Origin of the sequence: Actinoallomurus oryzae (genome assembly GCF_039541955.1) — a bacterium.
Taxonomy (GTDB): domain Bacteria; phylum Actinomycetota; class Actinomycetes; order Streptosporangiales; family Streptosporangiaceae; genus Actinoallomurus; species Actinoallomurus oryzae.
Window position 1 is genome coordinate 1 of sequence record NZ_BAABHF010000041.1, and the last position, 105482, is coordinate 105482.

The 105482-nt window shown below is 69.2% G+C and carries 91 protein-coding genes and 2 pseudogenes; 42 read left to right on the forward strand and 51 right to left on the reverse strand.

The window, feature by feature from the left end:
* Positions 1 to 272 precede the first annotated feature (272 nt).
* The 12 genes from ABEA10_RS32520 to ABEA10_RS32575 all read right to left on the reverse strand — a co-directional run bounded on the left by ABEA10_RS32520 (position 273) and on the right by ABEA10_RS32575 (position 14704).
* A complete protein-coding gene (locus ABEA10_RS32520) occupies positions 273 to 2702 on the reverse strand; it encodes a glycoside hydrolase family 65 protein (protein ID WP_345470462.1) in 2430 nt (809 codons plus the stop codon).
* Positions 2686 to 3441: an HAD family hydrolase gene (locus tag ABEA10_RS32525; protein WP_345470463.1), complete on the reverse strand. Its 756-nt coding sequence runs from the start codon at positions 3439 to 3441 to the stop codon at positions 2686 to 2688. Before ABEA10_RS32525 ends, ABEA10_RS32520 begins: the two co-directional genes overlap by 17 nt.
* Before the next feature lie 33 nt (positions 3442 to 3474).
* A complete protein-coding gene (locus ABEA10_RS32530) occupies positions 3475 to 4113 on the reverse strand; it encodes a V-type ATP synthase subunit D (RefSeq protein WP_345470465.1) in 639 nt (212 codons plus the stop codon).
* Positions 4113 to 5477: a V-type ATP synthase subunit B gene (locus ABEA10_RS32535; protein WP_345470466.1), complete on the reverse strand. Its 1365-nt coding sequence runs from the start codon at positions 5475 to 5477 to the stop codon at positions 4113 to 4115. The genes ABEA10_RS32530 and ABEA10_RS32535 overlap by 1 nt, the downstream gene beginning before the upstream one ends.
* 14 nt (positions 5478 to 5491) lie before the next feature.
* A complete protein-coding gene (locus ABEA10_RS32540) occupies positions 5492 to 7135 on the reverse strand; it encodes a V-type ATP synthase subunit A (RefSeq protein ID WP_345470468.1) in 1644 nt (547 codons plus the stop codon).
* Complete coding sequence (locus ABEA10_RS32545; RefSeq protein WP_345470470.1) at positions 7123 to 7653, reverse strand: hypothetical protein; 531 nt, start codon at positions 7651 to 7653, stop codon at positions 7123 to 7125. Before ABEA10_RS32545 ends, ABEA10_RS32540 begins: the two co-directional genes overlap by 13 nt.
* 1 nt (position 7654) lies before the next feature.
* On the reverse strand, positions 7655 to 8083 hold the full coding sequence (locus ABEA10_RS32550; RefSeq protein ID WP_345470472.1) for an ATP synthase subunit C: 429 nt from the start codon (positions 8081 to 8083) through the stop codon (positions 7655 to 7657).
* Positions 8053 to 9399, reverse strand: a complete 1347-nt coding sequence (locus ABEA10_RS32555; protein WP_345470474.1) for a V-type ATPase 116kDa subunit family protein — start codon at positions 9397 to 9399, stop codon at positions 8053 to 8055. Before ABEA10_RS32555 ends, ABEA10_RS32550 begins: the two co-directional genes overlap by 31 nt.
* A complete protein-coding gene (locus tag ABEA10_RS32560) occupies positions 9383 to 10273 on the reverse strand; it encodes a hypothetical protein (RefSeq protein WP_345470476.1) in 891 nt (296 codons plus the stop codon). Before ABEA10_RS32560 ends, ABEA10_RS32555 begins: the two co-directional genes overlap by 17 nt.
* 16 nt (positions 10274 to 10289) lie before the next feature.
* A complete protein-coding gene (locus tag ABEA10_RS32565) occupies positions 10290 to 10760 on the reverse strand; it encodes a V-type ATP synthase subunit E family protein (RefSeq protein WP_345470478.1) in 471 nt (156 codons plus the stop codon).
* A 209-nt stretch (positions 10761 to 10969) separates the two neighbouring features.
* Positions 10970 to 11833, reverse strand: coding sequence for a universal stress protein (locus ABEA10_RS32570; RefSeq protein ID WP_345470480.1), 864 nt, complete (start codon positions 11831 to 11833; stop codon positions 10970 to 10972).
* 126 nt (positions 11834 to 11959) lie between these two features.
* Complete coding sequence (locus ABEA10_RS32575) at positions 11960 to 14704, reverse strand: cation-translocating P-type ATPase (protein WP_345470482.1); 2745 nt, start codon at positions 14702 to 14704, stop codon at positions 11960 to 11962.
* Between the two features lie 126 nt (positions 14705 to 14830).
* Here ABEA10_RS32575 and ABEA10_RS32580 point away from each other — a divergent pair, with 126 nt between their 5' ends.
* The 3 genes from ABEA10_RS32580 to ABEA10_RS32590 all read left to right on the forward strand — a co-directional run bounded on the left by ABEA10_RS32580 (position 14831) and on the right by ABEA10_RS32590 (position 18760).
* Positions 14831 to 15691, forward strand: a complete 861-nt coding sequence (locus ABEA10_RS32580; protein WP_345470484.1) for a universal stress protein — start codon at positions 14831 to 14833, stop codon at positions 15689 to 15691.
* Between the two features lie 11 nt (positions 15692 to 15702).
* Entirely contained in the window at positions 15703 to 16824 is a 1122-nt protein-coding gene (locus tag ABEA10_RS32585) for a 4Fe-4S dicluster domain-containing protein (protein WP_345470486.1), read from the forward strand.
* Between the two features lie 460 nt (positions 16825 to 17284).
* Positions 17285 to 18760 carry a bifunctional aminoglycoside phosphotransferase/ATP-binding protein gene (locus ABEA10_RS32590; protein WP_345470487.1) on the forward strand — a complete coding sequence of 492 codons (1476 nt, stop codon included), beginning with the start codon at positions 17285 to 17287 and terminating at the stop codon, positions 18758 to 18760.
* A gap of 13 nt (positions 18761 to 18773) precedes the next feature.
* Here ABEA10_RS32590 and ABEA10_RS32595 read toward each other — a convergent pair whose 3' ends face one another.
* From ABEA10_RS32595 to ABEA10_RS32615, 6 genes and pseudogenes are all read right to left on the reverse strand, one after another.
* The gene (locus ABEA10_RS32595; RefSeq protein WP_345470489.1) at positions 18774 to 19250 is read right to left on the reverse strand and encodes a hypothetical protein; all 477 of its coding nucleotides are present in this window, start codon (positions 19248 to 19250) and stop codon (positions 18774 to 18776) included.
* A complete protein-coding gene (locus ABEA10_RS51330; RefSeq protein WP_425550988.1) occupies positions 19201 to 19839 on the reverse strand; it encodes a hypothetical protein in 639 nt (212 codons plus the stop codon). Before ABEA10_RS51330 ends, ABEA10_RS32595 begins: the two co-directional genes overlap by 50 nt.
* A pseudogene (locus tag ABEA10_RS51335) lies at positions 19736 to 20718 on the reverse strand (ribonucleotide reductase N-terminal alpha domain-containing protein). Before ABEA10_RS51335 ends, ABEA10_RS51330 begins: the two are co-directional and overlap by 104 nt.
* Positions 20715 to 22337: an ATP-dependent zinc metalloprotease FtsH gene (gene ftsH / locus ABEA10_RS32605; RefSeq protein ID WP_345470492.1), complete on the reverse strand. Its 1623-nt coding sequence runs from the start codon at positions 22335 to 22337 to the stop codon at positions 20715 to 20717. The pseudogene ABEA10_RS51335 and the gene ftsH overlap by 4 nt, the downstream one beginning before the upstream one ends.
* 197 nt (positions 22338 to 22534) lie before the next feature.
* A complete protein-coding gene (locus ABEA10_RS32610) occupies positions 22535 to 23236 on the reverse strand; it encodes a CBS domain-containing protein (RefSeq protein ID WP_345470494.1) in 702 nt (233 codons plus the stop codon).
* Positions 23237 to 23349: 113 nt separating this feature from the next.
* On the reverse strand, positions 23350 to 23775 hold the full coding sequence (locus tag ABEA10_RS32615) for a CBS domain-containing protein (RefSeq protein WP_345470496.1): 426 nt from the start codon (positions 23773 to 23775) through the stop codon (positions 23350 to 23352).
* A 117-nt stretch (positions 23776 to 23892) separates the two neighbouring features.
* Between ABEA10_RS32615 and ABEA10_RS32620 the strand changes: the two genes are divergently transcribed.
* Positions 23893 to 24831, forward strand: coding sequence for a universal stress protein (locus tag ABEA10_RS32620; RefSeq protein WP_345470498.1), 939 nt, complete (start codon positions 23893 to 23895; stop codon positions 24829 to 24831).
* Here the strand turns inward: ABEA10_RS32620 and ABEA10_RS32625 are convergent.
* Genes ABEA10_RS32625 through ABEA10_RS32635 form a run of 3 tightly spaced genes read right to left on the reverse strand, consistent with a single transcriptional unit; the run spans position 24800 to position 27652 of the window.
* The gene (locus ABEA10_RS32625) at positions 24800 to 26209 is read right to left on the reverse strand and encodes a phosphoribosyltransferase family protein (protein WP_345470499.1); all 1410 of its coding nucleotides are present in this window, start codon (positions 26207 to 26209) and stop codon (positions 24800 to 24802) included. The genes ABEA10_RS32620 and ABEA10_RS32625 overlap by 32 nt on opposite strands.
* Positions 26210 to 26228: 19 nt before the next feature.
* On the reverse strand, positions 26229 to 26654 hold the full coding sequence (locus ABEA10_RS32630; protein WP_345470501.1) for an archease: 426 nt from the start codon (positions 26652 to 26654) through the stop codon (positions 26229 to 26231).
* Between the two features lie 59 nt (positions 26655 to 26713).
* Positions 26714 to 27652 (reverse strand): ribose-phosphate diphosphokinase, encoded by a 939-nt coding sequence (locus ABEA10_RS32635; protein WP_345470503.1) that lies wholly within the window; start codon positions 27650 to 27652, stop codon positions 26714 to 26716.
* Between the two features lie 512 nt (positions 27653 to 28164).
* Here ABEA10_RS32635 and ABEA10_RS32640 point away from each other — a divergent pair.
* The 3 genes from ABEA10_RS32640 to ABEA10_RS32650 are packed head-to-tail and all read left to right on the forward strand — an operon-like array spanning position 28165 to position 32193.
* Positions 28165 to 29493 carry a phosphoribosyltransferase family protein gene (locus ABEA10_RS32640; protein ID WP_345470505.1) on the forward strand — a complete coding sequence of 443 codons (1329 nt, stop codon included), beginning with the start codon at positions 28165 to 28167 and terminating at the stop codon, positions 29491 to 29493.
* 43 nt (positions 29494 to 29536) lie between these two features.
* A complete protein-coding gene (ppsA, locus tag ABEA10_RS32645) occupies positions 29537 to 31945 on the forward strand; it encodes a phosphoenolpyruvate synthase (RefSeq protein ID WP_345470507.1) in 2409 nt (802 codons plus the stop codon).
* Entirely contained in the window at positions 31942 to 32193 is a 252-nt protein-coding gene (locus ABEA10_RS32650) for a DUF1876 domain-containing protein (RefSeq protein WP_345470508.1), read from the forward strand. Before ppsA ends, ABEA10_RS32650 begins: the two co-directional genes overlap by 4 nt.
* 49 nt (positions 32194 to 32242) lie before the next feature.
* Here ABEA10_RS32650 and ABEA10_RS32655 read toward each other — a convergent pair whose 3' ends face one another.
* On the reverse strand, positions 32243 to 35044 hold the full coding sequence (locus ABEA10_RS32655; protein ID WP_345470510.1) for an AMP-binding protein: 2802 nt from the start codon (positions 35042 to 35044) through the stop codon (positions 32243 to 32245).
* A gap of 66 nt (positions 35045 to 35110) precedes the next feature.
* Positions 35111 to 35530: a CBS domain-containing protein gene (locus tag ABEA10_RS32660; protein WP_345470511.1), complete on the reverse strand. Its 420-nt coding sequence runs from the start codon at positions 35528 to 35530 to the stop codon at positions 35111 to 35113.
* A 311-nt stretch (positions 35531 to 35841) separates the two neighbouring features.
* On the opposite strand from ABEA10_RS32660, the gene ABEA10_RS32665 reads away from it, so the two are divergent.
* The 5 genes from ABEA10_RS32665 to ABEA10_RS32685 all read left to right on the forward strand — a co-directional run bounded on the left by ABEA10_RS32665 (position 35842) and on the right by ABEA10_RS32685 (position 40084).
* Positions 35842 to 36798: a sigma-70 family RNA polymerase sigma factor gene (locus ABEA10_RS32665; protein ID WP_345470513.1), complete on the forward strand. Its 957-nt coding sequence runs from the start codon at positions 35842 to 35844 to the stop codon at positions 36796 to 36798.
* 121 nt (positions 36799 to 36919) lie between these two features.
* Positions 36920 to 38080, forward strand: a complete 1161-nt coding sequence (gene fbp, locus ABEA10_RS32670) for a fructose-1,6-bisphosphate aldolase/phosphatase (RefSeq protein ID WP_345470515.1) — start codon at positions 36920 to 36922, stop codon at positions 38078 to 38080.
* Positions 38081 to 38127: 47 nt separating this feature from the next.
* Complete coding sequence (locus ABEA10_RS32675; protein ID WP_345470517.1) at positions 38128 to 38922, forward strand: slipin family protein; 795 nt, start codon at positions 38128 to 38130, stop codon at positions 38920 to 38922.
* A 26-nt stretch (positions 38923 to 38948) separates the two neighbouring features.
* Positions 38949 to 39827, forward strand: coding sequence for a universal stress protein (locus ABEA10_RS32680; protein ID WP_345470519.1), 879 nt, complete (start codon positions 38949 to 38951; stop codon positions 39825 to 39827).
* A gap of 47 nt (positions 39828 to 39874) precedes the next feature.
* A complete protein-coding gene (locus tag ABEA10_RS32685; RefSeq protein ID WP_329260964.1) occupies positions 39875 to 40084 on the forward strand; it encodes a DUF1918 domain-containing protein in 210 nt (69 codons plus the stop codon).
* A gap of 10 nt (positions 40085 to 40094) precedes the next feature.
* Here ABEA10_RS32685 and ABEA10_RS32690 read toward each other — a convergent pair whose 3' ends face one another.
* The gene (locus ABEA10_RS32690) at positions 40095 to 40574 is read right to left on the reverse strand and encodes a CBS domain-containing protein (RefSeq protein WP_345470523.1); all 480 of its coding nucleotides are present in this window, start codon (positions 40572 to 40574) and stop codon (positions 40095 to 40097) included.
* A 272-nt stretch (positions 40575 to 40846) separates the two neighbouring features.
* Between ABEA10_RS32690 and ABEA10_RS32695 the strand changes: the two genes are divergently transcribed.
* On the forward strand, positions 40847 to 41443 hold the full coding sequence (locus ABEA10_RS32695; protein WP_345470525.1) for a CBS domain-containing protein: 597 nt from the start codon (positions 40847 to 40849) through the stop codon (positions 41441 to 41443).
* Positions 41444 to 41462: 19 nt separating this feature from the next.
* On the opposite strand, the gene ABEA10_RS32700 is transcribed toward ABEA10_RS32695, so the two are convergent.
* Entirely contained in the window at positions 41463 to 42110 is a 648-nt protein-coding gene (locus tag ABEA10_RS32700) for a CBS domain-containing protein (RefSeq protein ID WP_345470527.1), read from the reverse strand.
* A 146-nt stretch (positions 42111 to 42256) separates the two neighbouring features.
* On the opposite strand from ABEA10_RS32700, the gene ABEA10_RS32705 reads away from it, so the two are divergent.
* From ABEA10_RS32705 to ABEA10_RS32765, 13 genes are all read left to right on the forward strand, one after another.
* Complete coding sequence (locus tag ABEA10_RS32705; protein ID WP_345470529.1) at positions 42257 to 42991, forward strand: MBL fold metallo-hydrolase; 735 nt, start codon at positions 42257 to 42259, stop codon at positions 42989 to 42991.
* Positions 42969 to 43274: a hypothetical protein gene (locus ABEA10_RS32710; protein WP_345470531.1), complete on the forward strand. Its 306-nt coding sequence runs from the start codon at positions 42969 to 42971 to the stop codon at positions 43272 to 43274. Before ABEA10_RS32705 ends, ABEA10_RS32710 begins: the two co-directional genes overlap by 23 nt.
* 17 nt (positions 43275 to 43291) lie before the next feature.
* The gene (locus tag ABEA10_RS32715; protein WP_345470533.1) at positions 43292 to 43819 is read left to right on the forward strand and encodes an AMP-binding enzyme; all 528 of its coding nucleotides are present in this window, start codon (positions 43292 to 43294) and stop codon (positions 43817 to 43819) included.
* The gene (pdhA, locus tag ABEA10_RS32720; protein ID WP_345470534.1) at positions 43816 to 44802 is read left to right on the forward strand and encodes a pyruvate dehydrogenase (acetyl-transferring) E1 component subunit alpha; all 987 of its coding nucleotides are present in this window, start codon (positions 43816 to 43818) and stop codon (positions 44800 to 44802) included. The genes ABEA10_RS32715 and pdhA overlap by 4 nt, the downstream gene beginning before the upstream one ends.
* Positions 44799 to 45791 (forward strand): alpha-ketoacid dehydrogenase subunit beta, encoded by a 993-nt coding sequence (locus tag ABEA10_RS32725; protein ID WP_345470536.1) that lies wholly within the window; start codon positions 44799 to 44801, stop codon positions 45789 to 45791. Before pdhA ends, ABEA10_RS32725 begins: the two co-directional genes overlap by 4 nt.
* Positions 45784 to 47145: a dihydrolipoamide acetyltransferase family protein gene (locus ABEA10_RS32730; RefSeq protein WP_345470538.1), complete on the forward strand. Its 1362-nt coding sequence runs from the start codon at positions 45784 to 45786 to the stop codon at positions 47143 to 47145. The genes ABEA10_RS32725 and ABEA10_RS32730 overlap by 8 nt, the downstream gene beginning before the upstream one ends.
* Entirely contained in the window at positions 47142 to 47384 is a 243-nt protein-coding gene (locus ABEA10_RS32735; RefSeq protein WP_345470540.1) for an acyl carrier protein, read from the forward strand. Before ABEA10_RS32730 ends, ABEA10_RS32735 begins: the two co-directional genes overlap by 4 nt.
* A gap of 218 nt (positions 47385 to 47602) precedes the next feature.
* Positions 47603 to 50251, forward strand: a complete 2649-nt coding sequence (locus tag ABEA10_RS32740) for a cation-translocating P-type ATPase (protein ID WP_345470542.1) — start codon at positions 47603 to 47605, stop codon at positions 50249 to 50251.
* 261 nt (positions 50252 to 50512) lie between these two features.
* Positions 50513 to 51490, forward strand: coding sequence for a ferritin family protein (locus ABEA10_RS32745; protein ID WP_345470544.1), 978 nt, complete (start codon positions 50513 to 50515; stop codon positions 51488 to 51490).
* 116 nt (positions 51491 to 51606) lie between these two features.
* Positions 51607 to 52098 (forward strand): DoxX family membrane protein, encoded by a 492-nt coding sequence (locus tag ABEA10_RS32750; RefSeq protein WP_345470546.1) that lies wholly within the window; start codon positions 51607 to 51609, stop codon positions 52096 to 52098.
* Positions 52099 to 52222: 124 nt separating this feature from the next.
* A complete protein-coding gene (locus ABEA10_RS32755) occupies positions 52223 to 53137 on the forward strand; it encodes a universal stress protein (RefSeq protein ID WP_345470548.1) in 915 nt (304 codons plus the stop codon).
* A complete protein-coding gene (locus tag ABEA10_RS32760) occupies positions 53134 to 54048 on the forward strand; it encodes a universal stress protein (protein WP_345470550.1) in 915 nt (304 codons plus the stop codon). The genes ABEA10_RS32755 and ABEA10_RS32760 overlap by 4 nt, the downstream gene beginning before the upstream one ends.
* A 35-nt stretch (positions 54049 to 54083) precedes the next feature.
* Positions 54084 to 55484 (forward strand): phosphoribosyltransferase family protein, encoded by a 1401-nt coding sequence (locus ABEA10_RS32765; RefSeq protein ID WP_345470552.1) that lies wholly within the window; start codon positions 54084 to 54086, stop codon positions 55482 to 55484.
* Between the two features lie 19 nt (positions 55485 to 55503).
* On the opposite strand, the gene ABEA10_RS32770 is transcribed toward ABEA10_RS32765, so the two are convergent.
* The 3 genes from ABEA10_RS32770 to ABEA10_RS32780 all read right to left on the reverse strand — a co-directional run bounded on the left by ABEA10_RS32770 (position 55504) and on the right by ABEA10_RS32780 (position 61762).
* On the reverse strand, positions 55504 to 59157 hold the full coding sequence (locus ABEA10_RS32770; RefSeq protein WP_345470554.1) for a hydantoinase B/oxoprolinase family protein: 3654 nt from the start codon (positions 59155 to 59157) through the stop codon (positions 55504 to 55506).
* A 260-nt stretch (positions 59158 to 59417) separates the two neighbouring features.
* Complete coding sequence (locus ABEA10_RS32775) at positions 59418 to 61070, reverse strand: molybdopterin-dependent oxidoreductase (protein WP_345470556.1); 1653 nt, start codon at positions 61068 to 61070, stop codon at positions 59418 to 59420.
* A gap of 308 nt (positions 61071 to 61378) precedes the next feature.
* Positions 61379 to 61762 (reverse strand): hydrogenase maturation protease, encoded by a 384-nt coding sequence (locus ABEA10_RS32780; protein ID WP_345470557.1) that lies wholly within the window; start codon positions 61760 to 61762, stop codon positions 61379 to 61381.
* 37 nt (positions 61763 to 61799) lie between these two features.
* Here ABEA10_RS32780 and ABEA10_RS32785 point away from each other — a divergent pair, with 37 nt between their 5' ends.
* The gene (locus ABEA10_RS32785) at positions 61800 to 62549 is read left to right on the forward strand and encodes a hypothetical protein (protein ID WP_345470558.1); all 750 of its coding nucleotides are present in this window, start codon (positions 61800 to 61802) and stop codon (positions 62547 to 62549) included.
* Here ABEA10_RS32785 and ABEA10_RS32790 read toward each other — a convergent pair.
* The 5 genes from ABEA10_RS32790 to ABEA10_RS32810 form a co-directional block, all read right to left on the reverse strand.
* A complete protein-coding gene (locus ABEA10_RS32790; RefSeq protein ID WP_345470559.1) occupies positions 62540 to 62806 on the reverse strand; it encodes a response regulator transcription factor in 267 nt (88 codons plus the stop codon). The two genes, ABEA10_RS32785 and ABEA10_RS32790, sit on opposite strands and share 10 nt — an antisense overlap.
* 172 nt (positions 62807 to 62978) lie before the next feature.
* Positions 62979 to 63803, reverse strand: coding sequence for a DUF2637 domain-containing protein (locus ABEA10_RS32795; RefSeq protein WP_345470561.1), 825 nt, complete (start codon positions 63801 to 63803; stop codon positions 62979 to 62981).
* 949 nt (positions 63804 to 64752) lie between these two features.
* Positions 64753 to 64995, reverse strand: coding sequence for a hypothetical protein (locus ABEA10_RS32800; RefSeq protein ID WP_345470563.1), 243 nt, complete (start codon positions 64993 to 64995; stop codon positions 64753 to 64755).
* 165 nt (positions 64996 to 65160) lie between these two features.
* On the reverse strand, positions 65161 to 66498 hold the full coding sequence (locus ABEA10_RS32805; protein WP_345470565.1) for an NAD(P)/FAD-dependent oxidoreductase: 1338 nt from the start codon (positions 66496 to 66498) through the stop codon (positions 65161 to 65163).
* A gap of 28 nt (positions 66499 to 66526) precedes the next feature.
* The gene (locus ABEA10_RS32810; RefSeq protein ID WP_345470567.1) at positions 66527 to 68536 is read right to left on the reverse strand and encodes an erythromycin esterase family protein; all 2010 of its coding nucleotides are present in this window, start codon (positions 68534 to 68536) and stop codon (positions 66527 to 66529) included.
* 272 nt (positions 68537 to 68808) lie between these two features.
* Between ABEA10_RS32810 and ABEA10_RS32815 the strand changes: the two genes are divergently transcribed.
* Together ABEA10_RS32815 and ABEA10_RS32820 are read left to right on the forward strand one after the other, a co-directional pair.
* The gene (locus tag ABEA10_RS32815) at positions 68809 to 68961 is read left to right on the forward strand and encodes a non-oxidative hydroxyarylic acid decarboxylases subunit D (RefSeq protein WP_345470569.1); all 153 of its coding nucleotides are present in this window, start codon (positions 68809 to 68811) and stop codon (positions 68959 to 68961) included.
* An 803-nt stretch (positions 68962 to 69764) separates the two neighbouring features.
* Positions 69765 to 70343: a DsbA family protein gene (locus ABEA10_RS32820; RefSeq protein WP_345470571.1), complete on the forward strand. Its 579-nt coding sequence runs from the start codon at positions 69765 to 69767 to the stop codon at positions 70341 to 70343.
* Positions 70344 to 70705: 362 nt separating this feature from the next.
* Here ABEA10_RS32820 and ABEA10_RS32825 read toward each other — a convergent pair whose 3' ends face one another.
* Entirely contained in the window at positions 70706 to 72841 is a 2136-nt protein-coding gene (locus ABEA10_RS32825) for an FUSC family protein (RefSeq protein WP_345470573.1), read from the reverse strand.
* Positions 72842 to 73247: 406 nt separating this feature from the next.
* On the opposite strand from ABEA10_RS32825, the gene ABEA10_RS32830 reads away from it, so the two are divergent.
* Positions 73248 to 74123, forward strand: a complete 876-nt coding sequence (locus ABEA10_RS32830; RefSeq protein WP_345470575.1) for a Gfo/Idh/MocA family protein — start codon at positions 73248 to 73250, stop codon at positions 74121 to 74123.
* Between the two features lie 598 nt (positions 74124 to 74721).
* Positions 74722 to 76293, forward strand: coding sequence for a Na+/H+ antiporter (locus ABEA10_RS32835; RefSeq protein WP_345470577.1), 1572 nt, complete (start codon positions 74722 to 74724; stop codon positions 76291 to 76293).
* Between the two features lie 77 nt (positions 76294 to 76370).
* Here ABEA10_RS32835 and ABEA10_RS32840 read toward each other — a convergent pair whose 3' ends face one another.
* Entirely contained in the window at positions 76371 to 76712 is a 342-nt protein-coding gene (locus ABEA10_RS32840; RefSeq protein ID WP_329260698.1) for a hypothetical protein, read from the reverse strand.
* Positions 76713 to 76730: 18 nt separating this feature from the next.
* Positions 76731 to 77660, reverse strand: coding sequence for a glucose-6-phosphate dehydrogenase assembly protein OpcA (locus tag ABEA10_RS32845; protein ID WP_345470581.1), 930 nt, complete (start codon positions 77658 to 77660; stop codon positions 76731 to 76733).
* Positions 77661 to 77673: 13 nt separating this feature from the next.
* Here ABEA10_RS32845 and ABEA10_RS32850 point away from each other — a divergent pair, with 13 nt between their 5' ends.
* From ABEA10_RS32850 to ABEA10_RS32870, 5 genes and pseudogenes are all read left to right on the forward strand, one after another.
* Positions 77674 to 78057: a DUF1931 family protein gene (locus tag ABEA10_RS32850; RefSeq protein WP_345470582.1), complete on the forward strand. Its 384-nt coding sequence runs from the start codon at positions 77674 to 77676 to the stop codon at positions 78055 to 78057.
* A 263-nt stretch (positions 78058 to 78320) separates the two neighbouring features.
* Positions 78321 to 78446: pseudogene (locus ABEA10_RS32855) on the forward strand (LuxR C-terminal-related transcriptional regulator); the annotation flags it as partial.
* 104 nt (positions 78447 to 78550) lie between these two features.
* Positions 78551 to 78727, forward strand: a complete 177-nt coding sequence (locus ABEA10_RS32860; protein ID WP_345470584.1) for a hypothetical protein — start codon at positions 78551 to 78553, stop codon at positions 78725 to 78727.
* Positions 78728 to 78824: 97 nt separating this feature from the next.
* Complete coding sequence (locus ABEA10_RS32865; protein WP_345470586.1) at positions 78825 to 79310, forward strand: general stress protein; 486 nt, start codon at positions 78825 to 78827, stop codon at positions 79308 to 79310.
* A gap of 20 nt (positions 79311 to 79330) precedes the next feature.
* Entirely contained in the window at positions 79331 to 79690 is a 360-nt protein-coding gene (locus ABEA10_RS32870; protein ID WP_329260688.1) for a DUF5335 family protein, read from the forward strand.
* Positions 79691 to 79854: 164 nt separating this feature from the next.
* Here the strand turns inward: ABEA10_RS32870 and ABEA10_RS32875 are convergent, their stop codons facing one another.
* From ABEA10_RS32875 to ABEA10_RS32910, 8 genes are all read right to left on the reverse strand, one after another.
* A complete protein-coding gene (locus tag ABEA10_RS32875) occupies positions 79855 to 81444 on the reverse strand; it encodes an FAD-dependent oxidoreductase (protein WP_345470588.1) in 1590 nt (529 codons plus the stop codon).
* Positions 81428 to 81853, reverse strand: a complete 426-nt coding sequence (trxA, locus tag ABEA10_RS32880; protein ID WP_345470590.1) for a thioredoxin — start codon at positions 81851 to 81853, stop codon at positions 81428 to 81430. Before trxA ends, ABEA10_RS32875 begins: the two co-directional genes overlap by 17 nt.
* Before the next feature lie 10 nt (positions 81854 to 81863).
* Complete coding sequence (gene clpB / locus ABEA10_RS32885; RefSeq protein WP_345470592.1) at positions 81864 to 84449, reverse strand: ATP-dependent chaperone ClpB; 2586 nt, start codon at positions 84447 to 84449, stop codon at positions 81864 to 81866.
* Complete coding sequence (locus ABEA10_RS32890; RefSeq protein WP_345470594.1) at positions 84440 to 84763, reverse strand: chaperone modulator CbpM; 324 nt, start codon at positions 84761 to 84763, stop codon at positions 84440 to 84442. The genes clpB and ABEA10_RS32890 overlap by 10 nt, the downstream gene beginning before the upstream one ends.
* On the reverse strand, positions 84763 to 85740 hold the full coding sequence (locus ABEA10_RS32895) for a DnaJ C-terminal domain-containing protein (RefSeq protein WP_345470596.1): 978 nt from the start codon (positions 85738 to 85740) through the stop codon (positions 84763 to 84765). Before ABEA10_RS32895 ends, ABEA10_RS32890 begins: the two co-directional genes overlap by 1 nt.
* Complete coding sequence (locus tag ABEA10_RS32900) at positions 85724 to 86212, reverse strand: nucleotide exchange factor GrpE (RefSeq protein WP_345470598.1); 489 nt, start codon at positions 86210 to 86212, stop codon at positions 85724 to 85726. The genes ABEA10_RS32895 and ABEA10_RS32900 overlap by 17 nt, the downstream gene beginning before the upstream one ends.
* Positions 86205 to 88139 (reverse strand): molecular chaperone DnaK, encoded by a 1935-nt coding sequence (gene dnaK, locus ABEA10_RS32905; RefSeq protein ID WP_329260664.1) that lies wholly within the window; start codon positions 88137 to 88139, stop codon positions 86205 to 86207. The genes ABEA10_RS32900 and dnaK overlap by 8 nt, the downstream gene beginning before the upstream one ends.
* 304 nt (positions 88140 to 88443) lie before the next feature.
* The gene (locus ABEA10_RS32910) at positions 88444 to 88893 is read right to left on the reverse strand and encodes a DUF1931 family protein (protein WP_345470601.1); all 450 of its coding nucleotides are present in this window, start codon (positions 88891 to 88893) and stop codon (positions 88444 to 88446) included.
* A gap of 209 nt (positions 88894 to 89102) precedes the next feature.
* Between ABEA10_RS32910 and ABEA10_RS32915 the strand changes: the two genes are divergently transcribed.
* Positions 89103 to 90431 carry a GAF domain-containing sensor histidine kinase gene (locus tag ABEA10_RS32915; RefSeq protein ID WP_345470603.1) on the forward strand — a complete coding sequence of 443 codons (1329 nt, stop codon included), beginning with the start codon at positions 89103 to 89105 and terminating at the stop codon, positions 90429 to 90431.
* Between the two features lie 177 nt (positions 90432 to 90608).
* On the opposite strand, the gene ABEA10_RS32920 is transcribed toward ABEA10_RS32915, so the two are convergent.
* From ABEA10_RS32920 to rpsD, 5 genes are all read right to left on the reverse strand, one after another.
* Positions 90609 to 90959 (reverse strand): hypothetical protein, encoded by a 351-nt coding sequence (locus ABEA10_RS32920; protein WP_329260655.1) that lies wholly within the window; start codon positions 90957 to 90959, stop codon positions 90609 to 90611.
* A 100-nt stretch (positions 90960 to 91059) separates the two neighbouring features.
* Positions 91060 to 91533: an Hsp20/alpha crystallin family protein gene (locus ABEA10_RS32925; RefSeq protein WP_329260652.1), complete on the reverse strand. Its 474-nt coding sequence runs from the start codon at positions 91531 to 91533 to the stop codon at positions 91060 to 91062.
* A 249-nt stretch (positions 91534 to 91782) separates the two neighbouring features.
* Positions 91783 to 94587 carry a helix-turn-helix transcriptional regulator gene (locus ABEA10_RS32930; RefSeq protein WP_345470606.1) on the reverse strand — a complete coding sequence of 935 codons (2805 nt, stop codon included), beginning with the start codon at positions 94585 to 94587 and terminating at the stop codon, positions 91783 to 91785.
* Positions 94587 to 95363: a DUF2267 domain-containing protein gene (locus tag ABEA10_RS32935; protein ID WP_329260647.1), complete on the reverse strand. Its 777-nt coding sequence runs from the start codon at positions 95361 to 95363 to the stop codon at positions 94587 to 94589. Before ABEA10_RS32935 ends, ABEA10_RS32930 begins: the two co-directional genes overlap by 1 nt.
* A gap of 599 nt (positions 95364 to 95962) precedes the next feature.
* Positions 95963 to 96598, reverse strand: a complete 636-nt coding sequence (gene rpsD, locus ABEA10_RS32940; protein WP_345470621.1) for a 30S ribosomal protein S4 — start codon at positions 96596 to 96598, stop codon at positions 95963 to 95965.
* 109 nt (positions 96599 to 96707) lie between these two features.
* Here rpsD and ABEA10_RS32945 point away from each other — a divergent pair, with 109 nt between their 5' ends.
* The 3 genes from ABEA10_RS32945 to ABEA10_RS32955 all read left to right on the forward strand — a co-directional run bounded on the left by ABEA10_RS32945 (position 96708) and on the right by ABEA10_RS32955 (position 100156).
* On the forward strand, positions 96708 to 97553 hold the full coding sequence (locus tag ABEA10_RS32945; RefSeq protein WP_345470608.1) for an LLM class F420-dependent oxidoreductase: 846 nt from the start codon (positions 96708 to 96710) through the stop codon (positions 97551 to 97553).
* Positions 97554 to 98073: 520 nt separating this feature from the next.
* The gene (locus tag ABEA10_RS32950) at positions 98074 to 98712 is read left to right on the forward strand and encodes an adenylate kinase family protein (protein ID WP_345470610.1); all 639 of its coding nucleotides are present in this window, start codon (positions 98074 to 98076) and stop codon (positions 98710 to 98712) included.
* A 61-nt stretch (positions 98713 to 98773) separates the two neighbouring features.
* Positions 98774 to 100156, forward strand: coding sequence for an NAD-dependent succinate-semialdehyde dehydrogenase (locus ABEA10_RS32955; RefSeq protein ID WP_345470612.1), 1383 nt, complete (start codon positions 98774 to 98776; stop codon positions 100154 to 100156).
* A 189-nt stretch (positions 100157 to 100345) separates the two neighbouring features.
* Here the strand turns inward: ABEA10_RS32955 and ABEA10_RS32960 are convergent, their stop codons facing one another.
* Positions 100346 to 101461, reverse strand: coding sequence for a glutathione-independent formaldehyde dehydrogenase (locus ABEA10_RS32960; RefSeq protein WP_345470615.1), 1116 nt, complete (start codon positions 101459 to 101461; stop codon positions 100346 to 100348).
* An 823-nt stretch (positions 101462 to 102284) separates the two neighbouring features.
* Between ABEA10_RS32960 and ABEA10_RS32965 the strand changes: the two genes are divergently transcribed.
* Complete coding sequence (locus ABEA10_RS32965; protein ID WP_345470617.1) at positions 102285 to 102443, forward strand: hypothetical protein; 159 nt, start codon at positions 102285 to 102287, stop codon at positions 102441 to 102443.
* Positions 102444 to 103025: 582 nt separating this feature from the next.
* The gene (locus ABEA10_RS32970; RefSeq protein ID WP_329260631.1) at positions 103026 to 103682 is read left to right on the forward strand and encodes a dienelactone hydrolase family protein; all 657 of its coding nucleotides are present in this window, start codon (positions 103026 to 103028) and stop codon (positions 103680 to 103682) included.
* Positions 103683 to 104011: 329 nt separating this feature from the next.
* Here ABEA10_RS32970 and ku read toward each other — a convergent pair whose 3' ends face one another.
* Positions 104012 to 104902: a non-homologous end joining protein Ku gene (gene ku / locus ABEA10_RS32975; protein ID WP_345470619.1), complete on the reverse strand. Its 891-nt coding sequence runs from the start codon at positions 104900 to 104902 to the stop codon at positions 104012 to 104014.
* Between the last annotated feature and the right edge of the window lie 580 nt (positions 104903 to 105482).

Sequence of the window (105482 nt, forward strand, 5' to 3'; positions counted from 1 at the left end):
TACCCCACCTTCGCCCACCGGGCCGAGACGGCCGGTGACACCGACGCCGCCCGCATGTTCTCCGGCACCGCCACGGACGAGGGAGAGCACGCCCGCGCCTTCGAACAGGCTCGGGACCGCCTCGACCAGGACACCGCCGCCTCGTCCTCCTGAGCCGACACCTCCGTACGAACGAGCGCCTGGCCACGGCGGGGTTCAGCCGGGTCTTGGAGCGTTCGGCAGGAGGGCGCTTGGAGCGGCGCAGCGGGGCGTTGGACCATCCGGTTTTGTGATCACTCTTTCGTACGGCCCGGCCGGAGCCAGAGCGTGTGCCCGGCCGGCAGGATGCTCACCGGGCCGTCGCCGAGGGCGACCCTGATCGGCGGCAGCGCCGAGGGAGGCAGGCTGATGCGGACACCGTCCGGACCGGCACGCAGCCGCACGCTCGCATGGTCGCGATACCGCAGTTCCATGGCCAGCCCGGGCAGACCGGGCGGCAGCGCGGGGGCGAGGCGCAGGACGTCGCCACGGAGTTCGAGGCCGGTGTAACAGCGCTGAGCGAGGTCGAGTGTTCCGGCCATGGCGCCCAGGTGGATGCCCTCACCGGTCGTACCACCCTGGACGTCATGCAGGTCGCTGTCGAGGGCCTCGAGGAAGAACCGCCAGGAGGCGAGGCGGTCAGATCGGGCGAGCACCCAGGCGTGCACGACCGCGCTCAGCGTCGAGCCGTGTGAGGTGCGGGTCAGGTAGTACGACACCGTCTTGGGGATCGTCTCGCGGTCGAAGCGGTAATCGAGCCGGGCGAACAGCGCCCGGAGCTCATCGGCCGACAGGAGGTAGAACAGCATCAGCACATCGGCCTGCTTGGACGCCTTGTAACGGTTCGTCGTGTCGCCCTCGGCCTCGAGGACCCGGTCGAGGCGGCGAATGTCGCCGTACCTGCTCTGATAGCCCTCCCAGTCGAACTCGGCGAGCTGGTCATAGCCATCGAACTGGCTGATCACGCCGTCCTGGTGGAAGATCACCCGCAGTCGCCGGCTGACGTGGTCGAACCGCGCCGGCTCCTCTTCCGCCAGGGCCACCCGCTCGCAGAGTCTCTTCCGCCGCCGGAGCGGCAGCAGGTCCAGCAGATCCAGTGCCCGCCAGAGCGTCCACGCCGCCATCACGTTGGTGTAGGCGTTGTTGTCCAGACCGGGCGTTGCCGCGCCCGGATAGGCGTCGTGGTACTCGTCGGGCCCCATCACGCCGCGGATGTCGTACCGGTCCGTCGGGGGATCGAACGTCGCGGCGCTCGCCCAGAAGCGCGCGATCTCCAGGAGCATCTCCCCGCCCTCGCCGGCCAGAAAGTCCAGGTCGCCGGTCGCCTGGTAGTACTGCCAGATGTTGTAGGCGATCGCCAGCCCCACGTGCCGCTGCAGGTGCGAGTTGTCCGGTAGCCAGCGGCCGGAGCTGGGGTTGAGGTGGAGGACCTGTGTCTCCTCACGACCGTCGCTGCCGCTCTGCCAGGGGTACATCGCGCCGGTGCGACCGACGCCCCGTGCCGCGCGCCGGGCCGCCGGCAGCCGCCGCCAGCGGTACAGCAGCAGGGCCCGGACCACCTCGGGGAACCGCAGGCTGAGAAAGGGAAGCACGAAGAGCTCGTCCCAGAAGACGTGGCCGCGGTACGCCTCCCCGTGCAGCCCGCGGGCGGGCACGCCGACGTCGAGGTCCACGGTGTGCGGCGAGACCGTCTGCAAGAGGTGGAACAGGTGTAGGTTGACCGTCCGCTGCGCCGGACCGCCGCCGACGTCGAGGCGGGCACGACGCCACAGGCTCGCCCACGCGAGACGGTGCCGTTCACGCAGTTCGGCGAAGTCCGGTGCCCGCGCCACGGCCCGACGGGCCGTCACCATGGGAGCGGGCCCGTCCGCGCGGTCGCGCGAGGTGTGCAGTGCCACGACCTTCTCGACGGTCACGACCTCATCCCGGTCGATCGCGACGGTCAGGTGTCGCGCGATCCAGCCCGGTTGGACGCGAGTCTCCCCATGGGCGGTTTCGGTGTCGTGGACGACAGTGCGGCATGCCAGCGCGATCCGCACCGCGGAGGTGGCCGTCATGGCGTCCGACCAGATGAGGTCGCGGTCCGCGCCGGTCGAGCGAGCGGTCAGGTGCTCGCTCGCGAGCCCGCGATAGCGGGGGACGCCGCGGTTGCCGACCCGCGTGTCGAGGCCCGAACGAATCTCCAGCCTCCCGGACCAGTTCTCCGCGCGGATCGTGGTCTGGAGCGCCGCGAGGTGCGGGTCGTCCATCGAGACCAGCCGGCACTGGGCGACCTCGGTCACGCGCCCGGCGGCGTCACGGTAACGCAGCCACCGGCTCAGCAGCCCCCGGCGCAGGTCCAGCTCCTGACGGTAGTCCAGCAGGTCGAACCGCTCGGGAGCGAACCAGTCACCGTTCTGAGCGCGGAAGGTCAGCGGCAGCCAGTTGGGAACGTTGACCAGATCCTCGTTGACCACCGTACGGCCGGCGATCCGTGAGGGCAGCCGGTCGTAGCAGCCTCCGACATAGGTACCTGGGTAGTGGGCGTTTCCGGCGTTCGCCTCGGGCGCCGCTCCGCGCGTGGCGAAGTAGCCGTTGCCCAGGGTGCACAGCGCCTCGCGCAGCCGCTCTTCGGCGGGTTTGAAGCCCTCGTAGCCGACACGCCAGGGGTCGGTGGTCAGCGGTCGTTCAGGCAGCGCGCGCACTGCGGAATCTCAGCTCCGCCAGGTCCGTCACCACCGGGCTGGCGCCGTGCTCGCGAAGGGGCGTGATCGCGCCTGTGGGATCGACGCCGACCACGGCGCCGACTCCGGCCTCGCGCGCGGCCGCCACGCCCGCGGCGGACGTCTCGATGACCGCCGCCTGGCCGGGTGAGACGCCCAGCCTCCGCGCCGCCTGCAGGTACAGCTGGGCGTTCGGGTGTTCGGGCAACGTCGTGCCGGGTGAGTCCAAGCCGTCCATGACCACGTCGAACAGGTCGGTGACTCCAGCTCTCCTGAGGATCTCGGCGCCTTCGGGACGCACCGAGACGGCCGCCGTGCGAACCCCGCCGCGGTGAAGCCGGCGCAGGACCGCGATGGCCGAGGCGAACGGCATGAGACCGTGCCGGCGTACCTCGCCGAGGAAGAACTCCTCCTGGCTCATCGCCAGCCCACGCAGATCGTCGTAGGACAGGACGATGTCTCGTGCGGCGAGGAGGTCACGCAGTCCTTCGAGCCGCGGCCTCCCCTGCAGAAACCGCAGGTAGTCCGCGCGCACGTCGAAAGGCGTGAACTCGGTCTCGTGCACCGCCGCGTGGGTTCGCAGGAACGGATCGAGCACCGTCTTCCACGCCGCCGCGGACGCCTGGGCGGCGTCGACGATCGCGTCCACGCCGAAGATCACCGATGTGACGCTGTGAGCCGGCTCGCCGAGGACACAGTGGCCGTCGGTCCTGGTTCGCATCATGACCTCCCTACGTTTCCTCAACATCTCCGCTCACGGGGGCGCCCGGGCAGGGGCTTCCGTCCCGGCGCGGTCGCCCGAACGGCCCGAGCCGGCCCGCAGGAGGCGGGCGGCGTCGGAGCGCTCGGCCTCGTCGAGCGCGAGATCGATGTGCTCGATCGCGGCGATCAGGCGGGGGATCCATCGGTCCCGCAGGGCACGGATGCGCTGGCGGGTCACGCTGATCTCCCGTGCCACGCGGTGTTCGGCCTCCTGCGCCACGGCGTGCCGGACCGCCGCCTGTATCGCGATCTCCGCGGCCTGCCGGGCCTCGTCCAGCGCCGCCGAGCACACAGGTGGCGGGTCCGGCGGCGGCGTACAGGTCGCGCCGGCGGGGTAACGCAGGCCCATCGTCTCCGCCCAGCGAACCGTCACTTCGGCCGGCGATGCCGGACGCAGTGCCCGGCGACCATCCGCAAGGCACGCCCGCAAGCCCCACTTGTCGGCATCCGCGCAGGTGGCCGTCCACTCCTGGCCGGTACGCTCCGCCTCGGACACCAGCCGGTGATGAACCCGCACCAGGAGCCGGAGCTTGCGCTGAAGGAGATCGACACCGCGCTGGGCGATCGCCAGGCGGCGGCGAAGCCACAGGCGGCCGGCCCGGCCCGGAGGGACGCGCGCGAGCGAGGTCATCACGTCCCACCCCGATCGTTTCCCGGCAGGTGCGCGTCCAGCTCAGCCGGCGTGACCATGGTCAGTTCCCGGCGCGGCAGCGTGCTCAGCGCCCGCCACGCACGGTCGAACGTCTCCTCGAGCGGGCGGTTCTCGTCCAGACGCTGGGCCAGCAGGCGGTCACGGAAACCCTGTTCGAACGCGATGAAACCCTGATCGGACTCGCTGAGCGCGGAGGCCCCGACCAGCTCGGCGAGCTCGCGTGCCTGGCGCGCCCGGGCGAGCGCGGCCAGTATCTGCGCCGCGAGGTCCATGTGGGCAGGCGTCACGGCGGCCCGCATCAGCCGGGAGAGCGACGACAGGACGTCGACCGGCGGGTGGACGCCGACGTCCGGGGCGAGCACGATCTGGCCCTCGGTGATGTACCCAGTGAGGTCCGGCACCGGATGCGTCATGTCCCCGGCGGGCATGGTGAGGACCGGCAGCACCGTGACCGAGCCGGCCGTGCCGTGGATCCGCCCGCACCGCTCGTACAGGGAGGCCAGATCGCTGTAGAGGTAGCCGGGGTAGGCGCGCCGTGCCGGGATCTCTCCGCGCGCCACCGACACCTCGCGTAGCGCCTCGCAGTAGCTGGTCATGTCCGCCAGGACCACGAGGACGTGCCGCCCGCCTGCGAACGCCAGGTTCTCGGCGATCGTGAGGGCCAGCCGCGGGGTGAGGACACGTTCGATCACCGGGTCGTCCGCCAGGTTGAGCAGGAGGGCCAGCTCGCCGGCGGCCGACCGTTCCTCCAGGCTGTCACGTACGGTCGCGGCGTCGGCGTGGGTGAGGCCCATGGCGGCGAAGACGACACAGAACGGCTCGCCGCCGGCACTGGCCTGAGCCCCGATCTGGGCGGCGAGTTCCAGGTGCGGAAGTCCCGGTGCGGAGAAGATCGCGATCTTCTGGCCCCGGACGAGAGTGGTCAGAGCGTCGATCGCCGAGATCCCGGTCAGCACCGGTTCGGCGGGAGGGCTCCGCCGTGTCGGGTTGAGCGGTGCGCCCCCGACCGGCGCGTCGGTGGCACCGAACACCGGCGGTCCTCCGTCTCTTGGCTCTCCCCGGCCGTCGCAGACCCGGCCGAGCCAGCCGTCCCCGACCGGGATCCTCAACGGGCCGCCGCTGAAGGCCACCCGCGCATCATGACGGGTCATGGCGTCCGTGCCCTCGAACACCTGCACGACCGCCAGGTCCCGGTCCACTTCGAGGACGAGCCCGCTGCGTTCCTCACCGGAGTCCAGCCTGATCCGGGCGAACTCGTCCCAGCCCACGCCGGAAGTGCCCCGGACGACGATCAGTGGGCCGCGCAGGTCGGTGATGTCGGTGTACTCCGGCTCGGGCCACATCCGTTCCCACCGCCTCAGCCCGGCTCCGCGGGCCGCTCCTTGGCCCGGAGGAAGGAGGAGAAGTCACGGCCTTCGATCTCCTCGGGCGCGGTCCCGCGCGCGGCCATGTCCTCGCACTCGGCGATGGCGGCCAGCGCCGCGTCGGTGAGCGCCGCGGTGCGCTCCGGGGCGCAGAAGGCGTCGACGGCGCTCAGCGCGCTCTGTTGCAACACGCCCTCCCGCAGCAGCCGCCCGGCCAGGAGCGCCACGCGCTCGCGGGCGGGCAGGGAGCCGGCCCCCACGAGCTCGGCCAGCAGGGTGAGCCGGTCGGCCTCGGCCAGCGTGGCCGCCACGCGGTCGCGACGCTCAGCCCACCCGGGGATCCCGTGACGGGCGTACCAGCCGGCGATGGCGTCCGCGTCCCGGGCGAATGAGAACGCCCACGACACCGCCGGATAGTGCCGGGCGTAGGCCAGATCCCGGTCCAGGCTCCACAGGCAGCGGACGAAGCGCTGCGTCAGGGTGGTGACCGGCTCGGTCATGTCACCGCCCGGCGGCGAGATCGCGCCGATCACGGTGACGGAACCGGCCAGGCCGCCGAGCGTGGTGACCCGGCCGGCACGTTCGTAGAAGGCCGCCAGAGCCGACGCGAGATCCGCCGGATATCCCTCCTCGGCCGGCAGTTCCCCGTGCCGCGACGCGAACTCCCGCCGTGCCTCCGCCCAACGGGAGGTGGAGTCGGCGATGACCACGACGTCGTAGCCCATGTCACGAAAGTGCTCGGCCACGGTCATGGCGGTGTGGACCCCGGCTTCACGCGCCATCATCGGCATGTTGGAGGTATTGGCGATCACGACCGTGCGCTCGGCGAGACGGCCGCCGGTCCGCGGGTCGGTCAGCTCGGCGAGTTCGGCGACCACGTCGGCCATCTCGTTACCGCGCTCGCCGCACCCGACGTACACGACGACGTCGGCGTCACACCACTTGGCGATCTGCTGAAGGAGCACGGTCTTGCCGGTGCCGAACCCTCCGGGTACGGCTGCCGCGCCGCCGCGCGGCACCGGCAGCAGGAGATCGACGACGCGTTGCCCGGTGACGAGCGGGACGAGATCCTCCCGGCGTTCCCGGTACGGCGCGGGGCGCCGCACGGGCCGTCTCTGTGCCATGCCGATGTCGTGACCACCGACCGAGGCCACCGGGAGGTCCGGACCGTAGGCGCCCGTTGGGCGTATAGCGGTGACCCTTCCGGCCGTGGGCGTGAGGACGACGTAGCGCACCGCGCCCGCGCCCTCGACCGTGCCGACCGGTTCTCCGACACCGAGTTCGGCTCCCTGCCGGACGAGAGGGACGAACCGCCATTCCCGCGATCGCGGTCCGGCCCGTTCGCCCGTCAGCCATGTACCCGCGTCCGTCAGCGGACGCAGGAGCCCGTCGAACACACCGCCCAGCAGGTGCGGTCCGAGGGACGCGGACAGCGGCTCGCCGTACGCCTCGGCCGGGTCGCCGGGCGCCAGTCCCCCGGTGTACTCGTACGCCTGAACGGTCGCGCGGTCGCCGCGGATCGCGACGACCTCCCCTGGGACGCGTGCCCGACCGAGACCCACGAGCGTGAACATCCCCGCCTCCGGCAGATCCGTCACCTCCACGAGGGGGCCGTCGACCCGGGTCAGGACGCCCAAAGCCGCTCCACCTCCACGCCGAGAAGGTCCACGGCGTGCTCGGCGAGGGCGGGGACCGAGCAGTCAATGCGGTGTCCGGGGGCGACGGCGATGACGCCGCCGTCGGGGGCGGTGAAAATTCGCGCGTCCGGGCCGGCCCGGTCGACCGCCACCCGGCGCAGCAGGTCCGCGGTCTCCGGGTTCTCCGCGCAACGCGCGGCCACCGCGAAACGGACCCGCCGGCGCAGTTCCTCGTAGGTCTCGCGGCGAGCGGCGAGTACGATCGACCGCGCCCTCCGCCGCGCCCGGACCCGTTCGGCGCGGGCCGCAACGGCCGCCTCCGAGTGTCCGGCGGTGCGAGCTCCGGCGAGGATCTGCTCCGCTTCGGCGCGGGCCCGGGCGAGCTGCGCGTCCGCGACGCCGCGCGCCTCCGAACGGATCCGTGCCGCCTCCCGCCTCGCCTCGGCCAGCAGCGCGTCCGCGACGGGAACAAGGGCGGCCGCACGCACGCGCTCAGCGCCTTCCCCGAACCCGGCCATGTCACGCCTTCCCGAGCAGCAGAATGCCGACGACCAGCCCGTAGATGGCGATGCCCTCGGAGAGACCCACGATCACCAGGACCCGGCCGAACAGCTCCGGGCGCTCGCTCATGGCGGCTATCGCCGCCGCTCCCGTGTAGGCCACCGCGATCCCGGCTCCCACCGTCGAACCCGCGACCGCGATTCCGGCGCCGAGCAGCGCCGCCCAGTTCCCCGTCGTCCTCGCACCGGCTTTCACCGCGGCGGTCACGTGCGACGCCGAGGACGGCTCCGCGGTCAGCACGATCAACAGGACGCCGACGGCGGCCAGCGCGATCACCCCGTCGGCGAGAAGGAGCAGGCGGACGGTACGCGGACCGCGACGGCACAGGAGCCGGGAGAGGACGATCCCGGCCGCGATCAGCGGGAGGGCGACGAGCCAGGCGGCCATGCGGAGACCTCCTCCGTCGTGACGGGCAGATGCCAGGGACGGAACGGCCGCCCCTGGGACTGGAAAACCCGGGAGAACAGCTCGTAGTACTCCAGACGCAGCGCCTGAATGGCCACGACCAGACCCTCCAGCGCGAAGGCCAGCAGGTTCCCGGCGACGAAGACCGCGACCGCCCCTACCGCGGCGACCGTTCCGCGCGGCCACAGGGCGCGCGTGCCCTCCCAGACGATCCATCCGAGTGCCGCATGGGTGAGCCCGAACGCCGCCAGCCGGGTGAAGGAGGCCAGATTCGAACCGAGCCCGAGCACCGTGTCGAACAGCTCCACGCAGGCGTCGAAGACGCCGCCCTCCCCGGTGAACCCCAGAAAGATCAGTAGCATCGCCAGCGCGGCCAGCACCGCTCCCGAGACGACCACCGCGACCACGCCCGCATACCAGCCGACCGCGACGAGCGCCAGCCCCAGGAGCAGCACGACCCCCGCGACTCCCGACGGGGCGTACAGCGCGGCGGCCCAGCCGGCCTCCCGGACACGGTTGACCGTGCCGAGCGCCAGCGCCCCGGCCAGCAGCACCCCGCCCAGGCAGACCGCCACCGCCATCAGCGCGACCGGACGCTCCATCGGGCGCAGCCACAGCGCCGGAATCGCACCGGTCGGCCCGAAGAACTCCCCGTACAGCACGCCGAAGACGATCCCGGCCACGCCCGCGCCCGCGGCGAGCGGCCAGACCCGCCGGAACCGCTCCAGACGAGGCCAGAACGCCAGGGCGACCGCGATCAGCAGCAGCAGCGCGCCGTGCCCGACGTCACCGAACATCATCCCGAACATCAGGAGGAACGCCCCGGCGGCCAGCGGCGTGGGATCCATGTCCCGGTACGGAACCGTGCCGTACGTCTCGACGAGAGACGTAAGCGAGCCGCGCACGCCCCCCGTACGCAGCACCGATGGAACCTCCACACCGCGGGGCCGGGGCAAAACCACGACCGCACCCTCCACGGGCGCGAGGCGCTCGGACAACACCGCCACCGTATCGGCGGGCACCCAGCCGAGCAGCGCGCTCACCCCGTCCCGCGTGGTCGACGCCTGCGAGCGCTCCCGCAGCGCCGCCTCACCGGCGAGCAGCTCGGGTCGTCCCGTGGCGGACGGAGGCGTGACCGACAGCACGGCCTCCGGCACGGGTCGCGGTGCCGCCTCGTCGAACTCGACCGCACCCGCGTCGGCCACCCGCACCAGAACGTCTCGCATCCGGTCCGCCGGGGCGACCACGGCGATCCGGTCCATGCGCACCGGTATCAGCGACTCACGCCACGACGGCATCGAACGCCTCCAGGGGCCGACCGCCGCGGGACGCCAGTTCGAGCGCGGCACGGACACGGCGCGCGTCGGCGGCGAGCACCGCGACCGCGCCGAGCACCGGCCCGAGATCGAGACGCGAATCCGCCAGCAGCGCGTGCCCGTCACGCTCCAGCCGGGCCCACCAGCGCGTCTCGGCGACCCACAGATCGCCCGGCATCTCGGTTCCGTTCAGGGCCCAGGCGGCGTCGGCGGGCAGCCGGCGGCCGAACTCGGTGATGTCATCGGCGCCTGCGGTCTCCCGTCCGAGCAGGTCCACCGGCGGTTCCGGCAGCGGCCGCCCGTCGGAGAAACGCTCGCGGGCGGCGAGCAGGGCCAGAGCCCCGGCGGCCCAGGGCCGTGCGTCCGGTGAGACCGCCGCGACGCGCCGGGCCCAGCGAATCCGCATACCGAGCCGGATGGCGTTTGTGTCATCTGTGCCTGGATCGCCCCACGGCGAGGCGGCAAGCGCCCGGCGCAGGTCCGGCGCGTTCCGCAAACGGGGCCACGCGGTCGCCATCGCGCCCAAGTCGAAGAACGGCCCACCGAACAGCAACGCGTCAACGTTGGCGATCTCGAACCAGCCCGCCAGCGCCCGCAGCGCCGCGGCACCAGTGCCCGGTAGCCACCCGGCGAGCACGCGCACGTGCCAGAGCAGCGTCGCCAGTACCGCGTGCTGAGCCTCGTCAAGACTCTGGCCTGCGCGTATGTCATGCCGGTACGGCATCGAACCGAGAGCGGCCAGCGCCTCTTCAAGCGTGCGGGAGGACGCGGCACGGCGCGCGACCCCGGACCCCCCGGCACGCCGCCACACGAGCGACCTCGCTCGTGTGGTTCCCGCGACCCAGGCCGCCGTCATGACGTGCCGCCGATCCTCACGGCCCCGGTCCGCCGGGCGGTCCGGGCCTCACGTACGTGGATCGGCACAGCTCCCGTTCGAGCAGTTCCACGGCTCTGCCGACCAGGGCGGGCATGCGATCTGCGGCACGGCGGCGGATATCGGTGGCACGCCGCTCGGCCTCCGCGGCGATGGCCGCCTGTTCGGCCTCACTGTCCGCCCGGGCCCGCTCCATGGCATCGGCCCTCACGACGGGCGCCGCCGTCCGTGCTTCGGCGAGGATCTCCTCGGCCTGCTCTCGCGCACGCGCCCTCACCTGGTCCGCCTCGTGCCGGGCGGCGTCAGCGATCACACGGCACTCGGTGTGGACCGGTTCGAGCGCGCCGAAGACCTCGGCGAGTTCCTCCTCCGCACCGGCCGGCCGGTCGTCGGGCACCCCCGACCGGGCGGCCGCGCCAGGAACCGCGGCCGGACGCCACCGCCGCAGGAAGTCGCGCAGCACCGCCATGTTCACATGATCGCCAGCCCGCCTTTCCTGGGACAGGGCCGCACGGACGCCCGTCACGGGACCTTCGGCCCGGTTGGCGCAGACCGCGGCCGCTGGCGCGAAGCGCCGGGACGGAAGGCCCTGGCCGGCTGTGGGCCCGGAAGAAACCTCAAGCGTCGGAATCGTCAGCCGCCGCGACCAGCCGCGTCGATACCGCTCATGCGCTGCGTCTATCCGTCATCGCTCTCCGCACCGGAGGGTACGACCGCGACGGGGCAGTGGGCGTGGTGGATCAGGCCGTGGCTGACCGAGCCGAGTCGTAGGCCGGTGTGGCCGCGCGCGGCTACGACGGCGAGATCCGCATCCGCCGATGCCTCCACGAGCGCCTTGACGGGATGGTCGCGGGGGGTGTCCTCCGCCACCGCGATATCGGGGTACCGCTCGCGCCAGGGCGCCACGATCCGATGTGCCTCCTGGCGGACGGCCAGGGCCAACTCCCCGACCTCCAGAACCGCGTACCGGCCCTCGGGCGGGCACCAGGCGAAGATCACCCGGACCAGCGCCTGGCGGAGGATTGCCGCGTCGAAGGCGTACCGCAGCGCGGCGGCTGCGTGCTTCGACAGGTCGATGCCGACGACGATCTCCCGCCGCTCAGGCCGGTCGCCGTCACGGACCACCACGACCGGGGCGTTCGCGTAGCCCGCCGTATGCAGGCTCACCGAACCGAGCAACAGGCTCGCGAAACCACCACGCCCCCGATGCCCGACGACCACCTCGTAGGCCTCCTCGGCCTGACGGCGCAACGCCACGGCCGGGGGTTCAACGCCGAGCACGGTCGTCACCCCCAGCCCGGGATGCCATCCGCGAACCTCCTCAGCCGACTCTTCCAGAATCGCCCGTCCGGCCTCGTGCAGGGACTCGGCCATCATCGGTTCGGGATAGAAGGGAATGTCGCAGGCCCAGGGCCCCACCGCATACACGATCCGCAGCGGCCGGCCACGCAGCACGGCCTCCTCGGCCGCCCACCGCAGCGCCACGCGCGACGGATCCGAACCATCGACGCCGACCACGACCAGTGGCAGTTCCTCGGCCACGAAACCCCCCGAAAACGCGGCTCACGTCAGAGCCGACACACACTGAAGGCCTCCCACTCACACTCTCATGACACTCTCCGAATCCGGACATCACTCCCCAAACCCACCGGTACATCGCGGTGACGGTCACCGCCGGGCGGCGTGGCGTCGGGTCAGGTAACGGCGCAGTTCGTCCGCTCCCCAGACGATGAACGGGTACGGGAGCAGTAGAAGCAGATCCGTGGGAGGGAGCGCGGTGGTCCCCAGGAGTTGCTGGAACATTGGGGTGTAGGCGAACACCATGGCAAGGAGGAGTTCGCCGGCTATTCCCGCCAGCAGGTAGCGGTTGGACAGCACGCCGACGGAACGCAGCGACGCTCGTTGGGTGCGTACGGCGAAGGCGGTCCCGACCTGCCCGGCGATCATCCCGAGGAACGCCATGGTCGTCGCCTGCCGATAGGCATGGTGCAGATGCGTACCGGCGCCTGTCGGCGCGCCGGGATGCCAGCCCGCGCGGGTCAGTACGTAGAAGAAGCCCGCCATCTGCAGGGAACAGACCAGAACGCCGAGGAAGAACCACGCACGCAGCAGCATGGGGCCACGGATGACTCCCTCAGAGCGTGGCCGTGGTGGCCGCTGCATGAGACCGGGCTCGGCCGGCTCACGGCTCAGGGCAAGGGCCGGCAGTGTTTCGCTGCCGACATCGAAGGCCAGCAGTTGAAGGATGGTGAGCGGTAGCGGCACCGCCCCGCCGGCGACGGCGAACACCAGGAACGGAATCACCTCGGGCGTGGCGTGAGCAAAGATATAGATGATGAACTTGCGAACATTGTCATAGATGCGCCGCCCGGACCGTACGGCCGCCACGATCGAAGCGAAATTGTCGTCGGTGAGGATCATCGTGGACGCTTCCCGGGCGACGTCGGTGCCCGAGCGGCCCATCGCGACTCCGATATCGGCGCGGCGCAGCGCCGGGGCGTCGTTGACGCCGTCACCCGTCATCGCCACCACATGCCCTTGCTCGCGTAGGGCATCGGCGATGTGCAGTTTGGCCTCCGGCGATGCGCGGGCGAAGAGGATGTCGGGTTCATCCCGTACCAGCTCAGCGATCTGACACTCGTGGAGCCGATCCAGTTCTTCGCCGCTCACCACCCGGGGATGACCGTCGGTGATGCCGACCCGCCGGGCGATGGCGACGGCGGTCAGCGGGTGGTCACCGGTGATGACGATGATGCGGATCCCGGCGGTACGGCAGTCCGCGACCGCCTGCGGGACCTCCGGACGCGGAGGGTCGAGCATCGCGATCAAACCGACGAAACACAGATCCCGCTCGGCGTCCACGCGCCGATGTGGCGGCCGTCGCTGGATCGGCAGAGCCCGCTCGGCGAGAGCGAGCACGCGAAGCCCATCAGAGGCGAAGGCGTCCACCTGCGCGGTGATGTGCTCCTCGTCTCGAACGCTCAGCGGCATCCGCCGGCCCTTCTGGTCCAGTAACGTCGAGCAGCGGGGCAAGACGGCCTCCGGAGCGCCCTTGGTGTGCACGACCAGGCCATCACCGTGTTGGTCGATGGTCGACATCAGCTTGAGCTCGGGGTCGAAATGGAACTGCCAGCGGCGTCCGGTCTCCCTACGGTCCGCGTCGGTGTCGGCGCCCAATGCTTGCGCGGCGAGCAGTACGGCCACCTCGGTCGGGTCACCGCTCGGCTCCCGGCCCGGACGAAGCCGCGCGTTGTTACACGTGGCGGCGGCTCGGGCCACGGCGTCCAGCGCCGCGTCGGGCGGGGCACCGGCAAGACTCGCTCCGGTGCCGTTCAGGTCCGTGCGGCCTGCGGCCGTCCACACCCCCATCGGCCGCATGCGGTTCTCGGTGAGCGTGCCGGTCTTGTCGGTGCAGATCACATCGGTGGAGCCGAGGGTCTCCACCGCACTCAGCCGTTTGACCAGCGCGCCGCGTGTGGCGAGCACTTTCACGGCCACCGCGAGCGCCAGCGTGATGACGGGCAGCAGGCCCTCGGGGACCATTCCGGCCAGCAGCCCGGCCGCGAACACGAGCGCATTGATCGGCGACAGGTGGGCGCCGAATCTCGCGACCGGGATGAACGCGAACGCCAGCGCCACCGACACCGCGGCGATCAGCCAAGCGGCCCGCCGGACCTGCCGTTCCAGCGGGCTGGGGTCCTGCTTGACGCGTTCGGACAGCGCGGCGATCCGGCCGAGTTCGGTCATCATGCCGGTGGCGAACACCACGCCGCGTGCCTGGCCCCCGGTGCAGCTCGTTCCGCTGAACACCAGGTCGTGCGCTCTGAGCACGGGAACATCGACATCCAGGATGGACGCTGATCGCAGCGTGGGGACGGCCTCCCCTGTCAACGCGGACATGTCGACCTCGATGGCCCCGGCCAGCAACCGGACGTCGGCGGCGATCCGATCGCCCTCCTCGATGATCGCAATGTCGCCCGGCACCAGCTCAGTCGCGTCGATCTCCACGGGCCGCCCATCGCGTACGGCCTTCGCCCGCAGCGGGAGGTACTCCGCCAGCGCCTCGACCGCCCGCTCGGCCTGCAGCTCTTGGGCGAAGGCGAAGGCGGCGTTCAACATGATGATCAATACAACGGCGACGGCCACGACGAGTGAGCCGACGGTGAACAGCAACGCGGCCGCGAGCCACAGCAGCAATGCCAAAGGGTGGGCGAGCTGACGGATCAGCTCTCCCGGCCAGCGTCGTCCGCCCCGCCGCCGCAGCTCGTTGGGGCCGTACTGCAACAGCCGCCGCCGCGCGTCCGCACTGGACAACCCCCGACGTGAACTGCGTAGATCACGAAGTAGCAGCTCGGCGGCTTCTTCGGGGTTCACGCCAGGCGGCTGGAGCCATGCCTCATGCCGACGCCTCATCAGTAACTGAGTCCGTACCCAAGGTGCACGTTGTCATCACCAGGTGCCGGTGAGTGTCGAACGGCCTCGGGCCGCAGGACCTTTGCCCGGTCCGGGGGAGGCGTCCATCGAGCCATGCTGAAACCGATGAACGGTTCCCAGGTCATGGTCGGCTTCGACGGCTCTGCGGGCAGCGAGCGCGCGTTGTGCTGGGCGGTCCGTGAGGCGGAGCTTCGCCGGATGCGGTTGCTCATCTGTCATGCCTGGGACTGGCCCTACCCGGTGCCGCCGTCGGGACCGGTCGCACTCGACACCGCTCGGAAGATGGCCCAGCATGTCCTGGACCGCGGCGTCCGAATCGCCCGGGAGGCCTCTCCCCGGACCGTCGCGCGGGACCGCCTGGTGGTCGGTTCGGCGGAAGAGGTGCTGGTGAACCAGTCACACGGCGCGGCGCTCGCCGTCGTCGGTGCGCGTGGAGCGAGTGGATGCCCCGAGCAGCTCGTCGGCTCATCGGCAGTCCAGCTCCCGTCCTACGCTCACTGCCCGGTCATCGTGGTGCGACGACCGACCGTCGCCCCTGGGAGTCCGATCGTGGTCGGCGTCGACGGATCCGTCGCCTCTGAGGCCGCGGTCGGCTTCGGGTTCGAGGAGGCGGCCCTGCGTGGTCGGCCGCTCCTGGCCGTGTACGGCTATTGGGAGCCTGAGGCGATCATGTCCGCGGGCGTGGACGGGTACATCGACCAGGAGGAACTTTCCCGAACGGCGGGTTGCACGCTGGAGCGGACCGTGGCGCCCTGGCGCGAGAAGTATCCGTACGTTGACGCCCGCACGTCACTGGTACCCCGGCCACCACGGGAGGCATTGCTGGACGCGGTCGGGGACGCGGGGCTGTTGGTGGTCGGCGGACGCGGCCTGGGCGGTGTCGATGGTCTGCGTCTCGGCTCGGTCAGCAGCGCCATGCTGCACAGCGCGCCGTGTTCGGTGGCGGTCGTACGGCCCCACGGATGAGGAGGGTGGCCATGTCGTGGATTCTGGACGGGCTCGCCGATCTGCACGGTGCGCTGCGGGCCGACGGTTACACCGTGATCGGTCCCACCCATCGTGACGGGGCGATCGTCCTGGCCGAGCTCGCGTCCGCTGACGATCTCCCCTACGGCTGGGGCGTCACACTCGAGCCGGGCGGTTACCGGACTCGCCGCCGCGACGACGACGCGGCGTTCGCCCACTCCGCGGGGCCCCAGTCGTGGAAACCGTTCCTGCACCCGCCGCGGGTGAAGCTGTGGGAGGGACGGCGCACCGAAGACGGCGGCTTCTCGATCCAGGAGGCCGAGGACACGCCGCCGCGGTATGCCTTTCTCGGCGTCCGCCCCTGCGACCTGCGGGCGATCGGTGTGCTGGACCACGTCATGACCGGCGGCGCGCACCCCGACGAGGCGTACGGCGCGCGCCGTACGGGCGCGTTCATCATCGCGGTCAACTGCACCGAGCCCGGTGAGACCTGCTTCTGCGCGTCCATGGGCACCGGTCCGCGCGCCGACGCGGGCTATGATCTCGCGCTTACCGAGGTGATCGGTGAAGGACGGTTCCTCGTCGAGGTCGGTACCAGCGCGGGCACGGCGATGCTGGAGCGGATCCCCCACGAAGAGGCGGACGAGACTACGACGGAGCGGGCACTGGCCGAGGTCGCCGCGGCCGCCGACCGCATGGGACGCCAGATGCCCGAGCCCGAGGGGCTGCGGGACCTGCTGGCCGGCAGCCTGGACGCGGCCCGCTGGGACGACGTCGCCTCCCGCTGCCTGACCTGCGGCAACTGCACGATGGTCTGCCCGACCTGCTTCTGCACGACCGTCGAGGACGTCACCGACCTGACCGGCGAGCACGCCGAACGCTGGCAGCGCTGGGACTCCTGCTTCGACCTGGACTTCTCCCACCTGCCCGGCGGCAGCGTGCGCACCTCGGGCAAGAGCCGCTACCGCCAGTGGCTGACGCACAAGCTGGGCACCTGGCACGACCAGTTCGGCTCATCCGGCTGTGTCGGATGTGGCCGCTGCATCGTGTGGTGCCCCGTCGGCATCGACCTGACCGAGGAGGTCGCCGCCCTACGCGAAGAGCGGGAGGAGCAGAGGGGAAAGAGCGAGTGAGCGCGCTCACCCGCCTTAGGAAGCGGCTTGCCGCGCTGGAACGCGCGTGTCCTTGAGGTGCAGTTCCGACAGATCGCTGATCACGAGATTCCATCCACGCCGAAGATCACCGACTCGATGCTCTGAGTCCGATCTCCGAGCACACACTGGCCGGTCCTGGTCCGCATCGGTCGATCCCCCTTCATGCATCTCGACCATCCCTCTTCACGGAGCCGACCGGACAGAGGCTTCGGTCCCGGTGCGACAAGCCGAACGCCCCGCCCCCCATCCACACAGGTCCGCGCCGTTCGGGCCGGAACACACAGGACGGAAGGCCCTGGCCGGTGCCCCGTCGCGGAGCCATTGTGGGAATTCACAGCGTGAACCGGGCCACGAGCCATGCCGATCGTCACCTGGGAGGAACATGCTTAGCGGTAGCACCACCGCCGGCGGACACCCGCCTCGAACCGGGGCGACGGCGATGACAGCCGCAGACGTCGCGGAGACGCATGCCGGCGTGGTCTTCTTCGTCGGTGACCGGGCCTTCAAACTGAAGAAACCGGTCAACCTCGGTTTCCTGGACTTCTCCACGCGTGACCGGCGGGAACGGGCATGCCATCGCGAGGTCGAGCTCAACCGGCGGTTCTCTCCCGACGTCTACCTCGGCGTCGCCGACGTCTCGCTCTCCTCTGGAGAGCCCATGGATCATCTCGTCGTGATGCGGCGGATGCCCGCCGACCGCCGGCTCTCTCACCTCGTCGAGACAGGTGTCCCGACGGCGGGCGCTCTCCGGGCGATCGCCCGCCTCCTCGCCGGCGCACACGCCGCCGCGCCGCGAGGAGACCACATCTCGGCCGAGGGCACCCGCGATGCCCTACGCGGGCGCTGGACGGACAGCTTCGACCAGGTCCGGCCCTTCCACGGGCGCGCGATCGATATCGGGGAGGCCACCGAGATCGAATGGCTCGCACTGAGGTTCCTCGACGGACGCGAGCCGCTGTTCAACGCCAGGATCCACGAAGGACGCGTCGTGGACGGACACGGCGATCTGATGGCCGACGACATCTTCTGCCTCGACGACGGGCCGCGGATCCTGGACTGCCTGGACTTCGACGACCACCTGCGCTGGCTGGACGGGCTCGACGACGCGTCGTTCCTCTGCATGGACCTCGAGCGGCTGGGTGCCCCCGGGCTCGCCGAGCACTTCGCCGCCTGGTACGCCGAATACGCCGCCGACCCGTCCCCGCCGTCCCTGCGTCACCACTACGTCGCCTACCGGGCGTTCGTCCGCGCCAAGGTCGCCTGTCTGCGCTGGGGCCAGGGCGAGACCGGCGCCGCCACCGCGGCCGGACGCTACGCCGAGATCGCGCTCCGCCATCTGAAGGCCGGCGCGGTCACTCTCGTCCTCGTCGGCGGGCTGCCCGGCACCGGCAAGTCCGCACTCAGCGAAGCCCTCGGCGACCAGCTCGGCTTCACCGTCATCAACAGCGACCGGATCCGCAAGGAACTCGCCGACATCTCCCCCGACATCTCCGCCGCGGCGGCGTTCGGCGCCGGCATCTACACCGCCTTCTGGAACCGGCGTACCTACGCCGAGATGCTCAAGCGCGCCACGAGGCTCCTTTCCTACGGCGAATCGGTCATCCTGGATGCCTCCTGGACCTCCGCCCAGCTCCGGGCGGACGCCGCCGCGCTCTCCGACAATGCCGACCTGATCGCTCTGGACTGCCAGACTCCTCTCGCGGAGGAGCGTCTGCGGACGCGGGCCCCGGGTGTCTCGGACGCCGACGCGGCGATCGCCGCGCGTATGGCCGAGATCGCAGACCCATGGCCGGACGCCACCCTGATCGACACATCCGGGCCCATCGAGTCCTCCGTCGAGAGTGCCCTGCGCGTCATCCGCCCGACCGGCGCCGACCACGTCTGGCAACGCCGCCCACAGATACCGCCCGGCTGACCGCCTCGAAGGCTCAGTATTCGCAGACGTGCCCGATGCAGCCCCCGGCATAGGGAGCGTTGACCTGGACGGGCGGTTGCTTGCACCGCTCGCCGAGAAAGGTGAGTACCTGGCCCGGCTCACTGCCGTAGCGGTAGACGGTGATGCCCTTCGCGCCCGTACGCCAGGCCTCAAGGTAGATGCGTTTCACGTCATCCACGGACGCCGATGCCGGAAGGTTCACCGTCTTGGACACGCCGGCGTCGATATGCCGCTGGACGGCGGATTGCATCGCCAGGTGCGCGGACGGGGAGATCTCGGTGGCGGTGACGAAGGCACGTCGTACGTCCGCGGGCACGCGTGCGTCCTGCGGGATGACTCCGGTACCCGCGATATCGGTCATGAGCTGCTCAGACCAGAACCCGAGCCGGCGGGCCGTGCGTTCGAAGAGCGGGTTGATCTCAAGAAGGTGCCGGCCGAGCACCGCACGTACGTAGGCGATGGCGAACATCGGCTCGATGCCCGAGGTGGTCCCCGCGATGATCGAGATCGTGCCGGTCGGCGCCGCGTTCGGCGGCGAGTTCGGCGGAGGCGTGCCGGGCCGCCTCGGTGATCTCGCGGGCGATATCGCCCGCGAGCCGGACGGCGTCCGCCGAGCCGTACGGGATCCGCAGCGCGGCCAGGAGTTCGGCGAGCCCCATGAAGCCCAGGCCGACCTTGCGCGTTCGGCGCGCCGCGTGGTCGAGTTCGGGGATCGGATAGCGATTGACCTCGATGACGTCATCGAGGAACCGGACCGCAAGCCGCACGCTCGCGGTGAGCCGCTCCCAGTCGAGACGGCCGTCGGTGACGAACCGCGGAAGGTTCACCGAACCGAGGTTGCAGGACTCATGCGGCAACAGCGGTACCTCACCACACGGGTTGGTGGCCTCGATCCGGCCCAGCGACGGCACCGGGTTCGCCTCGTTGACGCGATCGATGAACATCAGCCCCGGGTCACCGGAGCGCCACGCCTGCGCAGCGAGGAGGTCGAACAGTTCGCCGGCGTCGATCTCCGCCGCCGGCCGCCACGGACAGGTTGAAGTGCTCGAACCGGCCAGGCTCGGTCTTGGCCGTGACGAACTCGGCGATGTCCGGATGTGAGGCGTCCAGCACCGCCATGTTGGCGCCTCGCCGCCGGCCTCCCTGGCGAATGATCTCGGTGGCCGTGTGAAGACACGCATGAACGACACCGGGCTGCTCGCGCGGCCGTGGGTGCTGCCCACGATGTCGCCTGCGGGACGCAGGTGCGAGAAGGCGAATCCGGTTCCCCCGCCGGCCTGGTGGATGAGCGCGGTGTCCTTGACCGTCGTGAAGATCGACTCCAGCGAGTCCTCGACCGGCAGCACGAAGCAGCCGGACAGCAGCCCCAGCTCGGTGCCGGCGTTCATCAGCGTCGGTGAGTTCGGCAGGAACTCCAGAGCGCGGAGCATCTGGGCGAAGGCCTCGGCCCAGCGTGATGATGAGCTCGGCCGGAACGCGTCCTCAGCGGCCGCCACGTGACGGGCGACCCGATCCATCATCTCCCCGGTCGACTCAAGGAGCACTCCCATCTCGTCGCGAAGCAGATACTGCTCCTTGAGAACGGCGGCGGCTTCGAGACCGAGCTTGAGTTCATCCCGCACCCCCAGCATCCGCTTGGACTCGCGCAGCTCCGTACGCCGGGTCCGATAGAGCATGTAGGCGCGTGCGACGTCGCCGGCGCCGGCCGCCATGAGCACGCGCTCCACCGTGTCCTGCACGTCCTCGACACCGGGTACCCGGTCACTGACATCTTCGGCCAGCGCGGCCACCGCACGTCCGGTGACCTCGTCCGTCAAGCGCGGATCGCTACACCCGGCCTCGGCGGCCGCGTGCTCGACCGCCCTCCGTATGCGCTCAGGGTCGAAGGGAATGACCGTCCCATCCCGCCTGCTGATCTCGCGAGGAGGACCTCTCATGGTTCCCGTTCCTCGGCGCGGCGGAGCAGACGCGCGGTCTCCTCATCGATGATCCGTTGGGTCTGTTCGGAGTACGGGCGCAGTAGGGCGTCTTCGGTGGGAGCGCCGAGGTACTGCGGGCTGCCGGTGGCGTACCCCACCGGGCCGAGGGTGGAGGACAGACCGAACTCGCGGACCATGCGTGCGGCGACCTGGGTGGCTCCGGCGAGGTCGTCGGTGGCGCCGGTCGATCCCTCGCCGAACACGATCAGTTCCGCGGCCCGTCCCCCGAGCCGTACGGTGAGCAGGTCGGTGAGGTAACCCTCGCTGTACAGGTGGCGTTCGGCTTCGGGGAGCTGCTCGGTGACGCCGAGCGTGAGGCCGGCGGGCAGGATGGTGACCTCGGCGACGGGGTCGGCGTGTTCGCAGAGGGCCGCGAGCAGGGCGTGACCGGATTCGTGTACGGCTACCGCACGCCGCTCTTCGGGCAGCAGCGCGTTGGAGGTCTCGCGGCGGCCCAGCAGCACGCGGTCACGTGCGGCGTCCAGGTCGGCCGCGTTGATGACGGTGCGTCCGGCGCGTACGGCGTTGATGGCGGCTTCGTTGATGAGGTTGGCCAGGTCGGCGCCGGAGAAGCCCGGCGTGCCGCGGGCGATGCGGTCCAGGTCGACGTCCTCGGCGAGATGGGTGCTTTTGGCGTGTACCGCGAGGATCGCGGCGCGTTCGGCCTGGTTCGGCAACGGGATGATGACCTGCCGGTCGAAGCGGCCTGGCCGCAGGAGGGCGGGATCGAGTGTCTCGGGCCGGTTGGTGGCCGCCAGCAGGACGATGCCGCTGGACTGGTCGAACCCGTCCATCTCGGCGAGTAGCTGGTTCAGTGTCTGTTCCCGCTCGTCGTGGCCTCCGGTGATGAGGCGGGCGCCGCGTTTGCCGCCGATCGCGTCGATCTCGTCCATGAAGATGATCGACGGAGCGCGTTTGCGTGCGTTGTCGAACAGGTCCCGTACGCGCGAGGCGCCGACGCCGACGAACATCTCGACGAACGCCGAGCCGGTCACCGAGAGGAAGGGCACCTCCGCCTCCCCGGCCACCGCGCGCGCGATGAGGGTCTTTCCGGTCCCGGGTGGTCCGACCATGATCACACCGCGGGGTGGTTTGGCGCCTGCGGCGGCGTACCGGTCGGGGTGGCGCAGGAAGTCGACGATCTCGTTGATCTCACGCTTGACGCCCTCATAGCCGGCCACGTCGGCAAAGCGGGTCGTGGGCCGTTCCGCCTCGATGATCTTCGCCTTGGACCGGCCGAACCCGCCGGCTCCACCCGCCATGGAACGCTGTGCCGCTCGTCCGCTCCACATGAACAGGCCGATGATGACCAGCAGTGGAAGGAACATCCAGAAGAAGGCCGTGGCGGAATCGCCGCTGTGCGTCGCGGTGATCTTCACGCCTTTCGCGCGTAGCCGGCCCTCGAGTTGGGTGTTGTTCAACGCGGTCGGGATCCGGCTGACGAAGCCCTTGCCGTCCTTGAGAGTTCCGTGGACGTCGCCGGTCTCGTTGATCCGTATGGCGGCGACCTTGCCCGCGTTCACGTCGGTGACGAAGTCGCTGTAGGGCAGTGAGGCGGTCGGTGGCCCGGCGGACATCCCCCGGCCGATCAGCAGAAGCAGGGTGATGGCGATGCCGATCGGCAGTAGCCAGCGACGCCAGGACGGCGGCGAGGGCGAAGTCGGTGGGCGGCTCGTTCGGAGGTCCGGGCTTGGCCGACCGCGTCTCGTGCCTGCCCGAGAATGGCTGCCGTATACGAGTGATCACTGATGGCTCACCAGCACGACAGGCCCCCTCAGCCGCATAAGGATCGCCGCTGCTCTCGTCGGGCGAAGGCCATGTCGTCTCTCTCGTAGGAGAGCTCGTCGATGACGTCGACGACACCATCGATGCTCTGGGTCAGCGCGACGGTGACCGGAATGAGGCTCTTGGACGCGAGCCGCCCGCTGAGGGTGACCACCCCGTCGCGGACCTCCACCCGGATCCGCTCCGGATCCTCCCAGAGGCTGCGTTCAATGACCTCGGAGATGACCTCCCGGCGGAGTTCCTCATCCGGCGCGAGAAAAACCCCCATGACATCGGCGCGGCTGATGATTCCGACCAGGGCGCCGTCGTCCCCTACTACGGGGAGCCGCTTGATGCCCTGCACGGCCATGGTGCGTGCCGCCCTGGTAATGGGAGTGTCCATCGTCACGGTTATGGCGGGCGTGTGCATGAGGTCGGCTGCGGTGTCCGCGGCCGACCTCGCCTGCGCCGCACGTGTGCTGCTGCGGCTCGCGAAGTACCGCCGAGGCTCTTCCGCGACCGGCATGAACGCCTCCTTGTGCAGCAGGTCTGCTTCGGAGACGACACCCATGACACGACCGGTCTCACTGACGACCGGAGCGCCGCTGACGCCACGATCGGCCAGCGCCCGGACGATCTCCTTGAAACCGTCATCCGGCCGCAACACCACGACGTCCGTCGTCATGTAGTCCCGAACGAGAGAACGATCCATGACCCGATCATCGGCGGATCCGCCACACGGCCAGTAGGGCCCTACGACGGCGGGTCAGCATGCCAAAGGTCCCGGGCGCCTTCTCACTCGCGTCGTACCGCAGGTACTCAGGCTCAGTGCGACGAACCGGAGATGGTCTCGACGAGTTCCCCGATCTTGTCCTTAGGTAGCTTGGCCGCGAGGTCGGGCTGGCTGATGATCCCGACCAGCTCCTCGTTCTCCAGGACGGGCAGGCGGCGGATCCTGTGCTCGGCCATCTCGTGCAGGACCTCTTCGACGTCGGTGCCTGGGTCGACCCACCAAACGGTGCCTCCATCGAGGATGTCGCCGGCCTTTACCTGAGCGGGATCCTTGCCCTGCGCCACCGCCTTCACCACGATGTCGCGGTCGGTCACCATGCCCTTCAACCGGTTGTCGTCCCCACACACGGGCATCGCGCCGATGTCCAGCTCCGCCATGCGCCGGGCCACAGTGGCGAGATTCTCGTTGATGTTCATGCACTCACAACCGGAATGCATAACCTCACGTGCCGTAGTCATACCGATCCCCCAATTCCTCCGATCCTCTTTCTGCCTGGTTCCCTGCTCGGGTCGCGAGAGCCGAAACCGGGGCCAACGTCCCTGGTCGAGGACCGTCCGACGGCCCACGATGGGTTCATGGCGGGTCCATGGCGGGCCAGGCGGCGTGGTGTGCCGCTACGTCCGATCTTGGTCGGGGTCGACGGTTCGGCGCCCGGTGACGCAGCGCTGCGATGGGCGGCGCATGAGGCGTCTTTGAGAGGCGTCGGCCTGTGTGTGCTCCACGTGTTCGCGGGTGCCCCACTGGTCGACCTCGGTCACGGCCTCGACTGGGAGGAAGCACACCATGCGGTGGAGGATGCTCATCGCAGGGCCGAGAAGATCGCGCCCGAGCTACACGTCCGTAGCCAGGTGGTACTGGGCGGCCCGGCCGAGACACTCATCCGACGGTCGGCCGAAGCGGGCCTGGTCGTGCTGGGAAAGCGCGGCCGTGGCGGCTTCCGCGACCTGCTGGCCGGGTCGGTCGCGCTGCAGGTCGCCGGCCACGCCCTCTGCCCGGTGGTCCTGGCCCATGCCGGATGGCGGCCACCGATCGACGACCGCGAGATCGTCGTCGGTGCCGATCGTGAGGCGGCCCTGCGGGCCGCGTTCGCCGAAGCGGACCTGCGCGGCGTACGCCTGCGGGCGATCCACGCCTGGCGGCCGATCATGCCGGCCGGACCGAGCGGCCTGACTCCCATGACCTTCGCCGAACTCGAACAGAACGAGGAGAAGACCCTGGCCCGTACGCTCGCCCCATGGCGCGAGCGCCATCCCGGCGTACGCGTCGTGGAGTCGGCCATGTGCGACAGCTCCCGTCACGCGCTGACCGAGGCGTCACGAACGGCGGAGCTGCTCGTGATCGGGGCACGGGAACACTTCGGGGACTACACGCTGGCATTGGGCACCACCGCATATGCCGTCGTCCATCACGTCGCCTGCCCGGTGCTCATCGCCCGCGAGCACGGCCGCCATCACGTCGACGAGCCGGAGGAGAACAGAGCCGTCAGCGGCTCGGCGTCATCAGATGGGCTGTGAACCACTCGCGTGCCAGATCAGCGCTCGATCGCAGCGCGGCGGGATCGTCGAGCGGATGGACGGCACCGGGGATGACGACGAGCCGGTTCTCACACGTCAACTCCTGTTGCGCCTGACGGTTCAGGTCGAGCGTACGCTGATCCCCGCTGCCCACGATCAGCAGGATCGCGGCACGCACCGAGGACAGGAGCCGGCCGGCCAGATGCGGCAGGCCACCCGAGGACACCACCGCCGTGACCTGGGCGACCGGTCTCGCCGCAGCCGACAGGGCCGCAGCGGCCCCGAAGCCCGTGCCGAGATACCCGACGGGAAGCTCACGGATCACCGGATCACGCCGCAGCCAGTCGGTGGCCTCACCCAAACGCCGCGCCAGCAGCGGCACGTCGACGACGTCGGGACCGAAGAACTCCTCGGCGGGAGTGCGCAGGTCGACGCACAGTGTGCCCAGCCGTGCCCGATGCAGCGCATCGGCCATGAACTCGCCACGCGCCGAAAGCCGGGTGCCGGCGAAGTCTTCGGCGAACACGACGATCCCGGCGGCATCGGATGGGATCGCGAGACGCCCGGGCAGGCACGCATGGCCGGCCGTGACCAGGACTCTTTCAGTACCGCTGCCCCCGTAGTGGCATCCGTGCCGTTCCAGCAGGCCGATGACGTCGTCATCGGTCGTTTCGGCGAAATCCGCGTAGCAGTCGGCGACCGCGCTGAAGGCCTCGGGGGCATCCAGACAGATCACCTCGTCGATCCCCGTAGCTTCGCGGCGCAGCCATGCCACCGAGTCGGCCGCACCGACCGGTACCGCCAGCACGACCCGGCGCGCGCCCCGCGCCCGCGCGATGCGGCACGCCGTACGGGCACTCACGCCCGTCGCGATACCGTCATCGACCACGATGACCGCCCGGCCGGTCAGCGTCATGCCCGGCCGGGCGGCGCGCAACCGGCCCGCCCGCTCCCCCAGCTCCGCTCGGGCACGCGAGACCACCATCGCGAGTTCTTTCGAGTTCACGCCGCCCAGCCGTACGACATTGTCGTTGATGACGGTGACCTGGTCCTCGCCGATGGCGCCCATGACGAGATCCGGCTGACCGGGAACACTGAGCTTGCCCACGACGAGCACATCCAGCGGAGCACCCAACGCCCGCGATACCTCGGCGGCCACGACGACACCGCCACGCGGTACGCCCAGAACCAGCGGTTCATCGGCGCCCAGGTGCCGCATCACCGCAGCGAGGTGCCGACCCGCATCGACACGGTCAAGAAATACCGCCACCGGCCCCGTCTCCCCAGGCTCCGCTCGCCCAAGCTCGTCCTTCAACGCAACCTGATCGACGTGGCCGGCGGCAGAGCCAAAGGTCCCCGAGCCTGGCCGGCAACGCATCCGTGCCGCTGAACGGCGCTCAGACGTCGAGTGTCACGATGCAGCGCCATCCCGTGTCGATGGGGCCGAAGGACAACCGGCGACGAGTGACGGCCTTGGGCGCCGCACCGATGACGGTCACCCGCGCGGTGTCTGCCATCGCCAGGAGCACCTGCAGATCCGCGCCCTTACGGCGTACCTCGACGGCCCGGGGAACCTCGTCATCGGTGTCCATCCGGTAGATCAGCTCATTTAGAACGGTGACGAGCTGATCTTGTGCTGGTGCCGCCGGGACGACGAACTCCCTGCGCACGGCCGGTACGGTCGAAGTGAGGTCGGTGAAGGCACCCACCATCGCGTAAACGGCCTCGGCGATGCACTGTTCACGTGTCGGAGCCCAGGCTTCGATCCGCAGATCGGCCGTGTGCGGCACGATGCGGTGACCGGCGGACTCCTCCCTCGTCACAGCGTTCTCCTATTCCTTCCTGCGGCCCTGCGAGCACGAGGCCGGATGGCCGCGACGGGTCACGTGCGCATCATCAGATCATCCAGCGGCTTGTTCTGGTGCGCACGGCCGATCGCCTCGGCCAGCAGTGTCGCCACCGGTCGCACCTGGACCGACAGGTCCGGTGCCGGGATCGGCATCACGGTGTCGGTGACGATAAGGCGGCGAATCGGCAGGCAGCCCAGACGATCGGCCGCATCCGCCACCAGCAGGCCGTGCGTGGCGGCCACAACGATGTCGGGGGTGGCCCCGTGGGCAAGGAGGACACGGATGGCCGCCTCGATCGTTCCGCCTGTGCTGATCATGTCGTCGACGATCACGGCGGGACGTCCCTCGACCGTGCCGATGATCTCATCGGCCTGTACGGCCGTGCCGGTGAGGCGGGTCTTGCGTACCACGGCGACGGGCCGGTGCAGCAACGCGGCGTAGTGTTCGGCGAGCTTGACCGCGCCGAGATCGGGAGCCACGAGTATGGCCTCGTCCGGGATCGCCATCGCGGTGAGCGCCTCGGCCAAGACGGGAACGGCCGTCAGCATCTCTGCGGGAACACCACACATCGCCTCCAGCGCCGCCGTGTGCGGGTCCACGACGATCAGCCGTTGTGCCCCCGCCGTTGCCAGCACGTCGGCCATCACACGGCCACCGACCGCCTCGCCGGCTTGGCCACGCCGGTCCTGCCGGGCGTAGCCGAAGTACGGGACGACCGCGGTGACCCGACCGGCACCGCCTCGACGGCAGGCATCCAGCAACAGCAGCAGCTCGACCAGGTGCTCGTTGACGGCAGGTCCCGTCGGCTGCACGACATAGACATCCTCACCGCGCACATCGCCGACGATCGGCCGGAGCTCACCATCGGGAAACCGCGTCACCTCACACGGCACCACCTCAGTGCCGAGTGCCGCCCCCACGCCACCCGCGAGCGGACGATTCGCGGTCCCTGGCACGATCCGAGCAGTCATCCCCTGCCCCTCACCGCCGCGGCGAACTCAATTCCGTCATCGGGTCGCCCGCCGGGCTCGCCGTGTCCTCGGCTGCTACGTCTCCGTCGGCACGCGAAGACCTGCGAGGCGAACTCCCTCCGCCGGCATTATCCGGTTCAGGTAGTGGAGGTCGCCGTTCAGGCATAGTGCCCGTTCGGCCTCTCAGCCCTTCCCTAGACCTCTTTTGTCGGATTTCTCCTTCGCCAGAGGTTTACGGTCAAGCTCCCTCGCTCGTCTCGCAGGCCTAGTCCCACCCTCCCCCGCCTATGTGGGCCGCTCCAGGGACGAACGTCCTCAACCAGCGGGGACCATGGCGGCTTCGGCGATCGCCGAACGAACCACCCATCCTCACGCCGGTCGGCGAGTCATGCGCCGTCTCCGTCACGATCGGATGTGGCCGCCACCAGGCGGAGGGACACCCGCACGGAGGACCATCGGCCCTGGCCGCACCGGCTTCTCCGACGAAACGTGAGGGTGGGAGGGGCGAAGTCATGATGTTCGTTGATCGCGTTGATGCCGGACGACTGCTCGGCACCCGCCTGGAGCATCTGCGGGGCCAGGACATGGTCGTGCTCGGCCTTCCGCGCGGCGGTGTTCCGGTGGCGTTCGAGGTGGCACGGACGCTCGGTGTGCCGCTGGACGTCATCGTGGTGCGCAAGCTGGGCGTGCCGTTCCAGCCGGAGCTGGGAATGGGCGCGATCGGTGAGGACGGCGTGCGGGTCATCGACGAGGAAATCGTGCGCTTGGCGCATGTCTCCGCCGACGAGCTGGCGATGGTCGAGGCACGCGAACGCGCCGAGCTGCAGCGCCGCGCCGAGCGGTTCCGCGGGGGCCGGGTCCGGATACCGCTGGCGGGACGGACGTTGGTCGTGGTCGATGACGGGATCGCCACCGGGTCCACGGCGCGGGCGGCCTGCCAGGTCGCACGCGCCCACGGAGCGGCGCGTGTGGTGCTCGCGGTCCCGGTGGCCCCGCCGGAGTGGACCGAGCGGCTGGGACGCGACGCCGATGAGCTGGTCTGCCTGGAGACGCCGACACCGTTCTTCGCCATCGGGCAGTGGTACGCCGACTTCTCCCAGACCTCCGACCAAGAGGTCGTGGACTGCCTTCGCCAGGCCGCCGCGCTGTCCGGGCGGCCCATCGGCGTGGACAGCGTCCTGCCGCGGGATGAGGAGATCGAGGTGGGGGCCGGGCCGATACGGCTGGCCGGGCGCCTGACCGTCCCGGAGGATCCCCATGGGTTCGTCCTGTTCGCCCACGGCAGTGGCAGCAGTCGCTACAGCCCCCGCAACCGCTTCGTCGCCACGGCGTTGAACCGGGCCGGGCTCGGCACACTGTTGTTCGACCTGCTGACCGTCGAGGAGGAGGTCGACCGGGCCAACGTCTTCGATATCGAGCTGCTGGCCCGGCGCCTGGTCGACACCACCACGTGGCTCCGCACCCTGCCGGAGGCCCAGGGGCTGCGGGTCGGCCTTTTCGGAGCGAGCACCGGTGCCGCCGCGGCGCTGTGGGCCGCCGCCGAGCCGGACGCCGGTGTCGCCGCCGTCGTCTCCCGCGGCGGCCGTCCCGACCTGGCCGCACCCCGTCTGGCCGAGGTGGGCGTCCCGACCCTGCTCATCGTCGGTGGCCATGACGAAGTGGTGCTCGAGCTGAACCGCTGGGCGCAGGCCCGGCTGCGGTGCGAGAACCGGCTCGCCCTCGTGCCGGGCGCCACCCACCTGTTCGAGGAGCCCGGGGCCCTCGATGCGGTCGCCGACCTCGCGCGCGAATGGTTCGTCGACCATCTCGCTCGCGCTCCGCAGCCGGCGAGCCGCCCCTGAAATATCCGATGACCAGCCGGCCCGTCGCCGGAGGGAGACGATCGTGACACGTACGGACGACTTCGTGATCTGGTTCCCCGACCTCGGTCGAGGGGATGTCGGCGTGGTCGGCGGCAAGAACGCATCGCTGGGCGAGCTGATCAATAACCTGGGGAAGGCCGGTGTCCAAGTCCCCTGCGGATTCGCCACGACCGCGGACGCTTACCGGGAGTTCCTCTCGATGGGCGGCCTGCGCGAGGTCATCGCCGAGCAGGTCGCCCGGTTGCATCACGGCGTAGATCTGGCCGAAGTGGGCTGGACCATCCGGCAGGCGATGGTCGCGGCCGACCTTCCCGCCGGTGTCGCCCGAGCCGTCACCGGCGCATACCGCGCGCTCGGCGCGGCGCTGGGCCGTACCGATCCCGACGTCGCGGTGCGCAGCAGCGCGACCGCCGAGGACCTGCCCGAGGCCAGCTTCGCCGGACAGCAGGAAAGCTTCCTGGGCGTCCACGGAGAACAGGACCTGCTCGCCGCCTGCAAGCGCTGTTATGCCTCCCTGTTCACCGATCGCGCCATCCACTATCGCGAGGACCTCGGCTTCGATCATTTGAAGGTGGCGTTGTCCGTCGGCGTCCAGCAGATGGTCCGCTCCGACCTGGCCGGCGCGGGTGTGATGTTCTCGATCGACACCGAGACCGGCTTCCCGCGCACGGTGCTGATCAACGCCTCGTGGGGGTTGGGTGAGACGGTCGTCGGCGGGATGGTCGATCCGGATGAGTACCTGGTTTTCAAGCCGTTGCTGGACGAGTCCAGCCGACACCCGATCCTGTCCCGGACCTGCGGACGCAAGCAATGCAAGATCATCTACGCCGACGGCTCGTCGGGCGCACGCACACGGATGGTCGACACCGACGATGCCGAACGTGCCACCTATGTGCTCGACGACGAGGAGATCCTGACGCTCGCCCGGTGGGCCACCGCCATCGAAGGCCACTACGGCGTGGCCATGGACATGAAATGGGCCAAAGACGGACGCACCGGCGCGCTGTTCGTCGTCCAGGCCCGACCCGAGACGGTCCAGGCACGCCGCGAGGCCGCCCTGTTGCGCTCCTACCGGCTGCGTACCGGCGGCGAGCCGCTCACGAGCGGGCTCGCGATCGGCGACGCCATCGCCACCGGGTCGGTATGCGTCCTGCGCAGCGCCGCCGAGATAGACCGGTTCACTCCCGGTGCCGTGCTGGTCACCGAGATCACCGACCCCGACTGGGAGCCCATCATGAAGCGGGCCGCCGCCATCGTCACCGACCATGGCGGCCGCACCTCGCACGCCGCCATCGTCAGCCGCGAACTCGGCGTCCCCGCCATCGTCGGCACCACGAACGCCACCGACACGCTCACCGACGGGCAGCAGGTCACCGTCTCCTGCGCCGAAGGCGACACGGGCACCGTCTACGCAGGCATCCTCGATTACGAAGAACGCGAACTCGACCTGGCCGACGTCCCTGACACGCATACCCGGGTGATGCTCAACCTGGCGAACCCGGCGGCGGCGTTCCGGTGGTGGCGTCTGCCCGCCGACGGCGTCGGCCTGGCCCGCATCGAGTTCGTCGTCAACAACCACGTCAAGATCCACCCGATGGCGCTGATCCACTTCGCTCAGACCGACGAAACGGTCCGGCGGCAGATCGCGGAACTGACCCGCGGCTATGACGACAAGCCCGAATACTTCGTCGAACGCCTCGCCCACGGCGTCGCCCGCATCGCCGCCTCCCGGTGGCCCGATCCGGTGATCGTCCGGATGAGCGACTTCAAGACCAACGAGTACGCGAAGCTCGTCGGCGGCGAGGCCTATGAGCCGACCGAAGAGAACCCGATGATCGGCTGGCGCGGCGCCAGCCGCTACTACAGCGACGGCTACCGCGACGGATTCGCCCTGGAATGCCGCGCCATCCGACGCGTCCGCGAGGACATGGGGCTGCGGAACGTGATCGTCATGATCCCCTTCTGCCGCACCGTCGAGGAGGCCGACCAGGTTCTCCAGACGATGAGCGAACACGGTCTGACGCGAGGCCGGGACGGCCTGGAGGTCTACGTCATGGCCGAGATCCCCGCGAACATCATCCTGGCCGAGCTGTTCGCCGAGCGCTTCGACGGCTTTTCCATCGGAAGCAACGACCTCACTCAGCTCACGCTCGGTGTCGACCGCGACTCCGCCGCCTTGGCCCAGCTGTTCGACGAACGGAACCCGGCCGTCACTCGCAGCATCCAGCACCTCATCGCCACGGCCCACGCCCAGCACCGCAAGGTCGGACTATGCGGGCAACGGCCCAGCGACGACCCCGACTTCGCCCGCATCCTCGTTCAGGCGGGCATCGACTCCATCTCAGTCACCCCGGACAGCTTCCTCACCGTCAAACAGAACGTCGCCGGCGCCGAACGCGAGCGCGCTGAGAACGGAGATGAAATGCCATGAAGACCAAACAGTGGAGTGTGCAGATCAACATCGGTGAGGACGGCAAGAACACCCATGTACGTGCCACGCTCACCACGATGAACGGCATGACGATCGAGGGAAGCGGCCACGCCCGGCGGAATCCGCGAGACCGTGCCGTACCGGAGATCGGCGACGAGCTGGCCGCGGGCCGGGCGCTCATCGATCTGGGCCACCGCCTCGTACAGCTCGCCAACGCCGAGGTCGCCCAATCCGCCGCTGGCCTGTGAACGACCGCGGGAATGGGTGTCAGCCATGACGGTGACCGCAGTGTCGCGGTCACCGGATGCCGGACCGGTGCGCGATCGCCGCCTGAGCAGCCTGCCGGGCCTGAACCGCCGCGGCCCAGCCCGTACCTTCCGGCCGGATGGGCGACTCGACAGTGACGCGGACGGCACCATGCCGGGGAAAGCACCGGCCAGGGCACAGGATCGACCGGGTGCCCTGGATGGTGACCGGCACCACCGGCACCCCGGCGCGTGCCGCGCTGACGAAGGCGCCCATATGGAACGCACGGAGCCGGGGAGCCGCGGTCAGGCGTCCTTCGGGGAACATGACCAGGCGCTGTCCGCGTCTGAGGGCCGCGGTGAGCCGGGCGGTGTCGCGGACACCGCTTTCCCGGTCGACGCGTTCGACGAACTCAGTGCCCAGACACCGCAAGACGAAGCCGCTGAGCCGACGCCGGGCGTAGATCTCCCCGGCGACGAAACAGCACGACTCGGGGAGTACGGCCGTCAGCGCTGCGCCGTCGAGCCAGCTCGCGTGGTTGGCCACCGCGACCCACGCTCCCGCCGGAAGCCGATCGACGCCGACCACGGTGACCGGCGTCCCGGTGAGTCGGGCCAGCAGGCGGATGCCGGCACGTACGGCCCTGCGCCGTCGCCGCTGTCCGGGCATCACCGCCAGCGCTGCGAGCACCACGGGAAATATCGCGATGGCCAGCAGCCAGTCGTATGCGGCGAAGGCGACGGCCGTCCCCTCCCGGCACATCCGGTGGACGTGGTACCCGATCGAGCCGCAGGCGAGCGACGGCACCCGTAGCCAGACGGGCAGGGGGCGTCGCCGGAGGGTACCGCGCCGGTACATGGCCCGTGCCGCGGTGCGGCTGACCTTGCCGCTGGAGGTCTTGGGCACGATATGCGGTGCGGTGAGCACGACGTCGTCGGGCGGGGCGCCGAGCAGATCGACGACCGCGCCGGTGATCCGAGTCCGCAGCGCGGCGCGTGCCGCCTCATCGGCCTGCCGGGTCTCCGCCAGCACGACCAGCCGTTCGGTACCGGTGCCGGGGTCGGGCGCGGCGAACACCGCCACGCACCCCGCGCGGACGCCCTCAATGCCGCCCACCAGCGCCTCGATCTCTTCCGGGTGAAGATTGCGGCCGGCCCGGATGATGATGTCCTTCACCCGGCCTGTGACGTACAGCTCTCCGTCCGCCAGGTAGCCGAGGTCGCCCGTGTCGAGCCAGTCGCCGTGGCGGAGCGCCTGAGTGCCGGCCGGGTCGCGGTGGTAGCCGCCGGTCGCCGACGGCCCACGGAACTCGATACGTCCTTCTCGGCGATCGGCCAGCTCGCCCCCGGTTTCGCCGACCACGCGTATCTGGTATCCGGGCAGCGGCCGGCCACACGCGACGAAGCGCACCGCCGAACGATCATCATCTGCCGCACGGACCGCGCGTCCCGACCGAAGGAACCGTTCGCGTACGACGCGATCGATCATCGGGCCACGGCCCAGCGGCGGAAAGGTCAACCCGACACACGCCTCCGCCAGGCCGTAGACGGGCGTGATTGCCTCCGGGCGCAGCCCGTACGCGGCGAACCGAGCGGCGAAGCGCTCGATCGTGTCCGCTCTGACCGGCTCCGCGCCGTTGAACGCCAGCCGCCAGCAACGCAGATCGAGACCCTGGAGCTCAGCGTCGACGATCTTACGCAGACACAGCTCGTACGCGAAGTTCGGGCCGGCCGACATCGTCCCGCGTTGGTCACCGATGGCCCGCAGCCAGCGGGAAGGGCGGCTCAGGAACATCTGCGGCGGCATCACCACCAGCGGCACCCCGAAGTACATGCTGCTCAGCCACGCTCCGATCAAGCCCATGTCGTGGTAGAGGGGCAGCCAGCTGACGAAGGTGTCCGTTGGCAAGGCGGCCTCGGCGCGGCCCATGGCGCGGATGTTCGCGAGCAGTTCACGGTGGGTCAGCACCACTCCTTTGGGATGTCCCGTGCTGCCCGAGGTGTACTGCAACAGCGCGATGTCATCGCCGTCCGCGGTCGGCAGCCCGCCATCAGAGGCGTCCAGGTCACCGGGAACGAGAACATCACGCAAGGTCACCACCCGTGTCCGCAGACGCTGCCCGAGGGGTACCGCCTCGGGGACCGTGACCATCGAGGTCGCCTGCGCGTTCGTCAGGATGCGGTACTGGCGCTGTAGATGCTCGGCCAGCTGTGAGATCCGGGCGGGCGGGTAGACGGGCACGGGAATCGCGCCGGCCATGAGCACACCCATATAGGTCACGAAGTACGACCGGCCGGTCGGCAACATGATCGCGACCTTGTCGCCGGCCGCCAGCCCATGCTCGATCAGACCCGCCGCGGCCCGTGCGGCCTCACGGTTCAGCGCCCCGTACGTCACCTCCTCGGCGACGCCGGTCTCGTCGAGGACCCGGACGTGAGTGCGGTCGGGCACCATCTCGCCGTGCCATCGCAGGGCATCGACGAGCGTCGAGGCCTTCTCCGGCAGCGCCAGGCGGGCCGGCCGAGTACCGGGAACGGGTGGCGGTCGGGGGCGCTGAGCGGGCTCGTGCGGTGCGGCGCCGACATCACGCAACAGGTCTCGCGGCGTCTGGACGGTGGCCAGCGTCTCGGCGGGCAGCGCGACGCCGAACACCTCCTCCGCCCGCACGAGCAGCTCAGCGAGCTCAAGACTGCTCAGCCCCAGCTCACGCTCCAGCACGCTGTCGAGAGTCACCGTGGGACACGGATCGAACGGCCGTGTCTCCGCCGCCAGCCCGCGCACCAGGTCCAGGACGACCGCGACATTCCGATCACCGAACGGCTCGCGTTCGGGTACCGAGAATCCGGGGCTCACGCGATCATCTCCGGAACGTCGATCCAGCCTGGTCAGCGCCGCAGTCAGCCGCGCCTTCCCACCGCGTCAACCGCTCGCGCAGACCTCCTCGACGAAATGACCGACGGCCTGCTCGGAAAGATGACGGGACAGATCGGCCTCGCTGATCATGCCGACGAGCCGGTGGTCGTCGATCACCGGCAGCCGCCTGATCCGATGTTCTTCCATCAGGTGCAGCACCTGACCGGCGTCCTCGTCCGCACCGATAAAGACCGGGGTGCCCTGCGCGAGCGTGCCCGCAGTCGTCGTCGCCGGATCGCCACCCGCCGCGACGCACTTGACCACGATGTCACGGTCGGTGATGATCCCGTGCAGTCGATCATCATCACCGCAGACCGGCATCGCGCCAATATCAAGGTCACGCATCTGCTGCGCGGCGTAGACGAGCGTCTCGTGCTCTCCGACGCACTTTGCATCGGGGTGCATGATGTCGCGTGCTGTTGCCATAAGCTCCGCCCCCCTGATGTTCAGTTCCGGCCTTCCGGTCGGCCACCGGCACTTTGCATAGATCCTGCTGCGCACGCCGACGGCCCAGATAGAGGCAAAGGTCCTCACCGGCCAATAGCACCGACGCGAACCCGACCAGACGTTCGCAGCGGCGGCTGTTATCTCCGGTGCTTCTTCGGCCCTTGGTCACCGGCCACCGGGACCTTCGCCGGGCCGGCCGCAACGACGTCGGCAGGAGGATGGTCTTGTCGGCTGGTGGCTGCCGGGAAGGCTGAGGGATCATGGTGCGGGGCGAACGGTCAAGTGCGGTCATGCACCGGACCGAGCCGTCAGAGCCCTACGAGGAACCGAACCTTGTCCGCCAGTACCTGACGCAGATCGCCTCCACCCCGCTGTTGACCGCCGAGGACGAGGTTGAGCTCGGGCGGCGCATTCGGCAGGGCACGCAGGCGGCCGAGCGGCTGCACCAGGCCGACACCAGCGAGCACCGCCTGTCCGCACGGCAGCGGACCGCGCTGCAGGAGGCGGTACGGGACGGCCGGCAAGCGAAGGACCACATGATTCGTGCGAATCTCCGTCTGGTGGTCTCGATCGCCAAGCGGCACTCCAGGCGTGGCCTGCCGCTCCTGGATGTCATCCAGCAGGGGAACCTTGGATTGATCAGAGCAGTGGAGAAGTTCGACTATTCCAAGGGCTTCAAGTTCTCCACCTACGCGGTGTGGTGGATCCGCAAAGCGATCGAACGTGGCCTTGCCGAACAGGCGAGGGGCATCCGCCTCCCGCTCAATGTCGTCGAGGAGCTGGCCAGGGTCGGCCGTATCGAACGCCAGCTCCAGTTCGCCACCGGCCGTGAGCCGTCGGCCGAGGAGATTGCCGCACGCGCCGAGATCTCGCCCGGCAGGCTCAGCGAACTTCGCCGCGTCGCCCGTGAGACGGTGAGCCTGGACGCCCCGATCGGCGAAGACGGGAAGCTACGGATACATGACCTGATCCCCGACACCGAAGTTCTGGAGGCTTCCGACGTCGCGGAGTACCGGTCCCTGGTCGACCAATTGCGCGCGCAGATCGACACGCTCCCGCCCGAGGAAGCGATGGTCCTCACCTTGCGCTACGGCCTGCACAACGGCCGGACGCGCTCGCTCCGGAAGATCGCCAAGCAGATGCGCATGGGTGCCAGGCGCGTAGCCCGCCTGGAGAAACAGGCGCTGGCTCGCCTACGAGAACCCGAGCGCAGCCGCGAACTGGTGGATGGCCGTACAGCAGGTTAAGGCGGGCTGACCCACCGCAGACGGCGTTGTGGTCGCGGAGTCGAAGGTCCCCATGCCGATGGGACGTGGGCCTCTGCCCGTGGCGTGCCATCGTCGGTCTTGATGGTGGAGGGGAGAGTGGGTGATTTTCTTGATCACGTTGAGCATCATCAAGGCCGACACCGGCGGGTTCGTCGGTCATTCGGCGGTTCATCCGGACATGATGGCGGCGGCCCGGCACGCGATGGATCGGGCCGTACGGAGCGAGTTGTTGATCGACGGCCACGTCGCCTCCTGCGGCGACGACGTGTCGTTGATCATGACGCATCGTTATGGTGCCGACAGCCAACTGATCCATTCCTTCGCGTGGGACACGTTCCAGACGACCACGGGCGTGGCCCGTGAGCTCGGCTTGTACGGCGCGGGTCAGGACCTGCTGTCGGACGCGTTCTCCGGCAACCTGCGCGGCATGGGACCCGGCTATGCGGAACTGGAGTTCGACGAACGGCCCTCTGAGCCGGTCGTGTGCTTCCTGGCCGACAAGACCGAGCCGGGAGCGTGGAACTACCCGCTGTACAAGATGTTCGCCGACCCGTTCAACACCGCGGGGTTGGTGATCGACGCGAAGATGCATGCCGGGTTCGTCTTCGAGGTCTATGACCTGTTCGAGGAGAAGTGGATCTGCTTCGACTGCCCGGCCGAGCTGTACGACATGCTGATGTACATCGGCGCGCCGGCCCGGTACGTCGTGCACAGCGTCCGCTCCAAGACGCTCGGCGAGACCGCCGCGGCCACGAGCACGCAGCGGCTGTCGCTGATCGCCGGCAAGTACGTCGGCAAGGACGACCCTGTGATGATCGTACGGGCCCAGTCCGGGCTGCCGGCCCTCGGCGAGGTCCTGGAGCCGTTCGCGTTCCCGTTCACCGTGGGTGGCAGCATGCGCGGTTCCCACCATGCGCCGTTCATGCCGGTATCTGTCGGCCACGCGCACCCGGCACGGTTCGACGGACCGCCGCGGGTCGTGGCGCTGGGCTTCCAGATCCATGACGGTCGGCTGGTCGGGCCACGTGACCTGTTCGCCGATCCGTCCTTCGACGAGGCCCGCCACCAGGCGAACCTCGCCATGGACTACCTGCGCAGGCACGGCCCCTTCGAGCCGCACCGGCTCCCGCTGGAGGACCTGGAGTACACCACGATGCCGCAGATCCAAGCCCGCATCGCCAACCGCTGGACGCCACTGCCGTCCCCGCCCGTGCCCGCGACGGCAGGCCGGCCCGCGTCCGCGGGAGCCGCGAAGAGCTGACGGCGCATGCGCGGCGGCGGCGCTCAGGCGTGTGAGAGGTGGTTCCCATGGCCAATCTTGGCGTGGCAATCGTCCGCCAGTACGAGCGGGGGGTTGTGTTCCGGCTCGGCAAGGTGCGGAACGTTCGCGAGCCCGGTCTGCGGTTCATGATCCCACTGGTGGACCGGATGCGGAAGGTGAGCATGCGCACGGTCACCATGCCGATCCAGTCGCAGCAGATCATCACCAGGGACAACGTCTCGATCGGCGTCGCGGCAGTGGCCTACTTCCGCCGGGTGGACCCGGTGAAGTCGATCGTGGAGATCGAGAATGTCCAGGTCGCGGTCGGGCAGATCGCGCAGACCACCGTCCGGAACGTGGTCGGTCGTTCCCTGCTGGACCAGGTGCTGACCGATACCGAGAGCCTGAACGAGTCGATCAAGGACATCCTGGAACGCATCACGCGGCAGTGGGGCGTGTACGTGCTGCTCGTGGAGCTGAAGGACATTGAGCTGCCGGCGCCCATGCAACGGGCGATGGCACGGCAGGCCGAGGCGGAACGGGAGAAGAGAGCGAAGATCATCGCGGCGGAAGGCGAAGCGCTCAGCGCGGACAGGCTCGCCGAAGCCGCAGACGTCATCGCCGATCACCCTGTCGCTCTGCAACTGCGGAACCTGCAGATCCTCGGCGAGATCGCCGTGGAGAAGAACTCCACAATCGTCTTCCCGGCCCAGTTCCTCGACAGCGTACGGGCGGTGTCCCAGTTCATCGAGCGGGAAGCCCGCAAGGCAGGTATCGATCATCCGCTCGAACGCGGCCACGACGCCGAATCCCCGAGCCGGCCCGCAGCGGCCGTCCGGTAGGCGCCCCGGCCGAAGGGAGATGAGGGGTGGACGATCTCGACGGCAGGCGTCCGGTGGTGGTCGGATACGACGGATCACCGGGAGCGGAACAGGCATTGCGCTGGGGGGCCGAGGAGGCGCAGCTGCGTGATCTGCCGCTCGTGCTCTGCCACGCCTGGCATTGGCCCTATCCGTTCCATCCGCTTGCGCGGGAAATTCTGGATCAGGTCGAGAACGTCGGCGCCACCGTCCTGGCAGCCGGCGTGGACCGTGTCCACGAGCTCACCGAAGGGCTGGAGGTCCGAACCCACCTGGCGAAGGGGACGTCCGCGGCGGTGATACTGGAGGCCGCTCAGGACGCGGAACTGGTCGTCCTGGGCTCACGGGGGCACGGTGGTTTCGAGGATCTCCAAGTCGGATCGGGTGCCATGCAGGTTCCCGCGCACACGGACCGGCCCGTCATCGTGGTGCGCCCGACCCTGCCCCCCACCCGCCAGAACGGCGTACGGGTCACGGTCGGCGTGGACGGCTCCCCCGCGAGCCAGGCAGCCCTGGCCTTCGCCTTCGCCGAGGCCGAACTGCGCGGTGGCTCGGTCACGGCACTGTGCGCCTGGTGGGACACCTCGGCGTTGCCAGGGCCGAATCGCCTGCCGTTCACCGACACCGAGACCATGCGGTACGCGGCCAAGGAACGCTTCGAGGAATGCCTGCAGCCCTGGACAACGCGCTATCCGGAGGTCGCGGTCACGACCGAGTTCATGAACGAACGGCCGCAGAGGGCGGTGAACGAGATGGCGAGGGGCGCGGTCCTGCTCGTACTCGGGAGTCGCGGGGTCGGCTCGGTGCCGGCGAATCGTCTGGGACCGGTGACACAGGCCGCGCTGTTCGCGGCTCCGTGTCCGGTCGCAGTAACGCCGCCCCGATGACCCGCCCGCCCCAGGAGCGCCTGTTCAGCCGTATTCGGGGAGGAAACGTGAAGGCCAAGGTAGGAGACTGGCTGGTGATCGAGGGCACCAATCTGGGCGACCGACGCCGATCAGGGCTCATCGTCGCCCTGCGTCATGCGGACGGTACACCTCCGTATGTCGTGCGCTGGCTCGATGATGACCACGAGTCATTGGTGTTCCCCGGACCTACCGCCCGCATCGAACACCGAGAGCATCTCCAAGCACCGAACGGATAACTAAATACGCTCACGGTACCGGCTGCTGAGGCACCGGCTCCAGACGGAACAAAGACGGTGTCACTGCCGAAGTTTTTTGGCACGGTTCCTTTTCGCCGGCAAGAGCGGCGATCAGATCTGTGGCGGTGAGCAGGCCGACGAGCCGGCCGTCATCGTTGACAACAGGAACGACATCTGTCTCCCCATGCAACATCCTATGGGCCGCGACGGCTATCGGATCGTCTGGGTTCACGCCGGGCGGCGGCGCCCCTGTCAGCAGATCCTTAACTGGGTGCCGCACTTGGTCCGGGCCACCGACCGGCCAGTTCCTGGCGAGAGTTTCCGTCATTAGAATGCCGACGCAGTGCCCGTCGGAATCGATCACAGGGAGATGATGGTAATGGCCTTGTGTCATGAGTTCCCAAGCCATGAGGATAGACTCGTCGGGAGTGACAGCAAGCACCGAGGTTGACATCATTTCGGCTACCGAGCGTTTCTCGAGCGCCGTCATGCCGCCTCCAACCGTTCGTCAACGTCGTGTCCGCGAAGTGGATGCCGCCGCTCAGCGATCATCGCGATGACCATTCCTTCCGCCGTACATGAAATGTACGCATACGCGTCCGAGCCCTGACAGGGCCCTTGGTCCTCATCCCCAGGGCACCGATCGTCGATCGAGTCGGCCTTCGGCGAGTCTCGATGGTGCCGCATCGGTCGCCGCGGGACCTTTGGCCTCTGCCGGGCAGGGCGGCGGCGCGGTGCGATGGGATTCTGGAGGTGATCGGCATGCTGGTGCGTGAGGTGATGACCACCCCGGTGGTGACCCTCCCGGCGGAGCAGACGGTGAAGCAGGCCGTCCACGTGCTGTACGAGCGTGACATCACGGCCGCGCCGGTGCTGGACGACGAAGATCGGATGGTCGGGATCGTCAGTGAAATGGATCTGCTGCGTGGGCAGTTCGAGGCCGATCCGCGTGCCTATGCCCGTCCCGCCGCCGCGCCGGAGTCGCCACCGCCGGCGATCGTCGCCGAGGTCATGACGCCGAACGTGCGGACCGTACGCGAGAACGACGATGTTCTGGATCTCGTCGAGCTGATGATGACGACCGGGGTGAAGAGCGTTCCCGTCATGAGCGGCTCTGAGCTGGTCGGCATCGTCAGCCGGCGCGATCTGATGGGCATCCTGGCGTACGGCGACGAACGGATCCGCGACGACGTGGTCGCGGCTCTGCGGGACCTGTCGGCCGAGACGATCACCGCGCGGGTGGCCGTGCACGACGGCATCGTCGAGCTGTCCGGGGACGCCGATGAGCGGTCGGCGCGGATCGCCGACGTCATCGCCCGGACCGTTCCCGGAGTCGTCCGCGTCGTGCACTCCGAGTGACGGCGCGATCGCGGTGAGGTTACGGTTCGGCGCCGGCCATATCGCGGTTCAGCTCGTCGATCACGCCAACGACTCCATCCGTGGCGGCGGCCAGCCGTACGACGATCGGGATTAGATCTGTTTGCGGCATCGTGCCGGTGAGTGTGATGACGCCGTGACGGACCTGGACCGAGACCTGCGTGGGGTCGGCCAGGGCGAAGACCTCGTGCCGGACCTCGTCGCGGATCTCCTCGTCGGTACGGGTGAAGACGCTCAGCAGGTCGCGGCGGCTGACGATCCCGACGAGACGGTTCTGATCGTCGGTCACGGGCATGCGTTTGATGTGGTGCGCATCGAGCAGCCTAGCCGCCTCCACGATCGTCGCCTCGGGATGAACAGTGATCGCCGGTGAGCTCATCAGGTCCTCGGCGGTCAACGCCTGAGCTTTCGCCCACGACCGGTCGCGGCGTCTACCGAACCAACGCCGCTTCCCGCCGTTCTTGTGTTCCTCCTTGGCGAGCAGATCGGACTCGGAGACGACACCGGCCACGCGATTGCCTTCATCGATCACCGGCATCGCCGCGATACCGCGTTTGATCATGACCTGGACGATGTCCTTGAAGCACGCGCCTCGGTACGCACTCACGACCCCTCTGGTCATCACATCGTTCACGGTTCGGCGCCTCATATGAGCTCCTTCCTAGTCACTCAACCGGACGATAGGCCGCCGCCGCGCCGCCGGGCATGAGGCCGAAGTCCTGTCCGAAAGGACCGACAGCGCATCCCGGCCGTGGCCGAAAGTCCCGGCGCAGCCGATCGGGGCATATCGGTCTCGTGGCTGCGGAGTTCACTCTCATCGGGGTCGGGGCGATGAACTCGCCCCGGTATCGGCCTGCCGGGCTCCTGGTGACCCATCAGCGCCACCGGGTCATGCTGGACGGTGGAGGCGCGAGCGTGCCCGCCCCGCCGGTGGACCTCTGGCTGGTCTGCGACGCCCGGGCGGAACTGATGCCGCAGATCCGACGGTACGGCCGCGGGCTGAACGTGGAACCAGTGATCAAGGACTTCCACGCGGGTGGTCTGGTGGTCGAGCCGCTGCCGGTGGTCCACACCTCGCACCCCACGTTCGGTTACCTGGTTCAGGTGAGCGGGCGGCGTGTGGTGTGGGCGCCGGAGTTCTGGGAGTTCCCGGGGTGGGCGCGAGGAGCCGATCTGATGTTCGCGGACGCCGCGGGATGGCGGCGGCCGATCCGGTTCGCCCGCGGGGTCGGCGGCCACGCGGCGGTCTCGGCGACCGCGGACCAGGCGCGCCGGCATGGCGTGGGACGGCTGGTGTTCGCGCACATCGGCCGGCCGGTGATTCGCGCGATCGACGCGGGCCAGGAACCCCCCGTACGGGGAGTGGGGAGTCGAGGGCCGCGTCTACCGCCCGTGACGCGGCCGACCGCAAGGACCTTCGGTGTCCGAGGCGACGCCGAACGGCCCTGGCGTGCGGAAGCGACGTCGGTGAACGTGGATGTCGAAGTGATGAAACGGAGGCATCGCCGTGGAGTTCGAGCCGATCCGTAAACAGGGGGCATCGGGATCACCGCCGAATCTGGCCGACTATGAGGCGGCCAGGCGGGAGTTCTCCTGGGAGCGGGCCCGGGGAGAGTTGTCCGGGCTGCCGGGCGGTCGTGGCCTCAACATCGCCTATGAAGCCGTCGACCGGCATGCGCTGGGCTCGGGCGGAAACGTCGTGGCATTGCGCTGTGTGGGCCAGAACGACCGTGTCACGGAACTGACGTATGAGGATCTTCGTCGGCTGACCAATCGATTCGCGAACGCCTTGTGTGCCCTGGGGCTCGCGTGACACGAGGCCGGGTCCAGGTGGTCGACCGCGGCGAGGGCGAGCTGGCGCTGCGGCCTGGATGGCCGTCGATGTTCCGGGGCTATCTGCACGAGGAGGAGCGGTACGCGAAGGCGTTCGCCGGTGGGTGGTATCTCACCGGCGACGTCGTCAGGGTCGATAAGGACGGCTACTTCTGGTTCGTCGCGCGGGCGGACGATGTGATCAAGTCAGCCGGCCATCTGATCGGCCCGTTCGAAGTCGAGAGCACGCTGATGGAACATCCCGCAGTGGCCGAGGCGGGCGTCATCGGCAAGCCCGATCCGGTGGCGGGCGAGATCGTCAAGGCCTTCGTGGCGCTCAAACCGGGCCATGAGCCGAGCGCAGAGCTGCGACGTGAGCTGATCGCGTTCGGCCGGCGACGGCTCGGCGCCGTGGCGGCCCGGGAGATCACGTTCGACCAGAATCTGCCGCACACGCGTAGCGGCAAGGTGATGCGCCGCCTGCTGAAGGCCCGGGAGCTGGGCCTGCCGGAGGGCGACGTGTCGACGCTTGAGAGATCGTCATGACTCGCGCCAAGAACGCCCTGGCCGAACATCGCCGGGAACTGTTGCGCCAGATGTTGCGCATCCGCCGCTTCGAGGAGAAGTGCGTGGAGCTGTACAGCGCGGCCAAGATCCGCGGTTTCCTCCATCTGTACATCGGCGAGGAAGCCGTGGCGGTCGGCGCGTTGCAGGCGCTCACTCCCGGGGACAAGGTGGTCTCCACCTACCGTGAGCACGGCCACGCGCTGGTCCGCGGTATACCCGCCTCCTCGATCATGGCCGAGATGTACGGCCGAATGAACGGTTGCAGCCACGGCCGGGGCGGATCGATGCACCTGTTCGACACCGAGCGGCGCTTCTACGGAGGCAACGCCATCGTCGGCGGCGGCCTGCCGCTCGCGATCGGCCTGGCCCTGGCCGACCGGATGCGCGGGGAGCAGCGCGTTACGGCGTGCTTCTTCGGCGACGGCGCGGTCGCCGAAGGCGAATTCCACGAATGCCTCAACCTGGCCGCGCTGTGGGAGCTGCCCGTCCTGTTCTGCTGCGAGAACAACCTGTACGCCATGGGCACCGCGCTGGCGATCGAGCACAAGCAGACCGACCTGGCGATGCGGGCCTCGACGTACGAGATGCCTGCCTGGCCCGTCGACGGCATGGACGTCCTCGCCGTCGAGGAGACGGCCTCGCACGCCGCCGAGGCCGTACGCGAAGGAGGCGGCCCCCACTTCCTGGAGCTGCGCACCTACCGGTTCCGCGCCCACTCGATGTACGACCCCGACCGCTATCGGGACAGGGCGGAGATCGAGGAGTGGAAGCGCCGCGACCCGATCGACGCGCTGGTGCGGCGGGAGAAGATCTCCAGCGACGAGATGACCGTGATCGACAAGGAGGTGGCCGGCGAGATCTCCGATGCGATCGAATTCGCCGAGGCGGGAGAGCTGGAGCCGGTCGAGAGCCTGACCCGCTTCGTCTACAGCCCGGGCTCCCCGGGAGGCGGGCCACCGTGAACGAACCGGTGAAGACCACCTACCGGGAGGCCATGCGCGAGGCGCTACGCGAGGCGCTACGGCGGGATGACCGTGTCTTCCTCATGGGCGAGGACGTCGGCCGCTACGGCGGATGTTTCGCGGTGAGCCTCGGCCTGCTCGAGGAGTTCGGCCCGGACCGGATCCGGGACACCCCGCTGTCGGAATCGGCCTTCGTCGGCGCCGGCATCGGCGCGGCCATCGCGGGAATGCGGCCGATCGTCGAGATCATGACGGTCAACTTCAGCCTGCTCGCCCTCGACCAGATCCTTAACAACGCGGCCACGCTGCTGCACATGTCCGGCGGGCAGATCGGGGTGCCGCTGGTGATCCGCATGACCACCGGCGCGGGCCGCCAACTCGCCGCCCAGCATTCCCACAGCCTCGAAGGCTGGTACGCGCACATCCCCGGCCTGCGGATCGTGGCTCCGGCAACGCTCGATGACGCCCGCGGCATGCTGTGGGCCGCGCTGGAGGACCCCGATCCCGTACTGATCTTCGAGCACGGCGGGCTCTACAACACCTCCGGCGAACTGGCGACGGACGCGGGAACCGCCGACATCGCTCGTGCGGCGGTACGCCGTCCCGGTTCACACGTCAGCGTCATCGCCTACGGCGGCACCCTCGGCAAAGCGCTGATGGCAGCCGAGGAGCTGTCCAGTGACGGGATCGAGGCCGAAGTCATCGATCTGCGCACGCTGCGGCCGCTCGACGACGAGACGATCATGGACTCGGTCCGGCGGACACATCGCGTCGTGCTCGTCGACGAGGGCTGGCGTTCGGGCAGCCTGTCGGCGGAGATCACCGCCCGGATCGTCGAACAGGCCTTCTACGACCTGGACTCACCGATCGAGCGCGTCTGCACCGCCGAGGTCCCCATCCCGTACGCCAAGCACCTGGAAGACGCGGCGATCCCCCAGGTCGAGGACGTCCTCGCCGCCGTACGGCGGGCGGTGGGCGACGGTGGCTGAGTTCCGCATGCCCTCTCTCGGCGCCGATATGGACGCGGGCACCGTGTCACAGTGGCTCGTCCGGCCGGGTGACCACGTATCCAAGGGCGATATCATCGCGGTCGTCGAGACCGACAAGTCCACCGTCGAGGTCGAATGCTTCGACACCGGCACGGTCGGAGAGCTTCTCATCGAACCGGGACAACGCGTTCCCGTCGGCACCGTCCTGGCCACCATCAGCACCGAGCAACCCGCCGCGACGCCGGCCGGCGGGCCCGTCGAACGGCCCACCGGCGCCGGCCGCGAACCCCCGCCCGCAGCCCCCGCCCCTCCAGCGGAAACCGAGCCTCCGCACGTCGAGTCACCGCTCGTGCGACGCCTCGCCCACCGGCACAATGTCTCGCTCAGCAGCATCCGGGGCACCGGTCCATCTGGTGTGATCACCCGCGAGGACGTCGAGCGTGCCGCCGCCGGCCCCACACGCATCAAGGCCTCGCCCCTCGCCCGCCGCCTGGCCGCCGAACTCGGCACGGACTTGGCCACCGTACGCGGTACCGGCATCGGCGGCGCCGTACGAGCCGAAGACGTCCGAAGGACGGCCGAACGGCCCGCAGAAGCCGTGCCCGCCGAGATCACTCCAGCGGCACCGGCGGAACCCGCACCAGTCGTCGCCGTGCCGCCGTCCAAGCCGGTCGACGCGGAGGAGCGGCAGGCCGACATGCGCCAGGCGATCGCCCGCGCCATGGCCAGATCCAAACGCGAGATCCCGCACTACTACCTGGGCAACACCATCGACCTGACGTACGCCCTGGAATGGATGCACGAGCACAACCGGCGCCTACCGGTCCGCGAGCGGCTCATCCCATCCGCGCTACTGCTCAAGGCGGCCGCCGTGGCGCTGCGGGAGTTTCCGCGGCTTAACGGTTTCTGGGCCGCCGGGGACTTCGTACCCGGCGACGGCGTACACCTGGGCGTGGCAATCTCGCTGCGTGGCGGCGGGCTGATGGCACCGGCCATTCGGGACGCCGACCAGCTGAGCCTCACCGAACTCATGACGGCCCTGCGCGACCTGGTGAGCCGTACCCGGTCCGGGCGGCTCCGCGGTTCGGAGCTGACCAACGCCACCATCACCGTCACCAACCTGGGCGACCAGGGTGTCGAGTTCGTCCACGGCGTGATCTACCCACCGCAGGTCGCCCTGGTCGGCTTCGGCACCACCGTGAAACGGCCCTGTGCGGTCGACGGACTCATCGGCGTCCGCCCAATGGTCACCGCCACCCTCGCGGCCGACCATCGCGCCACCGACGGATACACCGGCGGTCGCTACCTGCAGACCGTCGCCCGGCTGCTACAGCGACCCGAGGAGTTGCGATGACACCCGACGAAGCGCAGGAAATGATCGAAGAAGCCCTGCAGGAGATCGCCCCGGGGCCCGTGCTCAACGAGCTCAGGCCCGACGATGACCTGCGTGAACGCCTGGAACTCGACTCCTTGGACTTCCTCAACTTCGTCGAAGCCCTCAGCGACCGCGCCGGCCGCCGCATCGACGAGGACGACTACCCAGAACTGGTCACTATCGAGACTGCGGCTAAATTTCTCTGCACCCGCGAGTAGGCGCCGTCGCCGATCCCCCGCCGGGCGAAAGCCCATCTGGCATCCATGCCTGCCGATTTCGGGCTGCGCCTCGGTCAGCAGGTCGGCGCGCGTGAGACCGAAGCCGGGCCCGTTACGGCGGGACCTTCGCCCCTGTCAAAGGTATCGGCCCTTTTCCACTATTGGAGCCAAATCCCTTGACCTTCACGCGGAGACACGACCACCTGTGAGGACAGCGATTGATCGAACGCGGGGCAACAGCGAAAGGACCCTCGACCGGGCTGTCATCGGGCGAAGCCGCCGCGCGGCTGGTGCGGGACGGGCTGAACATTCTGCCGCAACGGCCTCCGGTGCCCTTGTGGCGCCGGGTCGGTGCTCAACTACGCGACCCGCTGATCGTGGTGCTGCTGGTGGCGGCTGCGCTGACCCTCGCCACCGGCGACTGGACCGACATGACCGTGATCGTCCTGGTCATCGCGGTGAACACCACGGTCGGGGTGAGCCAGGAGATTCGCGCCGACCGCGCGATCAGTGCCCTATCCGGCCTGACCGCGTCGTCCGCACGAGTGCTCCGCGACGGGATTCAGCGCCAGATTCCGGCGGCCGAGGTCGTCGTCGGGGACGTGCTGGTGCTGGCCGAAGGCGACATCGTCCCGGCCGACGCGACCGTGACAGAGGCGGCGTCGATGCTGGTGGACGAGTCCGCCGTGACCGGCGAATCGCTACCGGTGGGCAAGACCCCCGTCCTACAGATCGCGGCCTGGGAAAGCGTCCCCGATAACACCTCGGTGTCGGCGGGCACAGCGCTGGTCAAGGGCCGCGGTCGCGCCGTCGTCACCGCGACCGGGAAGGCGAGCACGACCGGGCAGATCGCGGCCATGCTCTCCGAGTGCCCGAGCCTCACGCCGTTGCAGCGGCACCTGATCGGTATCGGCCGCCTGCTCGCGGGCGTCACCGTGGCGCTGTGCGCGGTCGTCCTGGCCGACGGGCTCGTCCGGGGCCTGCCCGGGGAACTCATGGTCGTGACCGCGATCAGCCTGGTGGTCGCGGCGGTCCCCGAATCGCTTCCTGCCGTTGTCACGCTCGGACTCGCGCTGGGCGCCCGCCGGATGGCCTCACGCAGTGCCCTGATCCGCCGGCTGCCGGCCGTCGAGACGCTCGGGTCGGTCACCGCGCTCGCCACCGACAAGACCGGCACCCTCACCGAGGGCCGGATGGTCGTACGCCGGATCTGGACACCTGCAGGCGAAGCGGCCGTCACCGGCTCCGGGTACGCGCCCGTCGGCGCGATCCGCCTCGGCGACGAGGAACTCCACGGGCCTGAGCCGTACGGGATGACTGCCCTGCTCACCGCCGCCGCGCTGTGCAACGACGCCCGGCTGGCCCCGCCCGCCACGGCCGGCGGAGAGTGGGCCGCGCTGGGCGATCCGACCGAAGCCGCCCTCCTGGCCGCGGCGGCGAAACTCGATATCGACCGCGGCGAACTCCACGCGCGGTTCCCCCGCTGCGCAGAACGTCCCTTCGACAGCGACCGTAAGCGCATGACCACCGTGCACCGGCTCCCCGACGGCGGCTTCCAGGTGGTGTGCAAGGGCGCTCCTGAAGCGATGCTGAACCCCGCGGTCCTGGCCGACGACCCGGACCTGCTCGCCGGGGCCGCCGACCACGCGGACCGCCTGGCCCAGGCCGCCTACCGCGTACTCGCGGTGGCCCAGACCGAACGACCGACGCCACCGGGCTCCGAGGAAAATCTGGAGAAGGGCCTGCACCTCCTCGGGTTGATCGCGATCCTCGACCCGCCCCGTACGGCTGCGGCCGCCACCATCACCGCCTGCCGCCACGCTGGGATCCGCCCGATCCTCATTACCGGCGACCACCCCGGCACCGCCCGCGCCATCGCCACCGAACTGGGCGTCATGCACGCCGGAGACCTGGTCGTCGACTGTCGCGGCCTCCGGGAGGTAGACCTCACCAGCGCCACCGTGTTCGCCCGTGCCACTCCCGGCCAGAAGCTCGAGATCATCACGGCCCTGCGCGACCACGGTGAGGTGGTCGCGATGACCGGAGACGGCGTCAACGACGGACCGGCACTGCGCCGCTCCGACGTCGGCGTGGCCATGGGCCGGCGTGGTACCGAAGTCGCCCGTCAAGCCGCCGACCTGGTCCTGGCCGACGACCATCTCGGCACCGTGGTCGCGGCCGTGGACGAGGGCCGTCGCGTGTACGCCAACATCCGCCGTTTCCTCATCTACGCGCTGTCCGGCGGGGCCGCCGAGATCGCCGTCATGCTCCTCGGTCCCCTCTTCGGCCTCGCTCTGCCGCTGCTGCCCGCCCAGATCCTGTGGATCAACCTGCTCACCCACGGCCTGCCGGGCGTCGCCCTCGGCGGCGAACCCGCCGAACCCGGCGCCATGGACCGGCCACCCCGACCTCCCGCCCAGAGCATCATGGGCGCCGGCCTGTGGCAGCGAGTCCTCCGGATCGCCGTCGTCCTCACCACCGTCACCCTCGGAGCGGCCGTCTGGGCACACCACACCGGCCGGCCGTGGCAGAGCATGGCGTTCTTCGCCCTCGGCGCCGCCCAGCTCGGGGTCGCTCTCGGCTCCCGATCCCGACCAGGATCCTGGGCCAACCCGTTGTTCCTTGCCGCGGTCGCCTCCGCCCTCGCACTGCAGCTCGCCGGCCTGTACCTTCCGCCGCTGCGTGAACTCCTCGGCACCCAGCCACTCACCGCCGCCGACCTGGCGATCACGCTGGCTCTCTCCGTCCTCGGCTACGCCGCGGTACGCCTCGACCGCCTCGTTCACCCCGGACGGCCCTCACCACCAACAGCCGGGACCCACGCCGTCACCGCGCAGGCGGGCGGACACGCGCCCACAGAGATCTGATCACCGGTGAGTTAGGTTCCACGCTCGGCCTTTTGCCACCGGTGTGCCTGGTGTCACCCAACGAGCCGACGGAATCAGGAACGGGAGAACCAAAGGTCCTCACGGGAATGGGACGAGGGCCCCTGTAGCGGCCCCCCGTCGACTTTCGACCATGGCAACAAGAGGCCATTTCGCCTAGTGACGAGGGCAGTCCTGGACGCCATGGCCGACCGGGTCCGTGGGTTAGCGCCGCGGGCACTTCGTATCCCAGCTGAGGTGAACATGATGCGTCTTGCCGTACGCGCGCTGCTGGGCAGCGCGGCCACGATCGCACTGAGCGCTCCAACCTACGGCGCTCTCGCCACTGCGGCCATCGCCGCTCCCACCGATACCACCACTGCCGCCATGGCATCGGCCCGTCCGCCCGGCCCGCAGACTCGCGCCGACCTCGCGACGGCGATGCGCGGAGAGGCGTTCGCCAATGTCTCCTACCGCCTGTACGCCGAACAGGCCCGGCGGGAGGGACTGTCATCAGTGGCCGACCTGTTCGAACGTGCCGCCAACATCGAGCTGAACGAACACTTCACCAAGGCCGCCGACCTGAGCGGCACCGTCGGTGACAACGCGGCCAACCTGCGATCGGCCATCTCCGGGGAGGCCTATGAGGCCGTGACCATGTATCCCCGCTTCGCCCAGCAGGCCAGGAGCGCCGGCGACGACAACGCCGCCGACCGCTTCTCCGAGATCGCCCACGACGAGGCCAGTCACCGTGACGCGTTCCGCACCGCGCTCGGCGTCGTCCAGACCGGCCGCGGAACCGTTCCCACCGCACCGCAGGTGCATCCGGTCCAGGTCCCGGCCGGGACACCCAAGGTCGGCTCCGAACAGACCAAGACCAACCTCGACACCGCGATGCACGGCGAGGCGACCGCATACGCCAAGTACACCCTGTGGGGTAAGCACGCCAACAAGGAAGGCAACGCCGACGTCGGACGCCTGTTCACGAGGAACGCCGACGTGGAGCGCCAGGAACACTTCGCCGAAGAAGCAGACCTGGCCGGACTCGTCGGCACCACCCACCAGAACCTGACGAAGGCCATCGCCGGTGAACGCTACGAGTCGACCACGATGTATCCCAGGTTCGCCGAACGCGCCAAGGCCGCAGGCGACACCGAAGCCGCGCGCTTCTTCACCCACAACGCCAGCGACGAAGCCGGCCACGCCAAGGACTTCCAGCAAGCCAAGGATGCGATGCGCTGACGGAGGACCATGATCAGGCTCCCGAAGAGCGGAACGGGGGACGAGTGTCCGGCACTGATCACGAGAGCCGCGTTCCACGCACGCCGCGGGCGCACGCGCCAAGCCGGCGAACGTCGATGAGGGCGGCAGCCGCCGACTACGTGTGGGCACTCGTCCGCCTCTCGCTCGGCTGGATCTTTCTGTGGGCCTTCCTCGACAAGCTCTTCGGGCTCGGCCACGAGACCACGAGCAAGCAAGCGTGGATCAACGGAGGCCATCCCACCTACGGGTTCTTGAAGCACGCCGCGAAGGGCCCGCTCAAGGGCTTCTACAACGGCATCGCCGGGACGGCGTGGGCCGACTGGCTGTTCATGCTCGCACTCGCCGGGCTGGGCATCGCGCTGATCCTCGGCATCGGCATGCGGATCGCCGCAGTCGCCGGGACCATCTTGTGCGTCATGATGTGGAGCACGGTGCTCCCGCCCGAGAACAACGTCTTCATGGACTACCGGCTCATCTTCGCGCTGGTGATCATCGGGTTGGCCCTGGTCGAGGCTGGCGACACCCTCGGGCTCGGACGGCCGTGGGGACATACGGCCCTGGTCCGCCACCTTCCGATCCTCAAGTGACCACGCACTTCTGTGGCGACGAGGTCGGGTCCTGGCCGAGACGGGACCTTCGGCACTGTCCGCCCGGGTTCCCAGGCGAAACAGTGGGCGCATGGCTACCGGATACGGCGAAAGGCAATTCCTCATGGCCGAGAACAGCACCGGGAGAACGGTCGTCGCGGGTGTGGACGGTTCGGCTCCGGCCCTGCAGGCGGCACGCTGGGCAGCCGACGAGGCCGTACGCCGGCAGGTACCGCTGCGGCTGATCCAGGTCGTCGACGTCTCGTCAGTCGCCGCCCAGTTCCCGGCGCCCCGTGACTTTTTCACGGAGATGGAGGCGGAAGGCCGGCGGCAACTGGCCGAGACCAAGACCGAGATCCGCCGAGATCACCCCGAACTGGACATCGATACCATCCTGCGGGTCGACAATGTCGTACGGGCGCTGATCGGCATTTCCCACGACGCCGACCTGATGGTCCTGGGCGCGAGAGGGTCGGGTGGTTTCCGCGGCCTCCTCACCGGTTCCACCGCCGTCGCCCTGGTCGCCCACGGTCACTGCCCCGTAGCAGTGATCCGCGGCACGGGCGCCGAAGGAACGCCACCGTCGCATGGACCGGTCGTGGTCGGCGTGGACGGCTCCCCGACCAGTGAGGCGGCGCTCGCGACGGCCTTTGAAGAGGCGGCGACGCGCGGCGCCGACCTGGTGGTGCTGCACACGTGGGTCGAGTACCCCTCCGACATCGCGTACGCCTCCGCTCGCCAGTACTTCATCGACTGGGAGGACATCGAGACGAGGGAGCAGGAAGTGCTCGCGGAACGGCTGGCCGGATGGCAGGAGAAGTACCCCGACGTCACCGTACGGCGCGTTGTCACCGGAGGACGGGCGGCGAAGCGACTGCTCGAACTGGCCGCCGACGCGCAACTGCTGGTGGTGGGAAGCCGGGGCCACGGGGGGTTCACCGGGATGCTGCTGGGCTCGACCAGCCAGGCGCTGATCCATCACACGCCGTGCCCCCTGCTCATCGTCCGGCCGGCCACTACGGAAGGTCAGGTGCCGTGAGCAAACCCGTTGTGGTCGGTGTGGACGGCTCCGCGGCGGCGCTGAATGCCGTGGACTGGGCCGCCGCCGAGGCCGGACGAAGACGGCTGCCGTTGCGGATCGTGCACGTCGCGGTCCGCTGGGAGTACAACGTCGAGGCGCCGGCCGAGTCCGAAATGGAGGCGCCACGGCCGGAGGCCGCAGGGCTACAGGTCCTGCATATCGCCGAAGAACGGGCCCGGACCTTCGCATCCCTGCGGGTCGATTGCCGGCTCGGTATCGGACCCATCCCCCTTACATTGCTCCAGGAAGCCGAAGACGCCGCCCTGTTGGTGCTGGGGCCACACGGGACCGGAGGCTTCACCCGACTGTTGCTCGGCTCGGTGAGCCGCCAGGCGGCCGAACACGCCCCGTGCCCGGTCGTCATCGTGCCGCACGACACCGACACCCGGCCACGGCAAGCCGAGATCGTCGTCGGTGTCGACGGCTCCGCGGGCTCCATCGACGCCCTGGGCTTCGCGTTGGAGGAGGCGTCCTTGCGCGCCGTGGGACTGCGGGCGATTCATGCCTGGGCCCATCCCGCCTACCCACCGGAGATGCGCCCGATCCGCTACGACGCCGCCGCGGTCGAACGGGAAGGCACCCGGCTGCTTTCGGAGTCCCTGGCGGGATGGAGAAGCAAGTATCCCGACATACCAGTACTCGAACAGGTCGTCGAAGGCGCGCCCGCCGATGTCCTGATCGAGGCCTCCGGTGCTGCGGAACTGCTGGTCGTGGGAGCCAGGGGCCGCGGCGGGTTCCCCGGCCTGCGGGTGGGTTCGGTCAGCCACGCCGTACTGCATCGCACGAGAGGGCCCTTGGTGGTCGTACGGCGAGCCACGGACAGCAACCTTCACACCACGGGCGGGATGCGTGTAACTCACGAATCATGACGGACTCTGGCTAAACCCCCACACGCGAGGAGGAGATGAACGTCTCCGAGCACGGGGACCATCGCCTCTGGCCGTGTTCGGCTCTGCCGACCGAGTCTGTGGCCATGGCGTTCGCTGATCGAAGCGATGCCGGGCGGCGTCTGGCTGATCGCCTGCGGCATCTGCGGAGCGAGAACGTGGTCGTGGTGGGCCTTCCGCGGGGAGGGGTGCCGGTCGCGGCCGAGGTGGCTCGGGCGCTCGGCGCACCGCTGGACGTGATCGTGGTCCGCAGACTGCGCCTGCCGTTCCAACCGGAACTCGGGATGGGCGCGATAGGTCAGGACGGCGTACGGATCATCAACGAGGAGATCGTGCGCGTGGCGGCGGTGTCCGCCAATGAACTGGCGGCGGTCGAGGCACGCGAACGCGTCGAGCTGGAACGCCGCGCACGACGTTATCGCGGCGGCCGGGCTCGGTTGCCGCTGTGCGGGCGGACCGTGATCGTGGTGGACGACGGCGTCGCCACCGGCTCGACGGCCCGGGCGGCCTGCCAGGTCGTGCGCGCGCAAGGCGGGGCACGTTTGGTGCTCGCGATACCTGTTGCATCGCCGCACCCCATTGCGATGCTGGAACAGGATGCGGATGAGCTGGTCTGCCTGCAGACACCCGCGACATTCGCCGCGATCGGGCAATGGTACGCCGACTTCGCCCCCGTCTCCGACGGGGCGGTGGCGGACTGCCTGCGGCAGACGACCGAGCGCGTCCCGTCCACGCGCGCAACGGGCGTGGTCCTGCCGACACGCGAGGAGGAGGTCGAGGTGCGCGCCGGACGGGTACGGCTGGCGGGCCGCCTGACCGTGCCCGAGGGTGCTTGCGGGTTCGTCGTGTTGGCCCTTGCCGGCGGCAGCAGCCGGCACAGCCCACGTAACCGCCTCATCGCCACGGCACTGAACCGATCCGGTCTCGGCACGGTGCTGTTGGACCTGCTCAGCGTCCAGGAGGAGGTCGACCGGTCCAATGTGTTCGACATCGAGTTGCTGGCCCGCCGCCTGGCCGGCGCCACCGGCGTAATGCGTGAGAGGCCTAAGATGGGCGGGCTGCCCATCGGCTACCTCGGCACCGAAACCGGTGCCGCCGCCGCACTGTGGGCCGCCGCCGAACCGGACGCAGACGTCCCCGCCGTCGTATCCTGCGGCGGCCGGCCCGACCTGGCCATCCCCCGCCTCACCGGCGTCACCGCACCTGTCCTGCTCATCGTCGGTGATCTCGACCAGGTCGTGCTCACCCTCAACCGCCAGGCCCAGGCCCGGCTGCGCGGCGAGAACCGGCTCGCGGTCGTCCCGGACGCCACACATCTATTCGAAGAGCCAGGGGCCCTTGAGGCGGCCGCCGGGTTCGCACGGGAATGGTTCATCGACCATCTCGCGCCAATGCCCCAACCGGCCAGGGGAACGTGACACTGTCCCAGTCGCCGGTTCACCGCGGTGGGTTCGGACGGCCATAGCCACCACCGCCCGGCGTCTCGATGACGAAGACGTCCCCGGCAGCGACCGGCAGCGAGTCACACCCGCGCATGCCGGTCATGGAGCCGTCAACATGTTCCACCCATTGCCGGCCGACTTCGCCGGGTCCGCCGTCGGCCATGCCGTATGGACGGATACGCCGGTGACTGCTGAGCGTGGTCACGGTCATGGGCCGCAGGAAACGGATCCGGCGCCTGCCGCCGTCTCCACCTCGCCAGCGCCCGGCACCGCCGCTGCCATGGCGGATCTCGAAGCTCTCCAGACGCACGGGGTAGCGCCATTCCAGGACCTCGGGATCGGTGAGCCGGGAGTTGGTCATGTGCGTCTGCACGACGGAGGTGCCATCGAAACCGTCGCCGGCACCGGAGCCGCCGGCCACCGTCTCGTAGTACTGGTGACGGTCGTCGCCGAACGTGACGTTGTTCATCGTTCCGCAGCCCTCGGCCATGACATCGAGCGCGGCGTACAGCGCCCCGGTGACCGCCTGTGAGGTCTCCACGTTGCCCGCGGCCACGGCGGCCGGGTACTCCGGGGAGAGCAACGTACCGGGCGGGATCTTCACATGGATCGGCATGAGACAGCCGGCGTTCAGCGGGATGTCCTCGGCCACCAGGGTCCGGAACACATAGAGCACCGCGGCCATGACGACCGAAGAAGGGGCGTTGAAGTTGTCCGCCGACTGTCGCGAGGTGCCGGCGAAATCGATCTCCGCCGTCCGGGCGACGCGGTCCACGCGGACGGCGACTTTGATGATCGCACCGTTGTCGAGCTCATAGGTGTACGAGCCATCCCGCAATACGGAGATCACCCGGCGCACGGACTCTTCCGCGTTCTCCCGCACGTGACGCATGTAGGCATGGACGACGTCGAGGCCGAAGTACCCGACCATGGCGCACAGTTCCTGGACGCCCTTCTCGTTGGCGGCTATCTGAGCGCGCAAGTCGGCGATGTTGTCGAGCGGGTTGCGGGAGGGATGAGCCCCGGAGCGCAGCAGATCGATCGTCTCGGATTCCCTGAACCGGCCGCCCTCCCCTCGTGCGTCGGCCGCCGCGTTGTCCACGAGAAGCCAGTCGTCGATGAGGACGCCTTCCTGCTCGATCCGGGTACTGAACGCCGGCATCGATCCGGGGGTGATCCCGCCGATCTCGGCGTGGTGACCGCGGGAACCGACGAAAAAGAGAATCTCCCCCGGTCCCGCGAGCGGTCCGCCTTCATCGCCCGCCCGCTCGCCGAAGACCGGGGTGACGACGGTGATGTCGGGAAGGTGGGTGCCGCCGTGGTACGGATCGTTGAGGACATACACGTCGCCGGGTCTCATCCGGCCCGCACGACGCTTGACGACCTCCTTGATGCTCTCGCCCATCGAGCCGAGGTGCACGGGGATGTGCGGCGCATTGGCGATGAGGTTGCCCGCAGGGTCGAACAACGCGCAGGAGAAATCCAGGCGTTCTTTGATGTTGACCGAATGCGCCGTGCTCCGCAGGCGCACGCCCATCTGCTCGGCGATGGACATGAACAGGTTGTTGAAGATCTCCAGCATGACGGGATCGACGTCGGTCCCAACCGCCCGCCGCGCGGGACGGGCCTCGACACGGGTGAGCGCCAAGTTGTCCAGCTCGTCCACCACGGCCAGCCAACCGGCGTCCACGACGGTCGTCGCGTTGGCCTCCGCGATGATCGCCGGTCCCTTGATGGTGTCTCCTGGGCGAAGGTGCTCCCGGTGGCGGAGATCGGCCTCGGACCACGAACCCGCGACATACACCGGGACTCGTGCGGACGCCGTAACGCCGTGCCGCCCGCGCCGTCTCGCCGCCGCGGCCGCCGCCCCATGGGATTCACCTATGACCTCGACCGACGCCGCCTCCACGACGATCGGCCGGTCCGGCATGAGGAAGGAGAAGCGCTGCCGATAGCGTTCCTCGAACTCGTGGACCATCGCGGGTATCGTGCCGGACGATACTACGAGGGCGGTGTCGGTGCCCGCGTACCGTAGGTGCACACGACGCACCGAGCGGATCCGATCGTCCACCACTCCCTCGTTCTGAAGCTCGGCCGTGGCCTCCGCCTCGAGCTTTCCGAGGATCCCGGCCACTTCCGGCAGGACGTCCGCGTCCAGCGCCCGCTCGACCGCCGACTCGCGCATCGCCGTCACGTCGGCCAGCCCCATGCCGTAGGCCGAGAGCACACCGGCGAGCGGGTGGATGAGCACCTGCGTCATGCCGAGCGCGTCGGCGACCGCACAGGCGTGCTGGCCGCCCGCCCCGCCGAACGTCGCGAGCACGTATCGGGTGACGTCATAGCCGCGCTGAACGGAGACCTTTTTGATCGCGTTAGCCATGTTCGCCACCGCGATCTCCAGGAAACCGGCCGCCACCTGCTCGGGCGTACGACCGTCGCCGATCCGCGTCGCCAACGCGGCGAAGCGCTCCCGCACGACCTCGGCGTCGAGCGGCTGATCCCCGGCCGATCCGAAGACGTGCGGAAAATGCTCCGGTTGGATCCTGCCGAGCATGACATTGGCATCGGTGACGGTCAGTGGACCACCCCGGCGGTATGACGCCGGTCCGGGATGGGCCCCGGCGGAATCGGGGCCGACCTGGTAACGGCCGCCGTCGAAGCGGAGTACGGAACCGCCGCCCGCAGCGACCGTGTGGATGCTGAGCATCGGGGCCCATATCCGGACCCCGGCCACCTCGGTCTCGTATCGGCGTTCGAACTCGCCCGCGTAGCGGGAGACGTCGGTGGAGGTCCCGCCCATGTCGAATCCGATGACGCGGCGGTGGCCCGCCGCGGCGGATGTGCGGGCCATTCCGACCACGCCGCCCGCCGGGCCCGACAGGATCGAATCCTTTCCACGAAAAGTACGCGCGTCGGTGAGCCCGCCGCTGGACTGCATGAACATCAACCGCACGCCGGGGAGTTCCTCCGACACCTGCTCGACGTAGCGGTCGAGGATCGGGGACAGGTAGGCGTCCACGACCGTGGTATCGCCGCGCGACACCAGCTTCATCAGCGGGCTGGTCCGGTGCGATTCCGACACCTGGGTGTAGCCGATCCCACGTGCGATCTCGCCGATGAGCGACTCGTGCCGGTGATACCGGTAACCGTGCATACAGACGACGGCGACTGAGCGGAAGCCCGCCTCGTACGCCTCCCGTAGGTCGCAGGTCACCGCGTCGTCATTGAGAGGCACGATCACCTCCCCGTGTGCGCCGACACGCTCACGCACCTCGATCACCCGGGAGTACAGCAGTTCCGGAAGCACGATCCGCCGATCGAACAGGCGCGGACGACTCTGGTACGCGATCCGCAACGCGTCGCGGAAACCCTCACTGATCACCAGCACGGTCGGCTCACCCTTGCGCTCGAGCAACGCGTTCGTGGCCACCGTCGTGCCCAGGCGCACGGACTCGATCAGCCCGGCCCGAACGGGGACATGGGCCGGCGCGCCGAGCACATGCCTGATCCCGGCAACGGCCGGGTCCCGGTACCGATCCGGATCCTCCGAAAGCAGCTTGTGCGTGATGAGGACACCATCGGGCCGCCTGCCCACGACATCGGTGAACGTCCCACCACGATCGATCCAGAACTCCCAGCCCCGAACCATCTCAGCCCCCTCTGGCCCTCTGCCACGTTCGGTGACACCACACGGCACGAACACCACCTTCGACGACGCAGAGGCGGCCGGACAGGGCCGAAGGTCCACACCCGGCGCCGGCGCGCTGTGCGTTCGCTCGTTCGCCGGGCCCTCGGAGGCGGGCGTGGGAGCGGTTGGCCGTCTTCTCGGATTCGGGCGCGCATCATCGGCGGCTGAGTTCACCGACGTGATCGCCCGAGTGACACGGCACCTGGGTGCGATGAGTCGGGTCACAGAGGCTGTCGGTAGCCGAAGAACTCGTGGTCCTGGTTGTAGCCGCCATAGCCGCTACCGATGTCGGAGAAGTCGGCGACGAACTCGACCGCCTTGATCCACTTGACCTGTTTGAAGCCGAGTTCGAGCTCGTTGCGCAGCCGCAGGGGCGCGCCGTGGCCGAACGACAGTGGCCGGTCGTTCATATCGTAGGCGAGCATCGTAAGCCGACCACGCATGTGTTCGACGGGGTGGGCGTCGTAGTAGGTGCCGCCGTCGGCGCCTTCGCCCAGGGAGTAGAACACCACCCATTTCGCGCGGGGATCGGGTTCGACCAGGTCGCAGATGGTCGCCATGGACACGCCGGTCCATTTGGCGACGCCGGACCATCCCTGGATGCAAAAGTGCTGCGTTATCTGGGTATGGGCGGGCAACGCGCGAAGTTCCTCCAGGGACAGGCCGACAGGGTGGGCGACCAGGCCGCCGACGCGCAGCCGGTAGCCGGCGAATCCGCCCGCCTGCAGGATCCTGTACTCGGTGGAGTCAGGGTAGCGGCCGTTGTGCCAGAAATAGGGCGAGATGTCTTTTTCGCCGTATTCGCCGGGACGCAGATCCACATGTTCGAACCAACGCAGGAGACCGCCGATGAGCATGCGCCCGGCGCGCTGAACGACGCGCGGATGGCGCAGTGTGAACGGTGTCGCAACGGCCCATCCGACGATGACCACCCCCATCCAGCCGATGAAGACCCAGAAGCCGAGCCAACTGTTGCCGTCGCGGCCAGGGCCGATGCGATTGAGGTTGGTCAGCAGACCGGTCGAGAAGACCAGGCTCACATGGATCACGATGAACAGCAGGAACCAGCAGAAGACCAGGAAGTGCAGCGACCGCGCGGTCTGGATGCTCGCCACCCGGCTGATCCGCCGAAATCGGGTCGACAGCGCCGGTGACATGCCCAGCCCCGTGACCAACGCCAGAGGCGCGGCGATGAACACCGTGACGAAGTAGGCCAACAGTTGCAATCCGTTGTAGGCCACCCAGCCGTGCTCTTTCGGCCAGTCCAATGACAGGTACTGGATGGCCACCGACGCCGCGTTCGGGAACACCGTCCAGCTGGTGGGGACGAGGCGCTTCCACTGCGGGGTGGCGAACAGCAGCACGTAAAAGACCAAGCCGTTGAGCAGCCACAGCAGATTGACGCCGAGGTGCCACCAGCGGGCCAGACCGATCGAGTGCCGGATCCCCGGGAGCCCGACGTGGCGGGGCAGGCTGATCGAGTCCTGCTTGGCGGTCCACAGCGGTTCGGCGGGGACCGGTTTTTGGAAGCGGAACCATTCGCGTCCGGGGGTGCAGTGCCGACTCCAGTACAGCCTGGGGTGATCGCTCAAAATCTGCAGACCCGACCGCAGGATGAACACCATCAAGAACAGGTTGAAAAAGTGCGACCACCGTGCCCATGCGGGAATGCCCAGATAATCGCCGCGGTCCGCCCTCAAGTCAGTGCCCGGATAGGCGGCGATGAACCGCTGCACCGACGGCATGTTCCGTAGCCCTTTGGCGGCGGCGACACACGCGAGCAGGATCGCGAAGCCCAGCGGAAGCAGCCACAGCAGGTTGAACCATCGGCGGCCGAGGCGTATCCGTGGAGTCACCCCGCCCGCGGTCGGCACTGACCCCGCCCACGTCGCCGGCTCGACGACCTCCTCGCCGCGCGTCAGTCCACTCCGGAAACCGTCCGGACTCCGGTCCGAAGCCCCCGGCGCGGCCGATCGGTCATCGTGGCCTCTCCGAGGCTCATTACCGGCCATGTTCAGCCCCCAGCCGCCGACGGCGCGGGCCGGCCAACGGCGAATCCCCGGGACGCGCTATGTGGTGATCGATCGCCGATCCCTCACGCGGAAGGCCGACCACGCCAGGTTGATCGCCGGATCACTACCGCGGTAAACGCTCGGACATCCTGCGATACTCGCCTTTCAGGCTAGCGGAGAGCTTCGCGGCTGAGCGTCGTGATGCGGTCGGCTACGTCGGTCACGGCCCGTACGACCGGCGGGCTCAGGCCGGTGCCGAAGCCGAAGTCGACGCCGCCGATGAGGTAGATCCGCATCACGACGGGCATCCGGCCGAGAGTCTCGCCAAGCCGTGTCGCGATGCCGAGGCCGAGATCGTGGCTGCTCGTGCCCGGCTCGACCATGCCGACGGCGTCGGGTTTGTGGACGTGGCCGGGTTCGTCCGTGGACGGTACGGCGTCGACCACGACGGCGAGGTCCGCTCCGTCCCACAGGTCGAGGAGGCGGCTCGGCTCTCCGACGGAGACCGCCAGGGTCGCCCCCTCCAGCGACCACGAGGTATCTGAACGGGACACCGCGCATTTCCTCGTTGACGCCGCGTGGGCGCCGTCGGTGCACAACACCCAGCCCTGGTGGTTCGGCACGCGAGGCTCGACGGTGACTCTGCACGCCGATCCCGAGCGCCGGCTGAACGTGGCGGACCCGGACGGCCGGGAGATGCTGATCAGCTGCGCGGCGCCGTGCACGCTTCGCCTGGCGGTCCGCCGCCCCGGCCGCGGCCCGCAGGTACGGATGGCCTCCGACCCGGAGCGGCCCGGGCTGATCGCCGATGTGACGGTGGGGCCGGCCCAGCCGCCCAGCGAGGACAAGAACCGGATGTATGACCAGATCCGGCGCCGCCGCACCCATCGCGGCGGCTTCCGGCCCGAGGGCCTGCCGGCCGGGTTGTTGCAGGCGCTGCGTACCTGTGCCCTCGACGAGAACGCCGCCCTCCGCGTCGTCGCGGATCCACGAGCACTGATCGCGCTCGGTGCCCTGACCGAGGTCGCCGAGCAGATGCTGCGCCAGAACCCGGACTACTGCCTCGAAATGGCGCGCTGGGCGCCGCGCCCGGGCAGCCGCCGGCGAGGCGGCGTACACGACGACGCCTACCTGCGCGATCCTGGACGTACGGATCCCCACTTCGCGCAGCGCGACTTCGCACGCGGCCACGGCTGGGGCCTCACCGACGACGAACGGCACGGCGCGACGGGCGTGGTGGCTCTCCTGACCACGAAGGCCGACGAGCGCGCCGCGTGGCTCCAGGCCGGACAGGCGTTGCCCGGAACGACGTCCGCGCCCCGTAAGGGAGATCAGGGGTGAGTGTGGTCGGTTTCCCAGGCCCAGGCGGCGATGCCGACGCGGTTGGCGACGCCGAGCTTCGCCTGGATGTTGGCGACGTGGGTTTTGACGGTGCCGATCGAGATGAACAACTCGGCCGCGATGTCCGCGTTGGAGCGGGCCGCCGCGAGCCGGGCAGGTGGGGCGGCGCTCAAAGGGGCGGGGCGCAACGTTATAGCCCGTCCCCGCCCTATCTCCAGGACGCGGTGGCCCGGCTGCACATCGAGTTGCTCAAGCATCTGCGCGACGATTCCCGGCGCGGAAGCCATGCCGCGAGGTCGGCCGTCCGCCCCGGGTGGGTGATGACGCCGTCGTGAGCATAGGCCTTCTCGACCGCGACGTCGGGTACGAACAGATGTCCTGAGACTCCTACCCCCGGACCCGTAGTGATGATCTGGGAATCCTCGGTCGTCACGGTGCGGCCACCGGGTCCAGACGGCCGGTCGTTCCGGCTTGCTTGACGAGACGACCCCAGCGTTCCCGGCGCCCGAAGTGTCCGGCGATCGTTTTACCGGAGGGAAGTTCTCCAGCCGGCGTACGGTTGGCGATCGCCCATCGCCATGCGCTGTGTTGCAGCTCAGATGCCGGACGTCGCGGTCGTCGGCCGCGGTCCGCTTTCCCCGGATCACGCGGATGGACATCGTCTATGTCCCGTATGAACTCTTCGGTGCTGTCCGTCTGAGCGTCGTATGAGGCTGTGGCCAGATCGGCGGGTGCCGTATGAGCATCGAATGAAGGAGCCTCCTCGCTCGTCAGCCTCGTATGAGGCACGTATGACCCGACCTCGTTCGCCGCGGGGCTCGTATCAGGCACCTGCGCACGTGGCGTCTTCCGGGCAGCAGCGTGCCTGACCTGGCGCATCAAGAGCTCGTACGAGCCGATCAGAGCACAGCTTGGCCAGGCGGCGATCAGCCGGCCAACCGCCGAAGGCTCCGCGACGGCCACGTTCGCCGCCAGGCTCGCCGCGCTCCCGATGACCAGCAAGCTCCAAGGCAGCAGCCCGCTACGCTGCCCATTCCGGGAGTCGGCCAGCCACGTCATCGACGAGGCCGCGATCATCCCGTCCACCGAAACAGGCAACAGGGTCGACGTCCATGACGTCTCCCCATACCGCCGGACCAAGATAAACATGTGCTTATACGACAACACCGCCGCGATCCCAGCCAACACCACCACACTGAGAGTCGTCGTCCACCGAATAGACCGATCCGCCCAGCCGGACTGAGGATTCGCCATGATCCCTCACGCCCCCGGACCGTCGACCAGCGAGGCGACATCGAGAGGGACATACCCGAGAGGGATGACGATGGTGGGAAATTGGTTTGACTCCGGCCTCGGACTTGAACCCCCATCACACTCAGAGCGGCCGACCCCCGGTTGATGAACCTGCGGCACTATCACGTGCCCGCAGTCTGGGCGCCGATTGGGCGACGCCGACTTCCCGGAGCCTCGCTGAACGTGGTTCACCTGCGCTCAACCGACACCGCCGACCTGCGCTTTCACGTATAGCCGCCGGTGCCCGCGTGTTCGAGCTACTTTTTTGACACGGTAGAGGTCACTGGTTCAATCCCAGCATCGCCCAACCACATGAAAGTGCAGGTCAGAGGCCATCCCCCATCTCTGGAGGGCAGAGCCTCAGTCGTCTATGGGCGATATTTGGGCGTTGATCTTGGCGCCATGGTTCACCGCCGCTGCGCCGCTCGAAAAATAGGGTTCGGATCGTGAACCTGCAGATTCAGGAAGCCCGGTGATATTGGTTGATCAAGTCATCCAGGACCGGTCGCCGCCGGATGGAGCGGAGGTCAGCCAGGCCGGTGATCGGCCGCGTGACAGTCGTCTCGACTGCGGGCGGTCGCTGACCGCGGGACTGATATGGACGATGATCGTTATAGTGCTCGGCGTATTCGGACGGATTTAGGACAGACGCCTCGCGTTGAAGGTAAGCGTACGGTCGAGCACTTCGCGGCGGAGGGTTCCGACGACCCGCTCGCAGATCCGTTCCCCCGTGGCGCTTGGGGCGGGGTCCTGATGATCCGCAGACCGTCGGCTCGGAAGAGCTCATCGAAGGCCGTAGCGAACTTGGTGTCCCGGTCACGGACCAAGAACCGCAGCGCCTCAACTCGGGCATCCAGTTCCATGGCCATGTTCCGGGCCTGCTGAGCCACCCATGTCCCGGTCGGGTGCCCTACTCGATGCATACCAGCTCGGACAGGCGCTTCAACGTGATGGTATGCGCCGTGAAGAAGTCACACCCGATGATTTTGCAGGCCTGGTCGGTCGTCAGGTCGGCCCGGACCTGCGCGGTGCTGGATCGATCCCGGCTCCGTTGAGAATCTGCCATACCGTCGAGGGGGCCGACGTGGTGGCCGAGGCCAGCCAACGCCCCGTGGATCTTCCGGTGCCCCCATTCGGGGTTCTCCGGGCCCATCTGAAGGATCCTTTCTTGACCGCGGTAGCCGTCGGCGGCCGTCCCGATCGGCGCCGGTCGGTGTACATCCATTTGCGGGCGACCCGGCGGCGGTGCCAGCGCAGGATCGCCGCGGGAGTCACCGCAAACACCGCCCATCCGGGGGAAGATCCCACGTTCCTGCGCTCATGCCGTGTGCGGCGCCTGTGGCGGAGGTGCACGCACCTCCGCCGTGGCGGCGAGCCGGACCGCGGAGGCGGGCACCATGCCCAGCTGGACCAGCTGACGGGACAGCAGCGCATCCAGCGTCCAGTCACTGCATATCCGCAGCCGGTTACTCGGGACGGCCGCCAGATGATAGCCACGGGTGACGACCTTCGCCGGTATTCCGGACAGTGGCAGTCCCAGTACTTGGGCGGCGGCTTGGACCCCGCCCAGATCCACGACGAAGCCCAGATCCTGGTGCTCATAGGACCGACGCCGGCCGTGGCCGTACGTGGCGGCGATGTTGTGAGCGGCAGTGATGCCTTGGCGCTGAGCATGCTGGGCGGTCATCGCGGTGATCTGGCCAGGGCGGGTCAGGTCGGGCACGGCCGCTGCGTCGCCGCAGGCCCAGATCTCCGGATGGCCCGGCACATTGAGATAGGCGTCGACCACCAGCCGGCCCTTGATCGTCGGCAGGCCCAATGCCTCAATCAGCGGATCGGGACGGACGCCCACGCACCAGATCAGCGTACGCGTGGGCACGAATTCCCCGCCCGACAGCCGCACTCCTTCGTGTGACGCTTCGACCACGGTCGTGTGGGGGCGGATCTCCATCCCCCGGCGACTCAAGACCTTGTGTGCCGTCTTCGACAGCCGTTGGTCGAGCTCCGGCAGTGGACGGGCGGCGATGTCGACCAATAGCCACCGGATCGGCTGGCCCGCCAGGCCCGGGCAGCGCCTCGCGGCCTCATTTGTGAGCAGCTGGCCGTTCGCGGCGACCTCCGTCCCGGTGTAGCCGGCGCCCACCACCACGAAGGTGCAGCGGGCCGTACGTTCGGCGGGGTCATCGGTCGCCTCGGCGAGTTCGATGTCGCGCAGGAGCGCGTCGCGCAGGTAGACCGCCTCTGCCATGCTCCTGAATCCGTAGGCGTACTCGGCGATTCCGGGGATGGGGAGCAGCTTGTTGACGCTGCCCACGGCAAGGACCAAGCGGTCGTAGCCGAGCGATTGGTACGCACCGTTGGGGGCCAGGTAGGTCAGCTGGTGAGCCGCGATGTCGACGGCCTCCACCGTGCCCAGCAGGGGCCGGACGCTCGGGCATGTTCCGACCAGCGGGACTGCGACCCGACGGGGCTCCAGGATCCCTGCCGTGACCTCGGGGAGCAGCGGAAGGTACAGGAAATGGTCGGTGGGGTTGATCAGAATCACCTCGACCGCATGCCCGGCCAGGCGAGCCAGCGTCCGCGCGGCGTGATAGCCGGCGAAGCCAGCGCCGACGATCACGACACGTTCGTGGCCACGGCGCGCCGACACGGTCATCGCCCCTTCAGTGCGTTCATGGGCCCTCCTACACGGTGAAGGGATAGGTCTCCGGTGCCTCACCGCGCTCCCATCGGGTGGTCCGCTCGAGGGGTTCGACCGCTCGCGTCTCGTCGATGTGGATCACGGCGTCGAACTGGTCGGCCACGCGTGCCCGGAAGTAGTGACTCTCTCGTTCGCTCTGCGGCCGATAGATCACTCCGATGGCCCGCTCCAGCCTGGCGGTACGCAGCACCTCACCCGCCGGCGGTGCCAGGTCGAACCAAATGAGGAACTCCGTGACGCCCATCTGGTGGAACATCTCTTCAACGCTGTTCGGCAGGGCCGGACGTACGACCTTGCGATCGGCAGGAGCATCCCAATCGTCGGCGGCGGTGACCGTGCCGGAGTAGGTGGTGAAGCCGATCAGGCGGCACTGGCCGGGATGTTGTTCACGCACCAGCTGCCCGACGTTCAGCTCCCCGCGGGAACCCGTCTCGGTGGCGCGCGCGTCGCCGAGATGGGAATTGTGCGCCCACACCACAATCTTCGCCGGTTCGCCCCGCACCCGTCCCAGATGGCCGAGCAGAGCTTCGAGCGTCTCCACCATGTGCCGGTCTCGCAGGTTCCAGGTGGAGACCCGCCCGCGGAACATCTCCCGGTAGTACTTCTCGGCGGCCTGTACAGTGACCGCGTTGCGCTCCGCGTAGAAGGCCTCATCCTCGGCGAGCAGCCCATCCCGTTTCGCATACTCCGGCGCGCGCCGTTGCATCTCGACCAGTTGAGCGACCACCTCGTGTTCGCACGTCTCCCCGGCGCCGAAGGCGGCCGCGAATCCATACGACTGGCCATCATCGCCGCTGGCGTGGTCGAAACAGGCGTAACGGTCCCTGGCGCGTTGCGCGGCATCGGGGTCCACGCGCTCGAGAAAGGCGATCACCTCGTGCATGGACCGGCGCAGGCTGTACAGGTCCAGCCCGTAGAAGCCCGCCTTGCGCTTCTCGTCGCCGACGCGGTCGTTGTGTTCGCGCAACCAGCCGACGAAATCCAGCACGGCCGTGTTCCGCCACATCCAGGTCGGGAAGCGCTCAAAGCCGCTCAGCGCCTCCTCGGCGGTCACGTCCTCGCTCCGATGGCGTACGAAGCGGTTCACCCGGTAGGCGTCCGGCCAATCCGCCTCCACCGCGACACCGCAAAAACCCCTCTCCTCGATGAGACGGCGAGTCATCTCCGCACGTGCTGCGTAGAAGTCGTGAGTACCGTGCGAGGCCTCACCGATCAGCACCAGGCGCGCGTCTCCGACCAGCCCGAACAGGGTCTGCTCCGGCGGAACGCCGTCCTCGACACGCGCGGCCGACATCCCTATGACCGCTAGGTCCGACGGCGGACCGGCCTTGGCCGCGCCTGCGCTCGCTCTCGCCGCCGCGCGCAGTAGATCACGCACCTCTTCGTCCGTGGTCTGGGTGAAATCCCAGTACGACCGGCCGACGGCGAAGAACGGCGATGGTGTCGTGGCACAGACCACCTCGTCCACCTCGAGCCTGAGCTCCTCACATGTGGAGCTGGGCGCGGCCGGCACCGCCACCACGATCCGGGCCGGCTCCAGCCGCCGCAGCGCCACAATGGCGGCGCGCATGCTCGACCCGGTCGCAAGACCGTCATCGACCAAGATGACGATCCGGCCGGACAGCTCGGGCATCGGCCGACCTTGCCGGTACCCCTGTTCCCGGCGCATCAGCTCGCGGCTCTCTCGCTCGGCCACCTCCCGGATGACATCGGGGGCGATCCCGAAGCCGATGACGACATCTTCATTGAGAACGATCACCCCACCACTGGCGATCGCGCCCATGGCGAGCTCCTCGTGCCCAGGGACACCGAGCTTGCGTACCAGGAAGACATCCAGCGGGGCGTCCAGGCAGGTCGCCACCTCATAGGCCACCGGGACTCCGCCGCGTGGCAGGCCAAGTACAACGACGTCGTCGCGGCCGCGGTAATCCTCCAGCAGGCCGGCCAACGCACGGCCCGCATCCCGGCGATCGCGGAAGATACGTTCGGGCATCGCAGTCACCGCCGACTCGGCTCGACAACTCCCAAGATCCGGGAACACCGCCGGCAGCCACGTCGCCAGTGGACCCGCGACCTGCTGTTTTTTCAGCCTACGTGTTGCCCGGTGTCGTCTCGTCCCCGGGCCCCGGTCGATTCGACCTGGCGTGTTCGCAGCCACGCTCGCTCCGCGGGCCCGTGCCGAAACGCGGTCGCGTCTTCGCAGTCCAGCGACGCCTGATGGCCGATCCGGTCACACCAGCTCATCGAGCATGCTGCCGGTGGACCATGTACGTCTGCAACACCTGCATCTACAGCTGGCGCTCGACCGAGCCCCGCTCCGCCACGGACCCGCTGGCCTACCCCGCGGAGTTCAAGATCGACCCCGTGGACATCCCGTCCATCCCCGCGATCCCGGCCGTGCCCCCGCGACGCCGCTGACCGCGCCCACCCCGGTGAGGGGACCCCTCATAAGCACGCGCGTCCCCTACACGAAAGGCCGATCAGCATGGCTGACACGCTCGGCGACCGGCTCCCGGACGAACTCGTCCACGCCCTGGACGACGAAGCGCTCACCGACGAGGACCAGACCGGCTTCCTGCTGGTCACCACCGACGAGAACGGAGCGCCGCGGATCTGCATTGTCAGTGCCGGCGAGTTGCTCCTATGCGACGAGCGGACCCTGCGGGTCGCGTTGTGGCACGGCACGCGCACCGCGCACAACCTCGGCCGCAGCGGTACCGCACTCCTGGCCGCCATCTCCCCCCGGGCCCGTAATCTACGTCCGGGCAGAACCCGCGCCGCTGGCGGCCCCGGAGACGGCGAACCTGGAGTGCTTCGAACTGACCGTGAAGAGCGTCGAGGCGGACGTCCACGCAGGAATGCCCGTTACCACCGGCATCACGTTCCGCGCCGATCAGCCCGACCACGCCACCGCGGTCGCGGCCTGGCGCCGGCAACGTGCGTTGCTCGCGAGCGCCGAGGTATCTCCGACCTGATCTCAGACGTCCGGCGCGGCACGCGCGACCACGCTCTGCCTCTGGCTGACGTCCTGAGCACGCACCAGCACGAGGTCCATACCGGCCTTCGCGCCTGCCGGGCACCCGGCGACTCCTTAGGTTCAGGCTCTCTCATCTCTTTGGCGTGGGTGAACGCGGGACCGGAGAATCACCCGGGCCCGGCCAAATAGCATGGAAGGACCTGCAAGGTCAAGCCACATCTCCTGCCGCGATAGGGAGGATTGCATGACCACATGGATGCCACAAGCGCCAGCGCCGGAACGCGTTCCGGCCGGGGCGTCGGCGGAGGGAGACGGCATCGTCATCGGCGCCGGCCCGGTCACCATCGACACCTACATCGACTTCCTGTGCCCGTTCTGCAAGCAGTTCGAAGAGACGGCCGGACCGACGCTCGACCGCCTGGTTGCCGAGGGGTTGACCACCATCGTCTTCCACCCGATGACGTTTCTGGATCGCCTGTCGACCGGCCACTACTCGTCCCGTGCGTCGTCCTCCTCAGGCTGCGCGGCAGACGGCGGCCGGTTCAGGGAGTACAGCCGCGCGCTGTTCGCCGGTCAACCGCCGGAGGGCGGACCGGGCCTCACTGACGAGACGCTGGTCGAGATCGGCCGCTCAGTCGGGCTGGGCGAACCCTCGTTCGCGCGATGCGTGCTCGGCCGGGCGTACCTGGCCTGGTCCGCTTACGTGACCTTCATGGCCGGCCGACGCGGGGTCGGCGCGACACCCACGGTCACTGTCGACGGGATGTCCGTGCCGGCCAACCCACGGGCGATTCTGACAGCCGTGGCGACCGTTGCCGGCTGACGTCACCGGTCAGTCGGTGTGAGGAGCTGCAGCGTTTTTGGAGGCTGATCGCCGAGGGACTGTCGAGCGAGGATGCCGCCTCGCGTGCGGCATGTCGATGCCGCTGGGCCCGCAGTGGTTTCGTGGGGGTGGCGGGATGCCGCCGATCAGGTACCAGCCTTTTTGCTCTTACGAGCGCCAATCCGACCGGCTCGATCCCGGCCGTGATGCGGCCCGCGACTGCCGTGCCGGGCCTTTGCCCTTGAACAACCTTCCCCGCAAGGGTGAGATCCGCCGAGCGGTGCCCAGTCCCCCGGTTCTCCGCCTTCTTATTCCTCGCGAGCTGCCGTCGACTCGACCGCAGCCACCCACGCGTCGCGCGGTCAACGTCCGCCGGGCCGGCAGGCCACCGTCGCGCGGCTGAGTTCCCTGAGTCGCTCGGCGTCAGCGATCAGCCAGTACACCATGTCGCGAATGCCTGCAATACCCGCAGGCTCCACGAAAGTTGCACCGGGGACGATGTGGCCGAGGACGCCGGCCCGGCTACGGCCGGGTGGCTCCGGTGGGCGTTGATCGCGGATGCCGACTTCGGCCTGCGGCGTTGCCAAACCCGGATCGGGAAAGGCGAGGACCTCGTCGGCGCCCTGGTCAAGATGGTCGGCGACTTTACGCGCGGCCGTAGCGATGGGACCGACCGGGACGGCGGCGAAGGACGCCGGCGACGTCAGGCGATCTCGTAGCCGCCGCGCGGCTCTACCCGTCTCACCGATGCGCGAGATCTGTTCGTCGGGTGACCCAGCCTTCCGTCTGAGCCTGGTGCCGGCCGCTTCGAGCGTGGCGGCGGCCGACGCCGCCTTCCGGTCCGCGCCGCGGATCCGGGCTTCGCGGCTCCTGGACGGTTCGGCGACCGCACGCGCGAGCGCGGCATGGGTATGTAGCAGCCGAGCCAGCCGCTCGGCTATCCGGCGCTGGATCCCGGCCGGAAACAACATCTGCGCGAAGAGCAGCGCGAGCAGGGCGCCCGCGAGACTGAGTACGATGCGCAGGATCCCGGCCCGCCAGTTCAGCGGCGCGGTGAAGTCGATGAGGAGCATGGTCATCGGCGTGCCGAACATGATCCAATAGCCCGTGTTCACCGGTTTGAGCGTGAACCCGAGCGCGCCGCTGATGAAGATCAAGGCGAGGAGGGTGATCCGCCCAGGCATGAGTGCCAGGGCAACGGCGGCGGCTGTGGCGCCGACTGTGGTGCCGACGGCCTGCTGCAGGACCATCCGTACCGTGCCGGTGTACGAGTCGCGCAGGCTGAACAGTACGGTGAGGATCAGCCAGTGCGGGTGAGACAGGTGCAGTCCGATAGCCAGGATCATGGTCAGTGCCAGCGCCGTACCCAGGCGTGCGGCGTGCCGGAACCGGGGCGACCGGGTCCTGACCGCTTCGACGCACCGGCCCCACCAGGCCCGGATCCCGGGCAGTCGTCGCCCGGCGATGCGCCGCTCTTGCGCTAGGACCCGGCACACCGTGTCGGCCGACGCATTCATCCGGCCGATGATCCGGTCAGCGTGAAGGCGCAGCGCGATGGTGGGCAGGCCGGCCCTCCCGGTGACACCCCGGCTGTCGTGTTCGCCCGACCGGCCCATCGGAACCGAGCCCGCCGCCACAGTGTCGGGCGGCACGTCGTCCGTATCCGTCTCGATCGCCATGCCGAGCGTGCGCAGCCGGACGGCGACGGTGGTGAGGGCCGCCCCGAATTCGGCCTGCCACTCCGTTGGATACGGCCGACTTTCCAGGCGCAGCGCACCCAAGACGGCTGCCTCGTCCATCACCTGGTGGATCGCCGCAATAATCCGAGCCGGTCGGCGCTGTTCCTCGAAGCCGCCCGAGCGGTAAAGGCCGTAGGCGACCCGAGCGGAGTGAAGGTCCGAATACGCCGTTGCGCGCCGACGAGGCCATTCGCCCGGGTCCAGGTCAGGGCCCGCCAGATCGTCGAGTGTGTCGGCGACCGAACATGCGGCGGCGGCGATACCAGCGCGCAGCGGCCGAAGCCTCTGTGCGACCCACGGCGCCAGCAGCAGCACACAGATCCACACACCGCCCAGCGTCTCCAGCAATCCGTTGTACAGCGCTGGGCTGGTCGTCGGTCGCAGCGCCGCCACCAGCGTGCACAGCGCCGCCATCGGTCCCAGCTCGGGAATGGCCGCGCCTAGCGCTGCGACCGCGGATGTGACCACAACCATCAGCCAGTCATGGCTGCTGACCAGGCCCCCGAGCCAGGAGAAGAGTGTCACGACGGCCACCCTGATGATCATCGAGCGGGCACGGGCGCCCTGGCGCCCCTGCGGGCCGATGACCCCGACGTAAAAGGCCCCCAGAGCGACGAGCTGGCTCTCGACGACACGCCCGGTGATCAGGCCCACCACCAGCGGGACACACACACCGGCCGCGGTCGCCAGCCCGTAGACCGGCGCCGCGCAGCCCTCGAACGTGGCGAACGCCCGGCGCAGCCACAACAGCGATGACACGGCCTGCTCCCTGGCAACGTGGCGGCGGTCTCCGCCCCTTACCCCACCTTGTTCACGCCTACCCACCACGATGCCCGGCGCTGCGGTCGGCTGAGGTGCTTGGTCCGCGTGGCCGCGGGCGGGGCCGGGCGATGTAGCGGCCATTAGGCCAGCGCGCCACGCCGCCGACCACGACCCACACCGGCGCGGAGACCATGAGCTTCTTCGGCGGCCTGGAGCTGCTCGACCAGGCCTGGTCTCCTGTTCGCACTGGCGGCCGGAGTTCGCCGATATCGACGGACCGGCACCTCACGTCCCCAGTACGGCACGGTCGGCCGCAAGCCCTGAAGGCTCGAGTTACCGCCTGGGCGAGGGGCACAGCCCCTCCCGCTTCCTACACGACGTGGCGGGTGATTACGGTGGGTGTATGAGGGTATCGGTGGGACTGGTCGGCGCGGGCCGCTCGGCGGCCGAGTTGTACGCGCCCTCGCTGGCATCCGCCCCCGCGATCCGGTTCGCGGGCATCTGGTCGAGGTCGCCGGAAGCCGCACGGGGCCTCGCCGCGCGATGTTCGGTTCCCTCCTTCGGCAACTTCGCCGAAATGCTCGACCATTGCGACGCAGTCGCGTTCGCCGTGCCGCCTGCCGCGCAGCCGTTCCTCGCCGCCGCGGCGGCGGGACGGCATGTGGCCCTCCTGCTGAGCAGGCCGATCGCCAACGACCTGGCCGGGGCGGAGGAGTTGGCCGAGGCCGTCGCCGACGACGTGGTCTGCCAGGTGGCGTTGACGTGGCGCTACGCACCCGCCGTTCGAAGCTACCTTGACACCCAGGTCAGGCGGGCGCGGCCCATCGGCGGCACCGCCCGCCTGATCTCCGCGGCGCTGGCCTCGGACGCGCCGGCGTGGCGGGCCGAGCGGGGCGTGCTCATGGACGTGGGGGCGGACGTGGTAGACCTTCTCGACGCCGCCCTCGGCCACACGGCGCTCATCCGCGCGCACGGCGATCCGCACGGCTGGGTGGGCCTGCTGCTGGAACACGAGGGCGGCCGGTACAGCGAGGCCTCACTGCTGGCCACCGCGCCGGCCGACCAACCCGCCCGCGCGGAGATCGAGATCTTCGGGCGGGGCGGCTCCGCCATGATCGACTGCAGCGACGTGACTGAGCGCGAGGCTGTCGGGACGATGGTCGAGGAGTTCGCGGATGCGGTCGAGCACCGCAGGCCGCACCCATTGGACGTGCGACACGGCCTCCACCTTCAGCGGCTGCTCGACGCCGCGGAGACCGATCTGCTCGCCGGCCACTGATCCGGAGGGCGCGCCGGTCCACATCAGCCACCGCATCGAGACCGATCCCGCTACACATCGACGCTGGCCACGGATCGCCGATAAGTTCATCGAGGAGTTCGCGGCCGCTCTTGGCGGGCTGGCCGGGGGACCGATGGACGCACGCACCGCCCTGCCGCCGCTGGCCTCCAGGACCGGCCCGGACGCTATGCGGGCCTGGTGGCCGAGGCGCTCCAGCATGGCGCCCGGCTGTCCAAGGTCGGCGAGCCGACGCCGGCCACCGGAGCGTTCGCGCGACCGGCGATCCTCACCGGAGTGACGAGCGCCAGGAACTGTTCGACCCGGTCGTCCTAGTCGACGCACCGCCGCGAGCGACCCCCGCGGCCTGCTCCTTATCGACTTCACGGGGTGGGTGAACCGGACGGCCGGGCTGTCCGCGATCTCCCTCACTCTGCCCGGTGCCCGTTGCAATGCAAGGGCCGCCGACGCCGAACGATGCCGGGACGCCCGCTGGGGACGCGGCCGCCGCGCGAACTGCCTTTTCCGCGGTCACGGCGCCATACCCGGACCGCGCGTCGCCGAGGCTCGAGCGCCCCCTCTCCGGGGAAGGACCGCGACCATGAGCCCCGTGTCCCTGTTCGTCGTCGGTCTTGCCATCGCGGTGGTGGTGCTGCTCTCGCGCGCGCTGTCCGCCCGAGCGGGGATCCCCGAGGCCATCCTGCTGGTGCTCCTCGGCGCTGCGGCCGGCTTCCTGCCCGGCATGCCCGAGACCCGGCTCCCGGCGCAGCTCGTGCTGCTCGGTTTCCTGCCACCGCTCGTCTACCACGCGGCGTTCTTCACCGCGCCGAGGGAGGCGAAGGCGGACGCGGTACCGATCATCACGCTCGCCGTCGGGCTGACGCTGGTGACCACCGTCGCCGCCGGGTCCGCGGCGTGGTGGACCATGCCCGCGATGGGCTGGGCGGCGGCCATCGCCCTCGGCGCCGCCATCGCTCCGACCGACCCGGTCGCGGCGACCTCGATCATGAAACGGCTGGCCACGCCGATCCGGATCGTGACCATCGTCGAGGGCGAGAGCCTCATCAACGACGGCGTCGCGCTGACCGCGTTCGGGCTCGCCGTCGAAGCGCTACGGGGGCCGTTCTCCTTCGGCCACGGCGCCACCAGACTGGCCGAGGTGGTCGTCGGCGGCATCGCGTACGGCCTCGTCGTGGGCCTCGTCAGCGCCCGTATCCGCCGCCGGATCCGCGACGCCGGCAGCCAGATCATCGTGTCATTACTGACGCCATACCTCGCGTTCGTCCCGGCCGATCGACTCGGCCTGTCCGGGGTCCTCGCCACCGTTACCGCGGGGTTCTATCTCGGCACCCGCGGCGAGGGCATGCTGCAGCCGGCGTCCCGGCTGCCCGGACAGGTGTTCTGGCGAGTGCTGGTGTTCATGCTGGAGTCGGCCCTGTTCGTACTGCTGGGTCTGCAGACCCGTGCGCTGTTCCGTGAGCGGGCCGGCCTGCCCTGGTCACGGACGGTCATCGGCACGATGGTGGTCGCGGCCGTCGTCGTGGTCCTGCGGCTGGCGTGGACGCTGCTCGTGTTCCCGCTCTCGCGGTACCTGCCGGGGCGGCACTTCACCTTCGACCACCTGCCGTGGCGCGACCGGCTCGTCATCGGGTGGAGCGGCATGCGCGGCGCCACCACTCTGGCGATCGTGCTGTCCCTGCCGACAACCGTGCGCGATCTACCGCCGGAGATCCGTAGCGAGCAGATCTCCGTGGCTGCCGCGATCGTGTTCATCACCCTGATCGGGCAGTCCATGACGTTGCCTGCTCTGCTGCGCCGGCTCGGCCTCGCCGAGTCGGATCGCGTCCGGATCCAGACGCTCGATGCCCGCCGGGAGATGCTGGAGACCGCGCTGGCTCGACTCGACGAGCTCGTCGAAGGCGGTGTGGTGGACGAGCGCACCGCCCGGGCCTACCGCCAGATCTATGAGGACCGGATCGACCGGATCCGGGCCGAACTCGACGAGGAGGTGGAGGAGGTCACCGATGCCGTCGGCCTGCGCCGCGAGCTGGTGCGGACTCAACGCGAGAGACTCCGGCGGCTGTACCACAAGGGCAGGATCAGCGCGGAGGTCATGCGGGCCGTGGACCGCTGGCTCGACCTCGACGATCCCGACGTCCGCGACGTCGAATGACCCGTGGAGCGCGCCCGGCCCGCCGACCGCGACCACCCCGCCGCGACCAGGCCGTCCCCGGCACCGGACCAGATCCCCTATGTCCGGCTCACCACGGCCGACAGGTGGGGAGCGGCCGCGCGGCGCTGTTCGTCGGTGGTGGTGACGCGGAGGCGGGGCTCGTCGCTGTCCAGCCGCGCGGGCGAGCTGTCGCGACGTCCCTCGGGGATCACGGCGACCCCCATGGCGCCACAGTTCGGGCAGGTGACCTCGCCCCCGGTGGGCGGTGGCACCGGCACGCCGTCCAGCCGGTAGAACGCGAATATCGCACCGACGTCATCGCTCACGTACTGCACGTCGTAGTCGGCGGTCCAGGTACGGCCGCAGCGCCCGCATACGAACCTGTAGCGCTCGACCGCGACGTCGACCAGCATGGTCATCGCACCTCCGAGTTCATCTCAGATCATGCTCAGGGGGCCGCGGACGACGACATTCTGCGGCCACCCCTGGAGGGCCTCTCGGTAGACGTCATCCGGTTCGAGGCGCCGCAGTTCCTCGGCGATCAGTTCGGCCTCGCGGCGCCGGTACAGTGCCACCTGCCGGTCGGGCTCGCCGGGCCGCGACAGTGTCGCCACCCTCCCGTCCGGACGTGTCACCACGATCGGACCGAACGCCGTGGGCAGCCGGACGATGGTGATCCCGGGCCCGCGCGAGAACGACAGCTCGCACGACACGCCGAGCCGGCTGGCCAGCCATGCGCCCAGCAACACGGCGCTGGGGTTGCGCGGCTCCGCCGCGATCGCCGCGCCGGTTACCTCGCCGTGGGGCCGGTCGAGCTCGACGGCCAGCAGCGAACGCCACTGGGTCAGGCGTGTCCAGGACAGATCAGTGTCCCCGGGCAGGTACGCCTTTCCCAGTCGATCGAGGGCGCCGAGAGGGTCGGCGTTGCCGGCAGCGTCGGTGACGCGCCGTTGGGCCAGGCGGCCCAGGGGCTCGTCACCGGGCCGCTCTGGAGCGAACCTGGGCCACCAGGTGACGGCCGGAGCGTCGGGCACCAGCAGGGGCAGCACCACCGATTCGGCGTGCCGCACCAGCAGGCCGTACAACCGCAACAGCACGATCTCGCCCGGCCCGGCCTCGGCCACGTGGATCTCCGCGTCCATCCGGGTCGCCTCGTCGCTGCCGCGCGGGATGACCGCGATGATCCGGCTGGGATGCTCCCTCGACGCCTCGGCCGATGCCCGCAGCGCGTCGTACTGGTCGGCCTCGGTAGTGACGATCACCAGGGTGAGCACCTTGCCGACGGCTGGACCGCCCATCCGGTGACGCGCCGCGGTCAGCGCGTCCTCGATGCTGTGGGTCGTCGTGTCCACCAGATCGATGATCATTTTCCACCCCCGCGTGGGGACTCGCGGCCGCAGGATCCCGCCCCGCGGGGAAGACAAACAGATCGGCGGTTCCGTACGGCCGCACTCGCGCCGTGACACCGGACGGTTCCCATCTTGCCGCTGCTCCTTTCCGGTCACGGCCCGAGAACAGTCCGATGTCCTGGCTTGTCGTTTCCAATCTAGCCGGGGCCGAGCGGTCGTCCCCCGGCCCCGGCTCGCCAAGCACCCGCCGTTCGAGCTGACGGTCGCGGACGAGACCGAGGCCGGCCTGCCACAGATCGCCGGAGGGCTGACCGTCGCGCTCGCCCGCGCGTTCAAACTGATCGATCCGAAGCTGAAGAACCCGCACACCGAGCACTGGGAACGCGTCGCCCGCGTGTTCGACCTCTTGCTGTAGGCCGGCACGAGACCACCCGACGGCGGCTGCACTACACGATCGGGGATGTCACGCGAGCGTCCCCCGACAAAGACTCCACCGCCGATTCCCATAAATTTCCACGCCCCGGCCCGATCTGGGGACTGCGCGCGCCCGCGCCATTGCCGGGCAACAGAACCGCCATGTCTACCCAGGATGAGGATGCGACCGGCCCCACGATGGGCGAGCGTCGAGATGTAGGCCTATCGACACAGGACCTCGGAATCTGAGCGCTCACCAACCGCCAACTGGCCGACCGGCTCTTCATGAGCGTGCACACGGTCGCCTTCCACCTGCGGCACGCCTTCCGCGAACTCGAGGTGACCTCGCAGGTGGAGCTGATACCGCTCGTTATGAGGGCGGGCAAGTGATCAAGGACGAGACCGCCGATTCGGCCGGTGATCCAGGACCCATCTGCGACGGTCTGGCCGAATAGGGGATGTCGCCCGAGGCCGCAGTACATAGCGTCCAGAGCATGGAAACCGTTGAGGACCACACCAGCGCCGCCCGTCTCTTCATCACGGAGGCGCTCACCATGGATCCCAGGATGAGTCACGAGAAGCTCATGGCCGCTCAGGCCGAGGCCGCACTCGCGATCGCGTCGGCGCTGGACGGCGTGGCAACGGCGGTCCGGGACGGCAGGGAGGCGTGACGGCGTAGACGCGGGGCCGGTGGGAGCCGTCCCGCCAACGAGCGGTGCCGTATTCGACCAGACATCAAGGCATCATCCGAGAGGAAGTCGACGGCACATGTCAACCGGCAGGGCCGAGGAAGGCCCGCACAAGGTAGTGCTGGTTACGTACGGTAGCCACGAGGCGGCCCAGCACATCGTGGACGTTCTGGCCGAGCAAAAGTTCCCAGTGGAACACGTGGAAATCGTGGGCACGGGCCTCAGGCTGCAGGAGGCCGTACTCGGCCGCCTCACCCTGGGGCGGACTTTGGCCTCCGGAGCGGTCACCGGCGGCTGGATCGGGCTTATGGTCGGGGTCGTGTTCTTGATCGTCAGTCCGTGGGCGGCGGCATCGGTGATCTCCGCCGTCGTGCTCGGCATCGTATTCGGCCTCATCTGGGCGGTGGTTGCACACACGTGGCGGCGGCGGTCGTTCGTCGCGGTGCCCGCGGTCGTCGCCGACCGTTACCAGGTGCTGGTCGACGCACCGTTCGCCGAGGAGGCGCGACGCGTGCTGGCCGCGGCCCGGGTGGCCCCGGCCGACAGCGCGAGCCGGCCGCTGTGACCCTTGGGGAGGAGATCGAGATGAGCCAGGCGACGACGGTCGACCGCGGCAAGTGGGCGGAGTTCTTCGACACGCTGAGCGCGGATCACGCCGGTCACAGCGCCGCCATCGAACTGCTCGGCGCCGACTTCGGCGACCAGTTCGAGACCGAGCGGCTGCCGTTCGCGTACGCCTCCTACGATTCCCGCGACGATGTGATCGTCATCGGAGTCGGGGGAAACTCGGCACGATTCCCGGTTCTTCTCCGCCACATGATCGACCATCCCACGGAGATCGACTTCACGGTCCCCGAACCGGCCGAGACCGACGTCCGGATCGTCGGCGGGGACGGGACCGCGACCCTGCTGCGCCTGCGTCCGGAACCCGCCCTGCCTCCCTGAGCACGCTGGTGGGCGCCGTGCCGTGTGGTGCCGCAGGCCCGGCGGGCCGTGGAGACCTCACTCACGCTCCAGGCGGCGGTGGCGGCAGGGTTGCCCCGCCCGCGCCGGGTTCACAGAGGGGTCCGCGGTCCGGACGTCACTCACCCTCCGTTGCACCGTCCGAATCATCCGCTGAGACGCTCGTGGACCAGCCGGACGGCCATCGCGCCTTCGCCCACGGCCGACGCGACCCGCTTGACGGACCCGCTCCTGACGTCACCGACCGCGAACACGCCCGGCAGGCTGGTCTCCAGGGGCAGCGCGTCGTCGCCGGTGCGGATGAAGCCTTTCCCGTCCAGCTCTACCTGGCCGGCCAACCAGCCGACACAGGGGTCGGCGCCGATGAAGATGAACAGGTTCCGGGCCTCGTGGACGCACCGTTCTCCGGTGCGGCCGTCCTCGACGACGACCGCCTCCAGCGTCTCGTCGCCGACCAGTTCGCGTACCTCGGTGCGCAGGTGGATCTCGATGCCCGGGGAGCGCTCGATCTGATCGATCAAGTAGCGGGACATGTTCTTGCCCAGGTCACCGCCCCGGACGAACAGCCTGACCCGCTCCGCGCGCTTGGCGAGATAAAGGGCGGCCTGGCCGGCCGAGTTGCCGCCGCCGACGACCGCGACGGGCACATGGACACACTGCAGCGCCTCGACCTCGGTGGCGGCGTAGTAGACGCCGCAGCCCTCGAACCGTTCGAGGCCAGGGACGTCGAGCCGCCGGTAGCGGGCACCGGTGGCGAGCACCACCGTGCGGGCGCTGATCCGGCCGCTGTCGCCAAGGGCGATGCCGTAGCCGGCGTTCTCGACCTCCAGCGCGGTGGCCTCCGCCGGGACGCCGAGCCGCGCGCCAAACTTCTCGGCCTGGATGACCGCGCGCTCGGCGAGCTCGGCGCCGGAGATTCCAGAGGGAAACCCCAGGTAGTTCTCGATGCAGGAGGACGTGCCGGCCTGGCCGCCGGTGGCGACCGCGTCGACGACGACCGTGCTCAGGCCCTCGGACGCGCCGTAGACGGCCGCGGCCAGCCCGGCCGGCCCGGCACCGACGATCACGAGGTCGGCGACGTCGCCGTGGGCCGCCGCTGTCGGTAGGCCGATCGCGCGGGCCAGCTCGGCGTTGCTCGGGTTGCGCAGGATCCGGTCGCCGTTGAGGATCACCAGCGGGGTGTCTTCGGGCCGGACGTGCAGCCGCCTCAGCGCCTGCTCGGCCTGTGTGTCCTGTTCCAGGTCGATCCACCGATGCGGGAGCCGGTTGCGCGCCGCGAAGTCCCGCAGCCGCCGGGTGTCGGGTGAGAACCGGGAGCCGATGATCCGCAGCCCGGCGCCGAGCTCGATCAGCAGCGAACGCCGGATGAAGTAGGCACGCAGGAGGAGGTCCCCGAGCGCGGGGTCCCGGGCGATCAGCAGGCGCAGGCGATCCACCGGGATCCGCAGGACCGCGCCCGGCTCGTCGACCACGGCGCCGGCGAGCGCCGCCTGCCCGGTGAGCAGGCCGAGCTCGCCGAGGAACCGGCCCGGGCCGTGCACACGGATGACTTCGTCGGCGTCGACCATCGCGACCGAGCCCTCCAGAACCACGAAGAAGTCGTAGTCCGGCTCGCCCTGTCGGAACAGAACGTCGCCCTGCCGGGTCGGGATCCGCTCGCCATGCGCGGACAGGCGCTGTATCTGCTCAGGGTCCAGCCGCGGCCACGCGCCGTGCACGTCAGGTGTCTCTTGCAATGTTCTTCTCCACCCATGCGCGCAGGGCCGGAGCGGGCGCGGCGCCGGCCTGCCGATCGATTACCTTGCCGTCCCGCATGAGGAGCAGGGTTGGCACGGCCTGGACGGCGAACCGCTCCTGGATCTTCGGTGCCCGGTCGACGTCGACCTTCACGAGCTTGATCAGGCCGGCCATCTCGCGGGCGAGCTGTTCGAGCGCCGGGCTGACCATGCGGCACGGGCCGCACCAGGTCGCCCACAGGTCGACCACTACCGGCACGGAGGCGCGCTCGGCGATGTCGGCGAAGTCGTCGTCGCCGGCGTCGGCGACCCACGGAAGCGGCTGGTGGCAGTTTCCGCACCGCGGCGTACCGTCGGCCACCGCCGGCACGCGGTTGCGCTTGCCGCAGTGCGGACATTGGACGATCATCGATGCCCCCTCACGGGTTCTCGTAGGAGACCTTGAGCTCACCGTCCTCCATGTCCACGTGGATGACCGCACCGTCGAGGATTTCCCCGGACAGCAGCTCACGGCCGATCCGGGTCTCGACCTCATGGGCGATGAACCGGCGCAGCGGCCGGGCACCGTACACCGGGTCGAAGCCCTGCCGGGCGATGAAGGCGCACGCCTCGGGCGTGACGTCCAGCGTCATCCGGCGGTCGACGAGACGGGCCCGCAGGTCGTTGAACATCAGATCGACGATCTGTTCGATCTCACGCTGCGTCAGCGGTTTGAACAGCACGGTGTCGTCGACCCGGTTGAGGAACTCGGGCCGGAAGTGCGCGCGCAGCGCGTCCATGACGGCCTCGCGCGCGTCGGGCTTGAGCTCGCCGTCGGAGGTGACGCCGACCAGCAGGTAGTCCGAGCCGATGTTGGACGTCATGATCAACACGGTGTTGCGGAAGTCCACGGTGCGGCCCTGGGCGTCGGTGAGCCGGCCGTCGTCGAGCACCTGCAGCAGCGTGTTGAACACGTCGGCGTGGGCCTTCTCGATCTCATCGAGCAGCACGACGGAGTACGGCTTGCGCCGCACGGCCTCGGTGAGCTGGCCGCCCTCCTCGTAGCCGACGTAGCCGGGCGGGGCGCCGACCAAGCGGCTGACGGTGTGCCGCTCCTGATATTCGCTCATGTCCAGCCGGATCATGTTCTCCTCGGTGTCGAACAGCGCCGCCGCCAGTGCCTTGGCCAGCTCCGTCTTGCCGACGCCGGTCGGGCCGAGGAAGATGAACGAGCCGATCGGGCGGCGTGGATCCTTGATCCCGGCCCGGGCCCGGATGATGGCGTCGGTGACCAGCCGCACGGCCTCGTCCTGGCCGACGATGCGCTGGTGCAGCACCTCATCGAGCCGGAGCAGCTTCTCGCGCTCGCCCTCTTTGAGGCGGCTCACCGGGATGCCGGTCCAGCGAGATACGATCTCGGCGATCTCGTCTTCGGTCACGACCTCGCGCAGCAGGCGCCGGCCGCCCTGCTTGTCGGACAGCCGCCGTTCCTCGGCCTCCAGCTTGCGCTGCAGCTCCGGCAGCAGGCCGTGGCGCAGCTCGGCGGCACGGTTCAGGTCGTAGTTCCGTTCGGCCTTGTCGGCCTCCCGGCGGACGCGTTCGATCTCCTGGCGCAGGTCCTGCACCTTGCGGAGCGCCTGCCGTTCGGCCTCCCACTGGGTCCGCATGGCGTCGGCCTCGGCCCGCAGGTCGGCCAGCTCCTTGCGCAGGTCATCCAGGCGCGTCCTGCTGGCCGGGTCCTCCTCCTTGGACAGCGCCGCCTCCTCGATCTCCAGGCGCATCACCCGCCGGGTGAGCTCGTCGAGCTCGGCGGGCATGGAGTCGATCTCGGTACGGAGCTTGGCGCACGCCTCGTCGACCAGGTCGATGGCCTTGTCCGGCAGGAACCGGTCGGAGATGTAGCGGTGGCTGAGCGTCACCGCGGCGACGATCGCGGAGTCCTGGATCTTCACGCCGTGGAAGACCTCCAGGCGTTCGCGCAGGCCACGGAGGATGGAGATGGCGTCCTCGATCGACGGCTCGTCGACCATCACCGGCTGGAAGCGACGTTCGAGGGCGGCGTCCTTCTCAATGTGCTTGCGGTATTCCTGCAGCGTGGTGGCGCCGATCATATGCAGCTCGCCGCGGGCGAGCATGGGCTTGAGCATGTTGCCGGCGTCCATCGCTCCCTCGGCCGCGCCGGCGCCGACGACGTTGTGCAGCTCGTCGACGAACAGCAGGATGCGGCCCTCGGCCGCCTTGACCTCGTTGAGCACTGCCTTGAGGCGTTCCTCGAATTCGCCGCGGTACTTCGCGCCCGCGACGAGCGAGCCCATGTCGAGAGCCCAGACGGTCTTGTCCCGCAGCCCTTCCGGCACGTCGCCCTGGTCGATGCGCTGGGCGAGGCCTTCGACGATCGCGGTCTTGCCGACGCCCGGGTCGCCGACGAGCACCGGGTTGTTCTTCGTCTTGCGGGACAGGATCTGGATAACGCGGCGAATCTCGGTGTCCCGGCCGATGACCGGGTCGAGCTTTCCGGTACGGGCCTCGGCGACCAGGTCGCGGCCGTACTTCTCCAAGGCCTCGTAGGCGGCCTCCGGCATGGCCGAGGTCACCCGCTGGTTGCCGCGGACCTTGGTCAGCTCCTCAAGGAACCGGTCACGGGTGACCCCCTTGATCAGTCCGTCCTCGATGAGGGCCAGGACGAGGTGCTCGACCGAGACGTACTCGTCCTTGAGCCGCTTCGCTTCGCGCTCGGCCGTGTCGAACAGGCGGGAGAGCCGCTGCGTGACGTAGACCTGGCCGGGCGCGGCGCCCGGGCCGCTGACCCGAGGACGTCTGCCGAGCTGCGATTCGACCTCCTTCTGCAGCAGGTCGGTGTCCACGCCGGCCCCCGCGAGCAGCCGGGGGGCAAGGCCCTCCGGCTGGTCGAGCAGGGCCAGCAGGAGGTGCTCGGCGTCCACCTCGGTGTGCCCGAAGCGCAGGGCCTTGGTCTGCGCGTCATGCAGGGCTTCCTGGGATTTCTCGGTCAGTCGGTTCAGGTCCATGGTCGACCTCCGGAGCGTATGTGGGCGCGCCGTCTCTGCGCCGCCTCGAGAGCGGCGATGCGGTCGAGAAGGTCGCATACGAGGCCGAGCGCGGCGTAGTTAAGCGAGAAGCCGGCGTGGAGCCGCTGGACGCGCGCGAGGGTCGCGAGCTGGTCGCGGGTGAACCACAGCGTGCCGGAGGCGTCCCGGTCGGCGTCGAGAATGCCCAGGGTGACCAGGCGGCGGACCAGCTCGGGATGGACGCACGCGTCGCGGGCGAACGTCTCGAGGTCGAGCCGCACGGGACGGGCCGACCGCACCAGCGCGTATCTCATCAACGCCTCCTCGGATCGAAGGAGGATGTGGCGGCGAGCTCCTGGAACAGCCGTCTCTCCTCGGGGCTCAGCCGGTCCGGCACCATGATCTGCACCTCGGCGAACAGGTCGCCCGGCCGGCCGCGCGGATTGGGCAGCCCGCGTCCGCGCAGCCGCAACCGCCGACCGCACGACGTGCCGCCCGGCACCTTGACCTTCGCCTCGCCACCCGGCGTGTCGAGGGGAGCGGTGGTGCCGAGCGCGGCCTCCCAGGGAGTGAGCGGCAGCCGTACGGTGATGTCGCGGCCGTCGACGCGGTACCGCGGATGCGGCATGATCCGGACGACGAGGTAGAGGTCACCCCGCTGCCCGCCGTCCGAGCCGTGACCGCCCTGCCCGGTGAGCCGGATGCGCTGGCCGTCGGTGACGCCGGGAGGAATGTCCACGTCGACGGTGTGCGGGCCGCCGGGCCCGGTGAGCGTGATCCTGCGGTGCCCGCCGTGGTACGCCTCCTCCACGGTCAGCTCCAGCTCGGCCTCCTGGTCGGCCCCCTGGATCGGACCCCATCCGAAGCCGCCTTGGCGACGCCTCGCCCCCGCGCGCCCGCCGAAGATGCCGCCGAGCAGGTCCTCCAGGTCCACATCCTCGGCCCCGCGGGCGCCGAAGCCGCCTCCGAAACCGCCGAACCCTCCGGCGCCGGCACCCGCCCGCCCGCCGGCGCCGGCGCCGGCGCGGGCCCGGGCCCAGGTCTCCGGGTCGACGTCCGGCGGCACCCGGCGAAAGTCCTCGCCGAACGCGTCGTAGCGCTTGCGCTGCTCCGGGTCGGACAGAACGGCGTACGCCTCGGACACCGCCTTGAAGCGGTCCTCCGCCTCCGGGGCCTTGTTGACGTCGGGGTGGTACTTACGGGCCAGTTTGCGGTACGCCCGCTGGATCTCATCCTGGCTCGCCGCCCTCGGCACCCCGAGGACCTCGTAGAAGTCACGAGCCGGTGCCATCGGCCTGTGGTCCCTTCGACACCACGACCTGCGCCGGGCGCAACTGGGCGTCCCCCGAGCCGTACCCGGGGCGGGTAACCTCGACGACCGTCCCCTCCGGCACGTCCGCATCGGGAGCGGTGGCCACCGCCTGGTGCCGGGTCGGGTCGAACGTCCGCCCCACATCGTCCTGCCGCGGGAAGCCGAGCCGGGTGAGCAGCTCGAGCGCCTGGTCGCGTACGGCCCGCACTCCCTCGAGGAGGACCTCGCAGTCGGCGCCGCCGTGCTCGATCGCCCGTTCGAGATTGTCCACGACGGGCAGCCACTCCGCGACGGTACGGGCCCGTTCGGCGAAGCGCTGCCGCTCGGTGTCGCGGGCGGCCCGCTTGCGGTGGTTGTCGAGATCGGCGAGGGCACGCTTCCAGCGGTCCTCCAGTTCGGCGATCTTCATCGCCGAGCCCGTGCCCTCTTCTTCCGGCCGCATCTCACTCATCGGTCGTGAACTCCGCATCGATCACGTCCTCGCCGCCCCCGGCACCGGGACCGCTTTCGGGGCCCCCACCGGCGCCCGGTCCGCCTGGCGCGCCCGGCCCACCCGGTCCGCCGGGCCCAGACGGGCCCGCCCCGGCAGCGGCACTGGTGAGGCCGTAGAAGACCTGCTGCAGCTCGGCGGCCAGGTTCCGGAGCCGCTCGACCGGCGCCTCCTCCTTGATCGCCTGACGGGCGTCGCCGACGAGCATCTCCGCGCGCGCCTTCTCGTGCGTGGGGACGCCCTCGCCGAGCTCTTGCAGCCGCTTCTCGACCTGGTACGCGATCGAGTCGAGCTGGTTGCGGGCGTCGATCATCTCGCGCAGCCGCTCGTCCTCGGAGCGGTGCTGCTCGGCGTCCTTGATCATCCGGTCGATCTCGGACTGGTCGAGGTTCGTGGTTTCGCTGATCGTGACCTTCTGCTCGGCGCCGGTGTCCTTGTCGCGGGCGGAGACGTTGAGGATGCCATTGGCGTCGATGTCGAAGGTGACCTCGATCTGCGGTACGCCGCGCGGGGCCGGACGGATGTTCTCCAGCCGGAACCGTGCCAGGACCCGGTTGTCGGCGGCCCGCTCGCGCTCGCCCTGTAGGACCACCACGTCGACAGCGGTCTGGTTGTCTTCCGCGGTGCTGAAGATCTCCGTGCGCCGGGCGGGGATCGTGGTGTTCCGCTCGATGATCTTGGTCATGACGCCGCCGAGCGTCTCCAGGCCCAGCGACAGCGGGGTGACGTCGAGTAGGACGACGTCCTCCACCTCGCCCTTGATGACGCCTGCCTGCGCCGCGGCGCCCAGCGCGACGACCTCGTCCGGGTTGACCGTCATGTTCGGGTCCTTGCCGCCGGTCAGGCGCCGCACGAGAGCATGCACAGCCGGGATGCGCGTGGACCCACCGACGAGGATCACCTCGTCGATGTCGTTCGCGGTGACCTTGGCATCGGCCATGACCGTCTCTACCGGACCGACGCAGCGCTCGATCAGGTCACCCGTGATCTGTTCGAACGTCGAACGCATCAAAGTGGTGTTCAGGTGCTTGGGGCCGGTCGCGTCCGCGGTGACGAAAGGCAGGTTGACCGTCGTCTGGGTCACCGAGGACAGCTCGACCTTGGCCTTCTCCGCCGCCTCGAACAGGCGCTGCAGCGCCTGCGGATCATTGCGCAGGTCGATGCCGTTGTCCCGCTGGAACTCGTCGGCGATGTGGTCGACGATCCGGCGGTCGAAATCGTCGCCGCCGAGGTGCCCGTCACCAGCCGTCGCGAGGACCTCCACGACCCCCTCGCCGATGCTGAGCAGGCTCACGTCGAACGTGCCGCCGCCGAGATCGAAGATGAGGACCGTCTCATTCGCGCCCTTGTCCAGCCCGTAGGCCAGCGCCGCCGCGGTCGGCTCATTGATGATCCGAAGCACCTCGAGGCCGGCGATCTTCCCGGCGTCCCTGGTGGCCTGGCGCTGCGCATCGTTGAAGTAGGCGGGGACCGTGATGACCGCCTCGGTCACCCTCTCGCCGAGGAACTTGCCGGCGTCGTCGGCGAGCTTGCGCAGCACCAGCGCGGAGATCTCCTCAGGTGCGTACAGCTTGCCCCGCACATCGAAACGGACGGCCCCGTCCGGGCCGGCCACCACGTCGAACGAGACGGCGTTGATCTCGCTGGCCACCTCGTCGTACCGGCGGCCGATGAACCGCTTGGCCGAGTAGATGGTGCCTTTGGGGTTGAGGATCGCCTGCCGGCGCGCGAGCTGCCCCACCAGGCGCTCGCCCTGTTCGGTGAAGGCCACCACAGACGGCGTCGTACGCGACCCCTCGCTGTTCGGGATCACGGTGGGGTGGCCGTCCTCCGTCGTGGCGATGACGGAGTTCGTGGTGCCGAGATCTATTCCGACTGCCTTAGCCATGCCATCCTCCCGGCCGGTCCGACGGAGCCTCGACTTCGGAGGGAGCCTGACCGGCTCAGATTCCGAGGTCCTGTGTCGATAGGCCTACATCTCGACGCTCGCCCATCGTGGGGCCGGTCGCATCCTCATCCTGGGTAGACATGGCGGTTCTGTTGCCCGGCCATGGCGCGGGCGCGCGCAGTCCCCAGATCGGGCCGGGGCGTGGAAATTTATGGGAATCGGCGGTGGAGTCTTTGTCGGGGGACGCTCGCGTGACATCCCCGATCGTGTAGTGCAGCCGTCCGTCGGGTGGTCTCGTGCCGGCCTACAGCAAGAGGTCGAACACGCGGGCGACGCGTTCCCAGTGCTCGGTGTGCGGGTTCTTCAGCTTCGGATCGATCAGTTTGAACGCGCGGGCGAGCGCGACGGTCAGCCCTCCGGCGATCTGTGGCAGGCCGGCCTCGGTCTCGTCCGCGACCGTCAGCTCGAACGGCGGGTGCTTGGCGAGCCGCTCCAGGAGCGACTCAAGCTCGATCTCCTCCTCGAGCTTGCGGAACTCGTGGATGCTTTCCTGCAAGCCCTTGGTCACGGGTAGATCGTGCGGCTGGATGATGTCGCGGGCGTTGGCCTTCGCGTGTGCCTGGCCGATGAGGATCAGGTCGTAGATCTTGCCGTCGACGAAGTCGTCGTAGCGCTTGAGGTCGTCCTTGTCGATGTCCAGGCTCGCGGCCGCACGGAACAGGCGCTGAAACTGCGGGATTCCGGTCGGGGGCATGAGTACCACCTCCTGCCCCCAGCCTTGACTCGGGACGGGTTCGCGGCATCCCACGATCGGACGGGGTATCACTCGCGCAAGTGAGAATCGTGTGATCGGTGCGAATTCAGCCCCGCGCCGCTGCCACCTGCTAGGCGCATCGGTTTCACCCACCCGTCGTACGCTGCCATTATGCGGATCGATGACAGGTATCCACTGGCGACGCCCCGATGAAAGTCCGGCGCCCCCGCACACGGACCGCGGACCACAGTTTCGCCCAGGCCGTCCGCGCCATCGTCGAGCCCCTCCGCCGGTGCCTGACGACCGCGGAGCGGGAACCTGAATCCGACGAGCCCGAGGGCCCGCTGGGCGAGGTCGGATGCGAAGGCGCCTTCGAATCTCTACTGGCGGCTCTGGAGCTCTGCCAGATCCAGGTCAGGAGTCTCGCGGACGAGCAGGTGGCGCTCCGCCGGATGGCGATGCTGTCCGCCCAGGCAGCACCGCCGGAGAAGATCTTCCGCGCGGTGTCCCGCGAGATCGGCGAGCTTCTCGGGACCGACTACGTGGTCATCAACCGCTACGAGCCGGATAACACCACCACATCGGTCGGCCACTGGAGCCGACCGGGCAGCCCCGACGTCATGCCTCCGCTGGCCGGACACTGGCCGATCCAGAACGGCTCCGCGACCGAGATCGTGGCACGGACCGGCAAGCCGGCGCGGATCGCCGACTACACCCACGCCGAGACCGAGATGGGCGAATGGGCGCGCGAGCGCGGTATCAGGTCCGTCGTCGCCTGCCCCGTCATGGTGAAGGGACGAGTTTGGGGGATGATCGCCTCTCTCAGCACCGAAGCGCAGCCCGAGGACACGGAGGCGCGCATCCTCCAGCTCGGTGTGTTCGCCAGCGCCGCCATCGACAGCGCCGAGATCGGTGCCGAGCTGCACGCCTCCCGTGCCCGCGTCATCGCGGCCTCGGACGCGACCCGCCGCCGCATCGAACGCAATCTTCACGACGGGGTGCAGCAGCGGCTTATCTCCCTCGGGCTTCAGCTACGCGCGGCGGAGGAATGCCTCGAACCCGGGCAGAACGTGCTCCGGAATCAACTGACCCGGACCGCTCAGGGTCTGACGGACGTGCTGGAAGACCTGCGCGAGATCTCGCGCGGGCTCCATCCGGCATCACTCTCGCGTGGTGGGCTGCGACCCGCCCTCAAGTCACTGGTGCGCCGATTCGCGATGCCGGTCGAGCTCAACGTGGGCATCGACGGGCGCCTGCCCGAGCCCGTCGAGGTGGCGGTCTACTACATCGTGTCCGAAGCACTGACCAACGCGCTCAGACACGCGCACGCGAACAGGGTTCGCGTCGACCTGTCCATAGACAGGGGAGCGGTGCGTGTCTCGGTCCACGACAACGGAATCGGCGGCGCCAAGCTCAGCGGCGGATCAGGGCTCATCGGCCTGAGAGACCGGACCGAGGCTCTCGGCGGCACCTTCCAGCTCGAGAGCCCCCTGGGCGAGGGCACGTCGCTGCTGCTCAAGATCCCGCTGCGCGACTGAGGCCGCCGCCCGCCACTCCGGTGCGAGCACCGACCCCACTCCACGCGATGGATGCCGCGCTCGTCGACGGCCCAGTCGATGATCACGCGTACGGTCCGGGTCACCAGCCCCTGCGCACCGCCGCCGGCTCCAGTCGGCAGCGTCGCCCGGAACGGGCAGCGATAGACCTTGGGGGTGTTACTTCAGCTTGTCGAGCATGCCGTGCAGGTGGGCTGCTGCGACCTCGATGTCGTCGTACTTCCGCTGCGCCGCCCGCACCTCCGCGGCGATCACGCCGCACCGGTGAACCCTGTCGAAGTCCCCGTAGGGGAACTTGTACCTTGACTTCTCGTCCTTGGAGTAGTCGTCGTCGATGCCGAGGTACCACCTGCCGTAGGCGTCGAATCCGAACTTCTCGATGAACTCGTTCTCCTGCTGTGTGGGCGGCTGGTGTTCGCTCCATTCGCCCATCTCATCGACGACGGCTCTCCCCTCGTCGATCAGTTTCTTCGCGTACTCGAAGGACCGCTCACTCAGCTTCACTGCCATGGCTCCCCCTCGATCCGCGGCCAGCTGCTCGGGTCACCCCGGGCGTGCCGGGGACCGTCCGGGGCCGCCCCGGGCAGCTGCGCAGCGGGGTGTGATGTCGTCAGCGCTCGCCTTCGGAGCGTTTACCTTCGGACCGTTCGCCTTCGGACCGTTTGCGTCCGGAGCGGCCATCCGTGATCTCGATGCGGTGCCCCTGGCCTCGCTTGGCCTTGGGAATGCGCAGCGTCAGGACTCCCTCGTCCATGGACGCCTCCACGTTGTCCGAGTCGACATCGGAGGGCAGCGAAGCGTGATAGTGGAACCGCCCGGTCCGTAGGCGCAGCGCGTTCGAGCCTTCTTCTTCCTCTCTGACCTCGCCGTTCACACACAGCTCACGGTCACGAATACCGATGTCGATGTCCGCAGGCGCGATGCCGGGCAGTTCCAGCCGGACGACGTAGCCCTCGTCGTTCTCGTCGATCTCCGCTACCGGCACCCAGGGCCGTTCGGCCTCGGTCTCGACCGCGGGCTGAATGAGCCCTGTCATGCGGTTGACCAGCTCCTGCACGTCCGCGAAAGGATCCCGTCGCAGCATCGCGGCCGGCTCCATCCCGTGTAGTCGGCCAGCTCTGGCACGCCTCATCGGCAATGTCATGGCATACCCCCAATTTTCTCCTGAGTGGCGCCCATACCGGCGTCACTGTCCCCGTAGATCAACGGTCACCGCGACCGGCTAAGGGCGTACGGTCGCCGACGGGGCGTCCCTTTGCGGATACCCGGCCGTACTCCTGCCGACACGGGTCCTTCCTCCTTGGTCCGGCCGGTCGCCATCGGGGGGCGTCCGTTACCGGTTCTCCTCCATGACCCGTCGGGCCAGCTCGAGGCGTGAGCCGATCTGGAGCTTGCGGAAGATGTGACGGAGATGGAAGGCGGTCGTGTGCACGCTGATGAACAGTTGGTCGGCTACCTGCCGGTTGGTCAGTCCCTGGGCGACCAACTCGGAGATCCGGCGCTCGGCGTCGGTGAGGCTGCCCCAGCCCGAGACGGGACGGTCGCCCTGTGTCCAGTGGCGGCGCCGCACGCCCAACCGGCGAAGCCGGCGGCGCACCCGGGCGGCGTCTCGGGCCGCGCCGATGCCGTCGTAACCGGCCAGGGCCTGGTCCAGGCCGGCGATGGCCGCCTGCCGTGACCCGGTGCCCCGGCTCGCGGCCAAAGCGCCGAGGTCCTCCGCCGCGGACGCGCGTGCCCACGGGTCGGCGTGGTCCATGGAGGCGCGGTCCAGCGCGCACGCGTCCCCGTCGAGCAGGCCGCGAGCGTGTTCTGCGGCCGCCGCGACGGCGGGAAAGCCCGGGTTGTGGCGGGCGAGCCGTTCCGCGGCGCCGACCACGATCTCGGCTCGCGCGCGATCGTCCAGGGCGAGCGCGGTGCGTACCAGCCAGGCCGCCGCGGTCGGGTCGCTGACCAACGCCCAGGAGTGTCCGGGCACCTGCTCGCACAGTTCCGCGAGCGCCGTCGCCACAGCACCGGCACCATCACGCGCCATCGCGATCTGGCTTGTCACGAGGGCGAAGCGGGCCTCCGCATGCGGCGAACCGTACTCCGACAGCCCCGGCCGTGCCCGGTCGACGTACCGCTGTGCGGCGTTCGGGTCCCCGGACCGCAGCGCGGCGACGGCGAGCACCCCCAGCGCGGATGACATCAGCACGTGCGGGCCCGGCCCGCTGGTGGCCGCCAGGCCCGCCTCGGCCACGGCGACCGCGTCGTCGAAACGGCCCGCGGCCAGATGCAGGCGGGCGCGGAGCACGGCGGGCGCCGCCGCCCACACGAGGCGTCCGCGCACCTTGGTATCGTCGCCCGCGCTCGCCATCACCGAACGTGCCTCGTCCAGCCGCCGGACGTCGGTCAGGAGCATCGCCAGGATCATCCGGGGATGCAGGCACCAAGCGTCGGTGGACGCCGCCCGGCGGACGGCCTCGCGGGCGAGCCGCAGGCCCTCGGCCAGGTCGTCCGCGTCCCACGCGGCCAGCGCGAGCGTGATGAACGCCCCGGTGACGAGGGCGTCGCCGTGCTCGCCGGGCGCCTCGACGATCGCCTGCGCGTGCTGGCGCGCGAGCGTGCTGTCACGGTCGGCGACCTGGGCGTTGAGTAGCACGAGTTCGGCGACGTCGCGGAGCCGGTCCGGCAGGCCCGGTTCGGCCAGTATGGTCGCGGCGTCCGCCGCGGCCTCGGCCGCCCTGCCCTGCATGTGCAGGATCTCCGACCGGAGGCAGCACAGGCCTGCATGGGTGGCAGCGGTCAGCGGCCGGGTGAGGGCCGATTCGGCGAGACCGGCGGCTTCGTCCAGCCGGCCCGCCTCGATGAGCGTGCGGACGGCGGTGAGCGTGCGGTCGGTCCAGGCCGGTTCGGCGGGATCGGTGAGGCTCACCACCCGAAGCGCGATGTCCGCCGCGGTCCGCGGTGAGACCGGCAGGACATCGTCGACCAGTCGGTCGAGCTCGGCGAGGCCACGGGAATCGGCTGCGCGGACCCCCTGCATCAGATGCGCCGCGGCCGCCGTCGCGGGCCCGCCCCGGCCGAACAGGACGTCGCCGATCTGCCGATGCAGCGCCTTCCGGATGGGAGCCGGAACGGCGTCGGTGACCGCCTGCCACAGCAGGCCATGCCGGAAGGCCAGCTCCTCCCCCGCGACGGTGAGCACGCCCGCCGACAGCGCCTCGTCGAGCCGTGGAACGATCGCGGCCGGGGTCGTGCCAAGCACCGCGGCCGCGGCGTCCGGCGAGAACGAGCGGCCCATAATCGCGGCCACGGTCAGCAGATGGCGCGTCTGCGGGCTCAGCTGGTCAAGCAGGTGCCGTACCGCCGCTTGGAACCGCCGCGGCAGCCGAACCGCGACGAGGCGTGCGCTGCCGTTGCAGGTCTGAATCTCGTTCCCGCCGCGCAGCCCGGCCATGAGCCCGGTGAGCAGGTACGGATTGCCTCCTGACTGACGGACGAACGCCGCCAGCCCCGGATCGGGCACGGCACCGAGCATGTCGATGACGATCCCGGTCAGCGCGTCGTCGTCGAGGGGCGGCAGCGTGATCCGCCGTGCGCCGTCGTATTCGAGGAGGTCGAAGAGGCGGCCGGCGGCCTTCCCCGCTTTCACAGTGCTGCGGGCCAGCAGCCAGGCGACGGGCCTGCCCGTGAGCTGTGACATCCAGGCCCGCAGCGTCACGAGGGCCGTCGGCGCCACCAGCTGAAGGTCGTCGAGGCTAACCAGCACGGGACCGGCCCCTGCTCGTTCGTCGAGACCGGCGCGGATCCTCTCAACCCGCCACATACGCCGGTCCGGCTCGGCGGACGGTCCCCCGCCGTCGGCGATCACGTCCTCGCCAAGGGCCGAAAGCAGCGACTCCACGAGCGGTATCCGGCTGAGCTCGAGCATGCCGGCCGTCACCAACGAGAAGCCGCGCGCACGGGCCGTACGCGTCACCTCGCGGAGGAGACGGCTCTTGCCCATGCCCGGCTCGCCCTCGACGAGCAGGACTCCGGAGCGTCCCTCGTGCGCCGCGGCCAGCAGATCGAGGGCGGCGCTCCACTCGGCCGCACGACCGCGCATCGTCGCCGGCCCGTGAGCCTCCTCGGTGCAGTACGCCGGAAGGGGGCACATCATGGCTCCGGCAGCAGCACGTGGTAGTCCGGCGGCAGCTGGACGGTGACGTCGAAGTACTCTTCGTCCCGTACCGCCTCGCGCAACGTGGCGAAGACCGCCCGGGCGTACTCGCGCGCCTCGAGCGGGTCCACGCCCGCCAGCTCGGCGATGCGGTCCACGAACCGATCGAGCGGCATCCGTCGCGCCGCCCCGCCGCTCGTGGCCCGGCCGCGTCTGAGCGGACCGTGCAACGCGAGGGGAAGCCGCGGGATCAGGTCGTCCACCTCCCCACCGGCGATGCGTTCGGCGAGCGCCTCGAGTACGGCCTCGGTAGCGCGGTGCGCCTCGTCGGCGTCGAGGCCGGCGCGTTCGGCGACCTTGGCCAGGAAGTCTTCGGGCGGCATAACGTCGAAGAACCTGCACTGCGCCTCGGCGACCAGCGGTGCGAAGTCCTGGGGGAGCTCGTCGGCCACATCGGCGATCTCGTCGCGGCTCACCGCCTGCCCTAGCGCGAAGAACACGGCGTGCGCGTGCCGCTCGGCGGTCTCGACGTCAACCCCCTCGCGCTCGGCGACGCGGCGCAGGAACTCATCGATGTCGAAGCCTTCGGCGGCGCGTTGGGTGTGGAGCCAGGGCTTCATCTCCGCGGGGAGTTGTTCGAGGAGATCGCGCGCCTGCCCGGGCGACAGACGCTCGGCCAGCGTCACCAGGGTCGCCCGCGCGGCGCGCTCGGCCAAGTCGCCGCCGATGCCGCCCTCGCGCTGCATGACCTGGATGAACTCACGGTAGTCCACGGTCGCTCCTCCCCGCTCAGGAGCGTCTCGGCGGCGTGCGATGAACGCGACCACACGCCCGCGAGCGTGTATTCGGTCAATCGGTCAGGGACAACGCGAAACCTCGATCGCCGAGCGACCCGCATCGGCGAGACCGATCGATACGGCCATGACTCCACCGTAGCCACCGCCCGGCCGCCCCGCATCCCGCGGTAGGTCGCCCTGCGACGACGGCCCGCCCGGGTGTCGTGATGGGAACAAGCGTCACCACGCGCGCATCGGGGGGACATCATGAAGGCAGTCGTGTGCCGCGGTTCCCGAGACGTACGACATCGGCCGGGTGAAGGTGGTCCTGTGCCCTGAGGACCGGGTCCTCCACGGGACCGGTCCGTCACCCGACGCGGCCCTGACGCTGCGCGAGCCGCGTGGCTCGGCGAGGCGATAGATGGGTACCGTTCCGCCCCCCGACGAGCCGGGGCCGGGAGGCGGCAGGCCATCGGCACGACGGCCGGGATGAGCCGTACTTGTGGTGCGCCCGGGACACGGTACGCGCCATGGTCGCGGACTCCGGACGCCTCCGGGACCTCACCGCCCGCCCCGGCCCTGTGGCCTGGCGGCTGTCAGCGCGCGTAGTACTCGACGACGAGCCGATCGTCGCAGATGACCGGGATCTCCGGGCGGGCCGGCGGTCGCAGCAGCTGGGCCCGCAGAGCGTCCTGGTCGACCCGTAGGTACGCCGGATGCTCCGCGGCGTACTCACCGGTCGCGGCGATGACGAACGGTGTCTTGGCCTTGCTACGCTCCGCGACCTCGATCACCTGACCTGCGTTCAGCCGGTAGGCGGGCTTGTCGACCTTGTGCCCGTCGATGCGGATGTGGCCGTGGCTGACGGCCTGGCGTGCCTGGTAGATGGTCGGAGCGAAACCGGCGCGGAGTACTAGGGCGTCCAGCCGGGTCTCCAGGTCGCACAGCAGTTCCTCACCCGTTCGGCCGGGCCGCCGTACCGCACGCTTGACGGCGCGGCGCAGTTGTCGTTCGCCGATGTTGTACTGGGCGCGCAACCGCTGCTTCTCCAGCAGCCGCGCCTTGTAGTCCGTGTCCTTGATCCGCCCGCGGCCGTGCTGACCGGGACGGGTCGGCCGGCGTTCCATCACCCGGGCCGCCTTCGGAGTCAGCGCCACCCCGAGGGCACGACTCAACCTGACCTTCGACCGTCTGAGGTCCACGGTGCACCCCCGCAACGCTCGTACGGGCATCTCCAGGGACAACGAGGGTCCGGCCGGACTACATTCCACGGCGTCCGGCCGCGTTTGCCTGGGAGTCCGGGCTGGAATGAGTCGCTCTAGAGGACAACCGGGGGGCCAGATGGAATTCGGGGTCGCGACGTTCGTAACCGATGAGGGCATCGCACCGTCGCGGCTCGGGGAGGCACTGGAGGAACGCGGTTTCGCGTCGCTGTTCGTCGCCGAGCACACCCACATCACCGTCGAACGACAGTCGCAATGGCCCGAGGAGGACGAGCTCCCGCCAAAGTACTACCGGACACTCGATCCGTTCGTGACCCTCACGGCGGCGGCCGTGGTGACCGAGCGGCTCCTGCTCGGCACCGGCATTCTCTTGCTGGTCGAACGGGATCCCATCACCTCGGCCAAGGAGATCGCGAGCCTCGACCACGTCTCCGGCGGCCGGGCCGTCGTCGGGATCGGTGCCGGCTGGAACCTGGAGGAGATGCGAAACCACGGCACCGACCCGAAGACCCGGATGGCGCTGCTGCGCGAGCGTGTGCAGGCGATGAAAGAGATCTGGACCAAGGACCAGGCCGAGTACCACGGGACGTTCGTGAACTTCGACCCGATCTTCTGCTGGCCCAAACCCGTACAGCGCCCGCATCCGCCGATCGTCGTGGGCGGCAACGGGCCGAAGGCGCTCGACCGCACGCTGGAGTACGGCGACGGCTGGATGCCGACGTACGGGCTGGGGCCCGAGGAGATCGCCCGCAGGACCGCCGAGCTGGAGCGACGCGCCGTGGAGACCGGCCGGGGCCGGGTCCCCGTATCCGTCTACGCCGTGCCGGGCGAGCGTGAGGTCGTCGCCCGGCTCGCCGACGCCGGCGTCGACCGGGTGCTCTTCGATCTGCCCACGCTGCCGGCCGAGGAGACATGCCGGACGCTGGACGAGCTCGCGGCGGTCGCCCGCTCGTTCACCGCCTGACGTGTCCTGACCGGCGGCTGGTCTTCAAACCATGGAGAGGTTGGTCTCAGTGGCCTCGCCGCGTTCCCATCGGCCGATGCACTCGAGCGGTTCGACGCTCGCGTCTCGTCGATGTGGATGACGTCCCCCCACCAGGTCGAGCTCCGACGGCACGCCCCCGCACCGACATGGTGCCCTACAGATGACCACCACCGATGAGGGCAGGTCCCGGCCCCGTTCACCGAACCGCCATCCGGCCGCGCACGGAGGGCCGTCGTCGACCACAACGACGGTACGGTCGGCGGGCTACGCCATGGGCCACCCCCCGGTACAGCGCCTCCCGGCGTGCCAGCTCACGACCTTCTCGCTCGGCGACCCGCCGAGATCTACGTTTCAAGCCTGGACCCTCCTCGCGCCCGGGAACGCCGAAAGCCGCCATAACGCCCCCTCCGCAGCCTCACGCCGTGCAAACGAACGGATTCTCGCCGCCACTCGCCTGGCGCCCTCCTAGCACGCGACACATGGAGTGTGTGATGGTCTTATGGTGCGTAAGTATCTGCTGGTAGGAGTGCCGGGGAGCGGCAAGAGCACTCACGCTGCCCTGCTGACCCGCGACTTCGATCTCGTGCGGATCAGCGCTGGGGACATCCTTCGCTGGCATGTCAGCCACCACACCAAGATCGGCGCACGCGTGCGGGAGGCCATGGCGGCCGGTCGGCTCGTCGATGACTCGCTCGTGGAAGGGATCATGCGTGAGCGTCTGGAGCAGCACGATTGGAACCACGGGTTCGTCCTCGACGGGTCCCCGCGGAACCGGCGGCAGGCGGAGTTCTTCCTCGAGCGGTACGACCTCGACGCCGTCATCTGCCTCGACGTGCCCGACGCGCAGGCTCGCGACCGTGCGCTGTCGCGACGGATGTGCGGCGACTGCGGCCTCGACTACAACCTCATCGGGGGCCGGCCCCGGCGTGAGGGCGTCTGCGACTCCTGCGGCGGCCGCCTCGAGAGGCGGGAGGACGACACCCCCGAGGCGCTCACTGCCCGGATCGAGGACCACCGGGAGAGCATCGCCGCCCTGCTGGACCGGCTCCGGCGCAAGGCACCGGTCTTCGTCGTCGACGCGAGCGGCGATCTGGACACCGTCCAGGAGGAGATCCGTATGCTCCTCGGGCTCTCCTGACGCCGTTTCGGCCGTCGACAAGGCGGGGATCAGCCTCAGATAGGCATATTCGGGGGGAATCATGCCTTATCAATCGATCAATCCTTACAGTGGCGCGGTCGTCGCCACGTTCGCGGAGATCACCGACGCGGAACTCGAGAACGCCCTGTCACGTGCCCGGTCGGCGTACGAGGAGTGGCATCGGCGAAGCTTCGACGAGCGAGCGGCCGTCACCAGACGCGCGGCCCGGATCCTGCGTGAGCGGCGGGACGAGTTCGCCCGCCTGATGACTCTGGAGATGGGAAAGCTGATCGGTGAGAGCGTCGAAGAGGTGCTCCTGAGCGCGGACATATTCGACTACTACGCCGACAACGCCGAGGGCTTCCTCAGGCCTGTCCCAATCGACACGCGTGAGGGCGAGGCGGTCGTCGTCAGCAGCCCGCTGGGTGTCCTGTTCGGGGTGCAGCCGTGGAACTTCCCGTACTACCAGCTGGCGCGGTTCGCGGTTCCCAACGTGATGGCGGGCAACGTCGTCATGGTCAAGCACGCGTCGAGCGTCCCCCGGTGCGCGCTGGCCTTCGAAGATCTCTACCGCGAGGCCGGTGCGCCGGACGGCGTCTACACCAACCTTTTCGTCACCAAGGAGCAGGTCGGGAAGGTGATCGACGATCCGCGCGTGATGGGGGTGGCCCTTACCGGCAGCGACCATGCGGGCAGTGTCGTCGCGACGCGCGCCGGCAAGGCGATCAAGAAGACCACCCTCGAACTGGGCGGCAGCGATCCGCTGATCGCCCTGCCCGACGCCGATCTGGGCCCGACGGTCCACTGGGCCGTATGGGGCCGCCTCAACAACTGCGGGCAGTGCTGCGTGGCCACCAAGCGGCTCCTCATCCACGAACAGATCGCCGACAAGTTCCTCGATGAGTTCACCGCGGCCCTGAGCGGGCTGGTCGCCGGGGACCCGATGGACGAGCGGACCACCCTACCGCCGATGTCGTCCCAGTCGGCCGCCGACAAGCTGAAGGCGCAGGTGACCGAGGCGGTCGAGCACGGTGCCCGGGCGACCGAGGTCGGCCCTCCGGTGCCGGAGACGGGAGCGTTCGTCCAGCCGACGATCCTCACCGACGTGAGCCGTGACAACCCGGTCTACGGCCAGGAGCTTTTCGGCCCGGTGGCGATGTTCTTCGGCGTCCGGGACGAGAATGAGGCGATCGCCATCGCCAACGACACCGGCTTCGGGCTCGGTGGCGCGGTCTTCACCTCCGACATCGAGCACGGCAAGGAGATCGCTCACCGCATCGAAAGCGGCATGGTCTTCATCAACCATCCCACCTGGACCGCGCCCGAGCTGCCGTTCGGCGGCATCAAGCGGTCCGGCTACGGACGAGAGCTGTCCTGGCTCGGCATCCAGGAGTTCGTCAACAAGAAGCTGATCGACGTCGTTCCGCTCGACGCCGCGCCCTGAGCAGGCCCGGCCATGAGCGCTATCAAGACTGAAACTGCTGCGGCTGATCATGACCCCCAACGTCGGCCTGCTGCTGGAGGGCGTGATGCCGGAGGGCGAGATCAAGCCGGACCGGTCGCCTTCCGACAGGCGACCCCGCGGAGCCGGTTCGGCCCCGCGGGGTCTGGTCATTCAGCGCGGCGCTGCGGGTCAGCCGAAGTTCGGGTGGAGGACCACCTTCGTCCAGCCGGTGTCGCGGTGGTCGAAGTGCTCATAACCCTCCGGCGCCTGATTCAGCGGCAGCTCGTGCGACACGATCCACGACGGCTTGGCCTGGCCTGTCCGGATGAGACGCATCAGCTCGCGGTTGTAGGCCTTGACGTTGCACTGGCCGTTGCCGATGCTCTGCCCCTTGAACCAGAAGAGGCCGTAGTCGAAGGCGACCTCACCCTCCTTGTACAGCGGGTCGGGGCTCTGCGGGTCCTGCGGAATGAAGATCCCGACAACGCCGATGGAGCCGGTGAAACGTACCGACTTGACCAGGTTGTTCAAGGTCATGTTCGGATGCTCGTGCCCCTCCGGGTCATGGGCCTGGTAACCGACGCACTCGCAGCCACGATCGGCTCCGACGCCGTCGGTCTGGTCGAGGATCTGGTCGACGGGCGAGCCCTCCGAGTCGTCGATCGGGATGGCGCCGATCTCCTCCGCGAGCCGGAGGCGGTCCGGATGCCGGTCGACGACGAAGACCTTGCTCGCGCTCTTGAGCGTCGCGGACAGCGCCGCCATCAGGCCGACCGGCCCGGCGCCGTAGATGGCGACCGTGTCTCCCGCCCGCACGCAGGCCAGCTGCGTGGCGTGCCAGCCCGTCGGGAAGATGTCGGACAGCATGACGTAGTCGGTCTGCCGCTCCTCCGCCTCCGGCGGCAGGACGAGGCAGTTGAAGTCGGCGTAGGGAACGCGGAGCAGTTCGGCCTGCCCGCCGTTGTAAGGCCCCATGTCCGCGAAGCCGTACGCGGCGCCCGCCATGTTCGGATCCGGGTTCGCGATGAGGCAGAAGGCGGTGAGCCCGTTCTCACAGTTCTCACAGAAGCCACAGCTGATGTTGAAGGGCATGCACACGAGATCTCCGACCTTGACCCGGTCCACCGCCTCGCCGACCTCAACCACCTCACCCATGTTCTCGTGGCCGAGCACCCGACCGGTCTCCAGGTCCGTACGGCCTTCGTACATGTGCAGGTCAGAGCCGCAGATGTTGGCGGTGGTTATCTTCACCAGCGCGTCCGTCGGCCGTTCGACCCTCGCGTCCGGCACGTCCTCGACCCTCACCGTCCGCGGCCCTTCATACACCACGCCTCTCATAGCGAAACCCCGATTCCCTCGATTCACGAAAAGCGGCCAGTGGCCGCATGTCTTCGAGCACCCAGCCGGAAAACAATCCCCGCAGACACATCCCCTTTTTCGAGTTTCTCACCCATGCAGCCCACGTCAACACAACGACGGATATTTACCCTTGCCGCCAGCATGCAATCTCCATTCACAGGGGACCCAATGAGAACAGTGGCGTCACCGGTAAACTGCGCGTGACGTGCATACTGATCCAGACACCAGGGCAATAGCCCACCCAGACTATTTGCCCTGACTAACAAACTGCTGCGCGTTAATCGCCGCGTCGGCGTCCCCCAGGCCGTTCCCGGCCGGCGACGAACCTTCGGTCCCGTCCCCTTGGCCTCCGGGATCTTCTTTCACCACGAGGGCCACCCAGTGCTCCGTGCCGTCGCAATCTCGCTCTGGACGCACCGCGCCTTGAATCAGGCCAGCCGATCCGACCGTTATCCGATCGACGCCCACATCAAGGTCATGCGACGAGATCAGATCAGAGGCTTGCTAAACCAATAATCCGGACGAAAATGAGGTAGAAGAGCCATAACGCCACAAGCCTCGATGCTGCCCGACGCAGAAAAATACCCCCGATCAGCGACAAGGAGACTGCGAACGGCTGCAGATCACCAGGTGATCTAGAAGAGCAGGCGCAGGCACTGAAGCGCCATCTGGATCGGGCGAGACGCCATCGCCCTTATCCGATTGTGACCCCGACACAAATACCTCCTTTCACCTTGGCCACGCCCGTAGTGGCACCCTCGAGGAGGCGGTGCGTGTCCTGCTCGTGCAGGGGGCCGCTTCCGACATCACGATGGCCGCCACCCACGAGCTTTTCGTGGGAACCCCCGCCGACCGTCCCCGAGATCTTCCGATCCATCGCCTGCTGATCACCGACACGCTCAACCAGGAGCCGACGCCACCGATGTGAGGTCGCCGCGGAGGTCCGTGTCGCACAGCGCGGGTACATGCGACATCGAACTCGCGGCGGCCCACCTACACGGCATACTCGACCAGCTGAAATGACCCAACCGGTCCGGCCGGTGAGCGAGGCGTAGGGTCGAAGAGACAGCAGGTCGCGGGACTCCCGGCGCGGCGTCCTGCGACCAGCCCGAGGTCGGCGGTGACGGGTCATGCCGGAACTCATTCTCAGTGATCGGCGGGACGCGGGGCGCGTGCTGGCCGATCACGGGTTCCTGGTACGCGAGTTCGGGGTGCCGACCCACGTGGAGATCTTCCGTGACGAGACCGGCAAAGAGTTCGTGATCCAGTTCGGCCCCGTCGGTCGTGGAGGCGAGGCAGTCCACTCGGCTGGAGCGGACGATCGGCGTCGTCTACCGGCCGTAGACCGAACGGTACAGCCCCTACTTCCGGGCCCCGTCCGGCGATCCAGTTCGACGCCGTCATCGACATCGACATCGACGAGAAGCGTGTCGTCGAGCCGGTGAGAGCGGGACGAGGCACCGGAGACTTACCCGTCCACGCTCTGACGAGAAGAGGCGATGTGGTCGTCGTGACGGAGAACCGATGGATTCCGGCGACAGGCGCCGTGCTCGACGCGGAGTTGGTCGTCCCCGACCGGCCGCAGGGCACGGTGGTGTTCGCGCTAAGCAGTGGCAGCGGCCACCGCGACCCGGACAACCGCTACATCGCCACCAGCCTAGGAAGCGCCGGCCTGGCCAGTGTCACAACCGACCTGCTCACGTCGGCGGAGGCGCAACGCGACGTACGGGAGGGCCGACTGAAGTTCGACATCGGCCTGCTCACCGGGCGGATGGAGGCGGTGCTGGAGTGGGTGTCGGCGGACGAGCGCCTCAACGGCCTTGACCTCGGGTTCCTCGGCGCCGATACCGGCACCGCGGCGGCACTGTGCACCGCCGCACGGCACTCGGGCATCCGGACGGTCGTCTCCAGCGACGGACGCCCGGATCTGGCCGCTGACTGCTTGCGCGAGGTACGCCAGCCCACGCTGCTGATCGTCAGGTGCGGCGACCCCGTGATCATTGAGTACAACCGTCAGGCGATGGAACTGCTCAACAGTGACGCGCGGCTGGAGATCGTCTCAAATGTTCAGCACCTGTTCGGGGAGACCAGCACGCTGGAGCGCATCGCGCGCCTGACCCGGGACTGGTTCTCCGCGCATCTGGGACGGGCGCGGAACGGCCGATAGCGCGGCCAGACACCAGGCCGCACGGCGTCCGTGCCGTGCGGCGGGTGGCCGGAAGGCGTCAGTGCTCCTTAAAATCACGGATCGCCACAGCGACCTCGCCTCCTCGACGGCATACCAAACCAGAACCTCGCCGCGGTGACCGAGGACCCCTGCCGGCCGCCGTTACCAGCGCCATGATGAACATGTGCTTGTACGCCGGGCAGGCGCCTCATCGGTGATCGCTGCTCTCCAGCCCCATGCGCTTCAGAGCCGGCCCTGACTCCTGAATAAGCGGCTCATGATATTGCTGCCTGAACGCGGCCCTTGTGCCTCCAGCCCCGCACCTGCGCTCAGGCGGACTTGCGTGTGCCGCCCTTCGCCTTGGCTTTGGCGCCCTGGCCCTGCTCGACCTCTCGGATCTCCTCCCTCTCCCCCGCCTCGCCGTCCCGTCTCGCCTCGTCCCTGGGCCGGCCCTTTTTGGCGGCCTCGACACTGGCCCGCAACGCGCTGAGCAGGTCAGCGGCTGCCGGCACCTGTTCCTCCGGCTTCGGTGGCACGATCTGCTTGCCCTCGATCTTCGCCTCGATGAGCTGCTGGAGGGCCTTGCGATAAGCGTCCTCGTACTGATCCGGCTTGAAGTCACCCGCCATCGTTTCGATCAGCGACGAGGCCATCTGTAGCTCCTGAGGGCGGACGTCCACGTCCTCCTCAAGGAACATGAAGTCGGGTTCGCGTACCTCATCCGGCCACAACATCGTCTCGAGCACGACGACACCCTCGCGCACGCGGAGGATGGCGAGCGACTCGCGCTGCCGCAGAGCGACCTTGGCGATGGCCACCTTGCCGGAGTTCTCCAGAGCGTTGCGTAGGAGTACGTACGGTTTGGTGCCCTGGGCCTCCGGCTCCAGATAGTAGGGCTTGTCGAAGAAGATCGGGTCGACCTGCTCCATCGACGCGAACAGCAACACATCGATACGGCGGCTGGTGGGCAACGGAAGGTTGGCCAGGTCTTCGTCGGTCAACACGACGATCTCACCGCTCGGCAGCTCATACCCCGAGGCAATGTCGGAGTACGGCACCTCCTGACCGCACTTGGTGCAGACCCGTTTGAACCTCACACGGCCGCCGTCCTTGCGATGGACCTGGTGGAACGCGACATCTTTCGGCTCGGTCGCGGAGTACAGCTTCACCGGGATCGTGACCAGCCCGAAGGAGATCGCGCCATGCCAGCTGGTACGCATGAGGTTCCCCTACCCCCTGGCGCTGCCGGACCTACCTACGGCAATAGCACGAAGCACGCCGCCGCAAATCCGAACGGCTGTTCGAACTGCCCGCACCGGGCGATCAGGCTCTGGCCCTTGTGGACGATCTCCTATCCCGAATCCAGAATGTCACTCCCGGCCAGGCGGCGACGGCCTGGAGTTTGAGTCGATCGGCGGCGGAGTCTGACCCGTCTACAGGTTGTCGGCCCCGCGAACGTTTCACGCTGTTCGGCTTCCCTCCGGCAACTACCGCTGACGGCGGCTCTATCGGTGCAGCCCGTGCGCGTTAAACCGAGGGCCGATATGTCCCAACGCCCACCGAGTCTGGTCAAGGACAAGAACTATGACCTGATCACCATGCTGCAACGGTGCCTTAACGCGACCTGGCGTTCGGAGACCTACAAGCAAGACGCCCGACGGAAAGCGTGATGTTGAACTGGCCGACCGGTTCGAAAAGTGCAGAGATAGTTGTTCAAGGCGGGAGAGGAAGGCAAGAGGCTGCTAGCTTGAGTTTTAACGTCTGGGTCGGGTGAGGGGACCCAGTTGATCATGAGTGAAG

Coding starts and splice junctions, on each gene's coding strand:
- ABEA10_RS32865 (WP_345470586.1), top strand. CDS start 78,825: ATGTCAACCGGCAGGGCCGAGGAAGGCCCGCACAAGGTAGTGCTGGTT.
- ABEA10_RS32750 (WP_345470546.1), top strand. CDS start 51,607: ATGAGGGCGGCAGCCGCCGACTACGTGTGGGCACTCGTCCGCCTCTCG.
- ABEA10_RS32585 (WP_345470486.1), top strand. CDS start 15,703: ATGTCGTGGATTCTGGACGGGCTCGCCGATCTGCACGGTGCGCTGCGG.
- ABEA10_RS32895 (WP_345470596.1), bottom strand. CDS start 85,740: ATGGCACCGGCTCGTGACTTCTACGAGGTCCTCGGGGTGCCGAGGGCG.
- ABEA10_RS32575 (WP_345470482.1), bottom strand. CDS start 14,704: ATGAGGCGTCGGCATGAGGCATGGCTCCAGCCGCCTGGCGTGAACCCC.
- ABEA10_RS32795 (WP_345470561.1), bottom strand. CDS start 63,803: ATGGCGAATCCTCAGTCCGGCTGGGCGGATCGGTCTATTCGGTGGACG.
- ABEA10_RS32900 (WP_345470598.1), bottom strand. CDS start 86,212: ATGAGTGAGATGCGGCCGGAAGAAGAGGGCACGGGCTCGGCGATGAAG.
- ABEA10_RS32625 (WP_345470499.1), bottom strand. CDS start 26,209: ATGCGTTGCCGGCCAGGCTCGGGGACCTTTGGCTCTGCCGCCGGCCAC.
- ABEA10_RS32835 (WP_345470577.1), top strand. CDS start 74,722: ATGAGCCCCGTGTCCCTGTTCGTCGTCGGTCTTGCCATCGCGGTGGTG.
- ABEA10_RS32925 (WP_329260652.1), bottom strand. CDS start 91,533: ATGCTGCGACGGGATCCTTTCGCGGACGTGCAGGAGCTGGTCAACCGC.
- ABEA10_RS32930 (WP_345470606.1), bottom strand. CDS start 94,587: ATGTGCCCCCTTCCGGCGTACTGCACCGAGGAGGCTCACGGGCCGGCG.
- ftsH (WP_345470492.1), bottom strand. CDS start 22,337: ATGTCCGCCGGGCCACCGACCGCCTCACTGCCCTACAGCGACTTCGTC.
- pdhA (WP_345470534.1), top strand. CDS start 43,816: ATGACTCGCGCCAAGAACGCCCTGGCCGAACATCGCCGGGAACTGTTG.
- ABEA10_RS32700 (WP_345470527.1), bottom strand. CDS start 42,110: ATGAGGCGCCGAACCGTGAACGATGTGATGACCAGAGGGGTCGTGAGT.
- ABEA10_RS32590 (WP_345470487.1), top strand. CDS start 17,285: ATGACAGCCGCAGACGTCGCGGAGACGCATGCCGGCGTGGTCTTCTTC.
- ABEA10_RS32620 (WP_345470498.1), top strand. CDS start 23,893: ATGGCGGGTCCATGGCGGGCCAGGCGGCGTGGTGTGCCGCTACGTCCG.
- ABEA10_RS32920 (WP_329260655.1), bottom strand. CDS start 90,959: ATGGCAGTGAAGCTGAGTGAGCGGTCCTTCGAGTACGCGAAGAAACTG.
- ABEA10_RS32650 (WP_345470508.1), top strand. CDS start 31,942: ATGAAGACCAAACAGTGGAGTGTGCAGATCAACATCGGTGAGGACGGC.
- ABEA10_RS32770 (WP_345470554.1), bottom strand. CDS start 59,157: ATGGTTCGGGGCTGGGAGTTCTGGATCGATCGTGGTGGGACGTTCACC.
- ABEA10_RS32755 (WP_345470548.1), top strand. CDS start 52,223: ATGGCCGAGAACAGCACCGGGAGAACGGTCGTCGCGGGTGTGGACGGT.
- ABEA10_RS32595 (WP_345470489.1), bottom strand. CDS start 19,250: ATGTTCGCCATCGCCTACGTACGTGCGGTGCTCGGCCGGCACCTTCTT.
- ABEA10_RS32955 (WP_345470612.1), top strand. CDS start 98,774: ATGCCTTATCAATCGATCAATCCTTACAGTGGCGCGGTCGTCGCCACG.
- ABEA10_RS32735 (WP_345470540.1), top strand. CDS start 47,142: ATGACACCCGACGAAGCGCAGGAAATGATCGAAGAAGCCCTGCAGGAG.
- ABEA10_RS32665 (WP_345470513.1), top strand. CDS start 35,842: ATGCACCGGACCGAGCCGTCAGAGCCCTACGAGGAACCGAACCTTGTC.
- ABEA10_RS32765 (WP_345470552.1), top strand. CDS start 54,084: ATGAACGTCTCCGAGCACGGGGACCATCGCCTCTGGCCGTGTTCGGCT.
- ABEA10_RS32805 (WP_345470565.1), bottom strand. CDS start 66,498: ATGACCGTGTCGGCGCGCCGTGGCCACGAACGTGTCGTGATCGTCGGC.
- ABEA10_RS32890 (WP_345470594.1), bottom strand. CDS start 84,763: ATGAGATACGCGCTGGTGCGGTCGGCCCGTCCCGTGCGGCTCGACCTC.
- ABEA10_RS32560 (WP_345470476.1), bottom strand. CDS start 10,273: ATGACGGCGGCCTGGGTCGCGGGAACCACACGAGCGAGGTCGCTCGTG.
- ABEA10_RS32565 (WP_345470478.1), bottom strand. CDS start 10,760: ATGGCGGTGCTGCGCGACTTCCTGCGGCGGTGGCGTCCGGCCGCGGTT.
- ABEA10_RS32695 (WP_345470525.1), top strand. CDS start 40,847: ATGCTGGTGCGTGAGGTGATGACCACCCCGGTGGTGACCCTCCCGGCG.
- rpsD (WP_345470621.1), bottom strand. CDS start 96,598: ATGCCCGTACGAGCGTTGCGGGGGTGCACCGTGGACCTCAGACGGTCG.
- ABEA10_RS32610 (WP_345470494.1), bottom strand. CDS start 23,236: ATGGATCGTTCTCTCGTTCGGGACTACATGACGACGGACGTCGTGGTG.
- ABEA10_RS32555 (WP_345470474.1), bottom strand. CDS start 9,399: ATGCCGTCGTGGCGTGAGTCGCTGATACCGGTGCGCATGGACCGGATC.
- ABEA10_RS32945 (WP_345470608.1), top strand. CDS start 96,708: ATGGAATTCGGGGTCGCGACGTTCGTAACCGATGAGGGCATCGCACCG.
- ABEA10_RS32615 (WP_345470496.1), bottom strand. CDS start 23,775: ATGACTACGGCACGTGAGGTTATGCATTCCGGTTGTGAGTGCATGAAC.
- ABEA10_RS32545 (WP_345470470.1), bottom strand. CDS start 7,653: ATGGCCGGGTTCGGGGAAGGCGCTGAGCGCGTGCGTGCGGCCGCCCTT.
- ABEA10_RS32870 (WP_329260688.1), top strand. CDS start 79,331: ATGAGCCAGGCGACGACGGTCGACCGCGGCAAGTGGGCGGAGTTCTTC.
- ABEA10_RS32675 (WP_345470517.1), top strand. CDS start 38,128: ATGGCCAATCTTGGCGTGGCAATCGTCCGCCAGTACGAGCGGGGGGTT.
- ABEA10_RS32845 (WP_345470581.1), bottom strand. CDS start 77,660: ATGATCATCGATCTGGTGGACACGACGACCCACAGCATCGAGGACGCG.
- ABEA10_RS32840 (WP_329260698.1), bottom strand. CDS start 76,712: ATGACCATGCTGGTCGACGTCGCGGTCGAGCGCTACAGGTTCGTATGC.
- ABEA10_RS32800 (WP_345470563.1), bottom strand. CDS start 64,995: ATGGGCCCGGAGAACCCCGAATGGGGGCACCGGAAGATCCACGGGGCG.
- ABEA10_RS32950 (WP_345470610.1), top strand. CDS start 98,074: ATGGTGCGTAAGTATCTGCTGGTAGGAGTGCCGGGGAGCGGCAAGAGC.
- ABEA10_RS32790 (WP_345470559.1), bottom strand. CDS start 62,806: ATGCTTGAGCAACTCGATGTGCAGCCGGGCCACCGCGTCCTGGAGATA.
- ABEA10_RS32580 (WP_345470484.1), top strand. CDS start 14,831: ATGAACGGTTCCCAGGTCATGGTCGGCTTCGACGGCTCTGCGGGCAGC.
- dnaK (WP_329260664.1), bottom strand. CDS start 88,139: ATGGCTAAGGCAGTCGGAATAGATCTCGGCACCACGAACTCCGTCATC.
- ABEA10_RS32525 (WP_345470463.1), bottom strand. CDS start 3,441: ATGCGAACCAGGACCGACGGCCACTGTGTCCTCGGCGAGCCGGCTCAC.
- ABEA10_RS32660 (WP_345470511.1), bottom strand. CDS start 35,530: ATGGCAACAGCACGCGACATCATGCACCCCGATGCAAAGTGCGTCGGA.
- ABEA10_RS32820 (WP_345470571.1), top strand. CDS start 69,765: ATGACCACATGGATGCCACAAGCGCCAGCGCCGGAACGCGTTCCGGCC.
- trxA (WP_345470590.1), bottom strand. CDS start 81,853: ATGATCGTCCAATGTCCGCACTGCGGCAAGCGCAACCGCGTGCCGGCG.
- ABEA10_RS32640 (WP_345470505.1), top strand. CDS start 28,165: ATGATGTTCGTTGATCGCGTTGATGCCGGACGACTGCTCGGCACCCGC.
- clpB (WP_345470592.1), bottom strand. CDS start 84,449: ATGGACCTGAACCGACTGACCGAGAAATCCCAGGAAGCCCTGCATGAC.
- ABEA10_RS32550 (WP_345470472.1), bottom strand. CDS start 8,083: ATGGCCGCCTGGCTCGTCGCCCTCCCGCTGATCGCGGCCGGGATCGTC.
- ABEA10_RS32815 (WP_345470569.1), top strand. CDS start 68,809: ATGTACGTCTGCAACACCTGCATCTACAGCTGGCGCTCGACCGAGCCC.
- ku (WP_345470619.1), bottom strand. CDS start 104,902: ATGCGTACCAGCTGGCATGGCGCGATCTCCTTCGGGCTGGTCACGATC.
- ABEA10_RS32915 (WP_345470603.1), top strand. CDS start 89,103: ATGAAAGTCCGGCGCCCCCGCACACGGACCGCGGACCACAGTTTCGCC.
- ABEA10_RS32810 (WP_345470567.1), bottom strand. CDS start 68,536: ATGCCCGAACGTATCTTCCGCGATCGCCGGGATGCGGGCCGTGCGTTG.
- ABEA10_RS32830 (WP_345470575.1), top strand. CDS start 73,248: ATGAGGGTATCGGTGGGACTGGTCGGCGCGGGCCGCTCGGCGGCCGAG.
- ABEA10_RS32635 (WP_345470503.1), bottom strand. CDS start 27,652: ATGACTGCTCGGATCGTGCCAGGGACCGCGAATCGTCCGCTCGCGGGT.
- ABEA10_RS32910 (WP_345470601.1), bottom strand. CDS start 88,893: ATGCCCCCGACCGGAATCCCGCAGTTTCAGCGCCTGTTCCGTGCGGCC.
- ABEA10_RS32690 (WP_345470523.1), bottom strand. CDS start 40,574: ATGACGGCGCTCGAGAAACGCTCGGTAGCCGAAATGATGTCAACCTCG.
- ABEA10_RS32860 (WP_345470584.1), top strand. CDS start 78,551: ATGGAAACCGTTGAGGACCACACCAGCGCCGCCCGTCTCTTCATCACG.
- ABEA10_RS32530 (WP_345470465.1), bottom strand. CDS start 4,113: ATGACCTCGCTCGCGCGCGTCCCTCCGGGCCGGGCCGGCCGCCTGTGG.
- ABEA10_RS32745 (WP_345470544.1), top strand. CDS start 50,513: ATGATGCGTCTTGCCGTACGCGCGCTGCTGGGCAGCGCGGCCACGATC.
- ABEA10_RS32535 (WP_345470466.1), bottom strand. CDS start 5,477: ATGTGGCCCGAGCCGGAGTACACCGACATCACCGACCTGCGCGGCCCA.